The following is a 115,343-nucleotide window of genomic DNA, read 5'->3' as shown; positions in this document are numbered from 1 at the left end:
GTAACAGTAGCTATGCTTTTGCCATCGGCAGGTTTAATGATAATAATATCATCCACCACCTGAAAGGTGAGCTGCTGGTTTTGGAGCACGTTTTTCATTACCGTTTCAATGCTGGCATCCTGCAGCTCAACATTTATCTTTTTATCAAGGTTAACCTGATCAAGCCGGTAAAAAACCGTGTACTTGCTGTTTTTTTCAATCTGCTTAAACATTTGTTTTACAGATATATTGTTTACGTTAAAGTTGTAAACGTTTTGCGAGTAAACGGCAGCGTGTAAGTGCATTATTCCGGTGAAGAGTAAAACAGTAACAAGCTTCATAATTTTAATCGTTTTTTGCCATGCATGCACAGCCATTACAGATTTTCTGTCAAAATTTATCATAAATTTGTGTGTTTAATCAGTTAATACGATGCTTCCCCAAGCGTAGGGTATTAGCTATTGATCTTATAACCCGTAGTGTTAGCGCACACGGGTTTTTTATTTTGATAGAGAGCGTCAGTTTTTTATCATAAGGTATCTTGTTTTTAAGGTTAGCAGATCAGTTATTATCGTTTGTGATGTTTATGGTGTTGCCTTTTATGGTATAATCTATAGCGGTATTGCCTTTTATTATAGCCAGCACCTTATCAATACCCCCCACATTTTTGAAGCTGCCCGAGTAGCGGATGTTTTGCAAGTCAGCATCGTCCATAATTATTTTTACGTTGTAGCGGCGTTCCAGCACTTTGGCAATTTCACCAAGGGTGTTGCCGTCAAATACCAGTACATCGTTTTTCCAGCCATCATACCTGTCCATTTTGCCTGAGTCTACCTGTAAAACCTGGATCTCGTTCAGGTTCTCCAGATCCTTATTGTCATTGGGCTTGTAAGCGTACTTTTCGGCAGGTGGATGGTAATAGATGCGCAGCACCTGGCGCGGTTTCACAAAAATGCGGTTCATTTCGTGAGCGTTGTTATCTACATTGCCCTCAACCGCAACCTCACCTTTAATTACGGTTGTTTCAAAAAACTGATCGTTTGGATAAGCCTTCAGGTTAAATTTTGTACCGATATCCCGCACCGTATAGTTTTTGGTATTCACAATAAACGGAACAGTCTTTTTACCGGGAGCAATCTCAAAAAAAGCCTCCCCTTCCAGGTAAACCGAACGGTTGGTTTTGCCAAAGTTGGTATTATATTTAAGCTTGCTGCCCGCATTGAGCCAAACCAACGTACCATCACTTAAAATGATTTTTTTTATGCCCCCCTTATTGGCCGCTACCTGCCGAATGCTTTGCGCATTTTGGGCGTAATGCTGTATCAATATAAATGACAGCACACCAAACAGGGCTATAACCGCTGCAACTTTGGTCCATTTATATAATTGCCTGTATTTTGTTTCCTGTGGGTTTATTACCGGCCCAAATTTTTCGAACGCCTTATCCTCATCAATAACTTTGGGATTAAGGTATAGCATATTTTGCCATGTTTCGTACAGTTGGGCAAAGTACTGTTCGTTCTCCGGGTGCGCACGTATCCAATCCTTAACCTGCACTACCTCTTCATCGTTGGCTTCGCGGGTTATATATTTTACCAGTAACAGTTTTATTTGCTCGTTATCCATCCTTAATATTAATGCAAGGACAACTAAAGGGTAGCCACACCCTCAAACGTTTAGAAAATAATTTCAATAAAATAAAGTCGGCTTCCCGAACAACCCCCGATCAGTTGATTACTTACGTTATATTGCTTTTAAGATTACAGGGAATCAATTGTGCAGATCAACTTATACCCTTGACCGCGTATATTCAGGATACTTACTGATGGATCGTTTTTTAAATACTTCCGCAGTTTAGTAATAAAAACATCCAGACTGCGGCCACTAAAATAATCGGTGTTATCCCAAAAGGTCATTAACAGGGTACTACGGCTCAACATCTGGTTACGGTTAACAATTAGCATTTGCAATATTTCGCACTCGCGGGTAGTGAGTTCATGCTGATTACCGGCATAACTTAAAATTCCTTTAGGATATTGAAAAGTATAATCGCCCAGGCGGCTATTTTTTGATCCGGTGTTCATGTTGATAGCCAGGCGGTTGCTATTCATCAGCGCTTTCATGCGGATGATCAGTTCTTCTAAACTGAAGGGCTTTTTCAAATAATCGTTCCCGCCGCTTTCAAAACCCTCCACCACATCCTGCGGCAGTGAGCGCGAGGTAAGAAAGATAATAGGCGTGGCTATATCGCTATTCCTGATCTGTTTGGCAATAGCAAATCCATTGCCATCGGGCAGCATCACATCCAGGATAAGAATGTCATACGATTGCCGGGTATATAGAACCATGGCTTCGATGGCCGAAGGTGTATGCGTAATTACAAACCCGCGCGATTGCAGGCTTTCGCGGATTATCTCCGCAAGTACCGGCTCATCCTCTACCAGTAAAACGTGTTGCTGTATCATAACGGCCAGGCTAAATAAAGAGTGCTGCCTTTTCCAAATTCACTTTCCATTTTACACCAGCCCTTATGTTTTTCAATGATACTTTTCACATAGCTTAACCCCAGTCCATGCCCCTTGGTATGGTGATGGCTGGATGGGACCCGGTAAAATTTCTCGAAAATATGCGGCAAATTTCCGGCGCTGATGCCAGTGCCGCTATCCTTAACGGCAATAACCAAATGCCCCTGCCGCAGGGTGCATTCCACTTGTATATCAATTTGCTTGTCTGAATATTTAATAGCGTTATCAATCACATTGATGAGGGTATGCTGAAAGTAGAGTTGATCCGCGTAAACTTGTGTAACACCTGATAGATTAACGTAGGTGTACTTTACTGGCCGTGCGCTGGTTAAGGTACATTCCTTGAGGATTGCGCTGATTGTATTATCTACATTTAAATGCTCAGGCTTAATATCAAACTGCTGGTTTTCATAAAGCGAGATATTCAATACCTTATCAACCAGGGCCGAAAGGCGATTCAGCTCGTTTTTAGAGTGATGGAGATAACGGCGCGTTTTCTCCGGGTCGTCCAGTACATCAAAACTGGTTAAGGCCTCAATAGCGGCCGATACTGTAGCTATTGGCGTTTTAAACTCATGCGTGATATTACTGATAAAATCGTTTTTAATGGCAGATACCTTCTTTTCGCGGTATACCGTACGCAACAAATAAAAAAGACTGGAAGCTACTACGGCGATCAAAAAAATTGAACCAATAAGTGTTAAACCCATTTGTGCCATTATATAAGAAAAAGGATCTGTAAAAAGTACTCTTACATATTGTTCACTACTGTTTTGCTTATAGGTTGGATACGCTTTCGTTATGATTGGATAAAGCCTGGTTAGCTTGGGATTAAAATGACTCCGATTAAAGGTGCTGTCTGATTCACGTAAATAAAATTTAAACGGAACATTAATTTGCCGCTCGGCCAAATAGTGTATCAATACAGGTCTTAAACGGGTAGTATCAAAGTTGTATTTTTCAATATTGTCTACGGCGTACTTTCCGAGATTTTGGGTGTGGTAGTAAACAATATGATTTTCAAGATCCTCGCTTCTCATCGCATAGGCAAAGCTTTCGGCTATTTTTCTTCTAAATATCGTATCTTTTGGCAACAGTGCTTTATTAAGTTTTTTAGTAGAAAATGACGAGGATTGGTATTTATCATGCAGATTATGTGCGTTGGCAACGGTGTATATGTAGCGTTTTTTTTTATCATCATATTCACTGGTGATTTTAAACTCTGTTGTATCCATTAGCTTGTTTGCAATAAGTTGCTGTATGGTATCGCAACGCAAACTAAATTCTTTTTTGAGGGCATCTTCAAACGCCATGTTAACTTCCTTTTCAAAAGTGAATCGGTTAATCTTGTAATAGTTTTTTATCCAATAAAACTGTAACAGTAAAACGGTTACAACAGCGGTTATACATATTGCCAGAATATACCGGGTGTTTTTTTGCATGATCAAATGTAATCGTTACCTTTTAATCGCCAGGTCGTGTTAACATAATATAACCTAAATTAACCTATCCTATAACATGTTTTTGTTTTTTGGATGAGCAGTTTTGCATCACAAAACAATTCACAATATGAAAAAATTTCTGATAGCCGCTATTCTGCTTACCGCAATTAAAGCAGGCGCTCAAAACTATATACTTAAAGCAGGCGACAAATTTCCGAATATTGTTATCGGCCCTATTATCAATGCACCTATTACAGAACTGAACTTAAACAAGTATCAATCTAACAAACTATTTGTAATTAATCTTTGGGGAACCTGGTGCAGCCCCTGTATTCCGGAAATGGATTCCCTCGCTAAGCTGCAATCAAAGTTCGGCCAGCATATCCAGGTGATCGGGTTATCCAATGAACCTATTGGTAGAATAAAGAAATATCTTGCCAAAAAACCGTCTAAAATTTGGCTTGCTACTGATACTGCTTCGCTCTTATACCAAATGCTTAACCTGGCCTATGTTGGCCAGTGCGTTGTGGTTAACGCCAAACATGAAATTGTCGCAATTTTAAAAACAGATTCGGTAAATACCAAAATCATTAACAGGCTTATTAAAGGCGAAAAGGTAAAATCAAATGGCCAGGTACAGAATAGGCTTAACAGTACTGATAAAGACCCGTTTGGTGTAGATAGTTTATTGGCCAGTAATTTCACCATCCGCTCGTATATGACAGATCATCGAGCCATGGGAAAAAAGCCCAACAGTGGTGTGTTTGGTGGCAGACGGATAACTTATTTTAATGTTGGGGTACTTAACATGTATCAAGACGCATATAAAATCGTTTCATCAAAACAAATTGTATACGAAGGTTCGACTAAGAAATATGATAATTATGAGGACAAAAACTTATTATATTGTTTTGACCTTTTGGTTAAACCGGAGCAGAAAGATAGTCTTTATATCATTATGCAGCAAAGGCTGCAGCAATCAATGCCGGTAAAAGCCCGGATAGAGCTGCGCAATACCGATGTATATGTATTGAAGCTAAAAGAGGAAGGCAAGGTCATCCTTCCATCCTCCAAACTAACTGCACTCACCTACGGCTTTAGCGGGCAGGGCTTTGATGGCAAAGGTGCTACCCTGGCCGATTTTAGCGATCTATACCTCAGTAATGAATTTAACTTGCCGGTTATAGATGAAACCGGCCTTGCCGGGCGCTACGATATTAAAACCAATGTAGAGATGCGGACTAAGGAAGGCCTCCTGAAATCCATTGATGATATTGGCTTCAGGCTTGAAAAAACACGCCGTAAAATCAGGATCATGGTACTGTACACCAATCAGGGAAATTTGTAGCAAATCATTAACTTATTTGCATAACATCATGAGCTATAAAACGGCCGGCTCATTGCTGAACCGGCCGTTGTTAAAATTATAAGAGGTATATAATTACTATGCTTCAAGCAATTCGTCAAGGTTACCAAGCCCCATAGTAAAGCCTGCTTCAAAGCCCATGGCAACAATTTTTTCAAGATCGGCTTCACTATCAAAGCTCAGGTCCACTTCAAGTTTCGTCCCTGTTTCTGCAGGTTCAAAAACGTTTAACCAATACATTTTAGGGAAATCGCTGATAAGGTTACCGTCTTCATCACAAAAGCTGGCTACGGCCGAAAAACTTTTTCCGGCATCAATCTTCGTAAAATCTACCCGGCACCATGAACGCTCGCCGTTGGGACCAGCCATGCAATAAAGCCAGAAGCCGCCTTCTGTAAAATCCATGGATTTTGTTTCGGCTTTCCACGGCCTTGGCGCCCACCATTTATCTAATAGCTCGCTCTCTGTCCAGGCTTTCCATACTTTTGCTACCGGGGCGGCAAAATGACGGGTGATGTGAAGTTTTTTATTAGCCAGGTCTTTGCTAATGATTGTTTCGTTTTTCATAATTGTTTGTTAAAGGTTATTTAATAAATCGTCTAACTGGTTAAACTTGTCTTCCCACAGTTTGCGGAAGCCTTCAAGCCAATGGTCTATTTCTTTCATTTTTTGGAGATTTACATGGTAATGGATCTCCCTGCCAATATGCTCCTGGTTAAGCACCTCGCACTCGGTAAGGATTTGTATATGTTTAGATACAGCCTGCCGGGTGCTGTCAAAATGTTGGGCAAGGGCGTTGGGCGTCATGGCCTGTAAAGCCAGCAAACTCAGGATAGCCCTGCGGGTAGGATCGGCAATGGCCTGAAAAATATCTCTTCTCATAATTTGCAACCGTTTGATTGCAAATATAAACGCAACCATTCAATGCGCAAATTTATTTAAAAATTTATTTTGGCATGCTACCCAACTACAGAATAATAAAGGTTACTTTAACATTATTTCCATATTAAATTTGAAGCTTAAAGTTTTTTATCTAACTTGTTAAAAGTTTTTAAAAAGTAACGCATTTTAATTCATCGCATGAATAAATGATTACCCAAGCCAACGAAATTTTAATTACCAAACTTACACAGGGCGATACCGTGGCATTTGAAGTTTTATTTAAACTTTATTATACCAGGCTTACGCTTTTTGCCAATCGTTTTGTGAATGACCTTTCGGTTGCAGAGGAGATTGTTGCAGATGTGTTTACAGATTTATGGGAGCGGGGGCATGAAACCACGTTTTCCACCTCGGTACGGTCGTACCTTTTTAAGATGGTACAAAACCGCAGTCTTAATTACCTTAAACACCAAAAAATAGAGAACCTTTACGTTAGCTATCTCGAAAAGAATAATTTATTTGACGAAGTACGCAGTACCGTAGAAAGCGGCTACGAAGAAAAGGAACTGGTACAGCAAATTAAGGCGGCCATAGATACCCTGCCCGAAAAATGCCGGGAGATATTTGTACTTAGCCGCTTTAGCGACCTCAAGTACCGGGAGATTGCCGCCCAACTTAATATATCGCCAAAAACGGTGGAGCGGCAGGTAAGCATAGCACTTGAAAAACTACGCCGAACCTTGAAACACGTTACTTACTTGTTTTTCTTTTAGATAGTAGTAGCTATCCTATAATTGTCCGCGCGAGGAGGAACGACGAAGCAATCTCTAATAGACATTGTCATTCTGAGGAACGAAGAATCTAATATATGATATGTAAGTCTGCGAATAGATCCTTCGTTCCTCAGGATGACAATAGGTATAAATTTGTAAAGTAGTTTAATTTGTAAAATATCCTACAATCTCAGTAACCGTAAGTTTTTCCTGTACGCCGGTAAGCATGTTTTTAAAAGTTAATAAGCCGCTTTGCATTTCGTCGCTGCCTATAACTACCGTGTAGGGAATGTTTTTATTGTTGGCGTAATCGAGCTGTTTTTTGATCTTGGCGCCGGCGGGGTACAGCTCCGTATTTATGTTTTGGCGGCGAAGCTGCTGCAATAACGGCAAGCCGTAGGTTTCACCTTCTTTATCGAAATTGCAAATAAGCACCTGGGTACTTTGGGTGGTAGCTGGGGGGAAAAGTTTAAGGTCTTCCAGCACATCATAGATTCTGTCGGCACCAAAGGAAATACCTACACCTGTTAGGCCACTCAAACCAAACATGCCGGTTAAATCGTCATAACGACCGCCGCCGCCAATACTGCCCATAACAGCTTCGTTTGATTTTACTTCGAAGATGGCGCCGGTGTAATAGTTAAGTCCGCGGGCCAGGGTAATATCCAGTTCCAGCGTGGCGGTTTGCAGGGGACAGTTTTTGATGTAGCCAAATACTTCTTCTATTTCGTCGCAGCCTTTTAACCCAATTTCCGATCCGGCTAAGGCTTCGCGCAGGCTTTGCAGCTTTTGGGTATTGGTACCCTGCAGCAAAATAACCGGCTTAATTTTCTCTATATCTTCTGCTGTAAAGCCGCGTTCAAGCAATTCTTTGGTAACGCCATCCAGCCCGATCTTATCTAATTTATCAATGGCTACAGTCAGATCAATGATATTATCAGCTTTATCTATAATCTGCGCAATTCCTGATAGAATTTTTCTATTATTTATTTTTATGCTAAAATCCTTTAAGCCAAGCTTACCTAAAGCCTCGTCATATATCAATATAAACTCAGCTTCGTTCAGTAATGAAGCCGAGCCGACCACATCGGCATCGCACTGGTAAAACTCACGGTAACGACCGCGCTGCGGCCTGTCGGCACGCCAAACCGGCTGCACCTGGAAACGCTTGAACGGAAAGGTTATTTCATTTTGGTGTTGTACTACGTAACGGGCAAAGGGAACGGTGAGGTCGTAACGGAGGGCTTTCTCGGAAATCTCGGAAGTTAATAGATTTGAGTTTTTATCCGCCATCTTTTCGGGACTTACCTTAGCCAAATAATCGCCGCTATTCAGCACCTTAAATATCAGTTTATCGCCTTCATCACCATACTTACCGGTTAAGGTAGAGAGGTTTTCCATCGTAGGTGTTTCTATCTGCTGATAGCCGTATTTGCGGAAAACGCTTTTAATGGTATCAAAAATATAGTTACGCTTCACCATTTCTGTTGGTGAAAAATCACGGGTTCCTTTAGGTACGGATGGTTTGATGGATGCCATGCCGCAAATGTACAAAAAAGCAAATTATGTGTTATAGCTACTTGAGGAAGCCGCATAACAGTCATAACTAAGAAGCCTTTTTAAAATGAACGTTATTCATTGCCGTTGACTTTAGTCAACGGTACTGGAAAACATTATTGCGGGCTTCAGCCCAATTATCAAGGTGGCATTTGGGCTAAAGCCACGGTTTACGACCATTATCCGTTGACTGAAGTCAGCGGCAATGAAATTCTTTATTAACTTAAATAAATCAAATTTCAAATAGCCTCTAACAAAAACACCTGCCGGATATTTCCAGCAGGCGTTTAATTTCTATTTAGATAGGTCGGGCCTATTTCGGTCCGTAGGTTACTACCGGTATGATCATTTCCTCTAACGAGATGCCCCCATGCTGGAAGGTTTCGTTATAAAAATTAACAAAGTGGTTATAGTTATTAGGGTACACAAAGTAGCTATCCTCCTTGGCAAACACAAAGCTGGAGCTCAGGTGCAACTTGGGCAGCATAGCATCGTGCGGGTTACGGATGTGGAATACTTCTTTGGCGTTATAGTTAAGGTTTTTACCTTGTTTATAACGCAGGTTGGTGTTGGTATTCCTATCGCCAACAATTTTGCTTGGGTTTTTAACGCGGATGGTACCATGATCTGTTGTGATCACTACCCTTACCTGCTTCGAAGCCAGGTATTTCAACAGGTCAAATAACGGCGAGTGCTCAAACCACGACAAGGTTAACGAACGGTAAGCCGCATCATCGCTGGCCAGCTCGCGAATCATCTGCATATCTGTACGGGCATGGCTAAGCATATCAACAAAGTTGTAAACCACCACGTTAAGCTCATTGCCCATAAGGTTGTTTACAGATTCATTAAGTGCCCGGCCCTCGTCAATATTCAGAATTTTGTGGTACGAGTATTTACAATCCCTGCGTAGTACACGTTTTAAATGATCGGCAACAAATTCCGATTCGTACAGGTTTTTACCACCTTCATCCTCATCGTTTTGCCACATATTTGGAAAACGTTTTTCCATATCCAAAGGCATTAAGCCACTGAAAATAGAGTTACGTGCGTATTGCGTTGCTGTTGGCAAAATACTGTAGTAAGTATCTTCCTCTTCCAGTCTGAAATATTCTGATATAATGGGGTTGATGATCTTAAACTGATCAAACCGCAGGTTATCTATCAGTATAAAAAACAGCGGACCTTTACCATCCAGTTTAGGGAATACCTTCTTTTTAAACAATTGCGGCGAACTGGTAGGCGCATCCTCCGGGTATTTTATCCAGTTTAAGTAGTTACGCTCAATAAACTTGCAAAACTGAACATTGGCTTCGGCTTTTTGCAGTGTAAGGATCTCGTGCATCCCGGCGTCTTCCAGTTTTTCAAGCTCAAGTTCCCAGTAAATGAGTTTTTTATAAACATCTACCCACTCCTGATGGCTTAGGTTATCGTTCAGCGTCATGCCCAGCGTACGGAAATCCATTTGGTAGGCCATGGTTGTTTTTTCGGTAACCAGGCGTTTGTTTTCGGTAAGTTTTTTAATGGTAAGCAGTATTTGCTTGGGGTGTACCGGCTTTATCAGGTAATCATCAATTTTTGAACCGATAGCATCTTCCATCAGGTACTCTTCCTCGTTTTTGGTGATCAGTACAATGGGCACATCATTGTTGATGTTTTTGATCTGCTGCAGGGTTTCCAGTCCGGTTAAGCCCGGCATATTTTCGTCAAGGAAAACCAGGTCGAAATAGCCGGCTTTGAAAGCGTCAACAGCATCATTGCCATTGGTAACCGTAGTTACTTTATAGCCTTTTTCGCTTAAGAAAAGTATATGAGGTCTTAACAGGTCAATTTCGTCATCGGCCCATAAAATGGTTGTTTCTTGCATAGTGGTATCTGATTAAAAATAGTGTGAATGGTTCAGAGCCTGAATTTTGAGGAATTAAGCAAATTTATAGAATTATTAGCGGGTGTACAGTACAGCGATAACAGATTCAGGTAATACTTAATTCTATAAATTCTGGTTCAGACATTCCCTCCTTAAACCCCAAAGAGCGCCTTTTGTTGTTAAATAGTAAAGGTATTAACAAAATTTAACAAACATCGGGCGCTTATTTTACCTTTGTTTTACATTTTTGCACAATTATAATCCGCATTGAACAAAAAGAAAATAATTAACGATCCGGTTTACGGTTTTATCAGCATCCCAACCGAGCTGATATTTGACCTCATAGAGCATCCTTACTTTCAACGGCTAAGGTATATCAAACAATTAGGGATGACGCACCTCGTTTATCCCGGCGCGCTGCACACCCGCTTTCATCATGCCCTGGGCGCAATGTACCTCATGGATATGGCTATTGAAACCCTGCGCAACAAAGGCCATAACATTAGCGACGAAGAGGAAGAAGCCGTTACCATAGCCATATTATTGCATGACATAGGCCACGGCCCGTTCTCGCATGCGTTGGAGCGTACCATAATTGAAGGCATAGACCATGAAGATATTTCATCTATGCTGATGAATAAGCTAAACGAGCAATTTGATGGTAAGTTAACCATGGCCATCAGTATTTTTAATGATACTTTTCCGCGCAGGTTCCTGCATCAGCTGGTATCCAGTCAGCTGGATATGGACAGGCTGGATTACCTTAACCGCGACAGTTTTTTTACAGGCGTATCTGAGGGGGTAATAAGTTCAGACAGGATCATAAAAATGCTGAACATAAAGGATGATCATATTGTGGTAGAAGCCAAGGGCATTTATTCGATAGAGAAATTCCTGATAGCCCGCAGGCTAATGTACTGGCAGGTATACCTGCATAAAACCGTAATTGCCGGTGAGGAACTGCTGGTTAAGATCTTTAAACGCTGCCGCGAGCTTACCCTTAAGGGCGAAGATTTAATTGCCACACCTGCCCTAAAACATTTCATTAAAGGCCACATAAGCAGGGACACCTTTATGAACGAAGATCATCACCTGGAAACATTTGCCAGTTTGGATGATACAGATATTATGGCGGCGGTAAAAGTGTGGGCCGGGCATAACGATTTTATCCTCTCCACCTTATCAAAAAACCTGGTGCAGCGTAACCTTTACCATGTAGATATTTCAAACAAGCGCCCCGATAAGGCTTTTGTAGATACACTTATTAAAAAAGCCATGACAAAGTATAATGTAAGCGAGCATGATGCATCGTACTTTGTTTTTACCACATCTATACGTAACAATGCCTATACCGCCGGTGATGGCAACATAGGCATATTAATGAAGGATGGCCATGTTAATGACATTACAACCGCGAGTGATAACTCTAATTTAGAGGCATTAGCAAAAACGGTAAAAAAATACATACTTTGCTATAGTAAAGAGTTGCTGTGAAGGCTGTGGAGCGAAGATCGGAGTGCGAAGTGCGCAGTTGGGGTTAAGAAATGAATAAAAACTTGATCGATCAACGCACCTCGCACCTCAATCTCCGCTCCTTAAAACACTTACCAATTAATAATTTGTTGCTTTAATATTAACATTTAAATTTGTCGATGCAATTTACTGCCCAGGATATAAGTTTACTGCTTAACGGAACTGTTGAAGGCGATGGCGCTGTAACAGTTCATCAGCTGGCTAAAATAGAGGAAGGAACCGAAGGCAGTTTGTCGTTTTTGGCTAACCCCAAGTATGAGCAGTATTTATATACTACCAATGCTTCGGTGGTTATTGTTAATAACGATCTGCAGCTTACCGCACCAGTTAAGGCCACACTCATCCGCGTAGAGAACGCTTACAGTGCTTTTTCGGTGTTACTGGAGCAATACAATACCTTTAAACTCAATAAAAAAGGCATCGAGCAGCCCTGCTTTATACACCCATCTGCGCAAATAGGTACCGATTTATATATCGGCGCATTTGCATACATAGGCCAGGATGCTAAAATTGGCAACAACTGTAAAATTTATCCTAATGTTAACATTTCCGACAATGTAACTATAGGAGATAATGTTACCTTGTTTTCGGGAGTTACCATTTATTTTGATTGTGTGATAGGCAATAACGTAATAATACATTCGGGCGCGGTGATAGGCAGCGACGGCTTTGGCTTTGCGCCAAACCCCGATGGCTCCTACACCAAAGTAGCGCAGATAGGTAACGTTATTTTAGAAGATGATGTGGAGGTTGGTTCAAATACCACTATCGATAGGGCCACTATGGGATCAACCATTATTCGCAAAGGCGTAAAGCTTGATAATCTTATACAGATAGCCCATAATGTAGAAATTGGCGCTAATACCGTTATAGCAGCACAAACCGGCATATCCGGCAGTACAAAGGTTGGCGAAAACGTAATTATGGGCGGCCAGGTTGGTTTGGTAGGGCATATTACTATTGCAAACCGATCACAATTCCAGGCACAATCCGGCGTAAGCCGTTCCGTTACCGAGGAAGGTAAAAAATGGGCCGGCACACCCGCGGTACCCTATAACGCCAATATGCGTTCAAACGTGGTGATAAGCCGTTTGCCCGAGCTGGAAAAAAGAATAAACGAATTAGAAAAAATTATACAAGAATTAAAAAAGGGAAGTCAATAGTCACCAGTCATTAGTCATTTGGTTTTACAGGTGGCAACTATGAACTATTCACCAATGATCAATGACTAATGCCCAATGACCAATAATATGAATGTAAAACAAAGAACTATTAAAGCGCCGGTATCAGTTTCGGGCACGGGTTTACACACAGGTCAGCGTGTAACCATGACTTTTAACCCTGCTGCAGAAAACCACGGCTATAAGTTTCGCCGTGTTGATATGCCGGGTTCGCCTATAATTGACGCCGATGTTGATAACGTAACCGATACATCGCGTGGAACAACTATTTCGCAAAACGGTGCAACTGTTAATACGGTTGAACACGTGCTGGCCGCTTTGGTTGGTATGGAAATAGATAACGTACTGATAGATATGGACGGCCCCGAAACGCCAATTATGGATGGCAGCTCTATCCAGTTTGTTGACGTTATTATGGAAACCGGCCTGCTGGAGCAGGATGCCGACCGCGAATATTACCACATTCCGTACAATATACATTACTCCGAGCCCGACCGTAAGGTAGAAATGGTTGCAATGCCGCTTGACGATTACCGCTTTACCTGCATGGTTGATTATAACTCGCAGGTGCTGGGCAGTCAGCATGCCAGTATCTCCACCATAAGCGAGTTTAAAAAGGAAATTGCATCGTGCCGTACTTTTTGCTTTTTGCATGAACTGGAAATGCTGGTTAAGCATGACCTTATAAAAGGCGGCGACCTTAACAATGCCATTGTTGTGGTTGATAAAGAGGTTGACGAAGAAGAGCTTGCCCACCTTGCCAAACTATTTAACCGTAAAGATATCAATGTTGCCCCGCAAGGCATCCTTAACAATATTGAACTGCGCCATCAGAACGAGCCTGCAAGGCACAAACTACTGGATATGATTGGCGATCTGGCCCTGGTAGGCGTACCGCTTAAAGGCCATATTATGGCAGCGCGCCCGGGCCATGCGGCCAATGTTGCCTTCGCAAAAAAAATAAAAGCATTAATTAAAAAAGAAAAAAGCCGTAAACAGGTTAAAGTTTACGACCCTAATGCCAAACCGGTATTTGATACCGTTGAAATTATGGGTATGCTGCCACACAGGCAACCTTTTTTAATGATAGATAAGATTTTGGAACTTACCAAAAGCCATGTAGTGGGCATGAAAAATGTAACCATTAACGAGGAGTTTTTTAAGGGCCATTTCCCGGGTGCACCAATATTTCCCGGTGTACTTCAAATTGAAGGTATGGTACAAACCGGCGGTATCCTGGTATTAAATACCGTACCCGATCCGGAAAATTACCTTACCTTGTTTTTAAAGATAGAAAACGCCCGCTTTAAAAGTAAAGTTGTTCCTGGCGATACCATTATTTATGTTTGCGACCTGCTGGCCCCAATAAGGCGGGGCATTGCCACCATGAAGGGTGTAGGTATGGTTGGCGACAGGGTAGTTGTTGAGGCTGAATTAATGGCACAAATTGTAAAAGTAAAAGGAACAGAAGCATGATCCAGCCTTTAGCATATATACATCCACAGGCAAAAATTGCCGACAATGTGGTTATTGAACCGTTTGTAACCATCCACAAGGATGTTGAAATTGGCGAGGGCACCTGGATCGGCTCCAACTCGGTAATAATGGACGGTGCCCGCATAGGCAAAAACTGTCGTATTTTCCCGGGAGCTGTTGTATCGGCACCACCACAGGATTTAAAGTACAAAGGCGAGCAAAGCACCGTATCTATAGGTGATAATACCACCATCCGCGAATGCGTAACTCTTAATCGCGGTACCGCACTTGATAAAAACACCACCACCATAGGCAGCAATTGCCTGCTAATGGCCTACGTACACGTAGCACACGATTGTGTTATTGGCGATAACGTGATTATTGCCAATGCGGTACAGCTTGCAGGGCACATTAACGTTTATGACTATGCCTTTATAGGCGGGTCATCTGCCGTACATCAATTTGTGGAGATAGGTGCGCATAGCATGATCTCTGGCGGATCGTTGGTTCGTAAGGATGTGCCGCCGTTTACAAAGGCTGGTCGCGAACCATTATCTTACGTGGGTATCAACTCCGTAGGCTTACGCCGCAGAGGGTTTTCCGCAGCTACCATTAACGAAATTCAGGAGATCTACCGTATCCTGTTCCTGAAAAAATATAACGTAAGCAAGGCCCTTGATATCATCGAGGCCGAGTTTACTCCCAGCGTTGAACGCGACGAGATCATCAACTTTCTGCAAAACTCCCAAAGGGGTATCATGAAGGGATTTGGGAATACTTAATGGGTTCATGGGTGGTAGTTCATGGTTCATAGGCAAAACAAGCCTGTTTAAACAGCGATGAACCAATGCCAACCCATGATCTATGAACCATCAACTATGAACTGCTCATGAACATCACCCTCAAAAACATCGGCCGCCGCTTTAACCGCGACTGGATTTTCAGGGGGGTGAACCATACGTTCACTACCGGCCAATCCTATGCTATACTTGGGCCGAATGGTTCGGGTAAATCAACACTGCTACAGGTATTAAACGGGAGTTTGGCACCATCTGAGGGAACCATTGATTTTACTTTTGATGATAAACCTGTAGAAATTGACAAGGTATTTACCCACTTAAGCCTTGCCGCACCCTACCTTGAAGTAATTGAAGAATTTACGCTCAGTGAGATGATTGATTTTCACTTTAAATTTAAAAACTACAAGCCGGGCGTTGATAAAAAGGAAGTTATAAACCTGCTTAATCTACCCAAAAGCGAAAACAAGCTCATCAAATATTTTTCGTCGGGCATGAAACAGCGGCTTAAACTGATCCTGGCTTTTTGTGCCGATACCCCTATGCTCATGCTCGATGAACCAACCTCAAACCTTGATATACAGGGGGTAGATTGGTATTTAAACCTCGTACAACAATTTGCTGCCGGTCGGCTTACCATAGTATGCTCCAACCAGGAGCAGGAATACAGCTTTTGCAACCACCGGTTAAATATTGTGGATTACAAATAGTTAAGATTGGTTGCTTAGGCTTGACCTATCCTGGCGTAACCGAGTCTGTCTAAATCCATTTTTGATTGCATTAGGTGGGTTTTACCATTAGCCAGTATATAAACATTGTCGCTGATATCTAAAATATGGTTATACATATGGTCGGTAACTATGATGCCCTTATTAATCTTTTCTTCCTGTAAAAACAGTTTCATTTTTTCAATTTGTAATGGATTTAAATGGGTAAATGGCTCATCCATCATTACAAACAAAGCGGCAGATTTGGCAATAACATAAATTTCAAGTACACGCCTTTGTCCGCCCGAAAGTTCACCCACGCGTGATTTAAACCTCATGCCAAATTCCGGAAATTTACTTTCAAAATGTGCGTACTCCAGGCCAAAATCATCAAATACGGTACGCAGTTTTAAGGATGCCGGTATAAAATTAAACTGGGGCAAATACATTAACAGGTGAGGTTTTTTAAAGGCATCGGTAATCTTTACATCATCAAAGCTTATAAAACTATTGGTGGCTTTAATATTACCCAAAATCACATTCATTAAACTTGTTTTACCCTCCCCGTTCCGGCCTAACAGGCCAATGATTTCATTGGTGGTACATTTAATAAACACGTCAGAAAGTATCCTCCGCAAATCAAATTCTAATTCGACGCTATCAATACGCAGTACGTGGGTCATAGTGAATGATAAACGGTGATAAACAAAACCATAAATAGCATAAAGTTTGCAATAGTGGTAAATACAGCAAGCGTTAATTTAGAAACTCCAAGGTTTTGATAGTAATAAAGTTCCTTCTTTTTATACTGTAGTGCTGCATACAGTATAAATGTCATTGATATTACTTTATACCAAACTAATATGCTCAATATTTCATGTGCTTTGGTGCCATAAAAACCAAGCAATCCAAGGCAACTTAACGTCACTAAAAAATCAGGCAAAAAAAATCCCAAATGAAATCTGCCTATCAGTTTTAATGTTCGCATAAATGTGAAACGTAAGATAAGCTGATGGATTGTTATCGCCATTTAATTTATTGTTACAAAGTGTTTTAGTCCGAGATAACCTGGCCCGGGTTGGCTTACTCTCATGAACTAAAGTAAATCTAATCAACCCGATAGAGGTTATACAATCACTTGTTTCTTTCCCCATAAGTAGCTAAGTTTGCGCCTCAATATTATTGTATGGCCAAAGCATCAGATGTAAAAAATGGAAATGTGCTTCGCTTTAATGGCGAGTTAGTGCAGGTAGAGGAGTTTTTGCACCGTACCCCCGGTAATTTGCGTGCATTTTACCAGGCCCGTATGCGTAACGTAAAATCGGGCAAACTGGTTGAATACCGTTTCCGTACCGACGAAGAAGTTGACATAGCCCGTGTTGAAACCAGCGATTATCAATATTTATACGAAGATGGCGATGCCCTTGTGGTAATGGATAACACCACTTACGATCAACATAATGTACCAAAAGCATTATTTGGCAGTGCTGTAAAGTTCTTGAAAGAAGGTATGAACGTAATTGTAGCCTTTGAAAGCGAAGAACCTATTATGGGTACTATCCCGGGCAGTGCCGAACTTGAAATTACCTATACCGAACCTGCCGTTAAAGGCGATACATCAACCGGTGCCCTAAAAAATGCAACCGTTGAAACAGGCGCCGAGATCCGTGTACCATTGTTCATTAACATTGGTGATAAGGTGAAGGTTGATACCGCTACAGGTTCTTATGTAGAACGGGTGAAGGCATAGGGCATAGCTCCCTAACGCCCCGAAGGGGGAGTGGGATTAGCATGTTAATTTTCTCAATATAAAGCAGGGGCTGTATCATAAGTAAAATAGAGGCTCTGAGAATCGAGTACACAAAGGTGTTCTTCTCCACCTATAAATAATAGATTTGAGACAAATGGCAGTCAAACTATTATATGTTACTCAATATATTCGATTTTTAAAAATCGAATATCCGACATCTCAAATCTAATTTTTACCTTAGGGCCTCGATATCAGTTGTGGCAGTCGGCGCATAACTAAAAATTTCAAAAATACATTTTAGCTACAATAATTAAAACTAAGCCCATAATACTCACAAACTATAATAAAACATGAAACTACATAAACTTGAAGCGGTAAGAGGATTAGCTTCCATCTATGTTATACTCCACCACTTAATTTTAAATAAGGCTTTCATGTATCATAAATTAAGAGTATTTGGTGTTGGGCTTACTTCCATTTTTGGATTTGGACAAGAGGCCGTGATAGTTTTCTTTATATTATCTGGCTTTGTTATAAAATATTCTCATGACAATACAAAGGATAAATCCTTCAAATCTTATTTTTTAAAAAGGTTCACCAGAATTTATATCCCGTTAATTTTTGCTTTTATTTTTTCCTACATCGTAGCATCACTAAGCATTCATGGATTTGCAAAAATAGACTTTAAAAACCTATTGGGTAATCTTTTAATGCTACAAGATTTACCCGAATCAAAACCAAATGTTATTTGTTCGCCATTTTTGAATAATGATCCATTATGGTCACTTTCGTATGAATGGTGGTTTTATATGATTTATTTTGTTTTAGACAAATATGTACCTGTCATTTACCAAAACAAATTTGTTATAATATTAACTACTTTGGCGGCAGTCTCTTACTGTATATATCCATGTTTTCCCAATAGGATATTTTTATATTTCTCCATATGGTGGGCGGGAGCTTGCTTAGTCAAATTTTATTTATCAAAGGATTACAGAACTGTGATTTATCCGTTTTTGTTGCTAATAGCTAATACAATCATTATGAAATTTAATATGATTTATGTGCAGGATTATAAACACATACCTATATCTTCAGGCAAACATCCGGAATTAGAATTTCGACATTTCATCTCATCTGTATTTATAAGCGGAGGAAGCGTTATCTGGAGAAAACTCAAATGGGTATTTTTCAATATAATAATTAAGCCATTTCAAATATTTGCCCCGATATCTTATTTTATGTATATCTCACATAATTACATTGTGGTAGACCCCATATATTTAAATTTTATCACAAATGGAATTGTTAAAATGATAACCTCGTTTGCTATTCTTTTTATTTTATCCTATTTAGTTGAATTAATAATTTATCCTAAAATAAAAAACTGGGTTTTCTATATTTTTAAATAGTGGGTTTATCAGCCAAATTCAGGTAAGTGATACTGTAGAAAAAGTAATTATAAAACAACAGTGTTTTTTCGATCATTGCTACTAAAGCGATGACTCCTATTGATATCACACCTGCTTCTATAGCATTAAAACTCCAATTCCAACAAAACCGGGCAATGATCTGAATGCCTGGCCTCGGGTAATATGGCAGCTCTTTTTATGTTAGCTTCCAGCTCGGTGCTGGCCATGGCATAATCAATACGCCAGCCTAAGTTTTTACCCCTTGCGCCAGCCCTAAAGCTCCACCAGGTATAGTTATGCGGCTCTTTGTTTACGTGCCTGAAAGTGTCAATAAAACCGCTCTCTATAAATTTCTCCATCCACTCACGTTCCTCAGGTAAAAAGCCGGATGAATTGGCGTTTGATTTAGGATTATGAATATCAATAGGGCGATGGCAAATATTGTAATCGCCGCATATTACCAGTTTGGGATAGGTAGCTTTTAGCAGGGTGAGATACTTACCAAACTCATCTAAAAAGCGGTATTTAAACACCTGCCGTTCATCGCCGCTTGAACCCGACGGGAAGTAGGCGCTCATTACCGATACGTCGTCAAAATCAACCCGGATACAACGGCCTTCACGGTCAAAATCTGGAATGCCGCAACCGTATTCAATATGTTTTGGTGTTTGTTTACAAAAAATGGCGGTACCACTATACCCTTTCTTTTCGGCCGGGAACCAGTAGTGTTTATACCCAAGCTGATCTACCAAACCCAGGTCGGTAAGTACATCGGGGGTTGCTTTTATTTCTTGCAGACAAACTACATCGGCATCGGTAGCCTGTAACCAGGCCAGCCAATCTTTACTAATTGCCGACCGGATACCGTTTACGTTATATGTTATAATTTTCATTTTTAACTTTTCAGGATCATTTATCTACAGCTTCAGCAGCTTATCCATTTGCTTGCATTCGCCTTTACTCAATACATCAACAGTAACGGCTACATCAGTCACCGGGCGGTCGCATTCATCTGTTTTTACGGCGGCAATACGGTCTACCATATCAATACCCGAAACCACCTCGCCATAAACTGTATAATTGTGATCAAGATGAGGGCTACCACCTACGCTTTTATAAAACTCGCGTTGCCAGGCCGGTATTTTATGCCCTTTAAGCCGGGTGGTTTCCAGCGTATCCATTTTGCCATCGGTAAAACGCTTGCCTTCTACTATATAAAATTGGCAGCCGCTTGATGCCTTGGTTGGGTTATCATCGCGCGCAGCAGCAAGTACGCCGCGTTTGTGGAACAGGCTATCCCTAAACTCGGCAGGCACCGTGTAACCTACGTCGCCATTGCCAAGTTCAAGGCCGGCCATTGCATTTTTTGAATCGGGATCGCCACCCTGTATCATAAAATTCTGAATCACACGGTGAAAAAGCGTGCCGTTGTAAAAACCCTTTTTTGCCAGCTTTATAAAATTATCGCGGTGCAGCGGGGTTTGGTTGTACAAGCGAATGATCACACTGCCATAAACCGTACTGATACGCACATACTGGTTTTTTGGCGGCCGTGCAAAGGCTGCACCAACACAAAGAAATAACAAAATAAGGGTAAATACTTTTTTCATCTTTGGATCAGGATTTATAGAGTTAAAGGATTTTCAGAATGATCTGCTTTTAAAGTATGTGGGAAATTTACAAATTTTTAGAGCGATTTAAAATCAATCAACCGCTCCCGCATCCAGCTCCTCAAAATAGCTTATGATGAGCGATTTCATGAGCATTTCCTGTTCAAGCAATGTATAATTAGGAATTACCTTTATGCGTTTCCAGTGCGGCCAGCCATCCTGGTCTTGCCCTTCCAGTTCATAAAAGCCCATCATGCTCATCAGTTTACAATTGGCAATGTGCATGAGTTCTTCCTTTTGGCGTTTACTGAACTTTTTGGGCCCTTGGCCAAGTTCCTGTACACCAATCAAAAACAGCATTACTTTTATATCGGGCTTTTCGTTGTCAAAATCATCGGCAATGCGTTGCTGCAATGCGTTCCACTTTAAATTAATTTCAGCAGGTTTCATGGCGGTAAAGATAATGGTTCATTGGCTCAATGGTTCATTAGTTATTGAAAATAGCCATCATCGCTGATTTTTTATAACCAGGTATATTTTAAGAGAAAACGAAACTGTATAAATTGCCAGGTGAAGACCACATTAATACAGAGATAAATAATATTTACAGTTTATTTAAAAATACGTGTGTAATAGACAGTGAATAATCATAATTGTTATACCTTTATGACATAATATTACCCAATCCTGTTATCACAATTAAATGAAAAAAACCTTACTCCTGGCATTCGTTTCGTTTGCCGTATTAACCGGTTGTTCAAAAGACCCGGCCGCCTCTTTTTCCACCCCAAAAACAAACTATTACATAAACGAGGTTGTTTCCATCAGTAATGGTACAACTGGTTCAAACAGCTACAAATGGGATTTTGGCGACGGGCAAACTTCAACCGAACAAAACCCCAGACATGTGTACAACAAAAAAGGTATTTACCAGGTAAAGTTAACCGCCGGCAGTTCAACATCTGTACATGCTTTACGTGTATACCCTGGTACGGCAAGCTATGAGGTAGATAACGCTACTGATGCCGATTTACCGATGGTATCATTTGCTGCAGATGCCAACGGCAATATTTTTGATTTTATTGACCATAACATAATTTTAGCCGGCGGTAAATCAGATACCGTTTTTACGCTTGATCCAGTCATTTATGTTGGTGGAAATATAGGTACAAAAAAATTTATAATTGTGCCTCCATTCACTTTAAATACACTTGATCATAACAAGCTTGTTTTGGCGCCAGGAAGTCAAATTTATATATTAAATAGTATTGGCAAGCAGGTTGTGCAAAGCCAGTTAACAAATAAGCAAGCATTCAATAGCGTTAAATAATAGCGATAACGCAAAAACAGAAAGTTGGCGGTAAACACCCAACTTTCTGTTTTTAGAATCGTTGCCAATTTGGCAAATGAACGATATTGTTACAATGTTGCATTAAAAATGCAATTTTATTAACTACTTTTGCGTTAACCATCCATAAAGATGCGCTTGGTGTGAAAAAAAACAGGTTAAATATTCTGTATTCGTGGCTATTGCTTGTTTGCTTTATTGCAGGGCAAAGCATGGTTTATACACACCAGCATTTACTTGTAAAAGGCATCACCAAAACGGCCCATGTTAATTACGGCCACCAGCACCAAACAATTACCGAAAAATGTTATATGTGCGATGCTATGCATCACCATAACGCTGTTATAGATACCCCTTTATATGTAGTTCCACAAACTGCAATAGGCTATGTTTTTAAAGCCTGTCATTACAATTTTGTAAGCATATCCCTCGTGCTTGCTGCCGGCCGGGCTCCCCCTGCAATTTCATAATATCTCCTTTTTATTTCTCAAAACAACACCGCCTTTTTACAGCGGTATTTATTTTATCCCCTTAAAATTTTAATTATGAAATTAAAGCTGATTAGTTGCTTGCTAACGCTTGTTATAAGTTTTTCTTTTGCTTCAAATGCCCACGCTATAGTTATAAAAAACACGGTTGAAGATGTAGCCGGCAGCCTTACCGGTACAGTTACCGACAAGGCCGATGGCAAACCCATTATAGGTGCTACCATAAGCATCCCCGATTTGCATACCGGCGCTATTACCAATGCCGATGGTAAATATGTTTTTAACCATGTACCTAAAGGCGTTTACCTAATCCAGATAAGCTATATAGGTTACTCTACTTTTAACCAAAAGGTTGATCTTTCAAAAACATCAGTATTTGATGTGGTACTTAAAGCATCAGCGCTGGAAGCAGGTGAGGTTATAGTTACCGGCGTAAGCAAGGCTACCGAAATAAAACGCAGCCCCGTGCCAATGGTTGCCGTGGGCAAAGCCTATCTTGACCAACGCGCGGCATCGGGTAACATTATCGACCAGATTGCAAGCCTGCCGGGCGTAAGCGCGGTAACCACAGGGCCCAATGTTTCCAAACCGTTTATCCACGGGTTGGGTTATAATCGTGTAATTACCCTTCAGGATGGTATCCGCCAGGAAGGCCAGCAATGGGGCGATGAACACGGTATTGAGGTTGATCAAAACTCAATTGACCGTATTGAAGTGATAAAAGGTCCCGCCAGCTTAACTTACGGCTCGGATGCTATTGGTGGTGTGGTTAACCTTATATCACCTGCGCCAGTTCCGGATGGAAAGATCTTAGGATCGGTACAGGGAATTTACGGCACCAACCAGGGCTTGCTAAACGGATCGTTCAGGCTACAGGGCAACAATAACGGCTTTGTATGGGGAACGGTAGTATCGGCAAAGGAAGCCAAAGATTACCAAAACCAGGTTGATGGCCGCGTATTTGCCACCAGCTACAAAGAAAAAGATGCCCGTTTAATGGTTGGCCTTAATAAATCATGGGGTTACTCTTACCTGCACGCGTCGGTTTTTGATGATGAGCAGTCCATACCCGACGGCAGCCGCGATTCAATCAGCCGCAAATTTACCCGCCAAATAACCGAGGACGGCGCCACAACTATAGTTCCCGAGTCGGAATTAAACTCGTACAAGATCCCGGTATTACACCAGCACGTACAGCTTTACCGTATTTACAATAACAGTAACTTTATTTTAGGCAGCGGAAACCTTATCGTGAACCTGGGCTATCAATTTAGCCACAGACGCGAATATACCCACCCTGAGGCAGGTGATATTGCCGGGTTAAACCTGCACCTTACTACCTATACTTACGATGTTAAATATAACTTTAACCTGGGTAATGATTACGAAACCACTTTTGGCGTTAACGGTCAATACCAGAATAATACCATTGGCGATGCTACTGACTTCCCTATCCCCGCTTATCATCAATTTGATATAGGGCCGTTTTTTGTAGTGAAGAAAAGCTACGGCAAGCTCGATCTGTCTGCAGGCGGACGGTTTGATATCCGGTCGTTTAAAAACAGCGCCGCTTATGTAGATACCTTGGGAGCCAACGGTTTCCCGCAATTGTATACCGGCAGTAACCCAACCGGCACCCCGAATGTAATATCACAGTTTGATGCGTTCAGCAAAACCTTCTCAGGTTTCTCTGGCAGTTTTGGCGCTACCTACAATGTATCTGACGCGTTTTTATTTAAAGGTAATATTGCCCGTGGTTTCAGGGCGCCAAGTATTGCCGAAATTTCGGCCAATGGCCCAGACCCGGGTTCACAGATCTACCACATAGGCGACCGCAGTTTTAAACCCGAGTTTAGCTTGCAGGAAGATCTGGGCGCATTTTTAACCCTGCCTAATATATCGGCCAGTGTTGAAATTTTTAATAACGACATCAGCAACTACATTTACCAGCAGCAGGTTTTAGATGCCAGCGGCAACCCGGTAATTACCCAGGGATATACCACTTTTACCTATGTGCAAAGCAAAGCCCGCATTTACGGCGGCGAACTGAATGTAGATCTTCACCCCGTATCATGGCTGCATTTTGAAAACGCCATGAGCCTTACCTACGGCGAAAACAAAGGCAATGGCGGCCCTGTTGCCGATAGCCTTAAATACCTGCCGTTTATCCCACCGCTGCATACCCACTCTGAATTGCGCGGAACTTTTAATGGTGGCTTCGGCAATGTAAAAAACCTGTACGCGTTTGTAGGCTTTGATCATTACAGCGCACAAAACCGCTTTTTTGCAGCATACGGTACAGAAACCGCTACACCGGGTTACAACCTTTTAAGCGCTGGCTTTGGCGGCAATATTGTAAACAAAGCAGGGCAGCCGGTATTGAAGTTGTTTATCGAAGGCACCAACCTTGCCAATGTAAACTATCAATCCAACATGAGCAGACTTAAGTATTTTGATAACCCGGAAACCGCTCCGGGCGTACAGCGCGGTATATTCAACATGGGCCGCAACATCAGCTTTAAAGTTGTAGTGCCGTTTGGCTTTAATGGTGGTAAAAAATCCTAACTATAACTAATTTATTTATTGAAAGTCCCCGCCTTGCAGTGGGGACTTTTTTGTTACGTTACTAAAGGCAAACCATTCAAATAGTCTATATGACTGTTAAGAGAAGATTGGTTGAGAATATTTGATTATTTTTGAACTAATAAAGTTTTGTCATGCTGAACGCAGTGAAGCATCTATTCGGCGCAGTACATATCGCCGTCAGATCCTTCATTCCTCAGGATGACAAACCTCAAATCTTTATCAAAGTGCTTATAACCGTTCAATCATTACAAGATCTTCCATCCACCGCCGAAGCTATTATTACAGGCTCGGCCAACAACCGTATATTTTTATTTTATGGCGATATGGGGGCAGGTAAAACCACGTTAATAAAAGAGTTGTGCAGCTTTTTAGGCACAAATGATGTGGTTACAAGTCCTACGTTTTCTATTGTCAACGAGTACCAGGTTGGCAAGGAAAGTATCTATCATTTTGATTTTTATCGCCTCAAAAACCAAACAGAAGCTTTGGATATGGGTTATGAAGAATATTTTTATGCCGGAGCTTACTGCTTTATTGAGTGGCCCGAGCGCATTCCCGATCTGCTGCCTGCACACTATAGCAACGTGCGGATAACGGTTGCCGGTGATGGCTCAAGGCTCGTCCAAATTGAAAATATTTAGTAAAATCATAAAGCGTTTTTTCTTATCTTCATCAGCCAGAAAAATAACATACAATGAGTTCAGGGATATACAGCGGGTTTTCAGACATTGCCAAGCAGGCCATGATGCAGCCACAAGAGTCGATGCTGGAGGTAAAAAGCAAAAAAGACAAGCTATACATCGGCATTCCCAAGGAGATCTCCTTCCAGGAAAACCGTATCCCACTAACGCCTTTATCCGTAGCTTTATTGGTTAATAACGGTCACCATGTAATGCTGGAAAGCAATGCGGGGCAGGCCGCCAATTTTAGCGATAAGGACTACAGCGAACAGGGCGCACATATTGTTTACGATACAAAATCTGTTTACGAAGCCGATATTATTATAAAGATAGCGCCACCCATGTTGCAGGAAATTGAGCTCATGAAATCTGGCCAGATCCTCATTTCGGCGCTGCAGCTGGCTACGTTAAAGGCCGATTGCCTGCTTGCCCTCATGAAAAAGAACGTTACCGCGCTATGCTTTGAGCACCTGCGAGATGAGGGTAATTCGTTAAGTGTAGTACGGGCCATGAGCGAAATTGTAGGAGCAACCTCCATACTTATCGCCGCCGAATATTTAAGTAATGTTTTTGAAGGCAAGGGCCTCATGCTGGGTGGCATTACCGGTGTACCCCCTACCGAAATTGTAATATTGGGCGCAGGTACGGTTGGCGAATATGCAGCGCGCACCGCCATATCATTAGGTGCCGAAGTAAAGGTTTTCGACCCGTCGATATATAAACTACGCCGTTTGCAAAACAATATTGGCAGCCGGGTATTTACCTCTGTTGTGCAGCCAATTGTATTGGAAAAAGCCATAACCACTTGCGATGTAGCCATTGGCGCCATAAGGGCCGAAGACGGCAGAAGCCCCTGCATTATATCAGAAGCTACCGTGAGCCGTATGAAACGAGATTCGGTGGTGATAGATGTGAGCATTGACCAGGGCGGTTGTTTTGAAACTTCGGAAGTTACTAATCACACCCATCCTGTATTCCGCAAGTATGATGTAATACATTATTGTGTGCCTAATATAGCCTCGCGCGTGGCACGTACGGCAACTTATGCGTTAACCAACATTTTTGCACCAATTTTATTGGATATTGGCGAGCAGGGCGGCATTAAAAACGTGATCTGGCAAAAATCGGGTGTGCGTAACGCCGTATATATTTACCAGGGGCAGCTTACCAATAAACACATTGGCGAGAGGTTCGGCATCCCTTGTAAAGATCTCGACCTGCTTATTGTATCAAATCGTTAAATAAAAATCCTATGCGCCGCTTAACGCTTTTACTTGTTCTTATTATTGCAGGTATAGGTGCACAGGCGCAGCATTATAAGTATATCGATAGTACAAAGATCAGCGGTGTTAAAGCTTATACACGGGAGGTAAAAAACAACCCCGATAAACAATTAATAGAGATCAAACAATTGATCCCAGATATTGTACTGGACATTCGCTATGCGACAATCAATAACTTCATGCACCGCCGCATGTACCTGCAGCCCAAGGCTTATGCCCGTCTGCCTGTAGTCAAAGCCCTGCAACAAGTACAGGCCGACTTACACACCCGCGGACTGGCCCTTAAAATTTACGATGCCTACCGTCCGTATGCCGTTACCGTAAAGTTTTATGAGATGACACCCGACACCAATTTTGTGGCCAATCCGCGGCTGGGATCAAAACATAACCGCGGCTGCGCTATCGACTTAAGCCTCATCGATATTAAAACCGGTAAAGAGCTGGATATGCCAACGGGATTTGATAGTTTCAGCAAAAAAGCCAGCGCCAATTATGCCGGCATCAGCAAACTGCAAATGGCCAACCGCGAACTGCTTAAAACTATTATGAGCGCGCATGGCTTTACCGTGTTACCTACCGAGTGGTGGCATTATGACTTTAACGGCTGGCATAATTATGAATTGCTGGATATCCCGTTTTCGGCATTGTAAATAATTTTTTTAAGCGGTTTTTACTTCACCAGGTTTTTAAAGGCACTAAAATTGCTTAGTCATAAGCCGGTTATCAATAATTAAAAAAATAACGCATGAAAGTTTTCAGCAAAGAATACGCAAAACAGCTTTGGAAGGTATTAATTGCCAGTTTCAGTGGCTTTTCTTCCGATAATGGCTTAAAGCTGAGCGCGTCTTTGGCCTATTATACCGTGTTTTCCATAGCTCCGCTGCTCATCATAGTAATATCTGTAGCTGGCCTTGTTTTTGGACAGGATGCCGCTTCAAACAGGCTATATCCGCAAATTGAACATTATGTGGGGGCAGGTGCCGCCCATCAAATTCAGGATATTTTAACGCACCTGGCGCTCTCGGGTAAATCGGGCATTGCGGTGGTAATTGGTATCATCACGCTGCTGTTGGGTGCCAGTAGTATTTTTATTGAGATACAGGATTCATTGAACATGATCTGGCGGGTAAAGGCCAAACCAAAACGTGGCTGGGTGCAGTTATTAAAAAACAGGTTTGTATCATTCTCATTGATAATAAGCCTTGGTTTTTTATTGCTGGCGACACTTGCTATTAATCTTGTTATGGACGCGTTAAGCAGCCGGCTCCAGGATTTTATACCCGCAGTAACCGGGCTATTATTAAAGGGGATAAACATTGCCATTACGCTGGTAGTAATTACCGTTTTGTTTGGCATCATCTTTAAATTTTTGCCCGATGTTAAAATTAAATGGCGCGATGTGCGTTCGGGTGCATTCTTTACCGCCCTGCTTTTTATGCTGGGTCAATACATTATTAGCCTGTATATTCAATACACAGCGCAAGGATCGGCCTATGGGGCGGCAGGTTCCATCATCGTTATCCTCGTCTGGATCTATTATACATCGGCCATATTGTACATCGGTGCCGAATTTACGCAGGTTTATGCCGAAGCATCGGGCAGCCATATTGAACCGGCCGATTACGCAGTATCCGTTCAGCAAACCGAAGTGGAGCGGCAGGTGAAAAGCCTCCCCCCGCAGAACCCCGAGCTCCAGGGGAACCTAAAAAAAAGTGAGCCGGCTGCGAAGGGATAAAGGACGGATGGAGCAAGGAATAAGGATTTGAATTTGAGTCCTTGTTCCTTACTCCTTCAGATCATATTCCCAACAGGTCTTTTCTCCTTGTTCTTTTCATCCTTGTTCCCAACAAATCCCTCTTCATACTAAACTCACGGATTCTTCGTATATTCGTATATTAATTTTAATATAAAATGGAAATTAAAGATTCAGAATACGTTTATAAAAACGTAATACAAGTAAATGAGCAGGATGCATCACGTAAATTTATAGCTAATGTATTTTTATGGATGTTTGTTGCTTTAGGTTTATCAGCCTTTTGCGCTTTTGTCTTTTCACAAAACCAGGCATTATATGAAATGCTTAGGGATCCGGCCACAGGCCGTAACACCGGCTTAGGTACAATAGTAATGTTTGCGCCGCTGGCTTTTGTTTTAATTATTTCTTTTGGTTTTAACCGATTGTCATATGGTGTTGCGGCATTGCTGTTTATCGCTTTTTCAGCAGTTATGGGTGTTAGTTTAAGCTATATACTCCAGATTTATACAAGCGGCTCTGTTATTGGCGTATTTGCTACTACCTCTGTGGTTTTTGGTATAATGGCAATAGCCGGTTACACAACCAGTACTGATTTAACCAACTTTGGTTCAATTATGATAATGGGCCTTATCGGTATTATCATCGCATCTGTAATTAATATGTTTATGCATAGCTCGACTTTAGAGTATGTGATCAGCTATGTTGGTATAGCTGTATTTGTGGGCTTAACTGCTTATGATGTACAAAAACTGAAACGTATTGGTGCCGGTTTAGAATATGGTGATGCATCTGCAGGTAAATTGGCGCTTTTAGGCGGATTAACGCTGTACCTCGATTTCATCAACCTTTTCCTGATGATCCTGCGTTTATTCGGCAGAAGAAGATAATAGTCATTTAAGATCTTATTATGAAAAGCTGCCTGCAAAGGCGGCTTTTTTTGTGCCTCACCCCAACCCCTCTCCCTTGGAGAGGGGTAATAGCCCATGAAAAGACAGATGAGTAACCCCTACGGGGCATAATCCACTTGATGTTTTTTTTACAAACAGGTAGTCCCTACGGGACATAAAAGAATTTGCAATATTGATAGGAGACAGCAGGTTTTTATGTACCGTAGGGACTACCTGTTTGTAGCCTAATAGAAAAATAATGAATTTGTCCCCATCGGGGACTACCCACGTTCTTTTATTCCACAATGTCTTTTCACGCCTATTATGCTCCAAGGGAAAAGGGGGGTTCAAAAATCTTGAATATCCTCTCCAAAGGAGAGGATATGGGTGAGGCTTTAATTTTACGCGGCATACACATTCAGGGATAGATAAACTATTGCATTTTATCGCTTTATTATGCACCTTTGCAGTGCTTATGGAGAAAGACGGAGGGATTAGACCCTGCGATGTCTTAGCAACCTGTGCTTCACAAGGTGCTACATTCTACTCAGCCAGCCAAAAGGCCCTGGGAAAGATAAGCGAAAGTCATGATAACACCCGACTTTTCGATGTAAGCTATATTTAGATTTGAGATATTAGATGTGAGATTTGAGATAGCTCCGCTTTTTCCATCTGTCGCAATTAATACCTTTTTATTTAGATATGAGAATTGATTTGCTGTGATAATTCATTTTGATCTCACATCTCACATCTCATATCTCACATCTCAAAAATGGACATTAGACAAGAATTAGAAAAACGCATCCTGGTTATTGACGGGGCTATGGGTACCATGATACAGCGGTACCAGCTAACCGAACGGGATTTTCGCGGGGAAAGGTTTAAAGATCACACGAGTGATTTGCAGGGAAATAATGACCTTTTGAATATCACCCGCCCCGATATTATCAAAGCCATCCATGCCGAATACCTGGAGGCTGGCGCAGATATTATTGAAACAAATACCTTTAGCACACAAATTATTTCCCTTGCCGATTATAAGCTGGAAGAGCTGGCCTATGAGCTGAGCTATGAAGGCGCCCGCCTGGCCCGCGAAGTAGCACAAGAATATACTTTAAAAAATCCCGGCAAACCGCGTTTTGTGGCGGGTGCTGTTGGTCCTACCAATCGTACCGCTTCGCTCTCGCCAGATGTTAATGACCCTGGTTATCGCGCCGTATCATTTGATGACCTTGCCGAGGCTTATTACACCCAGGTAAGGGGTTTGGTAGATGGCGGCAGCGATATGCTGCTGGTGGAAACCATATTTGATACGCTGAATGCCAAAGCGGCCTTGTTTGCCATAAACCGTTACGCCGAAGAATCGGGCAAGCATTTGCCTATCATGATTTCAGGTACTATTACCGATGCCTCTGGTCGTACGCTTTCCGGGCAAACTGTTGAGGCTTTCTGGAACTCTATTAACCATGCCAACCTGCTATCGGTAGGATTGAATTGTGCATTGGGCGCCAAAGAAATGAGGCCTCACCTTGCCGAACTATCCGAAAAAGCGAATGTATATATCTCTGCCTATCCAAACGCGGGCCTGCCTAATGAGTTTGGACAGTATGACGAAACCGCGCATGAAACCGCGCACCAGATAGATGATTTTATAAAAGCCGGACTGGTAAATATCGTTGGTGGTTGCTGTGGCACCACGCCCGAGCACATCAAATGTATTGCCGAAAAAGCAGCCAAATACCCGCCAAGGCGACTACCCGAAATTGCGCCATACATGCGCCTGAGCGGTTTAGAAGCGGTAACTATTACCCCCGAAAGCATTTTTGTGAACGTGGGCGAGCGTACCAACATCACCGGATCGCCAAAATTCTCTAAGCTGATACTGGCCGAGGATTACGAGGCTGCCCTTGCCGTTGCCCTGCAACAGGTTGAAGGCGGCGCGCAGGTTATCGACATTAACATGGATGAGGGTATGATTGATTCGGAAGCGGTGATGGTAAAATTCCTGAACCTTGTAGCTTCTGAACCCGATATTGCCAAGCTGCCCATCATGATCGATTCCTCCAAATGGACGGTTATTGAGGCCGGGTTAAAATGTATCCAGGGAAAAGGCATCGTGAATTCCATTTCCCTTAAAGAGGGCGAAGAAAAGTTTAAAGAACAGGCCCGGAAAATACTGAGCTACGGCGCAGCAACGGTTGTAATGGCCTTTGACGAAACCGGACAGGCCGACTCATTGGAACGTCGTAAAGAGATCTGCGGCCGCTCTTACAATATATTGGTAAATGAGGTTGGTTTCCCGCCCCAGGATATCATTTTCGACCCGAACATATTAACCGTTGCAACCGGACTTGAAGAACATAATAACTACGCGGTAGACTTTATTGAAGCTACCCGTTGGATAAAACAAAATCTCCCCTACGCCAAAGTAAGCGGCGGGGTAAGTAACATATCATTCTCCTTTAGGGGTAACAATGTAGTACGCGAGGCTATGCACTCGGCATTTTTATACCACGCTATTGGCGCCGGAATGGATATGGGTATTGTTAACGCCGGGATGCTGGAGGTTTACCAGGAAATTGATAAAACACTGCTGGAACTGGTAGAAGACGTGCTGCTTAACCGCCGCGACGATGCCACCGAGCGCCTGGTTGAATATGCCGATACCATTAAAAGCAAAGGTAAAGAGATAGTGCGTGATGAAGAGTGGCGCAAAGGCACCGTTCAGGCACGATTGTCGCACGCGCTGGTAAAGGGTATTATTGAATACCTGGACGATGATGTGGAAGAAGCCCGCCAAACTTACGCCAAGCCACTGGAAGTAATTGAAGGCCCGCTAATGGATGGTATGAACATCGTAGGCGATTTATTTGGAGCCGGTAAAATGTTTTTGCCGCAGGTGGTAAAATCGGCCCGGGTAATGAAAAAGGCGGTGGCTTACCTGCTGCCCTTCATCGAACTGGAAAAACAACGCGTTATTGATGCGGGTGAAGATAGTAGCGGCAGTCGCGCCAATGCTGGTAAAATACTAATGGCCACCGTAAAGGGCGATGTACACGATATTGGTAAAAACATTGTAGGTGTGGTGCTGGCCTGTAACAACTTCGAGGTTATTGACCTTGGGGTGATGGTGCCCGCACAAAGGATCATCGAAGAAGCTAAAAAGCAAAACGTAGATATTATTGGTCTTAGCGGTTTAATTACCCCATCGCTTGATGAAATGGTGCATTTTGCTAAGGAAATGGAACGCGAAGGTTTTACTATTCCGCTTATCATTGGTGGGGCTACCACTTCGCGCATTCATGCGGCGGTTAAAGTTGCGCCAAATTATTCCGGCGCTGCCATACACGTATTGGATGCATCGCGCAGCGTAACGGTTTGCAGCAGCTTAATGAACAGGGATAACCGCGATAGCTATATCCAGGGCATCAAAGATGAGTACGCTAAAGCCCGCGAAGCGCATTTGAATAAAAAATCAGACAAGCGCTTTGTCACCATTGATGACGCTCGCAAAGGCAGGTTCCAGATCAGTCTGGATGGGGATGTTGTGCCTAAGCCTGCATTTACCGGCACAAAGGTATTTGAATCGTACCCGCTGGAAGAGTTGTTGCCTTATATTGATTGGACACCATTTTTCCATACCTGGGAACTGCGCGGCAGCTATCCAAAAATATTTGCCGATAAGTTTGTGGGCGACGAAGCCAAAAAACTTTTTGACGATGCGCAGGAACTATTAAAGAAGATAGTAAAAGAAAAATTGCTTCACGCAAACGGCGTAATAGGCTTTTGGCCTGCCAACAGCGTGGGCGATGATATTGAATTATATGCCGATGAAAGTCGCACACAAGTTTTAACCCGCATCCATACGCTGCGCCAACAGGCTGAAAAGGTTAAAGGCGATCCGTATTATGCCTTGTCGGATTTTATAGCGCCGAAAGAAAGCGGAGTGCCCGATTACTTTGGCGGCTTTGCCGTAACCACCGGTATTGGCTGCGACGAACTGGTGGCCGAATTTGAACGCGATCATGACGACTATAACAGCATCATGGCCAAAGCCCTTGCCGATCGGCTGGCCGAAGCCTTTGCAGAAAAAATGCACGAACTGGTGCGTAAAGAACATTGGGGCTACAGCAAAGGAGAACAGCTAAGTACCGACGATTTAATCAAGGAAGAATACCAGGGAATCCGCCCGGCACCGGGTTATCCCGCCTGTCCGGATCATACTGAAAAAACAACACTTTTCGATCTGTTAAAAGCTGAAGACAACGCCAAGATGCACCTTACCGAAAGCCTGGCCATGACACCGGCGGCCGCTGTAAGTGGTTTCTATTTCGCTCATCCGCAAGCCCGGTACTTTGGATTGGGCAAGATCAGTAAAGACCAGGTGGAGGATTACGCGGTAAGAAAGAATATGCCCTTGGAAGATGTAGAAAGATGGCTTGGGCCGAATATTAATTATTGATCTGAGGTGTGTTATGAGAGGTGTGAGGTGTGTGAAAAAACAAAAACAGAATGACTTATAAAGATCTTGATGTTTGGAAAGAAGCAAGAGTTTTAGTAAAACTTGTTTACGAGAATTTAGCCAACTTCCCAAAAGATGAAATTTTCGCGTTGCAATCGCAGATAAAAAGAGCAGCTGTTTCTATTCCTTCAAATATTGCTGAAGGGTCAGGGCGAAATCATCGTAAAGATTCTTTGCAATTTTTTTATATAGCTCGCGGCTCTGCCTACGAACTGGAAACACAACTGTTTCTTTCTTTAGATCTTGGTTTCATAAATGAAGAAACGCTAAACTTGTTACTGAATCAAATTGAAATTGTGAGAAAAACTTTGTCCGGATTAATTAATTACTATAAATCGAAACTTGAGAGTAACTAACTCAGACCTCACAAACCACGAACCAGTCCACAGAACATGAAGATTACCGAACACATCGCCAACGCCAACGGCAAAACACTATTCTCCTTTGAATTGATCCCCCCACTAAAAGGGCAGAGCATTCAGGGTATTTATGATGCTATCGACCCTTTGATGGAGTTTAAGCCGCCGTTTATTGATGTTACATCGCTGCGCGAGGATTTTATTTATAAAGAGCACGATAACGGCCTGCTGGAAAAACTGAGCTATCGTAAACGCCCGGGCACCATTGCTATTTGCGCGGCTATCATGAATAAATACAAGGTAGATACTGTACCACACTTGCTATGCGGTGGTTTTACTAAAGACGAAACTGAGAACGGGCTGGTCGATCTGCAATTTTTGGGTATTGAGAATGTGCTGGTACTTCGCGGCGATGCTCGCCGGGGTGATGCCTCCTTTGTGCCTACGCCAAACGGCCACAACTATGCTACCGATCTGTTAAAGCAGGTTGTAAACATGAACAACGGTATTTACCTGCACGAGCATAACGACGAAAGTCTTAAGACAGATTTCTGCATTGGTATTGCCGGCTATCCAGAAAAACATTTCGAAGCGCCAAACCTGAAAACAGATTTTAAATACCTGAGACAAAAGGTAGATATGGGTGCAAATTTCATTGTTACCCAAATGTTTTTTGACAACCAAAAATATTTCGACTTTGTAAATAACTGCCGGGCAAATGGTATTACCGTACCTATAATTCCGGGCTTAAAACCGGTTACCACTTCAAAGCAACTCATCAACCTGGCCAAAACTTTTCATATAGATATGCCCGAAGATCTTTGCGATGCAGTTAACAGCTGCAAAACCGAAAAAGATGTGAAAGACATAGGTGTAGAGTGGATGATAAACCAATGCCGCGAACTGATAAAATTTGGCGTGCCAGTGCTTCACTTTTATACCATGAGCAACGCCGGTCCTACTAAACGGATAGCCGAGGCTATTTTTTAGAAACACATCTAAATGCGCCAGAAATTTTGGCTAAAGCCATTTCAGGCGCGCTTAATTAACCGTTAGCTGAAGCCGAACGGCAATGAATAAAAGGGATAGAGTAAATAAAATCCAAATTCATTGCCGTCCCCATTTATGGGACGGATAACGTAAGATTGGGCAATGGCTTTAGCCGAATTTTCATAGCTGTTTCCCGGCTTAGCAGATTTGTATATCTTTTTAATTTCTTATATATTCATATCACCAATTTATGGATGTATTTAGTCATATAAAATCTGTTATCGGTATTATCCTGAGTTTGAGCATTGCCCATTTGCTAAAGGGGGCAGCTAAGCAAATTCAACATCCCGATCGTAACAAGCCTTATTGGGTGCATTCGCTATGGTCGTTTTATTTGTTTTTATTACTGCTGCATTTCTGGTGGTGGGAATTTAACCTGCACGATATTAAGCACTGGCTTTTTGCTGAGTATTTCTTTATCATCATTTACATTGTTATTTACTACAGCGTTTGCGCCCTGTTATACCCAGAGGATCTTAAAGACTATAAGGATTACGAGGATTATTTTTACTCCCGCCGCAAATGGATCTTCGGAATACTGGGTGTAAGCTACCTGATGGATCTGGTTGATACCTGGATAAAAGGAGCGGCCTATCTTCACCATTACTCCATTGAATACCCTATCCGCAACATTAGTCATTTTTTATTGTGCCTGGTAGCCATGCGGGTGAGCAATCGTACATTTCACGCTGTACTGGTAATCGTTTTCATTTTATATGAGTGCTCATACATATTACGACTGTTTTAACCGCCGCAACGCCTGTTTACAGCTAAAAACCGTGCATTTTCCCGAACGTACAAATACAGTTTATGATACGTAGAAATACGCAATATGAGTAGGTGTTTTATTTCGGCATTCGATATATTGCACTGATAATAAAATACTTATATACTAACCTGCCATACACGGTATTTGTAGGGGAATTTGCCGCCATGTTGAAATAATAACTTAATTATCTTAGTTTTATCCCAAGTAAAAACCCTAAACTATTTTATTAAATCATGGAAAAACAAGAAAACAGATCAGTTATCACCGGCGAAGAGGGTGGCCCTATTGATTTTGAACAAGCAGCAAGCTGGACAGCCAACCACAGGCACCGTCATCCCAATGAAACCGTATCTCAATTTTTTGGAGAAAAGATCCTCAACACCATTTTAAACCAGGACGGATGCAAGGGCATTCGCATTTATTATGCCAATAGCCAGCGCTTAACCGGATGGCAGCAGTTTTTTGTAAACGTAGGCAACTTTTTTATTAAGGTGGTAGCCAATGCCGAAGGCGAAAAGAAATTTGTTATAACAGGAGTTACCTCCGATGGTGAAGACCAATTACCAGGCGATGCGCACAAGGATGTTGCAGGCGGATCGGAAAGTATAAAAACATTTAAGTTATCGGCAACGGCGCCCGTTACCAACGTACTTGGCGATCAATCCTATCCTTGCCCCGGCTCTGGAGGATGCCCTAAAGGCGGGTTAGCAGGTAACTAATAACCTGTAAAGGTTTTATAAATTATAATTGTAAGGTATATGTCTGAAGATATTACAGTTACATTGGCCTTTGTATCTACGATGTCGGGATTTATACCAGTGCTTGCTGCACTTTATAATTATAAGCATCTTGATAAAGTATTAAAAATAGCGGCCCTGTTTTTTCTTATCTCCTGCACTTTTGATCCCATTATGTGGATAATGGTGAACCTGGGCGAAAAGAACAACATGCCTATGATGCATGTTAACGTAGCTACGTCACTTGTTTTTTATACGCTCATTTATTATTGCCTGTTTAACAACGCCGTACTTAAAAAGGTTACGCTGGCAATTGCAGCAATTACGCTGACAATAATGCTTGCTTTTAATCATGATATACATCAGTACCCTACAGTTTCAAATACAGCCTTAAGTATCTCTTTAATCGTACTTTCGCTTATATATTTTTACCAGCTGTTAAATCCGTTAAAGTTTGTGGATATCGAAAAACAGGGCTTGTTCTGGATAAACGCAGGCGTGCTTTTTTATTCATCTGTTAACATATTCCTGTTTATGATCCTTACCCAAATACCGGTTGATGTTCAGAAAAACTATTTAGTAATTAACAGTATAACCAACATAATTGCCAATATATTATTTTCAGTAGGATTACTTTGCAAACCACAGAAAACAGCCTGATACCTGTACTTATTATAGGTACGCTTGTAGTTGTTGTACTTATTACCTGTTTGTTCTTCTTTGTGATAATTTACCAGCGTAAAATGATCAAGAACCAAACAGAGCTGCGCGCCTTACATGACGAGCGGCAAAGCGAGCTCATGAGCGCTGTTTTTGAAACCCAGGAAAGCGAACGCAAGCGCCTGGCCGAAGATTTACATGATAGTGTGGGTCAGGTACTCTCTGCCATAAAGCTTAACCTGCACCGGCTGGATAAGAATTGCATCAGCGAAACTACCCAGCCCCTGCTTATGGATACGCGTAAGCTTACCGACGAATGTATTCAGGAGATCCGCAATATTATTCATAATGTATTGCCGCCTGTACTTACCGATTACGGGCTGCTGGTTGCGCTGGAGGCCCTGAGTAATAAGGTAGAGCAAACAACGCACATCAAAGTAAAGTTCAGCAAAAAAATAGCCGATCAGCGGTTTCCGCATGATATTGAGCTTGCGCTTTATCGTATTGCGCAGGAACTATTTGGCAATGCCATTAAACACTCGGATGCTACAGTTATATATTTTACTATTACCCACGATGCCGGGATGCTGGTAATGGAGTTTAAGGATAACGGGGTTGGCTTTAATCTGGGTGAAGTAAAACAAGGCTTCGGAATAAAGAACCTGGAGAGCCGTGTACAATTAATAAATGGCGATATAAATATCTATAGTAAACCGCTAAGTGGCACACTTACCACTATTAAATTAAAAATAGCATAGTTTGTATCTTTAAACTATATTTATTGACATTTTGTTGACAATGAGCATAATTAAGTTAGGCATAGTAGATGATCATAAAATTTTCAGGAACGGTTTAAAAGCCACCCTTGAAGATTGTGAAGGCTTTGATCTTATACTTGAAGCATCAAACGGGAAGGAGCTTGTAGGCTTATTAGCTACCCGTACCCCAGATGTTTTACTGATGGATATTAAGATGCCCGAAATGGATGGCATACAAACCGCAACCTACGTACATCAGCATTTTAAAAATATAAAAATTCTGGCCCTATCCATGTTTAATGAGGATAAGTACATTGTTGATATGATGAAGGCCGGAGCATCTGGCTACCTCCTTAAAAATGCCGAACCCGAGGAGATCATCGAAGCGGTATCAACGGTACATAACAAAGGTTTTTATTTTAATGAACACCTCTCTATCACCCTAATAAAACAGCTGGTTGGTAATGACCATTCTGAAAGCATTGCCCATAACAAAGCCGATCTTAACGAACGCGAAATTGAGGTGCTCAAACTGGTTTGCCAAGAATGCTCAAACCAGGAAATTGCCGATAAAATTTTCCTGAGCGTGCGCACCGTGGAAGGTTACCGCGCCCGCCTGTTTGAGAAAACCGGATCGAAAAACCTTGTTGGCCTGGTTATATATGCCATTAAACGCGGGATTATCAACGTTACTTAACACAATCGTCCGTAGTTTAGTTTTTATTCCTCTTTATTACTCTCTCAAGAGGGGAATAGCACTAACCTCTGCTTTTGATCTGCCTTTTAATACTTACACCATCAGAGACGAGTGAAAGGGATTTTTTGTTTTATTTCTTGATTCTAACCCCTTGAGTATTAATTACGATCTCGTATCATTGCCATTATAAATGCTCAGGTAACTTTCATAGCGGGATAGTTCGATCTCGCCTTCCTCCAAAGCTTCCAATACTGCGCAGCCGGGTTCGTTAATGTGGCGGCAGTTGTTAAAGCGGCATTGGTTCATGCGTGAGCGCATTTCGGGGAAAAAGTGGCTTAGTTCAGCTTTCTCTATGTCGATAACACCCAGTTCGCGGATACCGGGGGTATCAATAATAAAACCGCCCTGCGGCAGCTCGAACATTTCGGCAAAGGTTGTGGTGTGCATCCCCTTGTCGCTCCATTCAGATACCATGTGCGTACGCAGATCTAAATCGGGCAGCAAGGCGTTGATAAGGCTTGATTTACCCACACCCGAATGGCCCGAGAACAATGTTATCTTATCTTTCAATAATTCCTGTACAAAATCAATATTGGTGCCTTCCAGGGCCGATACCTCATAGCAGGGATAGCCTATTTTTTCATAAACGGCTTTCAGATCGGCCAGTATCTCCAGTCCTTCATCACTAAACAGGTCAACCTTGTTAAAGATCAAGCGGGCGGGAATATCATAGGCTTCGGCAGTAACTAAAAAGCGGTCGATAAAACCTAAAGAGGTGCGCGGCGACGCCAGGGTAACCACCAGCATAGCCTGATCAAGGTTGGCAGCGATGATCTGCGCCTGCTTACTCAGGTTAATAGCTTTGCGGATAATGTAGTTTTTACGCTGTTGTAAATTGGTTATCACGCCGCTTTCCTGCTCGGGCTCCATATCAAAATCAACCACATCGCCAACAGCCAATGGGTTGGTGGTGGTGATACCCTTTATCCGGAACTTACCTTTTATGCGGCAATCTATCCGTTGCCCATCGGGGGTTTGTACCTGGTACCAGCTTCCTGTTGATTTTGTGATTAATCCCTGCATATTATCAGCCCCAAAAGTAATAATTAATTTGCCATCGCTTTATTTAACGGTCTAATACAAGTGCGTACTATGCGTTTTTAATAAAAAGTAAAATAAACCTTGCTAATTAAAAAATATTCTACTTACTTTACAGACATAATATATATGACAATTAACAACACCATTATTACATCAATTATTACCACCGGCATAAACCCCGGAGGAAGATAATCGTATGGTGTAAAACATAGCAAGAAACCAAATGAAAGCCTTCCTCCGCAAAGAGGAAGGCTTTTTTTATTAAATATTGATACTAAACCAAAAATGAAAGTTCTAAAATTCGGTGGCACATCTGTTGGGTCGGTGGCAAGCATCCAAACACTTTTAAATATCTTAAAAGACGAAGTTAATAATGAGGATAAACCGGTAGTTGTATTATCAGCAATGGGTGGGGTAACCAACCTGCTTGCTTCAATGGCCGAAGATGCTGCCAACGGCAAAGAGTTTACCGCACAACTTGCCGAGCTGGAAAGGCGCCATTTTGAAGTGGTGAAAGCCCTGCTTGATGTGCAAAATCAAAACCCGGCCTTTACCCGTTTAAAAATTCACTTTAACCAGTTAGAGGAATTGCTGCAGGGCATACTAACCTTACGCGAGCTTACCCCCAAAACCCGCGACCAGGTACTTAGCTACGGCGAGCGCTGCTCCACCATTATGGTGAGTAAAATTGCCGCCCAGCATTTTAAGGAAGTACTTTTTGTTGATGCATCAGATGTAATTAAAACCGATAGCTCCTTTGGCAACGCCAAGGTTGATACCGCGCTTACCGAATTGCTCATCCAAAACCTTTACCGGGAAAACAAAGGCAAAATGCTGTTTGTAACCGGCTTTATTGCAGGTAACGAGGCAGGGCAAACCACCACTCTGGGCAGGGGTGGCAGCGACTACACCGCAGCTATCTTCGGCGCAGCCCTTAATGCCAAAGAAATACAGATCTGGACGGATGTTAACGGCATGATGACCGCCGACCCACGTATGGTGAAAAAAGCATTCTCCTTAAACGAACTTACTTATACTGAAGCTATGGAGTTATCCTACTTCGGCGCCAAGGTGATCTATCCGCCAACTATGATCCCGGCGTTTTTGAAGAAGATCCCCATCGTTATAAAAAACACTTTCGAACCAGAGTTTGAAGGTACCGTTATTCGCCATGATTGTAAGGCTTCAACCTTGCCAATCAAGGGTATCTCGTCCATCAACAATATCAGCATCCTTAATTTGGAGGGCAGCGGTATGGTGGGTAAATCGGGCTTTAGCGGGCGTTTATTCTCGTTACTGGCAAGGGAACAGATTAATATCATCCTTATCACCCAATCCTCATCTGAACATAGCATCACCTTTGCAGTGCAGCCGCAGGATACCGAAAGGGCCAGGCTTGTAATTGAGCAGGAGTTTGAATTAGAGTTGTTAGCCAAAAAGCTGGAGCATTTAGTTATCGAGAAAAACCTGGCCATATTAGCCGTAGTCGGCGAAAATATGAAGCAAACACCAGGCATGTCTGGCAAGTTGTTTCATGCGCTGGGCCGTAACGGGGTAAATGTGCGGGCGATTGCGCAAGGCTCGTCTGAGTATAATATCTCGGTTATTATCTCCGCCAGCGATCTGTCAAAAGCATTGAACGCCGTACATGATGCCTTTTTTGTGCAGCTTACCAAAACCCTGCACGCTTTCTGTTTAGGAACAGGTAACATAGGTAAAACGCTGTTTAACCAGCTAAGCGCACATACCGAATACCTGAAAGAACATAACGGCATCCAGGTGAAAATTGCAGGCATCAGCAATACCCGCAAAATGACTTTCAACAGCGACGGTATTTCGTTAGATACCTGGCAGGATGATCTGCAGGCTTCGCCTTATGAAGCCAACCTGCAGGAGTTTATTAACCGGATGAAAGAAATGAATCTGCCTAATTGCGTGTTCATTGATAATACCGCCAGCCCGGTGCCAGTAGGTTTTTACGAGGAAGTTTTTAAGGCTAATATCTCGGTGATCACCTGTAATAAAATTGGTAACTCGGCCAGTTACCAGCAGTATCGTACATTTAAGGATACCGCCCGCCGTCATGGGGTCGATTTCTTTTACGAAACCAATGTGGGGGCCGGGTTGCCTATCATCAACACCCTTAAAAACCTGATGAACAGCGGCGACAGGGTGCAGCGTATCGAAGCTATACTTTCGGGAACTATATCGTTCATCTTTAATAATTTTAAGGACGATGCCAATTTCCATGATGTGGTAAAAGAAGCCCAGGAAAAGGGCTATACCGAACCCGATCCGCGCGATGATCTGAGCGGTAAGGATTTTATGCGCAAAATGCTCATCCTTGCCCGCGATGCCGGTTATGCTATGGAAGAGGCCGAAGTTGAAATACAAAGCGTATTGCCGCAAGCCAGTCTTGAAGCCAGTACCGTTGAAGATTTTTACGCCACCCTTAAAACAGAGGACGCACACTTTGCCAAACTAAAGGACCAGGCTGCAAGCCAGGGAAAAGTGTTGCGCTACATTGGCAAGCTGGAAAATGGGAAGGTATCCATCACCCTACAAATGGTTGATGAAAACCATCCTTTCTATATGCTATCCGGCAGTGATAACATCATTTCCTTTACTACCGACAGGTACAAAGAACGCCCGCTGGTAGTAAAAGGCCCCGGCGCAGGTGCCGAAGTAACCGCCGCCGGCGTATTTGCTGATCTGATAAATTTAGGGGCGAATTAAGAGATTTTTAAATCCCTCTCAAGAGGGGGGGCGGGAGGCAAGAGCGTTAGTAGGGGTGTGTTTCTACGATTAGAATACCAAGCAAAACACACCCCTCCACCCCTCTCAAGAGGGGAATCGCACCGCCCTCGCTTGTTTACTTAAGCGACAATGATATAAAAAAATGGAAGATAATAAGATACAAGAATTAAACACCTCCCCGCAGTTAGCACCCCCTTCAGCGGGAGGGGAGAGCATTCACGTTTTTGCCCCGGCAACTGTTGCCAACGTGGTTTGCGGTTTTGATGTACTGGGTTTCGCGGTTAATGAGCCCGGCGATGAGGTTATTATGCGCATGACCAATAAACCGGGTATCACCATCAGCAAAATCACCGGCGATGATGGCAGGTTGCCAATGGATCCGGCTAAAAATACGGTGAGCGTGAGCGTACTGCATTACCTGCAAAGCATCGGTCGTACTGATGTTGGTTTGGATATCGAATTGCACAAAAAAATGCCTATCGGCAGCGGATTGGGTTCCAGTTCGGCCAGTACGGTAGCGGGCTTATTCGCCATAAAAACATTGTTGGGTGATACTGCCGATCCGGCTAAATTGCTGCCCTTTGCTATGAAAGGCGAAGAAATGGCTTGCGGTCATGGTCACGCAGATAATGTAGCCCCGGCTCTTTTTGGTGGGTTTGTACTCATCCGCAGTTATGAACCTTTAGATGTGGTAAGGCTGCCGCATCCCGCCGGTTTATGGTGCGCTATCGTATTCCCCGATGTGGATGTGCCAACAAGGGAGGCCCGCCAGATTATCCGCAAAAATATCCAGATGAAGGATGCTGTAACCCAATGGGGTAATATAGCGGGTTTGGTAAGCGGATTGTTCATGAACGATATTGACCTCATTGGACGCAGTATGAAAGATGTACTGGTTGAACCTGTACGCTCCATGCTCATCCCCGATTTTTATAAAATGCGTGAAATGGCGCTGGAATTGGGTGCGGTGAGTTTTGGTATCTCCGGCTCTGGTCCGTCGGTTTTTGCCTTTACAAGGGACGAGGAAACAGCCAAACGCATCACCCAAAAACTACAGCAGCATTTAACCAATTTAAAAATAGGCTCCAACACTTACGTATCCACTATAAACGATGCCGGACCTAAGGTGATAGGATAAGTTTTAAGTCAAAAGTCAAAAGTGAAAATTCAAAAGGCTCAGCATGACAGCCCACTTTGTCATCCTGAGGAACGAAGGATCTAATCGCCGAATCGATTCTTTACTACGTTCAGCAAGACAAAATGGAAGTGAAAAATTAAATAAATCCGAAATCGAACATCCGAAATCCGAAATCAAAAAATGAAACTCTACAGTACCAATAACACCTTATCAGAAGTATCTTTTAAAGATGCGGTTTTTAACAGCATGCCGCAGGATAAAGGTTTGTATATGCCTATCAGCATCCCGCGTTTAAGTGATGATTTTATCAATAACCTGGATAAATATACCCTGCCCGAAATTGCATTTGAAGTTGCCAAAAATTTGCTTGGCGATGCCATGCCTGCCGATGATCTGAAAGCACTTATTGATGATGCTATCAACTTTGAAGCCCCAGTTGTAAAGCTTGACGATAACGTACACGTACTGGAACTTTTCCACGGGCCATCGTTGGCATTCAAGGATTTTGGCGCACGCTTTATGAGCCGTGTAATGAGCTATTTTCTGGAAGACGGCGAAAAACAGCTTGACGTATTGGTTGCCACCAGTGGCGATACCGGCGGTGCCGTTGCGCTGGGCTTTTTGGGTGTACCTAATACAAGGGTAACCATTTTATACCCTAAAGGAAAAGTAAGCGGTGTACAGGAGCAACAACTAACTACCAATGGTCAAAACATCCGCGCGCTGGAAGTAGACGGTACTTTTGATGATTGCCAGGCACTGGTTAAGCAAGCCTTTACCGATGCCGAACTGAATGAGCAATTTCGTTTAACATCTGCAAATTCCATCAATATAGCGCGTTTGGTACCGCAAACATTTTACTATTTTAATGCTTACGCTCAACTGTTGAGCCAAGGTGTTAAAAAAGTTATCTTCTCGGTACCGAGCGGTAACTTCGGCAATATAGGCGCGGGCTTACTGGCCTGGAAAATGGGCTTACCTGTTGAAAAATTTATTGCGGCAACCAATGCCAATGATACCGTGCCCGAGTTTTTAAAAACCGGCGTTTATCAGCCCAAACCATCGGTGGCTACCTTATCAAACGCTATGGACGTAGGCAACCCGAGCAATTGGGTACGTATTGCCGATTTATTTAAGGCAGATATGGAGCAGTTGAAAAACCTGGTGATCGGTTTTAAATATGATGATGAAGAAACCGTTAAAGCCATCAATTGGGTTTTTGATACTTATGGCTATGTGGTTTGTCCGCATACCGCTATTGCATGGCAGGCCCTAACAGATTATCAGCATGATCATGGCAGTGCCGATACTGCCGGTGTGTTCCTTTCAACTGCCCATCCATGTAAATTTCCGGATGTTTTCAGTGACGAGATAACTGCTAAAATTAATGTGCCCGAATCAGTTAAAGAACTGGCATCAAAAACAAAACTGGCCATTGCTATAAGTAAGGATTTTGATGATTTTAAGGGTTATTTGTTGAACGCGAAGTAAATAATGAAAAAGGGAGTCCTCTTATTTTTTTTATCGATATCGTTATTGGTCAATCAAGGTTGTCACGAAGTAGTATTCAAGCAATCTTTTGATAAACAAAAATGGAATAATAAAGAAGATTGGGATTACCCGGAACGTAACGGCATTGTTGACGATCTCGTTAAAAATTATAAGATAGAGGGGCTAAAATATAAGCAACTAATAGAACTGTTAGACGAACCGCAAGGTCATGATTCCTTGAGTGTTTATTATCAAATAGTGATGGATTTTGGGAATGATATTGATCCTGTTTACACAAAGAATTTAGAAGTTACATTCAATAAAGATTCAATAGTAAGCAATGTGTATATTAAAGAATGGAAAAAGGATTAATCAATTTCAGGAATTTAAAGGATATTTGATCTGTGAAAATCAAATCAATGCTTAACAAAAACGCAATCATTATATTTTGCCTGCTTATTGGCTCATTTGCCGCCTGTAAACGAACTGCAAAATTCGACAGGGATAAGTGGGATGAGGGGGATGGTCTTACATTTGCCTACCGCCCAAGCATGGTGGACGACTTGCTGCAAAACTATAAGCTTAAAGGCCTTAAATATCAGCAAGTAATTCATTTGCTGCACCGCCCGCAGTTGAGCAGCACAACCGAAATGACTTACGATATTGATTATTATTTTAAGCCCGGCAAGCCAAGATATGTGAAACGGCTGATCATTTCATTAAAAGATTCGGTAGTAACCGGCGCTAAAATTTACGAGCACACCTATAAAAAATGATCACCACTATAATCTTCGACCTCGGTGCGGTTTTAATTGACTGGAATCCGCATTACATGTACCGCACTATATTTAACAACGAGCAGGAAATGATAGATTTCCTGGCCAACGTTTGCACATCCGACTGGAACGAGGAACAGGATGCTGGTCGTTCATTACAGGATGGTACTGAACTGTTGGTTACCCAATTCCCCCAACATGAAGCCAACATCCGCGCCTTTTACAGCCGTTGGGAAGAAATGCTGGGTGAGCCTTTTCATGATACCGTGGAAATCTTGAAGCAGTTGAAGGCAAGTGGTAAGTATAAGATCTACGCGCTTACCAACTGGTCGGCCGAAACTTTTCCGGTGGCACAGGCGCGCTATGATTTCCTTGGCTGGTTTGACGGCATAGTAGTTTCGGGTGTAGAAAAAATGCGGAAACCCGCCCCGGAGTTTTACCAGATCATGCTTGATCGTTACCACATAAATTCAGCTGAAGCGCTGTTTATCGACGATAATTACCGCAATGTTTTAGCCGCCGAAAAAGCCGGGATCAAAACCATTCACTTTACCTCGGCAGATGCTTTGGCCAATGAATTAACAGCGCTAAACGTACTTTAGTTGCCCTACTTATAAGGAAACCTTAAACTGGAATATATCAGAATAAGAGGTATTGCCCTTGGCATCGCGGGTAACCACGCGCCAGTAGTAGATCGTTCCTTTTTTAACCGGGAAACCCTTTACAAATGGATCTGTTACAGCGCTTGCAAATAATAAAGGCGAGGCAGAGGTCCCTAAGTAAAAATCATAATTCACGATATCGTTATCAACATCATTTGCCTTCCATGATGCACTGTAAACCAATCCGGGATCTGCTGCTACGGTTACCCCGTTAAGCGGCGAAACTGCTTCTGCCGGGAATGGCGCATAAGTAGTTACACCCGGGCCCGAATTGTAAAATTTCCAGGTATCACTTTGTACCGTAGTTGTGTTTTTTGATGATTGTGAAACCACATACCACGAATAAGGAACAGTACGGTCAAGCGTAACCTCCAACTGGTTTTTGGTAGCTGTTTCCGTATCACTTACACCTGTTAGCAGGTTTTTTATGATGATAGAATAGCTATCGGCATTGTCGGCGCTGCTCCATTTAAAAACCACTTTGTTTTTAGTGGCCGATATAACAGTCCCCTGGTTGCAAACCTCATCCTTAGCCGGGAAAAGTAACGATGCTTTGGCTGGCGCAGGTGCCGGCGGCGTGGTGTCTGTTTTACTGCCTTTTCCGCAACCGGCGGCAATAATACTTATAGCTATAATAGTTAATAACTTTCTCATTTTTTGATGATCTTGAAAACCGATTCCCTGTTATCCATCGACATGTTGAGCGAATATGTGCCGCTTCTTAATCCCGACAGGTTGAGCTGTATAACCCCGGATTGATTGCCGAATTTTTGCTGCGATAATAACCGGCCATCGGCAATATTATAAACCCTGATAATGCAGCTGGCAACAACGTCGTCGCCCAGGTTAACATTTAAAATATCCTGAAAAGGGTTAGGATAAGGCACCATGCTGTCGCTCACGTTGATGATTTTTTCAATAATGCCCTGGCAAAGTTTATCCGTAGCAACAATTAGTTTATTGCTGCCCTTCATCAGCGGTAAGGACATCGAGCTTTCTGTGGTGTGATAAACCATTCCGTTAAATTCAACCGCGTAATTGTCGCTGCCGTTAAGTTCCAGGTCTAAGCTATTGGTGGTTTTATTTACAGATGAGTATACCGCCAAGTCTTTGGGTTCTGTGATCACGAGGTCAAAACATTGCTGGAAGTTGGGCTGCCCGGTAACCGTAATACACACATTATAGGTTCCCGGCGATAAGTCATTTATAGCCGTATTATTGCTAAACGTGAATGATTTTGTGTAATTCGGCCCCTTAACCAAAGCAACGTAGTTTTCAGATTGTACAGCGGCTATATTGATGATGCCATTGTTTTCGCCTTTGCAGGTAGCGCTGGTTGCGGATACTTTGAAATTGGTAGCCGGAAGATCGAAAATAACGGTTACGGTGGTAGGGTCGGATGTTACGGTAACACCTGTATTGGTGACCTTTACCACGTAGCTGCCCGCGGCTGTAGCATTATAAGTGGCCTGGGTAGCGCCTGTTATGTTTTTGCCATCCTTAACCCATTGATAAGCATTACCTGTACCCGTCGTGGCGTTTAAGGTTATACTGGCCCCGGTTTCAATGGCGATATTGCCTGCGGGTTTAATTGAAGGTTTCGGCACAAATGTAAAGCCATCTAACGATCCTATGCCAGCCGGCGCTGTTACCTGTACCGCTCCGCTTGTCCCACTGCCAACAACGGCTGTTATCAGGTTTTCGGATTGCACAACGAACCCCGATGCATCTACATTTTGAAAAGCTACTTTACTTACGTTTAAAAAGTTTTTACCTGTTATGGTAATGGTTGTACCTGTTGTGGCAGCAACTGGTTTAAATGAAGTAACAACAGGTGCCGGAATAAACGTAAAGCCTTTAAGCGTGGCTGTACCCGTAGGTGTTGTTACCGTAACATTGCCTGTTGAACCAATGAGGCCCACTATAGCCGTAATAGCAGTAGGTGAATTGATGGTAAATGAAAGCGCCGGTGTTCCGCCAAAGCTCACTGCCGAGGCCCCGGTGAACCCTGTACCTGTAATATAAACCGATTGGCGGGCGTATGCCTGCGTTGGTTGAAATGCCCCAATGGTTGGTGCCGGGGTTGTTAAAAAAGTAAACGTTGCCGTTGATGTAGCCGTGCCGCCCGGTGTAGTTACCGCTATTTTACCGGTTTTGCCGCCATCATCAACCATGGCGCTTATTTCTGTTGCCGAGTTAATGGTAAAGCTTTTTGCTGGTACGCCACCAAGGGTAACAGCGGTAGCTCCTGTAAAGCCAGTACCTGTAAGGGTAACCTTTGTGCCGGATGCCCCTTGTGCCGGCGTAAATGAGCTGATCGCAGGCACATCGAAATAGGTGAACGCTGCCGCCGATGCAGCTGTGCCACCCGATGTGGTAACTGATATTTTGCCGGTTGCACCTGCGCCGGTAGTAGCGGTAATACTGGTAGCCGAATTTACAGTAAATGACGCCGCCGCAATAGTGCCGAATTTAACTGCGGTTGCCCCGGTAAAATTATTGCCCGTGATGGTAACCTTAACATTTTTACCGCCCGAAGTCGGAGTGAATGAACTTATCGAAGGTGCTCCCGCATAAACAAATCCCTTTAAAGTGGTTATATTGGATGGCGTAACCACCTTGATATCGCCTGATGCACCGTTGCCCACAACAGCAGTAATGCTGGTAGGGGATACCACTTTAAATGACTGTGCAGGTACGCCGCCAAAGGTTACCGCGGTAGCGCCGGTAAAACCGGTGCCGGTTAAGGTTACCGTGCTTCCGGCGCCTGCCTGTAAAGGCGCGGCGGATTGCACATTGGCCAGTGCGTATGTTTTTACGAAAACACCATAACTGTCATAAGCCAGGTATAGTTTATGATCAAGTATGGTCATGGAGGTATTGAGCGCATCTGCAGATGAGATCTGATAACCGCCTATATCCTGCCAATCGGTACCGGCGGCATTGTAGGTAACCACGCTTGCACCGTTGTTATCCCTAACGGTAGATATGTATGGGGTTTCGCCGTCAAACGTGAGCGAAATAAAACCAACACCGCTATCTGATGATGAAGGCGTGATCATTGATTCCCATCCTGTACCATCGGCCTTAAGCCTGTACAAATATAATTTTAGACTGGCACCGGCACAGGCAACATAAGGGATATCGCCGCTAAAAGCCAGCGATAAAAAACTCGACGAAGCAAAGCCTGGTGTGCCAACAACTTCCCAGGTACCGGCAGTGTTAAGTCGCATAACCGTTGTCTTGCCGCTATTCCCGGCATCGCCGAAGGCAATGTAGGGTACTGTTCCCTTAAAAACAATTGATACATAGCCGGTACTGGCTACGGTGAACGGATTGCCTACTGTTTCCCAGGCTGTGCCGCCTGCGTTGAGGCGCTTAACGTTCACCACCTGGTCGTTATAAATAATATATGGTGTTGTTCCGCTAACGGCGATGGCTGACTGGCCAGTAACATTGCCGGAAGAAAAGCCCGCCGGGCCAACCGTTTCCCAGGTAGTGCCCGCTTTATTTAGCTGCATAACCGTAGCCTTGGCCGAATTTGCACCTGCTAAACAGGCAACATATGGCGTAGTGCCTTGAAAGGCCAGGGGAACTGTGTTGATGGAACCTATAGGAAATGCGAAGCCTGAATTGCCAACGCTTTCCCAAACTAATTTTGTTGCATTATATTTTATGACCGAAATTTCGTTGTTGTTACCATTATCACGATAGGCCACATAAGGCGTGCTGCCATTTAAAACTATATTAGTACCGAAAGCCAGCCCAGCCGAAGCGCCCGAGGTGCTTAAAGCCTCCCAATCGGTACCGGCGGTGTTTAACTTCATAACCCGGGGCTTGCGCTCATAACCCTGATCTGAAAACCCAACGTACGGAACAGCCCCGTTAAAGGCCAGTGTTACAAAAGATGCCGCACCCGATGAAAAATCGGCTCGGCCAACATTAACCCAGTCTGTACCACCTGCATTAAGCTTTACCACGTTTAGCCTCGATACATTGGGGTAATCTGCATAAGCAATATAGGGTATACCGCCGTTAAAAGCAAGAGAGAGTTCTGTGGCGATGCCTGGCGTAAATCCGGCCGTACCCACGGTTTCCCAGGCGGTTCCTGCTGCGTTAAGTTTTTTTACGGTAGCTTTTTGCCTGCCTTCTTCATAGGCCACGTAAGGCGTTGAGCCATTGAAAACCAATTTAATATAGGAAGCAGCCTGTGACGAAAAGGCGGTTTGCCCAACGGCTTCCCAATCGGTACCGGCTGCATTAAGCTTCATTACTTTGGCCTGCAGATTTGAACCTTCGCCGTAGGCAACATAAGGGGTGGTGCCATTAAATGCAAGGGAGGTATAATAAACTTTATCTGCTCCAAAACCAACTTTCCCAACTACCTCCCAGCCTGTACCAGCAGTGTTTAACCTCATTACGGTGGTTTTATAACCATTTACCGCATCCTGGTAGGCAACGTAAGGAGTGGTGCCACTAAATGCCATCGACACATAAGCTGCCTGCCCGGCCGAAAACCCTTCGGTACCTATGAGCTCCCAGTCGCTGCCATCGGTTTTAAGTCGTTTTACGGTTACGCGCCCTATGTTTATATTGTCGGACGTGTAGACTATATAAAGTCTTGAATTGTTTACTACCAATGAGATGTTGGCACCTACATTGGTTACATTTATATGCCGGCCAACAATTTCCCAGCCTGAACCGCTTGCTGCCGGTCGTTTTATTTCAATAGCGCCCTGACTCCCGCCGCCATAATAAGCCACGTAAGGGATAGCGTTAAAAAAGGTCATACTGGTAGATGCCGCTATATTATCTGATACCTGTTCCTTATCGCTTGGGCCAAGTGGCTGCCAGGTTTGGGCTAAAGTTTGATAGGATTGCAAAAAGAACAGGAGAATGGCACTGATTGCAAGGATGTTTTTTTTCAATTTTATATTTTGATAAGGCTATGGTTATTATCATAAATTGTATGAATCAATTGTTGCAACAGGGCGTACAAATTGACAGGTGCTGATATTAACTTTTTAGCTGAATGTGAGCTTTTTAAGTTGGCGCAAATATAACAAAGCATTTTTGATTAGAAATATCCTATAAACCGTAAAAGCTATAAATCAATATTATTTATTTGTTAATAAATTACTGTTAAACAAAAAGCACCTCCATTGCCTGGCGTTGCCTGGTTTATTTGTATTTTCGAACCGTTAGTCTTTATAATTTATTAATAATGAAAACAGCTACCCGCCTTTATAATATCCGCATAAAAAATATCATACTATTAGCATTTGTGTGTTTAACAGCGCTTGCATCATGTAACCGGGGGCCATCTGCCGGTATGGTGCAGCAGGCCCGTATAGACGATTCCCTTATCCGTGTTTATCTCGCCAATAATCCCATGATTAAGGCGGTTAAAGATCCGTCCGGAATTTATTACCAGATAAAAAAGCAGGGTACCGGGGCTTATCCAACGGTAAATTCAACTGTTACGGTTAACTACGTGGGCAAGCTTATTGAAGGTCCGCAGTTTGATGCTGCCAACGGTTACAGTTCGCCACTGTCAAGACTTGTTAAGGGCTGGCAAATAGGAATCCCACATTTAAAAGAAGGCGGTAATATTTTGCTAATTGTACCATCGGCATTGGGCTACGGGGCAGCAGGCGGCGGTCCTATTCCCGAGAATGCAATATTGGTATTTGATATTGATCTCGTGAGCGCTAAATAATACTGAGAGATGTTATTCACTATTGAAAATAGTTGAAAAAAGCAGGGGGTAAGTGAGATTCCCCTCTCAAAAGAGTAATAGCCCATTATATGACAGATGGGTAACCCTTACAGGGCATAATCGACTTGATGCTTTTCTCTACAAACAGATAGTCCCTCCGGGACATAGAAGTATTTCAATATTGATAGAAGACAGTAGTTTTTTATGTCCTGTAGGGACTACCTGTTTGTAGCCTAATAGAAAAAAAGGTGTATTTGTCCCCAGCGGGGACTACCCATGTTCTTTAATATTCGGAATGTCTATTGATAGGCTATTACGCCTCAAGAGGGGAGCTGCTAATAATGGATAGTCATTAAATATCTTATTATTTGTTAGTTATAAATTGCAAGGTTTTGTTAGTATCTTAACTGTTATAAAACCTTGTGATGAAAATTAGCCCCATTTTATTTTTTTCGATGCTTTCGTTCACGGCGATTGCGCAGAATAATCCCCTACGAAGCCAGGTAAATACTAAAGCCGATGCGCTCAAAGATAAAATTATAACATGGCGACGGGATTTTCATGAACATCCGGAATTGGGCAACCATGAGGTACGCACCTCGGGCATTATTGCCAAACATCTGCAATCATTAGGTATTGAAGTGAAAACAGGGATTGCTACAACTGGTGTGGTTGGCATATTGAAAGGCGGTAAACCTGGCCCCGTAGTAGCCCTGCGTGCAGATATGGATGGCCTGCCGGTTATTGAGCGTACCAACGTACCCTTTGCATCTAAAGTAAAAACAACATATAACGGCCAGGAAGTTGGGGTAATGCACGCCTGCGGTCATGATTCGCACATGGCGATATTGATGGGCGTTGCCGAGATCCTGTCGGGCATGAAAAAGGATTTGCACGGTACTGTTAAATTTATATTTCAGCCGGCCGAAGAAGGTGTAGAACCCGGACAAAAAGGTGGCGCCGAAGAAATGGTTAAGGAAGGTGTGCTGGAAAATCCAAAGGTTGATGTGGTTTTTGGGCTGCATATTAACTCGCAGACAGAGGTTGGCAAGCTTACCTATCGCCCCGGTGGCACCATGGCGGGTGTTAACGATATGCAGATCATCGTAAAAGGGCGTTCGGCGCATGGGGCTTACCCGTGGTCGAGCATTGACCCGATAGTTGTTTCGGCGGAAATTATCAATAACCTGCAAACCATTGTAAGCCGCAACATAAACGTAACCGAAAACCCGGCAGTGGTAACCATTGGTTCCATTAAAGGGGGCAACCGATCAAACATTATTCCCGAAAGCGTTGAAATGCTGGGTACGCTGCGCTCGTTCACAGCCGCAGATGAGAAGCTACTGGTTGACAGGGTAACGCAAATAGCTACCAAAACCGCCGAGGCACAGGGCGCTACGGCCACGGTAAAAATTCCTTACAGCACCCATTATCCGGTTACTTTTAATGATGTGGCGCTTACCCAAAAAATGCTGCCAAGCCTGCAGCAAACAGCAGGGGCGGCCAATGTGCTGCTGCGTCCACCCGTAACCGGTGCCGAGGATTTTAGCTTTTATCAGGAAAAAGTACCGGGATTATTTTTCTTTTTAGGTGGTATGCCCAAAGGCGAAGATCCGGAGAAAGCGCCATCGCACCATACCCCTGATTTTTATATTGACGAAAGCGGATTTACCCTCGGTGTAAAAGCCCTGTGCAACTTAACGCTTGATTATATGGCTGCGAAAAAGTAAAAAGATGAAGCGGTTTTTAGGGTTGCTTTTATTTGCAGGACTGGCTTGCAACCAACCGGTGAAACAAGCTATTGATACTAAAGAAAAAATAGAACAGATTGACTGGAATAAGGCTAAGATCAACGGCCTGCTGCCAATGATAACTCATGTGCAACAGGTAACAAACAGATTGTGCAAGCCAGATAGTATAGTAAAGCCCGATCATGCTATTAACGATTCCTTTTATCGAAATAAAATGACGTATTGTTATGTTAAAGGATTAACCTATGAAAAATACCATGATACTTTAGTGTTTAAACGGATGGATTTTAGGAAGGATACAATAGATAATTTGATTTTGAACAAGGTGAAATTTGATTATACGTCTTCAATGAGTTATTTCGGCAGGTTTTTTCCTTCTTCATATAACAACGAGTTAAGGGGAACAGATATGGATAAATACCTGATTTTTGGTTTGGATGATCCTGAAAATGGCAACAAGAGTGGCTGGATGTTTTGTTTTAATGAAGATGGAAGCAAAATACTTTGGATAGATCATTACGTTGCCGACCGGGTCGAATAAAAATTAAGAAAGAAATACAACTATAAACGTTGTATTCGTTATTTTTACTATGGTTTTAGTCATTAAAAAAGGCGGCTAAATAGGGTTAACTGAGGTTATGAGTAAAAAGATATTAGCAATGTTGTGCCTTTGTGCGCTTATAACAGCGTTTACCGCGCAGCAAACATTTGCCGTAGAGATAAGGGGAAACGACACCATAAAAACCATTAAGCCCGAGGTTTTAAAAGTGATAAACCAAGTACTAAAAGCTTCCTACACCTTTGATATTAATAAAGTTGCTGATATGTATGCCCCTAACGCAGTAATTACTGATGAGCAGGACCCCTATTCCTGGAACGGGCAACTGGCCGGCGTACAGTGGGTGAATTCTGTAGAAAAAGCAGTAAAGGGCTATAAGATCCGCGATTTTAAGGTGAACGTAAGGAAGATAAAGGTCTTTCAGCAAACCGAAGAAGTAGCCTACGTGGTAGTACCAGTTGAGTATACAGGTACCGTTAACGGCGACCCCTTTGAAGAGGAGGGCGCGTTTACATTTGTATTTCGTTTTGTTAGCGGCAAATGGCTTATAAAAAGCCAGGCCTGGGTGCCCAGAAACGGCCTGTAAATTATATTTAATACTTTTCCAATTATGCAACCTGAACTGATCACTTTTAAAAAATTCGATGATATTGCCCTTGCCAATGCTTTAACTGAGCTATTGGATGAGCATCATATTTTATACGAAGTTGAGGAAAGCGCGCAGGCATTTAACCCAACATTTGCCTATAACAATACCAGGGAGTACGCTGTAAAAATTGAGGGTGAAGATTTTACAAGAGTAACCGAACTATTGAATAACAGCGAAACCGAGGACATTAATAACGTTGGTAAGGATTACTACCTTTTTGATTTTACCGACCAGGAATTAGTAGAGATTTTGGCCAAGGCCGATGAGTGGGGTTCGTTTGATTATCAGCTGGCCCGCAAAATTCTTAAAGAACGCGGCGTTGAAATTAATGAACAGATAGTAGCCGATTTAAAAACCAGAAGAATTGAAGAGCTAACCAATCCTGCGCCGCCGCAAAATTCCTGGATAATTGTTGGTTATATATTTGCGCTGGCAGGCGGGGTATTGGGCGCTTTTATAGGCTGGTATCTGTCAACGAGCAAAAAAACGTTGCCCAATGGTACCCGCGTTTATGATTATAATGATAACGACAGAAAGCAAGGGAAAAGGATATTTTACATATCTATATTGGTTTTCGCGCTCAGCATTGTTTATAAGTTTTACAGTGTAGAGAATTACTAACCTAAATTTTATTAACCCCGATTGGCTAATCTCCTTTTCATTTGCAGCAAAAATCAATGGCGCAGTCCCACGGCCGAATTGTTATTTAAAGATCATCCCGAACATTCGGCATTTTCTGCCGGTACAAGTGATAAGGCCCGCATCCGCGTAAATCAAAAAATGATTGATAGGGCAGATGTGGTGTTTGTTATGGAGCGTAAACACAAAGAGTTATTGAAACAACGCTTTGATGTTATGCACAAGCAGCTGATTGTATTGGACATTGAGGACAACTATCAATTCAACGATTCGGAATTGATAACAATACTTAAAATTGCTTTGGAGGAGTGGCTGTAATGCGAGAGCAGTTATCAGCCGTTTAATTAAGTGCGAAGCAATACGATTTACAAATCATATTGCTTCGCACAAAGGATATTATTGATGGTTAAAGCTCAACAGATTCGCCTACGGCGGGTAATTTTAAATTTAAGCCTGCTTTGATGAACTTTTCTGTAACCTCATCCTTGTCAATTTCAATAACCGGGAACGAATCATAGTGCATACCAATGATGTTTTTACAGTTGATGAAAGCAGCAGCTTTAATAGCATCATCGGCACCCATGGTATAGTTATCGCCAATTGGCAAATATGCCCAATCCAGGTTTTCGTCTTCCAGTAATTTCATATCATAGGTAAGGGCGGTGTCGCCGGCAAAGTATAATTTTTTGCCTCCAATTGACAGTACAAATCCTGCAGGGTTGCCACCCGGCGAACCATCGGGCATGGTGCTGGAGTGGATGGCCACTACCATTTTAACCCGGCCGAAATCGAAATTAAAACCGCCGCCAATGTTCATGCCGTGTACATTATCTACACCTTTGCTGTTAAGCCAGTTGGCAATTTCGGCAATGCAGATAACTTTAGCGCCGCTCTTTTTTTGAATTTCAAGCAGGTCTGCAACATGGTCGCCATGACCGTGCGATACCAGGATATAATCGGGCTTTAAGCTATTGATATCAATATGCTTGGCCAGTGGGTTATGCGTTATAAAAGGATCGAAAAGCAGCTTTATACCGCTTGTTTCTATCTCAAAGGTTGATTGTCCGTAGAACGTAGTTTTCATGGTAGTGTTTTTTATTCTGTGGTGTGGAATCTGTGGTCTGGAGTCTGAGTTCTGTGGTGTGGAATCTGTGGTGTGAGTTCTGTAATTTACTCACTGATCTCAGAACTCACACCACACACCTCCGACCTCAGAAATTATTTTCCGAACAGGCTGCCTAAGCCCGGCATGCCGCCAAACATATCCTTTGTCATGGCAGCCATTTCGCTTTGGCTAATGTTATCGGCTTGTTCCATTGCTTTGTTAATGGCTACAAACAGCAATTCTTCAATCTCTTCCTTGTCGGCATCGGCGTAAAAAACACTGTCTATATGTACCGACTGGATAACTTTATTGGCGTTGGCATTTACCACAATTTTACCACCTTCGGCCGAGCCTGTTACGGTAATTGCATCTAGGCGTTTTTTTGATTCGCCAGCCTTTTGCTGGGCTTCCATTATTTTATCAAACATGAGTTTTGATTTTAAATGTGCAAATATGCGGATGTGCAGATTTCAGATGTGCAAATATGCAGATGAATAATTATTTTGATGAATTAAAGCCTAAATTTTACAATTGTCGTACCAATTGATTTCATCTGCACATCTGTAATTTGCACATCTGAAATTAATTCGTTTCATCTGCACATCTGAAATCTAAAAACCTTAATCATCACTGGTATCGCCGTTACCGTTGTAGGCGCTTTTGCGTACTACCGGCATACCGGCAGCCTTAAACAGATCGTCGAGTTTTAACAAGCTGCCGTTGGCTAAGTTAGATAACAACACAATAGTGATATCGTTTTTCATATCGCGCAAATAAATGTGCCTGAAACCATGCCACCAACCGGTGTGGTAAATAACTTCCTGCCCCGGCGCGGTAAACGTACGCCAGCCATAACCATAACTAAAGTGGCCATGCAGCATGGGATTGCGCGGTACATAGGCCGAGTCAAGCGTGGCTTGCTTTAATAACCTGCCGGCACGTAAAGCCCTGTCAAACAAAAACAGATCGGCAACGGTGCTGTAAATGCCTTTGTCGCCAACAGGGCCATCCAAAAAGTTCTGGGCTACCGAGTATTTCCACTGGCCGCGATCGTGCCCAACAACGTCAACAGGTATTTTATCATAAACCGCCTTGGAGTACACATTGGTATGCGACATGCTGGCCGGTTTAAACACATTCTCTTTCATGAACTGCGCGTATGACATTCCGCTCACTTTTTCAATAATGGAGCCCAGTACCATAAAGTTTGAATTGTTGTACAGGAACCTTTTATTGGGTACATTAAATGGCCGCGGTTTATACTGAGCTATCATTTTCATAGCATCGGCATTGGTGAGGCCTTTCTTTTGATTAAGGTGCTGACTGCGGTATATATCATCAACAAAATATACATAGTTCATCATGCCCGACCGATGGGTAAGTAACAGCCTGATGGTTACGCCATCGTACGGAAAATCCGGAAAGAATTTTTTTACATCATCATCAAGTGTGAGCTTGCCACGTTCCATCAGCATTAAAATAGCGGTGGAGGTCATGGTTTTTGTTACGGAGGCTAATTCAAACTGCGAGCCTAATTTAAGGCTGTCGCGATGCAGGTAATCAGCCCAGCCTATAGCGTTTTCATAAATGATCTTGCCTTTTTTTGCAACCAGCACATTGCCGTTAAAGCCACGGGTGCGGTGCAGTTCCTTCATTACCTCATCTATTTTTTTATCGGCATTTTTGGGGTTGTAGGCCAGCAAGGCGGTGGTATCAAGCGGTTTGCTGTTAATTGGCGACGAAGCGGCCTGGTCTTTATCTTTATTTTTTGACGAACATGCAGTTAAAACCAACAGGGCGGCAGCAAAGGAAAGAACACTCTTGTACAATAATCTCATATGTAAAAATCTCACTCTAAAACGAAAGCGAAAATTAGAAATTATAACGCAGGTATGAATTAAAGTTTTTATTTTTTTCTTTTAGTTAATAGTCTTTGTATGTTTAAGTATGAATATTGTTACAAGGCTACGGCTTATCCTCCCGTTTTTGTTACTGGCATTGGGTGTTAATGCCCAGGATGTTGATGTTAAAGCGCTTATTAAAGAGGGCATACAATTAAATAACGACAAGAATTACGCAGGTGCCATTGAAAAATATAAACAAGCTTTAACAACCGAGCCGGAAAACGCGCAGGCAAATTACCAGCTGGCCTACAGTTTAAACGCGGCTGGCAGGGGTACAGAAGGCATTCCCTATTTAAATAAGGTTGCCAAAGCCAACAGTAATTTTACCGGACCAGCCTATGAGCTTTTAGGCAGTATTTATGATAGCAGCCACCAACCGCAGCAGGCTATTGATGCCTACAAAGAAGGAATTAAAATTAAGCCCGATTACCAGCCCTTATATTTTAACCTGGGGATAGCCTACTTCCGCGCCAAACAATATGCCGATGCCGAACTGGCCGCCATTGAGGCCATAAAACTTGATCCTAAACATGCCAACAGCCAGCGGTTGTATGGGCTGGTAACATTTCATCAAAATAAACGGGCCGCTGCCCTGCTGGGCCTTTGCAATTTTTTATTGCTGGAGCCGGATGGTGCTAAGGCCGCCGAAGCATATACCAATATACAAAGTATTTTAAAAGGAGGGGAGCTAAAACCCGACGGCGGAAAAGTTACACCTTTAGATGCCGGTAACGCCGCGCTCAACAAGGCTTTGTCGGCGACTATGGTGGCGCAAAAGACGGCTGCATTGGAGGCTCAGCTTAACGCGGTATTTACGGCCGTTGGTCAGCTTGCCGAAAAGCAGACCGGGAATGATTTCTTCAGGAATTACTATGCGGCGTTTTTTTACGCGCTTGCAAAATCGGGCAATATGCCTGCGTTTGCAAGGTTAATAGGTTTAAGTGCCGATAAAACAGCCAATATACAATGGCTGCAGCAAAATGATGATAAACGAAAGGCGCTTGATGCCTGGGTACAAACGGCTGAAAGAAAATTTTAAGATTTTTTATTTTGGTTAAAAGGTAACTACATTTAGATATGAAAACCTATCACAAATATCTGCTGCTTATTTTATTTTCTGCCTTTTCTGTAGTTGCCTTTGGGCAAGGTAATAACGATGCGCAAGCCTTAATAAAAGAGGGTGTTGCGCTGCACGATGCCGGGAAATATGATGATGCCATTGCCAAATACAACGCGGCGATAAAGATCGACCCTGAAAACCCAAGCGCTCATTATGAATTGGCTTTTACCTTATTTACAGCCGGAAAGGGAAAGGAAGCCATCCCTATTCTTGAAAAACTGATCCAGATAAATCCTAAGTCGGGCGGAGCGTATGATTTGCTGGGCAGTATTTATGATGACGATAAACAACCCGATAAAGCTATAGATTATTATAAAAAAGGTGTAAAGGCCGATCCTGAATATCAGCGGTTATATTTTAACCTGGGTATTTTATACCTGCGCCAGGGCAAAAATGCCGAGGCCGAAGCCAATGCCATTGATGCCATAAAACTCGATCCTAAACATGCCAGCAGTCAGCGGGTATATGCGCTGGCTACTTATAATCAGCAAAAACTTGGTGCGTCGTTATTAGCGTGGTGCAGCTTTCTGATCCTCGAACCGCAAACCCAACGATCTGTAGAAGCCTATAAGTTTGTACAAAATATACTCAATCACGGTATCAAAAAAACGGGCGAAAAAAGTGTAACGCTAACACTCTCTCAAAAAGATGTTGATGGTCCTAATCTGCTTTTACCTACTGCAATTTTAGCAGCCACTACCGATAAGACAGGCCTGAGCAAAACAGATTCATTAACATTACAGTTAAAGAGTGTTTTTGGCATATCTGATAATTTTGGTGCCAAGAGCGCAGATGCTTTCTATAAAAGTTTTTATTCCGACTATTTTAAAAAGCTTGCGGCTACAGATAATATGGAAGCTTTTGTACGCCTTATAAGTTTAACGGCCAATAAAGAAGAAAACCTGCAATGGTTTAAAGACAATGGAGCCAAATTGTCGGCCCTTGATGCCTGGGTAACCACTACCAAAAGAGAACCTTAATTTTTTATCCGTTCGTAATATTCCTCTGGGCCATCTGCTGCCAGGGGTACGGGGCCGTAAAAGGTTAGCTTTTTTTGATCTATCTTAAAAAATACTTTTTCTGAGTCGGCGCCGCCATCGTAAATAATGCGGTTATTAGCCTGGTCTTTTGTAATGGTATAGGTACCGCTTTTTTGCAGTGTACCTTTATTGTAACGTTTGTAAGTAGATGCTGTAAAGGTTATCAGGTTTCCGTTGCCGGGCTTTATGGCAGTAGTATCAGTAGCAGGTGTGCAATAACACGCCGTACCGCGATACTCCCAGGTGCCCGTTAAACTAATGTTGCTGGCGGCATCTTTTTTACAGCCAAAAGCAAATACAAGCAGGCTGATAAGTAAAAACTTTTTCATGGTTTATAAAGGTTTATAATAGCATTACGCTGCGGTTTATTAAAACGCTACAGTACGGTTTTGCAATATGCCGATAAAGTACTATTATGAATCATGCCTGTTTAAAATAAACAAGCCCCTGTACCGTATTAATTGGTACAGGGGCTGTAAAATATATTATGTTTCAACGCTCTATCAATACAATAATTGATCGTAAGGATAACGCTCTGTATGTATCGCCTTCACCTCCTGGTAAAGCAAATCCCTGAACTCATCTACGTTTTCTTTTTTAGTAGCCGAGATGAATATGGCCGGACTGTTGTTCTTGGCCATCCAGCTGTGTTTAAAATCATCTAAGGTAAGCGGCTCGGCCTGTTGTTCAAGCTGGTGCTGCTCGGGCTTAAAGGCATCTATCTTATTAAAAACGGTTATCATGCGTTTATCAATAGCGCCAATATCTTTCAGGGTTTCATTAACGGTGCGTATCTGGTCTTCAAAGTTGGGGTGGGAGATATCAACCACGTGTATCAAAATATCAGCCTCGCGTACCTCGTCCAATGTGGATTTAAAGCACTCAACCAACTGGTGAGGCAGCTTGCGGATAAACCCAACCGTATCTGAAAGCAAGAAAGGTACATTTTCTATCACCACTTTACGCACGGTAGTATCAAGCGTGGCAAATAACTTGTTTTCGGCAAACACTTCCGATTTGGAGATCATGTTCATAATGGTTGATTTACCAACGTTGGTATATCCCACCAATGCCGAACGCACCATCTGGTGACGGTTTTTGCGCTGGGTTTCGTTTTGCTTGTCTATTTGTTTCAGCTTATCCTTTAACAGGGATATTTTATCAAGGATCAAACGCCTGTCGGTTTCAATTTGCGATTCACCAGGGCCGCGCATACCAATACCACCCTTTTGGCGCTCAAGGTGAGTCCATAGGCGGGTAAGGCGGGGTAACAAGTACTGCAGCTGTGCCAGTTCAACCTGGGTTTTGGCCTGCGCAGTTTGTGCGCGGTTGGCAAAAATATCAAGTATCAGGTTGTTCCTGTCGAGGATCTTTACCTGTAGTTCATTTTCAATATTACGCAGCTGCGAGGGTGTTAGTTCGTCATCAAACACCACCATATCAATCTCTTCTTCTATTACAAAAGCCTTAATATCCTCTAACCGACCCGAGCCTACAAACGTAGCCCTATCCGGACGCTGCAGCTTTTGGGTAAAACTCCGCACGGTTTCGCCACCGGCGGTAGCCACTAAAAATTCAAGCTCCTCTAAATATTCCTTTTGCTGCTCATCGGTAACATGCGGTGTCATTACGCCTACCAATACAGCTTTTTCCTGCTTCACAGCAGTATCATAAAATTTTTGCTTCATTAACTATAGTATAACAATCAAAGTGCCAGTTTGTAAATGGCACATAATAACAGGCTTTTACAATTTATAAGTGCCAAAATAACAGTAAGCAAGGTATAAATTAAAATTCTCATTTTATTTGTTACAGCGTATGGAAATATGCAGCTCTGTGCATCTTGATAATAAAAACATACCCGGCAGGCTTTACAATTAGTTTGCCAAATTGTTTTAATTATTTATTATTAAACCATTCACATATTATTATATTCGTCCTGATTAAATCCTTATCACAATGAACAAATTTTTTGCCCTGATAATATGGGGCTCTATGGCGTTAACTGCAAACGCCCAAACACCTGCTATCCCTGTTGCCATGGCATTTGGCAAGGTTGACAATGCCGATCTTGAAATGAAATCATGCGATTTTGAAAAAGATGCCAACGCCGAAGTACTTTTTGATAAAGCCAGTGTGTACTTCGATCAGCAGTACAATATCGTTACAGAAAGACATAAACGCATTAAAATATTTAACGATCATGGTAAAGATGAAGCCAACATCCGCATTGAATATTATAGCTATGATCATGGCGAATATATAACCGGTCTGCAGGCGCAAACCATTAACTTAACCAATGGTGCTGTTGAAATTATTAAGGTAGATAAAAAACAAATTTTTACCGAAGTGGTTGACAAAACCCGATCGGCCCTCGTATTCTCGTTCCCGAATGTAAAGCCGGGATGTATCATTGAATATAAATACCGCCTTACGGTCAACAACGTTTGGGATTTTCCGGACTGGTATTTCCAGGGCGATCTGCCAACCCGTTACAGCGAATTGAGTACAAACACGCCCGATATATTAACCTATAAAGAGCTGGCAAATGTGCATTCGCCGTATGTAACCAATAAAACATCATCATCCAATACACTTACAAGAGCCCTGGCCAATATCCCGTCATTGAAGGACGAGCCTTATATGGATTCGAGAAACGATAATTCTGAGCGCATATTATTTCAGTTATTAAGCATCAGGATCCCGGGATATTTCTCTCCGAATTTTCAGGATTCATGGGGAAAAGTTGGGGTGAATATGATGGACAGCGAAGATTTTGGCGGCCAGCTTAACCGCAAACTTGCTGGCGAAGAGGTTATCATTACCAAAGCCAAAGCCATGAAAACCGACGATGAGAAAATTGCCTACATTTTTGGTGAAGTAAAAAATACCATGAAGTGGAACGACCTGTATAAAATTAGCAGTTATGACGGGATGCCAAAAGCATGGGAAAAGAAGACGGGTAACTCGGCGGAGATAAATATGGTGTTATACCACTTGCTTACCAAAGCAGGGGTAAAAGCACATCCAATGATGGTAAGCACGCGCAAAAATGGCCGTATAAACCCTGTTTATCCATCGATAAATCAGTTTAATAGCATGGTGGTTTATATCCCGGTTGATAGCGCTAAAAATTACGTGCTTGATGCTACCGATAAATACAATTGCTACACACAAACCCCAAGTAAATATTTAAACTCGTTTGGTTTAAGCATGGATAAGACAACCGATAGCTATAAGCTTGAGTTTTTACAGGAATTAAAACCGGTAAGGCAGGTGGTATTAATAAGCGCCGAAATAAAGCCCGAAGGTAAAATGAGCGGTACGGCAGATATCAGCAGCTTTAGCTACAACCGGACCTATTTGGTAAGTAAGTATAAAATCGACGGTGAAAAAAAATATATCGATTACATGCGTGATGATAACAACAGCATGAAAATATCATCAATTAAGTTTGAAGGTATGGATGTAGATACCTTACCATTAAGGCAAAAATTCGATTTTAACCTCGACCTTACCGGGGGCGACGATAACTACATTTACTTTAACTCCAACCTGTTTACCGATCTTAAAAAGAACCCATTTTTGAGTGAAGACCGCAGTACCGATATTGATTTTGGCTACCGCGATAATTATTCAATCACGGGTATTTTTAAAATACCTGCCGGTTATAAAGTTGAGGCTTTGCCCAAAAGCATAAATATGGCTATCCCCGATAAAAGCATAACCTTTAAACGTTTTGTTGCCGCCGATGAAGGGCAGATAATGGTTAGGTTAAATGTAGACCATAAACAATCCATGTACTTCAAGGAAAATTACCCCGAGTTCCGCGAGTTTTGTAAAAAGATGTACGAGATGCTTAACGAACAGATAGTATTAAAAAAATCCTGATAAATAATGTCAACCCAATATTTTAAAAGGCCGCTGTTTACACTGGCGGCCTTATGCCTGTTTTTTACCCAGGGCTTTAGCCAGGATAAAAACATCCCCAAGGACCTGTACATAGCATCAACTATACCCGATTCGTTAAAGGAAGAGGCAAACTCAGTGGTGCGGTACAATATGGAAGATTACGAGATTAAAGGGCCCGGGAAAGCCTTGTTCAAAACCATGCCATCATCACTATTTTAAATGAAAAAGGTAATGATGCCGCGCGGATGATCCTTCACTATAACAAAAAGTTTAACTCGGTGGGCTCATTCGAAATGCGCGTTTACAGTGCTGATGGTACCCTTACAAAAAAATACCACAAAAGCGATATGTATGACCGTGCTGCGGTCGACAATGAATCGATAGTTACCGATGACAGGATATTAGCCATTGAGCATACCGTTGTTACCTACCCAACTACAGTTGAATTTATAGTTGAGGAGGATCTTAAAAGCTTAATTGACCTTGGTTCGTGGGATATCCAGGAGTCAGAGCAAGCTGTTCAAAATACTTACTATCATATTTCAATTGCCAGTGATGCTGGTTTCAGGTATGTTAATAAAAATACATCGGCAAAACCACAAAAAACAACTGTTGATAAAACAGACAGTTATTTATGGAAGGTGACAAATTTAAAAGCATTTAAGCTGGAAGATGGCGCCGAATCATGGCGGGTATTGCCCAGGATTTATTTCGCTGCCAATAACTTTGAATTTTATGGCATCCCGGGGAACATCAGCACGTGGCAAAATTATGGAAAATGGCAGCAAGGTTTAAATGCCGATGTATGTAACCTGAGCCCTAAGCGTGTTGAGGAACTACAAAAAATGACCGCCGATATAAAAACAGATAAAGAAAAGGCCAAATATTTATACAATTACCTGCAGCAAAATATGCGTTACGTAAGCATACAATTGGGAATAGGTGGTTTAAAACCTTTCCCGGCTGCTTTTGTGGACGAAAAAAAATATGGCGATTGTAAGGCACTGGCAAACTATATGTGTGCTATGCTGAAAGCCGTAAACATCCCTGCCTATTATGCAAAGGTAAGGGCTGGTTCAAATGAAGAGCCTTATGATGCTGCTTTTCCTAATGACCTGTCGAACCATATCATTGTTTGTATCCCTTTTAAGGGCGATACCACCTGGCTTGAATGTACCAGCAGCACTCAGCAATTTGGAAAATTAGGCAAGTTCACCGAAAACAGGAACGCGCTATTAATTACCGAAGACGGGGGCAAATTGGTTAACACCCCCAAAAGTACCGATGTAGATAACCAGCTTAACACCGTTGTAACTATTAAATTGGATGCCGACGGCGGCGCCAAAGCGCAGCTGAAAATTTTAAGCACTGGTGATTACAGGGACGACTATATTGGTATGGCCGCGTTAAAAAACGATGAGCAAAAACAATACCTCATGCAAATGCTGGGTATTAAGCAGCCATCGGTATTTAACTTTACGCCTACTACTGATAAAGATGGCGTAAAGGAGGTTGATATTGACCTGGAGTATGATAAGTTTTGTGATATCGCCACGGGTGATAAACAATTTTATAAACCAAAAGTGTTTGACCTGTGGCAGGTAACCGTGCCTGTACTGGAAAAAAGAAAGAGCGATTACTATTTTGGTACACCTATGCTAAAAACATGTATTACCACAATTGATCTGCCTGCAGGTTTCGAGGTAGAAACTTTGCCTACCAGCCAGTCGCTTAAATTCACGTATGGTACTTATGATGTTAAGTATGCTTATGATGCTGGCAAAAACCAGGTAGTAAGCACTGCTAAGTTTAACCTTACCAACCAGGTTATCCCGGCGGCCAAATACACCGAAATGCAGGTTTATATGGATGCTGTTGCTAAAGCGCAAAATAAAAAACTGGTGATCCGCCGCAAAGCGTAAATTTGTGCCTGATGATATTCAGGCTTGATGAACGTTTACTATTTCCCGAGCCCGATCTGGCAGAGCCAGACGGGCTTTTGGCTGTAGGTGGCGATCTGTCCACCAATCGCCTGCTGTTGGCCTATCAAAACGGCATTTTTCCGTGGTACAGTGATGATTCGCCCATATTGTGGTATTCGCCGCATGAAAGGTTTGTGCTGTATCCGCAGGAGCTGAAAATTTCCAAGTCAATGCGGCAAGTATTACGGTCGGGCAGGTTCAGGGTTACCGTTGATACCTGCTTTGCCGATGTTATAAAGGCCTGCTCCACAGCTCCGCGCGAAGGGCAGGACGGCACCTGGATAACCGATGATATGCAGGAGGCGTATATTAAGTTACATAATGAAGGTTGCGCCCATTCCATCGAGGTATGGGAAAACGACCAACTGGTGGGCGGCCTATACGGCATACAGGCAGGTGCCGTATTTTGCGGCGAAAGCATGTTTAGCCGCTTAAGTAATGCTTCAAAAACTGCGCTTATTTATTTGTGCCAAACTAATAAGTTTGAATTGATAGATTGCCAGGTACATACCGATCACCTGAAATCCATGGGCGCACGGATGATAAGCCGGGAGCAATATGTCGCCATTTTGCAAAATGGTTTGCGTTAATGTTCACTCAGTTGAGTATTAAAATGAGCTTTCGGCTTTACACCTTCTGCTTTTAGCCCCGATATAATTAACTTTACCCTGTGCAGCAAGCAAACACCAAAGAACGTATAATTTTAGGCATCGACCCTGGTACAGCCGTTATGGGTTATGGCCTCGTGAAGGAAACTGGTCCCAAGATTGAACTAATTGCCCTGGGCGTAGTAAAGATGGAAAAGCTTGACGACCACATGCTGAAACTGCAACGCATTTTTGAAAAAACGGTAGCCCTTATTGATAACTATCACCCGGATTGCCTGGCCATCGAGGCTCCCTTTTATGGTAAAAACATCCAGGTAATGTTAAAGCTTGGCAGGGCGCAGGGTGTGGCAATGGCTGCAGCGCTATCGCGCAACGTAGCTATCACCGAATATGCGCCGCGTAAAATAAAGCAATCCATAACCGGCAACGGTAATGCCACCAAAGAGCAGGTTGCCGCCATGCTGCAAACCCTGCTTAAGTTTACAGAAACTCCCGATTTTCTGGATGCCACCGACGGACTGGCAGTCGCCGTTTGTCATTCATTCCAGCGTATTACTACCGGCACCAAATCTGGCGGCAGCAAAAAATCATATTCGGGCTGGGATACCTTTGTTAAGGATAACGCGAAGCGGATAGTGTGATTTTTGGATGTGCAGCAAATAGTAGCTATGAAATATTGTTACCGTCGAAATCAAACATATACTTCCTGTACCCAAAATCGGTAGCGTAGATATAGTTATCTGTAATCTTAAATTCCTCTGTAAAAATATCGGCACCTCCCTGATGCCATAAAATATCTCCGTTATGGCTTAAACGACTTATTTCTACTTCACCATGAATGATGTAGTCTGATTGATATTTAAAGATCTGAAAGCAAGTGACATCATCGGCTTTTGTTTTCCAAAGTAACGACAGATCGGGAGTTTGTAAGCAGAATATGGTGTCTGAACAGCAAATGACAAGCCTGTCTTTTTCTGTAATAAACGAATTTTCATGTACAGTTGTAGCACCGCCCATTGCGCCAATGAGAATCCTTTTTAAAAGGTTATCAGAAAGGAACGTACTTATTTGGTAAACAGATGGATGTCTGTATTCGGATTCAACAAAATAAAGAGCGTTATAAACATTCGCGTTACCTGTTGATTTCGGGTTGTATGGGGGAGGGGCACAATCGATCTCTACACTATAGGTACCAATGTCAAACCGGTGGATTTTCATCTAAAACGCCGCCTTTATCTTATCCTTAGTAGCGCTTAGTTCCTCAGGCGTTGGGCTTAGTTTTGGGCGCGAAAAGTTGAGGTCATCTACCCGGTTCATTGGTATAAGGTGGATATGGGCGTGTGGTACCTCAAGGCCAATTACGGCTACGCCAACCTTTTTACAAGGGATGGCTTTCTTTATAGCCGTAGCCACAATTTTGGCGAAGATCTGCAGGCCCAGGTACGTTTCATCGTCCAGATCAAAAATATAATCAACTTCCTTTTTGGGTATCACCAGCACATGCCCTTCGGCCAGCGGACTAATATCTAAAAAAGCCAAAAATTCATTACTCTCGGCTACTACATGCGCTGGTATTTCGCCGGCTATTATTTTTGAAAAGATGCTCATGTATATAAATTTTCAAATCTTCAAATCAAAAAACTACCTGCTAATTTCCAGGATCTCAAATTCAATTTTACCTGCTGGTACGGTGATCTCGGTTTTTTCGCCCACTTTTTTACCCAAAAGGCCTTTTGCAATTGGCGATGCTACAGATATTTTACCCGTTTTCATATCGGCTTCACTTTCTGCTACTAATTGGTAGCTCATGGTAGCGCCGTTTTTTAAATTCTTTATTTTTACAATAGACAGCGCCAAAACTTTCGACATATCAAGTTTTGATTCATCAAGTAATCGCGCATTTGCCAGCGTTTCCGACATCTGGGATATTTTGGCTTCGTGCAAACCCTGCGCTTCTTTTGCCGCGTCGTACTCGGCGTTTTCAGAAAGATCCCCCTTATCGCGGGCTTCGGCAATAGCTTTTGATATATCCGAGCGCCCGGTTGTTTTTAACCGCTGTAATTCCTCTTTTAGTTTTTCTAAACCCTCTTTGGTAAAGTATGATACCTCTGCCATAACACTTAAATTAATTATTGTTTATTTTATTGGTTATCCAAAAAAAACCGCCCTCCCTTTTGTTAAGAAGGACGCTATGACTATAAAAACAAACAAGACTATATGGGCCATGCCTACATAGTCTTGCTTTTGTATTGAACGAAGATAAGCGATTTAAGTTTTAATATCCAAATTTATTTGATGTGCAGGTGTGCAGATTTCAGATGTGCAGATGATTGAAAGTTTGTGTGAATTATAGTTGGCAAAGTGTTATTAGTTCAATAAGATAGGATTGTTTCTTGGTAAAATGATAGCGAGGATTTAATCGTGAATGAAATTTATGGAGAGGTGATCGCTTGCTATTAAAGATTTGATTGTTCAATGATTTGATTGATCAATAGAATCAATGGGGGATTGGCTGGGAATGTTTTAATATCAATAATGGCAATGCCTCCGGCCCGGGCTATGCGCTCATACGCCTGCAGGCCTTACGCACGGGCCGGTACCCGCTTCTATCCCTATTGCAAAATCGCGCTTGTTGGTTGTTGTATCAATCAAAAACCTTTAACCTTTCGCCTTTAACCTTTTGCCTTTCACCTCACTTCCACCAGCTTCTCCGCCATTACCTCGCTCAGCTTGCGGTACGAATCAAACGTCCAGCCGGCTACGTGGGGGCTCAGGATCACTTTGCCGCTTTGGCGCAGTTCATCAAACCATTGCTGATCGGCCAGGGCAGGGAATTTTTCAACCTCCAGCACATCTAAACCGGCACCTAAAATTTTACCTGCCTTAATGGCGTTGAGCACGGCCTGCGTTTTAACGGCCTTACCACGGGCGGTATTTATTAAAAATATAGGCTTTTTAAAGTGGAACAGGTACTCATCATCAACCAGGCCATTGGTTTCGGGTGTAAGGGGGATGTGCAGGCTCAGTACGTCGCTGTGCTTTACAATATCTTCCATGCTTACCTCGCGGGCATAGCGGTCGCTAAAGCCGGTTTTATACTTGTCGTACGCTATCACATCAACCTGAAAGCCCGATAGCTTGCGAGCAAAGCTGTGGCCCATGTGCCCGTAACCAATAATGCCTACTGTTTTGCCTTTAAGTTCGTAACCACGGTTAGCTTCGCGCAGCCAGCTGCCATTGCGTATTTCGGCATCACCTTTATTTAGGTTGTTCATCAGCGATAGCAGCAAGCCAATGGCATGCTCGCCAACCGCATCTGAATTACCTTCGGGCGCATTAATAAGCGTTACGTTTTTCTGGGCGGCGTAGGCCTCGTCAATATTATCCATGCCTGCGCCGGCGCGGGCCACAAACTGCAGGTTTGTTGCAGCATCCAGCACTTGTTTATCTACCTTAAATTTCGAACGGATAACCAATCCCTGGTAATTGTTGATGATTTGCATGGCCTCATCTGGTTTAATGAGCGGGCGGTAATCGCAATGATAGCCTTTGGCTTCGGCCTGTTCCATAAATATGGAGTGGATATCATCAACGATAAGAATATTATTTTTCAATTGTATTTACCTCGATTTTATTTAAACCACAAATTTACTAAATGTGGCTGATAGTTAAATCCTTTGGCGGTAAACTACGTATTTATTACAGAATACCGACCAAAGCAACCCTGCTGCCAAACCAGCCGTAATATAAATTGGCACGGGAATAGCAATATACTGGTACGCGGCGTTTAATAGCTGCATAATTTAATGCAAAACGTGATGAGAATATTAAAATTACAACGCATAGGCACCGGCCTTAAACATTACACCGAAAAGCTGTCGCACGATGGTTTTAAAAGCATTTTTGACCATATAGACCAGATAAGTGTGAAAAGAAGCGTTGATAAGCTGGGATTAGACAAGTTTATTAACCAATGTGCTTACATAGCAGCAGGCTCGGGAGCCATTTCAGGCACGGGCGGTATGCTTACCATGATAGTAGGTATGCCGGTTGATGTGGTGAATTTGCTTAGTCAGCAATTTAGGGTAACTATGGCCATTATGTACTATAACCGGGGCACTTACCAAATGGGTTTTGAAGAGTTTATGAAACTTGTTGCTACCTCATTTAAGGTAGAGGCAGGTGTAGCCGTTACTAAAACAATGATGGAAGGAATCGCCGAAAAAATTATCATGAACCTTGGCGCACGTACGGCCGAAAGACTGGTGCCCGTTGTGGGTGCTGTTATAGGCGGTACAGCCAATTACCTTTTCATTAAACGCATGGCCGAATCTGTTAAAAAGATGCAGGTAGTGCCGCTGGTGATACAGGTAACCTAATAAAATAATACCCCGGCAATTTGAACTGATTATGTGTAACTTATACCAGCTTAATACCTGCCAGGCAAAAAGCCAGTTAAACCAAATTTTTCATGCCATATATAGCAGCAGTATCAAAAATAGACCTCCCCGATAAAACTTACCAACAGGATGTAAAAGAGCAGGCCCGGCGCATGTTTGCAACGGACTTTCCGCAGGTTGACCGCCTGATACACGCCTTTGATAATACCGAAATTATTACCCGCAATTTTGTAAAGCCCTTAAGCTACTACGCCGAAAATACTACGTTTGAACAACGTAACGACGAGTATATAAAATGGGCGCTGCATTATTCGGTACAGGCGGTAACTGAGGTAATAGTTAAGGCAGGAATAAATAAGGCTGATATTACCGATATCCTGTTTGTATCAACAACCGGCCTGGCCACACCAAGTCTGGATGCGCAGATCATTAACCAAATGCAGCTCGATCCGCATATTAACCGGATGCCGGTTTGGGGACTTGGTTGCGCGGGAGGCGTTTCGGGTATGGCCAAGGCAAACACGCTGGCCAAAGCCAATCCCGATGCAGTAGTATTATTGGTTGCCGTGGAGCTATGTTCGCTTACGTTGATAAAAAGTGATTACAGCAAAAGTAATTTTATAGGCTCGAGCCTGTTTTCTGACGGTGTGGCGGCCGTTATTGTTAAGGGTGATAATCATACCCAGCAGGGTAAGAAAGTAAAAATACAGGCTGCCAGCAGTAAGTTATATTACGATTCGTTGGAGGTAATGGGATGGCAGTTTCAGGATAATGGTTTCAAAGTTGTTTTTTCTAAAGATATCCCCACCTTTATTCATCAGAATATCAGCGCCGATATTGAAGCTTTTTTGGCAAAACATAATCTGCAGCTAAGCGATATCAAAAACTTTATATTTCACCCCGGCGGCAAAAAAGTGTTAGAAGCCTATGCTGATGCGTTGAATGTAGAAGGTGATTTTTTGCACAACACCCGCAAGGTAATGAATGATAATGGCAATATGTCCAGCGTAACGGTGCTATACGTATTGGAAAAATTTATCGACTCGGGGTTTCAGGATGGTTATGGGTTAATGCTGGCTATGGGGCCGGGTTTTTCCAGCGAAATGGTGCTGTTAAAAATGCAAAACTAAATATGGTATTTATAATTTTTATCAGCTTCCTGATCCTGCAGCGCCTGTTTGAACTTTTTATCTCTTCCCGAAACGAAAAATGGCTGCTGGCCAATGGCGCGGTTGAGTATGGTAAGGAGCATTATCCCTACATGGTTTCCATGCACACCCTGTTCATTATTTCGCTCATAGCAGAATATTTATGGCGACCAGCAACTGCCGCCAATTATTACCTTTTAGGGCTGTTTGTAGTGCTGATAACCGTTAAGGTTTTTGTGATAGCTACCCTTGGTCATTACTGGAATACAAAAATATACAAAGTGCCCGGCACGCGCCCGGTTAGCAGCGGCATTTACAAATACGTGAAACATCCCAATTATATCATCGTTATCTGCGAGATTGCAGTTATCCCGTTAACTTTTCATCTTTATTTTACGGCAATAGCATTTACCGTTTTAAACGCCATGATGCTTACCGTAAGGATTGGGAAGGAGAATGAAGTTTTGAAGATGTAATTTAACATTCCCGCGAGCTTGCAACTCGTGGGGCGCATGGTTTCAGCTTTCAGCTGACGGTAAGCCGGAGGCTTACACCATATAACCCACGAGTTACGCTTCGCTAACCTCGCGGGAGTTTCTTTTTTAAATTTTGTCATCCTGAGCGTAGCGAAGGATCTATTATGTGATTTGCATTGGTCACTTGCATGGCCACGAACAGATCCTTCGCTACGCTCAGGATGACAAGGTAAGATAAAATTACCCCCTGTTAGCCATCACTTCCTTTGTCAGTTTCACAAAATCATCCACACTTAAACGTTCGGCCCTAAGATCAAGCGTAGGGTTATCGGTCATTTTTTCTTTGTTGATGAGCGATGATATGGCGTTACGCAGGGTTTTGCGGCGCTGGTTAAAACCGGCTTTCACTATCTGCCAAAATAATTTTTCATCGCAATCTAAATTAGCGGCCTCGTTACGGGTAAGGCGGATCACGGCCGATAGCACCTTTGGCGGTGGGTTAAACACGCCTGCTTTTACGGTAAACAGATATTCTACCTTATAATAAGCCTGCAGGAATACGCTCAGGATGCCGTACTCTTTGCTGCCGGGTTTGGATGCGCAGCGTTCGGCTACTTCTTTCTGAAACATGCCAACTACCTCAATAACCTGCTGGCGGTTATCAAGTACCTTAAAAAGAATTTGTGATGATATGTTGTAAGGAAAGTTGCCTATAATGGCAAAGGGCTTGTCGGTAACCACGTTAAAATCCATCGCCAGGAAGTCGGCATTAATTAACCGGCTGCCTAATTGCGGATATTTTTTTTGCAGGTAATGGTATGATTCTTCATCAATATCAATCAACGACACTTCGTATTCGGGCTTCTGCAACAGAAAGTCGGACAGGATACCCATGCCGGGGCCAACTTCCAGTACATGATTGTACCTGCCGGCCGGTTTCAGGCTGTCGACTATCTTGGCTGCTATATTTTTATCAGTAAGAAAGTGTTGCCCTAAATGTTTTTTTGCTCTTACCAACGTCATTATTAATCAAATATTTGAGCAAATTAAATCATATTTGTGCTTTAATCAGGAACAAATCTTTTATTTGCAGGTGAATTTAAGGGAAAAGGCGAAAGGTTAAAGGTAAAAGGTTAGGCCAAAACCATAACTTTTAGTTCAAATGAGTAATAAATCAACCACTTGTTAATCAGTGAAATCATCTAAATCGGTGCAATCACAAAATACAGGTGTAATCATATAAACAATAACATGAGCGATAAAATTAAAGTAGGTATCAGCATAGGTGACGTGAATGGTATAGGGTTAGAGATCATCATTAAAACCCTGGCCGACAGTAAAATTTATGATTATTGCACGCCTATTGTTTATGGCCATACCAAGGTTGCATCGTTTCATCGCAGGGCTACCAACGTAAGCGAGCTTAATTTTACGGTCATCAACGATCCGTCGCAGGTGCAATACAGAAAACCCAACATGATCAACTGCTGGGAAGAGGACGTGAAAATTGAGCCCGGGGTAGTGTCCGAAGCAGGAGGCAAATACGCTTTTGTCTCTTTAGAAAGAGCTACTTATGATTTAAAGGAAGGCTATATAGATGCTCTTGTTACGGCGCCTATTAACAAAGATAATATCCAAAGCGACCAGTTTAATTTCCCCGGCCATACAGAATACCTGCAGCAACGCGATGGCGCTGCCGAATCATTAATGTTTTTGGTGAGCGACACCCTGCGTGTTGGCGTGGTTACCGGTCATATCCCGGTTTCAAAGATCTCGGAAAGTATTACTGTTGATAAAATTGTTACCAAGCTAAAGTTGATGAACAGTAGCTTGCAAAACGATTTCTGGATCCGTAAGCCAAAAATTGCCGTGCTGGGTCTTAACCCCCATGCCAGCGATAATGGCCTCATAGGTAGCGAAGAAAAATATACTATTATCCCTGCTATTGAAGAGGCGCGTAATAACGATGTGCTGGCATTTGGTCCGTACTCGGCCGATGGTTTTTTTGCCAACGGAACCTATTTGCAGTTTGATGCCGTGCTGGCGATGTACCACGACCAGGGGCTTATCCCCTTCAAACAAATAGCTTTTGAAACGGGTGTGAATTTTACCGCAGGTTTGAGCTTTGTACGCACCTCACCAGATCATGGTACGGCGTATGATATAGCCGGTAAAAATATGGCTTCGGAGATCTCTTTCCGCGAGGCTTTGTTTACTGCAATTCATATTGTAAAGCACCGCAAGGAAACGCTGGAATTAAACGAAAATCCGCTGGTATTTACCAAGCTAAGTCGCGATAGGGATTAAAATCCGTCAGCTAATTATAATGTTTCAACTTTATTGCCGTTTAGTTAAAACATTTGCTTTGTTAATACATTTACTCCCTTAATGAATAAACTCCCGGACCGTATACGTTCAATAGACGCATTTCGTGCTGTGACTATGCTGCTCATGATATTTGTGAACGACCTTGATGGCATTCCAAATACACCACAATGGCTTAAACATGTTGCCGAAAATGCCGATGGATTGGGCTTAGCTGATACCATTTTTCCCGCTTTTTTATTTATAGTGGGCTTATCAATACCCTTTGCCTTTCAAAACAGGCTTAAGCGGGGTAACTACAAACTATTGTCGCGCATAGCAACACGCTCATTTGCGTTAATATTTATAGGTTTTTACCATGCCAATATGGAAACCTATAATGAGCTTACCACCGCGCTGCCAAAACCCGTGTGGGAAAGCCTGGTAACGTTCAGCTTTTTCTTTATATTTTTAGATTATGGTAAAGATACCAGCCACCTAAAGCGATACCTGCTGCAAGGTTTCGGTGTGGCGCTGCTCATTACCATGAGCATACTATACAAAACTACTGATCCTGGGCATACCTGGCTGCATTTTACGTGGTGGGGCATACTGGGGTTAATAGGCTGGTCGTACCTGGTGTGTGCGCTTATTTACTACTATTCGGGCGGTTCATTGTGGATACAGCTGGCGGCGTGGATGTTCTTTATGTTCTTCAATATCGATTTTCATTTCGGTTTCCTGAATTTTTTAAGCGGTTTGCAGCAATATGTATGGATTGCCGGCAACGGCGCCATGCAGGCGTTTACTATGGCCGGGGTATTTGTATCAGTGTTGTACATGCGCCTTAAGGCCAACAACGATCTTAAAATGCTTTGGGCAGCCCTTATACTCATGGCCATCATATTGTTTAACATGGGCTTTATAGTGCGTTACTTTAGCGGCGGCATTTCAAAAGTTAGGGATACGCCATCATGGGTGCTCATATGTACTGGTATAAGCCTCATTGTTTATGCCATATTTATTTTCATAGTTGATTTTAAACATAAATATAAGTGGTTTAAAATAGTTGAACCGGCGGGCACCAACACGTTCACCTGCTACATAGTGCCTTTTTTGTTTTACCCAATGTATGAAATGAGCAATATAGGGTACCCCGAATACCTGAGCCAGGGAACCGGCGGCCTCATTAAGTGTATTGTTTTTGCCTTTGTTATGGTATGGCTAACCGGCCTGCTGGATAAGATAAATATTAGGCTGAAGATATAGTTTCTTGAGGATAAAGGGAAAAGGCGAAAGGTTTTTTGTGTATATTGAACTCGATGGGTTAGAAATCAGGGTGACAGCCTTTTATAAATGTCATGAGTAGCACTGCACATTTCCGGATCAAACACTATGGAAGCTAAACCTTATTTAAAAGAAATATTGCTCAAACGCGATTTGATCTCATCTTTTGACCAATACCCCTTTCATATCCCTGCTATAAAAAATTTGTCGTCGCTACAATTCCACCCGGATGTAACTTTTATTATTGGGGAGAACGGGAGCGGAAAGTCAACATTGATAGAGGCAATTGCACTAAATATGGGGTTTGGTATTGAGGGCGGAACTAAAAATGTGCAGGTTCAAACACATAACAATGCATCGCCGTTATCTGGTTATTTAACGGGGGTAAAAAGCTTTAAAAAACCTGTAGACTATTACTTCTTACGTGCCGAAAGCTATTATAATGTGGCCACTTACATGGAAGAAATTAGCGACGAAGAGAAATTTGAGAAATATTATGGCGTTAAATCCTTACATCAATGCTCTCATGGCGAATCATTTATGGTTACCTTAACAAAAAAGCTCAAAGGAAACGGGCTTTATATTTTTGACGAGCCCGAGGCGGCATTATCTCCTTCAAGACAATTAGCCGCTTTATCTGCCATTAATAACCTTGTTAATGCAAACTCTCAATTCATAATTGCTACTCATTCGCCTATTTTGCTGGCTTATCCTAACGCCACTATTTATCAGCTTGATGAAACGGGGATCAAAAAAGTTAAATACGAAGAAACAGAACACTTTATGGTCACTAAATATTTCTTGAACAACTATAAGGAAATGACCGGGATCCTTTTCGATAATTAAGCAAAGCTTTATCTCGATATTTCACCAATAAAAGTACTATGTATCTGATCGCTAAAAATAAAATAGCCGAATATATTGAACTGCATCCCGAAGCTCAAACTGCGTTTTTAAACTGGTTAAGGGAATTTCCTGCAAGAGAAAATGAATCGATGGCCCGGCAACTTGAACATACACCCCATGAAATGTTTTGGACGGGGGGAGCAGGTTTGGCTACTGGAGGATACCAGGTAGAATACCAGGGCAATTATGCGCTTAAAACTACGTGTATTTTATGGGCAGGTTCAATAGATGAAAAACTTGCGCGTGAACAGGCAAAGCGTGACGAGTACAAAATTTTGCATCCTGACTCATGGGAAGTTGAAGTGAGTTTTGAGATGTCAATTGAGGTCCCTGTTCCAGGGCATCCCGATAATATAGTTGAGCCAGAAGAAATTTATCCCGCTGGAAAACTAGTAGAAACGGCTGAAACATCCTACATAGAAAGCGATCTTGATTTTAAAACCAAAGCCGAATACGAAAACGCGCTAAACAGGGCCGTTGAAATCTTTAATGTACTACCTGGTGTGCCAGAATTTGATGAACTTGCATTACTGATCCCTTTAATAGTGCATTACGAACAAAGCAAACTTATCCTTCCAGAAATAGATATGCTGAATGTTGTTAAGTATATGATGAAAGAGCTGGAAATAATACCACAATATTTAACGCCGTTTATTGCCACTGAAGAAGAGATAAGGCTTTTCCTGGCGGGGCAGCAACCGCTTGGTGATAAGGCGCTTCGTAAATTGTACAAAATGCTTAGCATCCGATAAGGGATATTTAACTCAACACCCGGCGCTTATTTATTACCCGGTAACACGAGCCGTTTGTGAGCCTGCACTTCCCCACCTTTTGCCTTTCACCTTTACCCTTTCGCCTTTTTTCAAAAACACTTTCCACTTATGGTATTTTTCCATACATTTGCGGGCTAATTGTTGCTCATTGAAATCGCTTAGAACATACTCGATCCCTTTTACGGGTCTTAAACTGGGGAAACACCAGTTTGATTTTGTTGTTGACGATGCTTTTTTTAGCGAGTTTGAATATTCGCTGGTTAAAAAGGCTAACTTGCAATGCCAGGTTGAACTGGATAAACAGGAGACGATGATCATCCTGAATTTTGACATCAAAGGCACTGTTGAAGCTAATTGCGACAGGTGTTTGGCGCTATATCAGCAACCGCTGCATATTACCGAACAGCAGATTGCAAAGTTCAGCGAGGAGCCAATTGATGAGGATGACGAAATCATCACCCTTAGCAAAAATGATCACGAGATCAATCTTGCGGGGTTAATATATGAATACATAAACGTTGCCATGCCATTTATAGCAGTGTGCGACAATGAGGGTAACAACTCAACTTGTGATAAAGAAATGCTCGATAAGCTTAATGCGCTTTCGGGAAATGAAGAACAAACTGAGGATACAGACCCACGGTGGGATGTACTCAAAAAAATAAATAAATAATAAAAAAGCAGGATCATGCCACATCCAAAACGTAAAATATCCAAATCAAGAAGAGATAAGCGTAGAACTCACTACAAAGCTGTAGCTCCAACTTTAACAACTTGCCAAACTACTGGTGTTGTACATTTGCCACACAGAGCTTATACTGTTGATGGTAACGTATACTATAACGGTAAAGTACTGATAGAGAAAGCAGCTGTAGCATAAGTTTAATTTTCTTAGAATGAAGATTGGCTTAGATATTATGGGCGGTGATTTTGCTCCCAAAGCAACAGTTTTAGGAGCAATCGAAGCTTATAAGGCTTTGTCTGCCGGCCAAAAACTGGTGCTTATTGGCGATAAAGAAATTGCTGTAACTATTCTTCAGGAAAATAATGTAAGCCCCGATAACTTCGAGTTTGTACACACAACAGAAGTAATTGGCATGGGCGAGCATCCTACAAAAGCTATTGTTCAAAAACCCAACTCGAGCATCTCGGTTGGGTTTCAGTTGCTTAAAGAGGGTGCAATACAGGCATTTTCATCGGCAGGCAATACCGGCGCAATGCTGGTAGGTGCTATGTTTAGTGTAAAAACTATACCGGGTGTTGTACGCCCGGCCATGACTACTATTGTACCCAAACTTAAAGGAGGTTTGGGTATTTTGTTAGATGTAGGTGCCAATGCCGATTGCAAACCCGAAGTACTGGTGCAATTTGGCGTATTGGGCAGCTTATTTGCGCAATCGGTATATGATATTGATAACCCGCGGGTAGCGCTCATGAACATTGGCGAGGAGGAAGAGAAAGGTAATATTCTTTGTCAGGCCACCTATCCTTTAATGAAAGAAACCACCCTGTTTAATTTTGTTGGTAATGTTGAAGGCCGCGACCTGTTTAGTGAAGGGGCCGATGTTTTTGTATGCGATGGTTTTACAGGTAATGTAATATTAAAGCTTGCAGAAACGTTTTATGTTATAACCCGCAAAAAACAGTTTAAAGATGAGTTTTTTGACAGATTCAATTATGAACAATACGGCGGCAGTCCCATACTTGGTGTAAATGCCCCTGTTGTTGTTGGTCACGGCATATCAAGCCCCGAGGCTATTAAAAACATGGTGCTGCTATCAAAAAATATGGTAGAGAGCAAGTTGGTTGATAAAATTAAACAAGCTTTTCAGTAAAAAAACTAAAAGATGAGTAAAATTCATGCCGCTATTACTGCTGTACACGGCTACGTTCCCGATTATGTATTAACCAACCAGGAACTGGAAACATTGGTTGATACAAATGACGAGTGGATAACCAGCCGTACCGGTATTAAAGAGCGCCGCATATTAAAAGGCGAAGGCTTGGGCACATCAGATTTGGCAGTACCTGCCGTGCAGGCCCTGTTAAAAAAACGCGGAATAGGCGCTGATGAAATTGACCTTATTATTTTTTGTACCACCACTCCCGATATGGTTTTCCCGGCAACGGCAAATATTTTGGCTAACAAAATAGGCGCAAAAAATGCCTGGGGATATGATCTTTCTGCCGCTTGCTCGGGCTTTATATTTGGTCTTGCAACGGGTTCGCAGTTTATTGAAAGTGGTAAACATAAAAAAGTATTAGTAGTTGGCGGCGATAAAATGTCGTCGATAACTAACTACCAGGATCGCGCTACCTGCATCATTTTTGGTGATGGCTGCGGTGCCGTATTGCTTGAACCAAATGACGAAGGCAACGGTATTATCGATTCGATATTAAAAAGTGACGGCTCGGGCGTAAGTTACCTGCACCAAAAAGCAGGCGGATCTGTAAGGCCGGCCACACATGAAACAGTTGATGCCCGTGAGCATTTTGCTTACCAGGAAGGGCAGGCTGTATTTAAATTTGCAGTAACCAACATGGCCGATGTGGCCCATGAGGTTATGGAACGCAACAACCTTACAGGCGAAGATGTACAATGGCTGGTACCCCACCAGGCCAACAAACGTATTATTGATGCAACTGCAAGGCGCACCGGCTTAAGCGATGATAAGGTTATCATAAACATTGAACGTTACGGCAACACTACAAACGGTACTATACCATTGTGCCTTTGGGAGTGGGAAAGTAAATTCAAAAAAGGAGATACCCTTATATTAGCAGCATTTGGCGGTGGCTTTACCTGGGGTTCCATTTATTTAAGATGGGCGTATTAAATGTGCAGATTTCAGATATGCAGATTTTAAATGGCCAACATGCCGGTATGAATATGCAGATGAGAAAAATAAAACATCTCTATCATAATAAACGTTAATTTTATCATATAAAAAATAAGAGGTTAATTTGCACATCTGAAATTTGCACATCTGCACTTCAGAATGCACATTTGCATAACTTAGATAATTAAACTTTGTCCCAAACCAATTAATCCCCAATATGGATATTAAACAAATTCAGGACCTTATTCGCTTTGTGTCGAAATCTGGCGTAAACGAAGTGTCAATTGAGCAAAAAGATTTTAAGATCACTATAAAAACCAACGAGACACAGCCACAGCTTATACACGCAAGCATCCCGGCACAAACTGCGCCTGTATTGGCTGCCGCACCTGCTGCTGCTCCCGTTGCCCCAACCGAGCCTGCTGCACCGGCTGCTCCTGATCTGTCAAAATACCTTACGGTAAGATCGCCGATGATTGGTACTTTTTACCGCTCTGCAAGTCCTGAAAAACCATTATTTGTAAATGTTGGCGACGAAATTAAAGCCGGCAGTGTGGTTTGTATCATCGAAGCTATGAAGCTTTTCAACGAAATTGAATCAGAAATATCTGGCCGTATTGTTAAAGTACTGGTTGATAATTCATCGCCGGTTGAGTACGACCAGCCTTTATTTTTAGTAGAACCTATTTAGTAGATGTGCAGATTTTAGATTACAGATGTGCAGATGAAGAATCTTATTGATTTAATCATTATATCATCTGCATTTTTTATCATCTGAAATCTGCACATCTGTAATCTGCACATTCAAAAACGATGTTTAAAAAAATATTAATAGCTAACCGGGGTGAAATAGCCCTGCGCATTATCCGTACCTGTAAAGAGATGGGTATTAAAACAATAGCTGTATATTCAACTGCCGACCGCGATAGCCTTCATGTACGTTTTGCCGATGAAGCTGTTTGTATAGGCCCCCCTCCAAGTCGCGATTCATACTTAAATATCCCGAACATTATTTCGGCTGCCGAGCTTACCAATGCCGATGCTATCCATCCGGGTTATGGTTTCTTGTCAGAAAATGCCAAGTTCTCTGCCATCTGTGCCGATTATGGAATCAAATTTATTGGTGCCACTGCCGATCAGATCAACAAAATGGGCGATAAGGCTTCGGCAAAGGAAACCATGAAAAAAGCCGGTGTACCAATTGTGCCAGGATCTGAAGGTTTGCTTGCTGATGTGAAATCGGGCATCGCGATAGCTAATAAAATAGGCTACCCTGTTATACTTAAAGCTACCGCCGGTGGTGGTGGCCGTGGTATGCGCATTGTTTGGAAAGATGAAGAGTTTGAGAACGCATGGGATTCTGCACGTGCCGAATCTGGCGCCGCCTTTGGTAATGATGGTTTGTATCTTGAAAAATATGTTCAGGATCCGCGCCACATCGAAATTCAGGTAGTTGGTGATCAGTATGGTAAGGTTTGTCACCTATCTGAGCGCGATTGTTCTATACAGCGCCGTCACCAGAAACTGGTTGAAGAATCTCCATCGCCGTTCATGACCGATAAGCTGCGTAAAAAAATGGGCGAGGCCGCCATTAAAGGTGCCAAAGCCGTTAAATACGAGGGTGCCGGTACAGTAGAGTTTTTGGTTGATAAAGACCGCAACTTTTACTTCATGGAAATGAACACCCGCATCCAGGTTGAGCACCCGGTAACCGAAGAGGTAATTAATTTCGACCTTATTAAAGAACAAATAAAGGTTGCCGCCGGTATCCCTATATCGGGCAAAAACTACGAGCCAACAATGCACGCCATTGAGTGCCGTATAAATGCCGAAGATCCTTACAATAACTTCCGTCCGTCACCGGGTAAGATCACCAACTTCCACTCGCCGGGTGGGCATGGTGTGCGTATAGATACCCATGTGTACACAGGTTATGTTATTCCGCCAAACTACGATTCAATGATTGCCAAGGTAATTTGCGTGGCACAAACCCGCGATGAGGCCCTAAGCACAATGGAGCGTGCCCTGAGCGAATTTGTGATTGAAGGTGTTAAAACAACTATACCTTTCCATTTAAAATTACTGCAGGATCCAAACTTCCGCGCGGGTAACTTTACCACCAAGTTTATGGAAACCTTTGAATTTTAAAAATAAATTCAAACTATCTTCATATAATAAAACGTACTTAGCACAATAGCGTTTACACAGCGGTATTTAACATACAATGAGCGACAATAAATTAATTCAAGCCATAAAGGATAAAGGCAAAACGATGGAAGCCGAAATGTCGTTCTTCGATCACCTCGAAGCTTTAAGATGGCATTTGATAAGGGCTTCGATAGCTGTTGTAGTACTTACCTGCTTCGCGTTTTATTATTATGACTGGATCTTCGATACAGTTATTATGGGCCCAAGCAAGCCCACCTTTTGGACTTACCGGATGCTTTGCAATATTGGTGATTACTTTCACCGCCCCGGTTTTTGTATCGATAAGATAAATATCCACCTGCTTAATACCGAAATGGCGGGGCAGTTTACGCTGCAGGTCAACTCTTCGTTATTAATCGGCGTAACTTTAGGTTTCCCGTATTTATTGTTTGAGATCTGGCGCTTTATACGCCCGGCCCTGCATGAAAAGGAACGCAAGGCCGCATCGGGCTTTGTTTTTTATGCTACCTTTCTTTTTATTTTGGGGGTGATGTTTGGTTATTACGTAATTACACCAGAATCTATCAACTTTCTTTCGGGCTACACCGTTAGTCCGCTTATCGAGAATAAGTTTGATATTGATTCTTACTTATCCTCGGTATCTACCCTCACACTGGCAACCGGTATTGTATTTGAGTTGCCTATTTTGGTTTACATATTATCAAGCCTGGGTATCCTTACGGCCAAATTCATGCGCGATACCAGGCGTTACGCCATAGTTATTATCCTGATTATTGCCGCGGTTGTAACCCCAACGCCAGATATGATGACCATGACCGTAGTAAGCATCCCGCTGTTTGTTTTGTACGAAGTAGGTATAATGGTATCGGCAGTAGTTGAAAAAAGAAGGCTTAAAAGAGGCGAAGCCGTAGAATAGATGTACAGGTTTCAGATATGCTAATGTGCAGATGAAACAACAAGATATAATTACAATAAAAGCTGCCTTTGTGCAGCTTTTATTGTTTAGTGCTTTTTAGCTTAAATGACACGCTTTTTACTGTAACTGGTACTTAAAAATAGGCGAATTGTATATTTTTGGAGGCCATGAACATTATCACCCGAACGCCCCGCTTACTTATCCGTGAATTTACGCCCGAAGACGAATCCCTGTCCTTGTTGATGGATGCCGACGACAGGCTCACCCAATACGTAAAGAAGCGGAGCCCAAAGGAAAGCAAACAGGTATTTAAGGATACATTAAAAGAATATAAAGCTGGTTTTGGCCTGGGCAGATGGGGCGTGTTTAATGTTGCCGATAATGACTTTATTGGTGTTTGTATGCTAAAGCCCAGCGAAGCTGACGCAAACAGTATTGAGCTTGGCTATCGCCTTCATTTTAAATACTGGGGGCAGGGCATAGCTACCGAACTTTCAAAAGCACTGGTTCATTACGGGCTGGTTGAAATTGGTCTTACCGAGATTTGTGCCGTTACCCACCCCAACAACACAGCATCACAAAAAGTACTGCTAAAAGCCGGTTTTAAGCGTGCCGGCAGCACCTTTTGGTATGGCGAGGAGTTGCCGATGTTTAAAGCGATAAGGGTAGTGTAAAAGCTACCCGTTTAGCTTTTTGATAATAACCTTGCACCCGCTTTCAATCAGTGTAAACACGGGTTCAAACTGGGTATCGTCATAATATGGGTCGGGCACTATTTTATCACCTAAAAGGAGTTTTACTTTTTTGGCATCCTCATCATTACGGGTCAGGTTTAATATATCGCTCAGGTTATTTTTATCCATCACAAAAATATGGTCGAAATAATCAAAGTCACTCGTCCTGAACAGTCTGCAGATTTGCTGGCTGATATCCACCCCGTGATTGTGTGCAGCGCGTGTAGAGCGCCTGTCCGGTCCTTCGCCAACATGCCAATTGCCTGTACCTGCCGAATCTATTTCCCAGTTTAAACCGGCTTGCGTAGCCATGTGCTGCATAATCCCCTCCGCCAGCGGCGAACGGCATATATTGCCCAGGCAAACCATTAGTATTTTCATTTTTGTAGCTTAAAGCCAAAAGCTCAAGGCCAAAAGCTTTTTGCTTTAAGCCTTAAGCTTTTGGCTTATTATCCGAATATCTCATTCAGCAAACCTGCCAGGCGAACGCCGGCTTTAAGCATTTGCTGGTTTAAGGTGGCTATGTGGTCAAAGTTGTATTTGTAGCCCAGGTTGTCGCCGGGTTTAATATCGGTATAAAGCTTTTCGGCCAGTTGATTGCTTTCAAAAAGCCATTTGCTTATTGGGTCTTTTTGCAGGGTTGCACGCTCGGCGGCGGTAGTATGGTTTATCATGGTAGCATACTCGGTATAGCTCAATTGCTGGTAATCTATCAGCTGGCTATCCCAAACCGAGTGCAGGTTACTTTCCTTACCAAACCATTGTACCTTAAAGTCGTTACCGCCTTTGTCATCGGCATGGGCAGTGTGCATGGGCTGGTGAACATCCTCCACAATATGGATCAGCATGCGCAGGTAAAGCAGCTTGTTTGTTTTGGTAATGCCGGGTTTTTTAAGTTCGGCAATTAAAAAGTTCATTTTGGTGTAGGCATCTACGGCGGTGTCCTGCTTTAAAAATGCCATCATATCCGGGTAGGTATACGGCTTTTCGAAATCAACAAAATGCCAGTTATACAGATATTTGTAAGTAGGGTCTGATTTTATAAAGTCGGCCCAGTTGCTGGTTATGGCGATGGATTCATTGCCCAGGATGGCTTCAATAGCCTTACGCGCTTTTGGACTTAAATAACTATCGGCAATTTGTCCGCAAATACGGTGACCGTTAGTGCCCCAGGCCATGCTTTGCAGCGGGATGTAACATACGGCTACAAACAGGATGATCTTTTTGAAAAAGGTAGTTTTCATAATTGAATTTATTGTTCGTTAATATTTAATGGTGGCGTTGCGGCCTATAATGGCTTCGGAACGCAGCTTGTTCTTTTTATTAAATGGGCGTTGATAGGTATAACGTTTGATGTGCTCAGGAATTGAATAACCGAATCGGCAGGATGTTTTACTTTAAAAAACTCTTCATAATCACCCGAGCGGAAACAGCCCTTCTCATCCTTGTAACTACCATCTGCATTACAAAACTGACCTTTAAGGTGCAGTGTATCCTGCTTTTGCGAATAAGTGCCCCTGATGTATTCGGCCCAATGCCCGCTGTTCATGCAGGTATCGGCACCATAATTTACCTTGCTGTATGAGCTTATCTTCACAAAAAACGAGTCGCAGCTGAATTTTAAAGTATAAAGCGAATAGGCCACCAGCCGCTTTTGCGCCGGCACCGAATCCTGCTGCCATTCGCCCTGAATATATTTCTCGCCGGGCTTCTGCAAATTGGGGTTCATAGTGCAGGAACTGATGAAGAGAAGGTAAAAGGCGAAAGGTAAAAGATAAAAGGCGCTTTTAAGGTTAAAGCTTAAAGGTAAAAGGCGAAAGATCTTTTGCATATGTAGAGCGCTATTCAGTAAATAAAAAGCCCCTCTCCATTGGAGAGGGGTTGGGGTGAGGCTTCTTATTTTAATGAGCCTATCATATTTTCGGGACGAACCCACTCATCGAACTGTTCGTTGGTTAGCAAGCCTAAACCAATTGCCGCCTCGCGGAGCGAGCTGCCCTCTTTTAATGCTGTTTTGGCAATTTTTGCAGCATTCTCATACCCAATGTGCGGGTTAAGGGCTGTAACCAGCATCAGTGAATTTTCAAGGTGTTTTTTAATGCCTTCGTAATTCGGCTCGATACCAACTGCGCAATGATCATTAAACGATACGCAGGCGTCGCCAATTAAACGGGCCGACTGTAAAAAGTTAGCAGCCATAACCGGTTTAAATACGTTCAGTTCATAATGACCGTTTGAACCACCTATAGAAATGGTTACATCATTACCCATAACCTGCGCGGCTACCATGGTAACGGCTTCGTTTTGGGTTGGATTAACCTTGCCCGGCATAATTGATGATCCCGGCTCGTTATCCGGAATATGGATCTCCCCGATCCCCGAACGCGGACCAGATGCCAGCATCCTGATGTCGTTAGCTATTTTCATTAATGAAACGGCAATTTGCTTAAGCGCGCCGTGGCTTTCAACAATGGCATCATGTGCCGCCAATGCTTCAAATTTATTTTCGGCGGTGATGAATGGCAAGCCTGTGAATTGGGCAATGTATTCAGCCACTTTTACATCATATCCTTTGGGGGTGTTGATGCCTGTACCTACGGCTGTACCGCCCAAAGCAAGTTCAGAAAGGTGATCTAACGTATTCCTTAATGCTTTTAAGCCGTGGTTCAGCTGCGATACATAGCCCGAAAATTCCTGGCCCAAAGTAAGCGGCGTAGCATCCATCAAATGGGTACGACCAATCTTTACTACCGATTTAAAGGCTTCAACCTTTGCCTGCAAAGTATCGCGCAGTTTTTCAATACCAGGGATGGTTACATCCATCAGTATTTTATAGGCTGCAATGTGCATGGCGGTAGGGTAGGTATCGTTTGATGATTGCGATTTATTTACATCATCATTCGGGTGGATGAAGGTTTTGCCTTCGCCAAGTTTATTGCCCTGTAATACGTGCGAACGGTTGGCCACTACCTCGTTCACGTTCATGTTTGATTGCGTGCCCGAGCCTGTTTGCCAGATCACCAGCGGAAATTCTGATGCCAGCGCACCGGTTAATATCTCATCACAAACCTGTGCTATCAGATCACGTTTTTCAGCGGTTAGTACGCCAAGATCAGTATTAGTATAGGCGGCGGCTTTTTTCAGATAAGCAAACGCATCTATGATCTCCTTAGGCATAGAAGCCTCGGGACCAATTTTAAAATTATTGCGTGAACGTTCTGTTTGTGCTCCCCAGTATTTATCGGCAGGTACTTGTACCTCGCCCATAGTATCATGTTCGGTTCTGAAACTCATGGTATTAAATTTTGCAGGGGCAAAGTTATGGTTTTATATGTACTAAGGGAACCGGTAACGGTAATCTTTTTAGTACATTTTGGAGGAGATGGCGAGCCTGTATTGGGCGATTGATAAAAGACCTTATAGATTATTTACTCGTTCCATCATAATTGGTATCATCAAGTGTCCAATCAATCATCACTTCCTTTATCCAGGCAGTTAAATTCAAATAACACACCTCTACCTCATCATTATTATAAATAATATCATGCTGCCAAAAAACAACAGGGCATGTTCCATCACTAAGTTTTGATAGATCAAAGCAATAGTGATTGCCAAACCCATCTGGCGAAAAGGGAAAAAATTCAAGGGGCATTTTATTGTACACTTCAAAGTGCTCAAATTTATACATCTCATCAAGAGATGAGCCGAGTAGTAATTCATTATCTAATCCGCAAATACCTGTTCCCATTAATGAAATGCCGTTGTGCTTTTTCATTATATATTTAAAATCAAACGGAAATTCAAAGCCAAGCAGTTTCTCAAATAATTCCAGTCGGTTATCGGTTATTCTAGGTCCGAATGAAATTATGTCGTCGGCAAACAATAATAGCTCATCTAAAACCGTATCACATTTTTTGGCAATAATGTTTGTCGTTAATTCCATTTCTCACTTGTGATCTTTTAAATGTCTCTGCTATTTTACGACTTTATTCTCTGTTTTTTTTAAATCAAACCGTCAATATCATAAAAAAGCGGCGAATAACCGGGCACTGTAAGTAAACTAACACAAACTTAAAACGTACCTTTTTTCTTGCATTTCCATTGCAAACAAAGGGGGATTGAATAACGTTCTTTATAGCACATATCAGCCTTTACAACAATGGATAAGCAAGCTCTTAAAGAAACCGCACAAAAACTAATGGCAGGCGATAAAGGTCTGTTGGCTATGGACGAAAGCGTTGCCACCTGCAACAAACGCTTTGCCGAAGCCGGCATTCCGCAAACTATAGAATACCGCCGCAAATACCGCGAATTGATTGTAACCACTCCCAAACTGGGCGAGTGTATTAGCGGGGCTATTTTGTTTGATGAAACCACAAAGCAGTCGGCGGCGGATGGCACTTCGTTTATCGATCTGCTGGTTAAAGGCGGCATCATCCCGGGTATTAAGTTGGATGAAGGTGCCAAAGATCAGCCTGCTTTCCCCGGTGAAAAAATAACCGAAGGACTTGACGGCCTGCGAGAGCGTTTAAAAGATTACGCCGCAGCCGGTTTAAAGTTTGCCAAATGGCGCGCCGTAATTACCATTGCTGCCGATATCCCAACGGATGCCAACATATATGCCAACGCGCATGCGCTTGCCCGTTACGCCGCACTTTGCCAGGAAGCGGGGGTAGTACCCATTGTTGAACCCGAAGTGCTGATGGATGGCGACCATACCATCGAGCGTTGTTTTGAAGTTACCCAGCGTGTGCTGCATATAGTTTTTGAGGTGCTTATAGCCCAGCGTGTTTACCTGGAGGGCATGATATTAAAACCCAATATGGTACTCTCCGGTCTGAATGCAGTGGTGCAAGCTGATGTGGATACGGTGGCTGATGAAACCGTGAAATGCCTATTGCGTTGCGTGCCTGCAGCAGTGCCGGGTGTGGCCTTTCTTTCGGGCGGACAATCGGCGCAGGATGCCAGCGCACATTTAAGCGCCATGCACAGTAAATACAAAAATAAACTGCCCTGGGCGCTTACATTTTCTTTTGCCCGTGCGGTACAGCAGCCGGCTATGGAATACTGGGCTGGGAAGGATGAGAACGTGGCCGTAGCCCAGCAACTTCTTTATAAACGCGCCAGCATCAACAATGCAGCCCGTCGTGGTGAATATTCGCCGGAGTTGGAGAAGGAGTAAGGACTTTTTGGACAAAGGAGCAAGGACTTTTGGAGCAAGGATTAGAATCCACTCTTTTTCTTTTACTCGGGTTTTAGGATGGCATATATATGCTCATCTAAAATTATCCCGTTTTTTATAATGGCGTTCTTTAAAACGGCTTCTTTGGTGAACCCTGCTTTTTCCAGTACCCGCATAGATTTTGGGTTGTTGCCCAACACGCCCGCCTGTATCCGTACAATGGGGAAATTTGCAAACCCATACGCAACAATAAGTTTTATGGCTTGCGGCATGATGCCTTTACCCCAAAGGTGTTCGCTTAACCAATAGCCAAGTAAAGGGGCCTTACTGTAAACATCTTCCCTCAAATCCAAACCTATTACGCCAATAACTTCGTCGTTAATGGTTATGGCGAAATTGGTAACCGGATCCTGGTTCATTTTAAGGCCGATGAAATGGTGCGCTTCGGCCAATGTATAGGGCGATGGAAACCTGTCGAACAGGAAATCAGAAATATTGGTATTGTCGGCATTTTTCTTTAACGATTCGGAATCGTCTGATTTCCAGGTGCGTAGAGTAAATCCGTTTCCGTTTAGTTCCATTTTTTGTAACAATAAAGCTGTTAAAATTAGCAATGATTAGTTAAACTGCTAAATTGCATGGCGTAACTTACAAAACGGCTTAAAATATCCGCATGAAAAAACTATTTACTGCACTATTGCTTACTTGCAGCACCGCCTCGTTTGCCCAAAAACTGGACACACTCACCATCGAAAAAATTATGCGCGATCCAAAATGGATCGGTGTATCACCCTCAAATATCCGCTGGAGTAACGACAGTAAAAATATCTACTTTAACTGGAACCCGGATGTAAGCGCTGCTAACGATCTGTTTACCATTACCCCGACAGATACTAAACCACAAAAGGTAAGCCTTGCAACCCAGCGAGATTTGCCGTCGCCTTATGGCGGCAGCCTCAATAAAAAGCTAACCCAAAAGGTGTTTGAAAAAAATGGCGATATTTTTATTGAAGATCTTAAAACGGGCAAAATTAACCGCCTAACTCATACCGAGCAGCGCGAAGGCAGCCCGGCTTTCAGCGGTGATGAAAGCGAAATAATATACAGCCAGGGCAACAACCTTTTTGCCATGAAGCTTAACGGAAGCGGCTTGCAGCAGCTCACTAACTTTGTAAAATCGGCCGGCGACAGAAAACGCCCTTCCGACGGCAACCAGCAGGATGTTTGGCTTAAAAAGCAGCAGCTTGAACTTTTTGACATTATAAAGGAAGAGAACAAACAAGCGAAACTTGATTCCGCGCAATACGCCGGTTTACAGGTTAAGGGATTAAAAGAATTAGTTTTTGGCGATAAAAGGGTAGCCCGGGTTAAGCTAAGTCCGGATAGCAGGTTTGTAACCTATCTGCTTATTAAAACTGCCGACGATGTAAAAGAGGCCATTGTGCCAAATTACGTTACCGAATCGGGCTATACAGAGGATATTCCAAACCGGTCTAAAGTGGGCCGCGCCTCATCAACTTCAGAAATGTTTGTTTATGACAGGCAGCGCGATACGGTTTATAAGGTTAATACTAAAGACATCCTTGGGATAAAAGACCTGCCCGATTACGTGAAGGATTACCCTAAAGAACTGGCCGAACTTAAGAAAGCCAACGCCGACAGGCAGGTAACTATCGACCCTCCGGTATGGAGCGAAGACGGCAAAAACGCCGTGGTGGTTATCAACTCCCAGGATAATAAAGACCGCTGGATCATGCGCCTTGATGCAGCAAGCGGCAGGCTATCACTGCTTGACCGCCAGCGTGATGAAGCATGGATAGGCGGGCCGGGTATAGATAACGGCGGGGGGAATATTGGCTTTATTGATAATGCCAATATTTATTACCAGAGCGAAGCAAGCGGCTACTCGCACATTTACGTTGTTGATGTAAATACCGGTACCAAAAAACAGCTAACCAGCGGCAAATGGGAAGTGCAAACCCTAAAGCTCTCCAACGATAAAAAAACATTTTACTTTACCGCCAATATCGATCATCCGGGGATAACGCATTTCTACCGCATCCCGGTTAGCGGCGGCAGTCCGGTTAAAATTACAGGCATGAAGGGCGGCAACGAAGTATCACTTTCGCCCGATGAAAAATGGCTGGCTATCCGTTACTCTTACTCCAACAAGCCATGGGAACTGTACGTACAGGCCAACAAGCCGGGTGCAAAAGCGGTTAAAGTTACCACTTCGGTATCTGCCGAATACAATTCATACCCTTGGCGCGATCCGGAGATCATCACCTTTAAAAACCGTTACGGTGCCGATGTATACGCGCGCCTGTATCTTCCTAAAAAAGTAGACCCGGCTAAGCCTGCGGTTGTTTTTGTACATGGTGCCGGTTACCTGCAAAACGTTACCTATTCATGGAGCTATTACTTCCGCGAGTATATGTTTAACAATATGCTGGCCGATAACGGCTATACTGTGCTTGACGTTGACTACACCGCCAGCGCGGGCTACGGCCGGGACTGGCGTACGGGCATTTACCGTCACATGGGCGGCAAAGATTTGACCGACCAGGTGGATGGTGTGAAATATCTTGTTGATAAATATGGTGTAAATCCTAAGCACGTAGGTTTGTACGGCGGCTCATACGGCGGCTTTATTACGCTGATGGCCATGTTTACCGAGCCCGATGTTTTTGCGGCGGGTGGCGCCATCCGTTCCGTTACCGATTGGGCGCATTACAACCACGAGTACACGGCCAATATTTTAAATGAGCCCTTTACCGATGAAAATGCCTATCGTAAAAGTTCGCCGATATATTTTGCCAACGGACTTAAAGGTAACCTGCTGATGCTGCACGGGATGATAGATCAAAACGTGAACTATCAGGATATCATTCGCCTGAGCCAAAAGCTTATTGAGCTGCACAAGGACAACTGGGAGCTGGCATCATACCCGGTAGAAGACCACGCCTTTGAACAACCCAGCAGCTGGGCCGATGAGTATAAACGGATATTTAAACTATTTGAAACAACGCTGAGGAAGCAGTAAAATAAGAACGGCCGGGATATCCCGGCCGTTTCTTGTTTGGTGTTAAATTAAATTTAGCGACTCGCCTTACTGTTGTGGTTCTGATGGGTTTTTTTGCTGTTCAATAAAATTGGCAATCAATTTATTTTCTTTTACCATAAAAAAGCTGATGATGCCTTTTAAGAACGCAAACAATACCCACGGCGATGATGGGTTCTGTTTAAATCCATTGTACGCGTCGCCGTGTTGATAGTAGGCGAAAAGATAATTGAAAAGCAACGGTATGGCATCAACAAATAATACGCCACCCAATATAATTATAGCTATTCTTAAAACGTTTGTTTGATCTATATTTAGTTTGGCGGTTTCTTCATCAAGCCCGTTTTCCAATTTTAATTTTAGGATAACCCAATCTGTTCTAAAAAGAAAATAATAAAGCAATATGATATTAATAACTATTTCGGAAACAAGTACCACTGCGGTGCTTATCAATTGCGTTTTGTCTTGCCCCAAATAAATAATTACGGTTAAAATCTGGGGTAACAAAAATGTAAAATGCCAAATGAGATAAATACCGGTTATTTTTATAATAATGGTCCATAGGTTTTTCGAGGTCATAAGATTTGGTTTTAAGGGGCGTCTAAGTGTTTAAATCTGTTAATTTCTGTTTAATTTTGAATATCACCAAATGAAACCCAAGTTAAATTATGAATAAACTATTTGCGTTGCTTATGCTGCTATGTACGGGCTGTACCATGTACATGCCGCCTGCCAATAAGGTTAGTCTGATGCCCACACCCGATAAACGTTCCATCAAACTATCAGGTATGGATTACCTGGTGCTGCAGGATATCGGTCGGGATTCATCGGGCGCGGCTTGGCAAAGCCTCATGCCGGTTTATAAAATGCCTGCCGATACTGATCTGAAAAACTATCAGCCGGTGCAGCCCGGCACCTATGCTATTAAGGACAGCGCGGTTGTGTTTACGCCCGATACGCCTTTTGCCGCGGGGCAAACCTATTTTTTGCGGTACTATAAATTTGATGCCGCCAGTAAGCCAACCGATTTTATAACCGGCCACAACAAGCTGGGAAGTTTACACTATACCGATTTGATTTTTAAGCAATAAACCGCTCCGGGGCACTTGAAAATCAAAAAATAATATGTATATTTGCAGTCATTAATAAAAGAGGGGGCATTTGTCCCCTCTTTTATTTTATCAATTAAAAATTATTCATCCTGCAAAGGCGGGGAAATATCAGGATAATGAATATTGAAAAAAGAGTAAGACAACTGGTAGAAGAAAAGATAGCCGATAAGCCAAACCTGTTTATAGTGGATATTAAAATGCACTCGAACGGTAAGCTGATTGTGCTTATTGATGGCGATAACGGACTTGGTATTGATGATTGTGTGCAGGTAAGCAGGCATGTCGGCTTCCATCTGGAAGAGGAAAATGTAATTGAAACCGCGTATAACCTTGAAGTATCATCACCGGGGATTGATTTTCCGCTGACGGCGCCAAGGCAATATGCCAAAAACGTAGGGCGCTCACTGGCTATTAAAATGGCCGATGGCACCAAAAGAGAAGGTGTTTTATCGGGATTAACCGAGGATGCCATTATAATTGAAGAAAAAATAAAAGAAAAAGGGAAAAAGGCCGAAACTGTTGAAAGCGTTATCCCTATTGATAAAATAACAGAAACAAAAGTTTTAATATCATTCAAGTAGGAAAATGAGCAATATTAATTTAATTGATTCTTTTCAGGAATTTAAAGATTTCAAGAACATCGATCGTCCAACGATGATGAGCGTGCTGGAAGATGTTTTCAGGAGCATGATCAGGAAAAAATACGGCACAGACGAAAATTGCGACGTAATTGTAAATACCGATAACGGTGACTTAGAAATTTGGCGCACCCGTAAGGTTATGGAAGATGGTTTTAGTGAGGATGATGACCTGGAAGTTGAACTGGCCGAAGCCAAGTTGTTTGATGCCGACCTTGAAGTTGGCGACGAGCAAATTGAGCAGATAACGCTGGAAAGTTTTGGTCGCCGTGCTATTTTAGCGGCACGCCAAACACTGGTTTCAAAAATTCTGGAACTGGAGAAAGACGAGATCTTCAAAAAGTATAAAGATCGCGTGGGCGAAATTGTAACCGGCGAAGTTTACCAGGTTTGGAAAAAAGAAACTTTGGTGTTGGATGATGAAGGCAATGAGCTTTTATTACCAAAAACAGAGCAGATACCGGCAGATTACTTTAAAAAGGGCGATAGCGTAAAAGCGGTTGTTCATAAGGTAGATATGCTGAACAGCAACCCTAAAATTATTATTTCGCGTACAGCGCCAGAGTTTTTACAACGTTTGTTTGAACTTGAAGTACCAGAAATTTTCGACGGATTGATCACTATTAAAAAAATAGTTCGTGAGCCGGGCGAAAGAGCAAAGGTAGCCGTTGAATCATATGATGACCGTATTGACCCGGTTGGTGCCTGCGTAGGTATGAAAGGTTCACGTATCCACGGTATCGTTCGTGAATTGAAGAATGAAAATATCGACGTAATTAACTTTACAAACAATATTCAGCTATATATACAGCGTGCATTATCGCCTGCAAAAATCACTTCTATTAAGTTAGATGATGATAAAAAGACGGCTGCAGTGTATTTAAAGCCCGATCAGGTATCGTTGGCAATTGGCCGCGGCGGTCATAACATTAAACTGGCAGGTAAATTGACAGGATATGAAATAGATGTTTACCGCGAGGCTGATGAGCATGATGAGGATGTGGATATCGAAGAATTTACTGACGAGATCGACAGCTGGATCATCGATGAATTTAAACGTATTGGTTTAGATACAGCGAAATCGGTATTGGCTTTAACAGTAGGAGAATTGGTAAAACGTACAGATTTGGAAGAAGAAACTGTAAAAGAAGTGCTATCAATATTGAATGCTGAGTTTGAATAAGCATAATAACCAAAATTAAAATCGTATTTTTGCGATAATTAGCAGAGAAAACATAATAAATGTCAGAAGACAAATCAATAAAATTAATTAAGGCGGTAAAAGAACTCAACATTGGTATGGGTACCATTGTCGATTTTTTGGCTACAAAAGGCTATAAGGTTGATAAGCAACCTATGGCGAAGCTGGATGGCGACATGTACAATGCACTGTTGAAGGAATTTGCTGTTGACAAAAGTATTAAAGAGGAAGCCAAGCAGATAAGTATTGGAAAGATCAGGAAGGAAGAGACTGCACCGTTTCCTGAGAAGCCTGTAGAAAATCGCCGTTCACGCGATTTTGAAAACGAAGAGATCCTGATCAAGAATACCGGTCATTATGCTTCGCCACAGGCCGAAAAACCAAAACCGGTTGAGCCTGCTGCTCCCGAAAAAACCGAAGAGCGCAATGACGTTTTGCCGGGTGTTAAGGTAATTGGTAAAATTGACCTTAATAACCTGAATGCAAAACCACAGCCAGCGGCCGAAAAGCCTGCTGTTGTTGAAGCGCCAAAAGCCGAAGAGGTTAAAGCACCTGTTGTTGTGGCTCCCGAGCCAAAACCAGAGCCCGTGGCCGAAGCACCGAAACCTGTTGTTGTTGAAACACCAAAGGTTGAGGAGCCAAAAGCACCTGTTGTTGCCGAAGCGCCAAAGGTTGAAGAACCAAAGGCACCGGTTGTAACACCAGCACCGGTACCAACACCCGCGCCTGCTCCTGTTGCTGCGGCACCTGTAACACCACCACCCGCTGCGCCTGTTGAAGAAGCACCGGAGGATGATGTGATACGTGCCAATGCCGAGCGCCTTACCGGCCCCAAAATTATTGGAAAAATACAGTTACCTGTAAATGCGCCTAAGCGTAACCCTGTAGCATCATCATCAAGCGCCAACAGCGCGGCAGATCATAAACGCAAAAGGAAACGTAAAGATAGCCAGGGTAATCCACAGCAAGGTGGTGGCGGTGGTAATCATCCGCACAATCCGCAGCAGGGCCAAAGTACACCTCCTTCGGGCGGTGGTACCATTAACCCTAACCGTCCCGATTTCAGGAACCGTACCAACGGTGCACCAGGAAACGGCGGCCCTCAGCAAGGCGGCGGTAACCGTCCGGACTTTAGAGGTAACCGTAACAATGCACCACAAAGCAGCGGTCCTAAAGAGGAACCATCAGAAAAAGATATCCAGGATCAGATCAAGGCTACACTTGCACGTTTAAGCGGAGCAGGTAAGTCTGGTAAGTTTGCACAGCGTGCTAAATTCCGTCGTCAAAAACGTGATGACGTTGCCGCAACTGCCGAAGAGCTGGCAATGGAGCAGGATGCACAATCAAAAGTGTTAAAAGTTACAGAGTTTGTTACGGCAAACGAGTTAGCATTGATGATGGATGTATCGGTAACACAAATTATCTCAACTTGTATGAGTTTGGGTATGTTTGTGTCTATCAACCAGCGTTTGGATGCCGAAACCCTAAGCATTGTTGCTGATGAGTTTGGCTACCAGGTTGAGTTTGTAAAACCACAGGATGAAGAAGCCAACCTTGACCAACCGGATGATCCGGCTGATCTGGTAGCCCGTGCGCCAATTGTAACCATAATGGGTCACGTGGATCATGGTAAAACTTCATTGCTGGATTTTATCCGCAAAACCAACGTAATAGGCGGCGAAGCCGGGGGTATTACCCAGCACATTGGTGCCTATGAAGTAACGTTGCCAGATAATAAAGGAAAAATAACATTCCTGGATACACCGGGTCACGAGGCGTTTACCGCCATGCGTGCAAGGGGTGCACAGGTAACAGATATTGTAATTATAGTAATTGCTGCCGACGATAGCGTGATGCCGCAAACCCGCGAGGCCATAAACCACGCGCAGGCTGCCGGTGCACCAATCATCTTCGCCTTTAACAAAATAGACAGACCGGGTGCCAATGCGGATAAGATCCGTGAGCAACTATCTGCCATGAATATTTTGGTTGAAGAGTGGGGCGGTAAATACCAGTCGCAGGAAATATCGGCCAAAACCGGTTTAAATGTCGAACTGTTATTAGAAAAAGTATTGCTTGAAGCCGAATTGCTTGAACTTAAAGCTAACCCTAACAAACGTGCCGTAGGTACCGTAATTGAGGCAGCTTTAGATAAAGGCCGCGGTATTGTTACCACTATATTGGTACAGGCGGGCAGGTTAAAAGTGGGTGATCCTATTTTGGCAGGTTGTTACAGCGGTCGTGTTAAGGCATTGACCAATGAGCGCGGCCAAAGGGTTGAATCTGCAGGGCCATCAACGCCGGTACAGGTATTGGGTATGCAGGGCGCACCAACAGCGGGCGATAAATTCAACGCGCTGGAAAGCGAACCGGAAGCACGTGAAATTGCAAACAAACGTTTACAGTTACAACGTGAGCAAGGCTTGCGTACCCAGAAACACATCACTCTTGATGAAATTGGCCGCCGTTTGGCAGTTGGTAACTTTAAGGAACTTAACATTATTGTTAAAGGTGACGTGGATGGATCAATCGAAGCATTGTCAGATTCATTGCTTAAACTATCTACCGAGCAGATACAGGTTAACATTATATCAAAAGCAGTTGGTCAGATCTCCGAATCAGACGTATTGCTGGCATCTGCATCAGATGCAATCATCATCGGTTTCCAGGTTCGTCCGTCAGGCAGTGCCCGTAAATTAGCCGAGGCTGAGCAGATCGATATCAGGTTATACTCTATCATCTACGACGCTATCAACGAGATAAAAGCGGCGATGGAAGGTATGCTTGCACCAACGTTTGAAGAGAAGATTGTTGCGAATGTTGAAATCCGCGAAACCTTCAAAATCAGTAAGGTTGGTACCATTGCAGGTTGTATGGTGCTGGATGGTAAAATTAACCGTAACAGCAAGATCCGCATAGTTCGTGATGGTGTGGTTATTTACACTGGCGAGCTTGCTTCACTGAAACGCTTTAAAGACGATGTTAAGGAAGTATTAACCGGCTACGAGTGCGGTTTAAACATCCAAAACTTTAATAACATTGAAGTTGGCGACATTGTTGAAGCTTACGAAAATGTTGAAGTAAAACGTAAATTGTAATAACACTTACATAAAATATCAAGGGCCGATCCATAAGATCGGCCCTTTTTTTGTTTGCCGTTATTTTTAGGTAAACCGGATAGCTTAGCTTAAATTCCATTACTCCTTCAACAAACCCTCTACCAAAGCTTTCCATTGCGGGCCCGATAAGCCTACACTTGCGGTTAAGGCAATAATGGTATTGCGTATGGTATCAAAAATATTAGTATCCTTAGTGTTTGGCACTTCATTGCGGCCGTGTACCGCGGCGCTTACGTGATTCAGATAGCGTTCAACAATAAAGGTATTGGTGGCGCTATGGTCATAAAAATTGGCTATGGCGGTATCCGGCTTCCGGGGGTTTACCACGGGCCGCACGGTAATGGTAATAAACTCACTTTCGGCATTGGCATCCTCATGTTCTTCTATAGATTCAATCATAACCCAATCAAGCCCGCTGCCTGCAATAGAACCAGGCGCCGGCAGGTCGATATAAAAATAATCATCCTTTTGGGCCATGCGGTACAGCTCATTGCCCTGCGCATCGGTAAGTGAAAATTTTGATGACCCTGGTCCGCTGATTTGGTGCCAGTTGGATATGTCTTTTAAGCGCTCTTTCGCCAGCAGGAAAAGGTTGTGCGCTTTTTGTCGTGTTTCCGCATCGGCAAAGTGAATGAAATCGGTTTGTTCCCCTTTTTGCTGTTCAGGAATATTTTCAAAGGCGTTGGTCATGGCTATGGATTTATTATTTAACAAGTGCTGTAGCAAACAGTTTTAAACCTGCGTAATAATGTATTGATAACCAACGATATTATAAGAAGCTATTGTGCCCTGATTAATACGATAGTGTATTTATTACAATATTTGATTTTTAGGATAAAGTAACGTAAATTCAATTTTTATAACCGAACCTAAATGATGAATAAACTACTTCCCGGTATTTGTTTTATCGTCAGTTTTTTTTGTTGCAGTTATTGTTTGGGGCAGGCAGCCTCCGGCGATAGCACTGCGCAAGCTATGGCGTCTTCACCGGCCGTAGGTTTTTTTAATGCTGCAATTGGTCAGCAGTCGCGTTTATACAATGGCCCCGAATATAACCTCTATGATCCTACTATAAAAGGGAACGCCTATTTTCAGGATATTTATGAATTCAGGCCCGGCGAAGTTGTGTATGATGGCATAGTGTACAACAACGTACCCATGATGTATGATATGAATAAGGATATAGTGGCTGTTTTGCTATATAATAACTTCTCGCGGTTTGCCCTGCTTAACGAGCGTTTACAAAGTTTCGATTTGCTTAACCACCACTTTGTGTATATAACTACAGACTCACTTAATACAAGTTCGCCTATCAGAACAGGATTTTATGACGAGGTGTACAAAGGAAACGTGCAGGCGCTTGTAAAGTGGACAAAGAATATCCAAACCTCGTCAACAGCAACAACTATAGAGGTCTTTTTTACGCAGAATAAATACTATTACCTGAAAAAGGGCAATACCTATTATAGCATAGGCGGGCAAAGCGGACTGCTGAACGTTTTAAAGGATAAGAAAAAAGAACTGCAGCAATACATAAAAGCCAACAAGATAAAGTATAAAGACAATCCGGATAAAGCAATGGCATTAATAGCCGCCCGGTACGACCAATTATAACACCCAAAGCCCTCAAAAAAGGCCTTTAAGCTAAACAATAATTCTGTATGCCGGTAGCCATTTGGCCAATACCACGTACGGAAATAATACATGCCGATGAGAAAAATCTACTTTCTGAGTTTTTGCCTGTTGCTGTTACTAAAGTTTGGCTATGCCCAGCAAACTAAGGTAAAATCAGTTAGTGTAAATTTTCAACAGGTGCGTATTGAACAGTTTGTAACCGATCTGGAAGCTAAAACCGGGTATCATTTTTACTATGACCCCATGCAGTTTGATAGCCTGAAAGTTACGCTGCAAGCCAATAATTTGCCGTTGGATGCCGTACTGGGTATGGCCTTTAAAAATACCGGTTTCAAATACGCCATAACCGGGGGGCAAGTGTTTTTTACAAAAGGCCGCGCCATACAAACCGGACTTGCAGCCGGATATTTTGGCAGCAAAACCGATAACCTGCCGGCAAATACCATACCCCAGCCCATAGCCGATTACGATACCAAAGAGGTAAAAGTACCCGAAGCCACAACCGAAAATAAGCTGTACGAAATAGGCAATAAAACCAATGTGATAGGCCAGGGCAAAGCTACCATATCCGGCTATGTACGTGATAGCAAATCGGGCGAATCAGTAATTGGGGCCAGTATTTATGTTACCAATACCAAAAGCGGCGTAGTTACAGATCAGTTTGGCTATTTCACCATTACCCTGCCAAAGGGCAGGCAGATTTTAAGCGTTCGTGGTTTGGGAATGCGTGATACCCGCCGGCAAATAGTACTTTACTCCGATGGTAAAATGATCATTGAAATGCATGACCAGGTTACCAGTCTTAAGGAGGTAAAAATATCGGCAGAAAAAGTAGCCAATGTAAGGAACGTACAATTAGGCGTAAATCGCTTAGATATAAAAAGCATAAAACAGGTGCCCACCGTATTTGGCGAAGCCGATATACTACGTGTAGTATTAACACTGCCGGGCGTACAATCTGTAGGCGAAGCCACAACCGGTTTTAATGTACGCGGCGGTTCGGCCGACCAAAACCTTATTCTGATGAATGATGCTACCATTTATAATCCATCACATTTCTTTGGGTTCTTCTCGGCATTTAACCCGGATATTGTAAAAGACGTGGAACTGTACAAAAGCAGCATCCCCGAAAAGTTTGGCGGACGTTTATCTTCAGTTTTAGATGTTACTAATCGCGAGGGCAATAAAAAGAAATTTACCGGCTCGGCAGGTATCGGGCTTATCACCAGCAGGCTTAATGTAGAAGGGCCAATTATTTCAGATAAAACATCGTTTTCTCTCGGTGGCCGTACCACTTATTCTGATTGGCTGCTTAAACTTCTGCCCGAAGAGTATAAACACAGTCAGGCCTCATTCTACGATGTTAACCTCGATATAAGCCACCAGATAGACGATAAGAACAACATCTATATAACAACCTACCTCAGCAAAGATAAGTTTAAGCTGAACAGCGATACCGCGTACAGTTACAGCAACCGCAACGCTAATATCAAATGGAAACACAACTTTAATGATAAACTGTTTAGCGTGCTTACCGCCGGGGTAGATCATTATCAATATGATATTGCCAGTTTTGATAATCCTGTAAATGCCTATAAGCTCAATTTTGATATCAACCAAACAAACTTTAAGGCCGATTTTACTTATTACCTCAACCGCAAAAACACCATTAACTTTGGCTTAAACAGTATTTACTATAAACTGCATCCGGGTAATTATGAGCCCAATTCCCCGCAATCATTAGTGCAGCCAGACATTGTACCTGCGCAGCAAGCGCTGGAAAGTGGCATTTACCTGGGCGATAAATATGATTTTACCGACGATCTTTCGGTTAGTGCCGGTGTTAGGTATTCGCTGTATAATTACCTGGGGCCGCAAAATGTTTACAACTATGCACCCAATCTGCCCAAAACGCCATCAAACTTTATTGACAGTACCAACTATGGTAACAACAAATTAATAAAAACATATTCGGGGCCCGAAATAAGGTTGTCGGCAAGGTATAACCTGGGTGATAACCTGTCGCTAAAGGGGGGCTATAATACTTTAAGGCAATACATTCACCTGCTCTCCAATACCACAGCCATAGCCCCAACGGATGTTTGGCAACTGAGCGATCCTAACATTAAACCCCAATACGGCGACCAGGTATCATTAGGAATTTATCATAACCTGCAATCAAACACCATTGAAACCTCTGTTGAGGTTTACTATAAACGGCTTAGAGATTATTTGGATTACCGCAGCGGTGCCAACCTGGTGCTAAATCATCACATCGAAAACGATGTTTTAGGCACCGAGGGCAAAGCTTACGGCGTTGAGTTTTTGATTAAAAAAACAACCGGTAAAGCCAACGGCTGGATAAGCTATACCTACTCGCGCACATTTTTAAGACAAACCGACCCCAACGCGGGCGAACTGATAAACGGCGGCGCTTATTACCCTGCTAACTTTGATAAGCCGCATGACTTTAACTTTATAGGTAATTACAGGTTTTCGCACCGGTTCAGCGTATCGTTAAACGTTACTTATAGCACCGGCAGACCAATAACGTTGCCTGTAGCCAAATACTATTATGCAGGTTCGGAGCGGGTTTATTATTCGGATAGGAACCAGTACCGCATCCCAGATTACTTCCGGTCAGATTTTTCTATGAATATAGAGGGTAACCACAAAGTGCACCAGTTAACACATAACTCGTTCACTATTGGGGTGTATAACCTTACCGGCAGGCAAAATGCTTATTCCACCTATTTTACAACGGGCGCAGGCGTAATAAGTGGGTTTAAGCTCTCCATTTTTGCCAAACCAATACCATTTATTAATTATAACATCAGGTTTTAAAATGAGGAGGGAGGATAAATACATGAAGCGCGAAGGCATACTTGAAAAACAAGGTAAAATGATAATGAAAAATAAATATATATGGTGTGTTATATTGCTAACGGCTACGTACGCGGCTTGTAAAAAACCATATAATCCACCGGTTATCAGCAGTAATAATAATTACCTGGTGGTAGAAGGCGTGATAAATACCGGTAATGATTCAACCATTTTTAAACTAACCCGCACTGTTAATATAGCCGATGCTATAAGTACGGCAGGTGTAGATAATTGTGAAGTTACTGTTGAAAGCGAGGCGGGCAATTCATTTGCCCTGCTGCAGATTGGCAGCGGGAAGTACGCCATAGGCCCCATGAACCTCGATCCCACCAAAAAATATCGGCTGCATATAAAAACGCCCGATGGGAAGGAATACGCATCAGACTATACGGCAAACAAACCAACTCTGCCTATTGATAGCATTGGTTTTATACCCGAGGGAAATAACCTGCGTTTATACGTTAATACGCACGATGTCACTAACAACAGCCGTTATTACCGCTGGGATTTTGCCGAAACCTGGCGTTTTCACACCAAGTTCCAGTCGAATTATATAGTCGATCAGGATTCGAACAAGTTGAGGCAACGAACCAGCGATGAGCAAACATTTTATTGCTTTACAGGTGACGTATCAAGCAATATACTTATTGGTTCATCGGCAAAACTTGGTCAGGATGTGATATATCAGGCACCACTGATCACCATTCCGGCCGAATCGGAAAAAATAGAGTTGCGGTATTCCATTTTAGTAAGACAGTACACGCTAACCAAAGAGGCCTATGCTTTTTGGGAAAACATTAAAAAAAACACAGAGCAATTAGGAAGTATTTTTGACGCGCAGCCATCGCAGCTGATGGGTAATATTCACTGTATAAGTAACCCTGCCGAGCCGGTGATAGGGTACATAAGCGTAACCAACGTACAATCAAAAAGAATATTTATTGATAATAGCCAACTACCCCAAACATGGACTCCGGTATACCCTTTTCAATGCTCGGCAGATACAGCCCTTTTTAAAAATAAGTTAGGTGTGAACGATGTAGAAGTTAACATTATTAAAGGCGGTGCCATTGCCCTTACACAAATAGCGTCAATGCGTGATATTCTTGGTTATACATTTACAAGTATTGATTGCGCTGATTGCCGTATCCGGGGCCGGGTTCAGCCGCCATCCTTCTGGAAAGAAAAATAAAAACAATAAAACAAACCTTGTTTTGGGTATGAGAAAAATAAATGATGTTGCCAAACTTATAGCTTTACCAATTTTGGTACTGCTGGCTTTGCAGGCAAATTGCTTTGCACAGGCAACAGCACAGCTAACCCAAAGCTTTAACCAATACCAGCAGGCAACCGTACAGGAAAAAGTATTTGTACATACCGATAAAAGCACCTACCTGCCCGGCGAAATTTTATGGTTAAAGGTTTATTGTGTTAATGCTGATACCCACAAGCTATTTAATTTAAGCAAGGTAGTTTATGTTGATGTGCTGGATGATGATCACAACACATTGCTACAAGCCAAAATAGCCATGAAAAACGGCTTAGGCAGCGGCTCGTTATACATACCGGTATCTGTAAGTAACGGCAACTATCAGCTGAGAGCCTACACCAATTGGATGAAGAATTTTGGTGCCGATTACTATTTCGAAAAGCAGCTAACCATAATAAACCCGTTGAAATCGCCGGATGTGCTGGTTAAGGAAGCAGCCGCCTATGATGTGCAGTTTTTTCCCGAGGGCGGTAGTTTGGTAGCAGGCATCAGCAGCAAAGTGGCTTTTAAGGTTACTGCTCCCAATGGCAAAGGATTAACTGCATATAGCGGAGCGGTTATAGATCAGCATAATGATACGGTAGCGCGCTTTCGGCCTTTAAGGTATGGGATAGGCAGCTTTGTGTTTACGCCTGTTGCAGGCAATACTTATAAAGCTATTATTAAAACGGGCAGTGGCAGTCCGGTTATTAGCAGCTTGCCCACAGTTAGCAGCAGCGGTTTTGTAATGCAGTTAAAAGATAATGGCGGCCAGCTCAGTATCACCGTAAATAGTAACAACGCAAACGCCGGCGAGGTTTATTTATTAGCACATACAGAGCAAACGGTTACGGCAGCATTAAGCGCTGTTATTAGCGGCGGCCCGGCAAGCTTCACTATGGACAAAAATAAATTGGGCGAGGGTGTATCGCACATCACGATTTTTAACAACGCCCGGCAGCCGGTTTGCGAACGTTTGTATTTTAAACGGCCAAAGCAGCAGCTTTTAATTGAAGGGAGTGCAGATCAGCCCCAATACAGTACCCGTAAAAAAGTGAGCGTTAATGTTGCCGCAACGAACCCTGCGGGTAAGCTAACGCCCGCAAACCTCTCCATGTCGGTTTACCGGGTTGATTCTTTGCAGCAAACAGATACCGGGGATATTTATAGCTACTTATGGCTGCGGTCGGATTTGCGGGGCGCTATAGAAGATGCTGCCTACTACTTTAAAAACACCGGTTCCGAAGCCGATGAAGCGCTGGATAATCTCATGCTATCGCAAGGGTGGCGCAGGTTTCTGTGGAGCAACGTGCTCAGTAATGGAAAACCCGCGTTTAACTTTTTACCCGAGTATAATGATCATCTAATTACCGCAAAAATAGTTAATACCACCACCGGCAGCGCCGCAAAGGATATCGTGGCCTATTTGAGTGTTCCCGGCAAAAGGGTGCAGCTGTATACCGCCAAAAGCGATTCATTGGGCCGTTTGATATTTAACACCAAAGAACTGTTTGGTCCGGGCGAAATTGTGGCTCAAACCAATACCGAACGCGATACAGGTTACCGTATTGATGTTTTAAATTCGTTTTCGGAACAATACTCAAAATACACCGAACCCAAACTAATACTTACCCCCGGTATGCAAAAAGGTCTGGAAGAACGCAGCCTGGGCACGCAGGTACAAAATATGTATGCCGGTAATAAAATAAAGCGTTTTTATGATGGCGGGGTTGATAGCGCCGGTTTTTACGGCAAGCCCTATAAAACCTATTTGTTAGATAACTATACCCGCTTTACTACCATGGAAGAGGTGCTGCGCGAATACATTAGGGAGGTAAACGTAACACGATCGCAAAAAAGGTTTCACATAAAGGTATTGAATGAGAGGGGATTTTTAGAAGGCGACCCGCTGGTGCTGCTTGATGATGTGCCCGTATTTAACATAGATAAGGTTTTGGCCATAGATCCGCTAAAGGTTAAAAAACTGGAAGTGATTAGGGACCGGTATTTTTACGGCGCATCAGTATCGGAAGGAATCCTGAGCTTCACCACCTACAAAGGCGATCTCGGCGGTGTTGAAATGGATCCGCATGCAGTAATACTTGATTACGAAGGGATGCAACTGCAGAGGGAGTTTTATTCGCCCCTATATGATACCGATGCTGCAGAAAAAAGCCGGGTGCCGGATTTCAGAAATCTGTTGTTTTGGGCGCCTAACATCAATACAGGCGATACAAACAAGAGCCAATTGTCGTTCTATACCTCCGACCAAACCGGCAAATACATAGGTTTAGTACAAGGAATAGACGCCGATGGCCATGCCGGTAGCCAATATTTTACCTTTGAGGTGAAATAAAAAAAATATTTTTTAAAACAGTAAAAAACGACGTTTTGCGCTTTTGTTAATCAATCTGCTTTGATTTAGAGAGGGTTATGAAGCCTGAAAAAGCATAAAAAATGCCTTAAAAAACAATTTAAACACACAAAAAGCATATTTAAACAAGAATTTTAAAAAAGAACTTGTGTAAACCAAAATGGTGCGTATATTTGCAAACCCAAACGGAGTGGTAGTTCAGCTGGTTAGAATACATGCCTGTCACGCATGGGGTCGCGGGTTCGAATCCCGTCCATTCCGCTGAGCGGGGGTTCTTCATAGAGCCCCCGCTTTTTTGTATAATCTAACAAATGCAACTCTCTCATTTTATGTGAGTTATGGGATAGTAACTCTACCATTGTCGGGGTTCGATACATACCCCCTTGGTAGTAGAGATTTTGCTCGAACCCCAGCCTTACAAGCTCTTGTTTTTCTAAAGCGCTGGTTTTAATAAAGATAAATTCAAGGTCTGACAGCTTTTCCAGGTTGTTTTTAACGATCCTGTATGTTTTGTCCTGGTTACCGCTTAGGCGCTCTATTGAGCCTTTTAATGCGATCCTATTGTTGTTGATGGTAGAGAACCATCTTTCATAGGTATCGTGTGTTATTTGGTTGGAAATCCACTTTTCTTCGATTGAGAAGAGCTTTGCTTCCTCAGCCTCAAGTTCCTTTTTCTTCTCGGCAACAAGACGTTTATCTTCCACCATTTTGTTTTCAAAGATTTGATCGGAATTGCCTTTGATCAACCTGAGGGCCTTGTCCGGTAAACTCATGAGCGCGAATACCTGCTGTAGCTGGTCATGCGCCCGAATGGCACTTAAATTCAGATGCCTGGTTTTATCGCATTTGTAATAATAATAATATTTGCCAAGCTTGCCCCTGGACGGTGCGCCTGTCAGAATTTTGCCGCACTCACATTTTAATACCCCTCTTAGTGGCATTTCTTCGCTTACAACCACCTTTTCTTTCTCAGGCTTCTTTAGCTTTCGCTGCGCCTGTTCCCAAGTAGCAATGTCTACTATTGGTTCGTGCATGGCTGGAAATATACCGCCAGGGTAGTTTTTGAATGGTTCCACATATTGCATACCGGCATAGAGCGGATAGCTTAAAATACGCTGGATTGCTACATTACCTGATCGTCTAAAACCCTTTTCTCTTGCTTGCTCGGCAATAATGTAAAGCGGGATATCTCGAAGATAAGAGTCGAATATAAACCGAACTATGGCGGCTTCAGCTTCATTAATTACAAGCTTTCTGTCCTTACGCTCTCCCTCTTTGTAATAACCAAAAGGAGGATTTTTATAGATATACCTACCTTCTTTCGCTTTTGCGGTATAAATGCCGCCGCGCACTTTAATACTTCGGTTGATGTTATCTTCTTCTGCCAGCAGCAATTGTAGTCCTGCCCGGAAGAAGCTACCCGGAGTGTCGTAATCGAAAGTAATACCTTCAGTAACACTTACTATTTGTATGCTGTAAGTCTGCTGTAGCTTCTTAACGTACCCCATTGCCTCGCTAGCGTTCCTGCTGAAGCGATCCAATTGGTCGACAATAAGGTAGTCTACTTTTTTATGGTGCTTGGCAATAAAGTCCTGAAGCTTCTTAAAATCGGGGCGGTCAAATGTTTTTGCGCTGTAGCCCCTGTCGATAAATGTATCTACTAGGTCGACTTCATTATTCCTGATCCACTGCCCTGTATATAATTCCTGTCTCTCAATTGACCCGTTACTCTGTTTCCTGTCACTAAAGCGTAGGTATCTAATTGCCTTTTTCATAACTCTCTCTTATTGAAATATTAACGATTATCTCTGCTATCAAATTTAGCAATTTTAACTCTTGGACTGAAAAATCTCCCTCACTATTATTTGTTTTATTTTGTTGTATATCAGTTGATTCAATTTTATTTTCCATTGTAATCCACCTTTCTGATAATCTTGGGAAATTTTACTTGAGGACTTTCGTTTATGTTTATATTATAGATTTCTATCATAGTTTTTTTCATAGTACTTACTTAAAAGAAAAGGCCAACACGTAGTTGAATTGGCCTTTGATGTATTATAGACTTGAATTTTTTGAATAGCTTTTCTCTATTCCTTTGTTATATCCCTATTGCTGGTTCATCAATAGATTGTGTTTATTCGTTGAACTATTTTAATACTTTATTTATATGCTATTTTTAATTTTATTGAAACCCTATGATGCGTATTTCAGTGAAATTGACCCCTCTGGTTGGCCCCGTTTCATTTGATAACTCGGATTTTTCTTTATCTATCATTGGTTGAAGCTGTTTAAAATTGTAACCGAAAAGACCCGACGGGTCAGATCGGTTTTTATAAATATTAATCGTTGAATTGCTACGGTCCCAAAAAGGACGGGCGGAAGATATAACCCGCAGATAATGAGGAACTTTGCACAGGTTTTCGTAAATTTGGGATACAATCTTCCCACTGTTTATTATGAAAACGTTCGTGATTTTTTGTTTTATCTGTGTTGTGAGTACCGGCGCTCTGCTGGCAGGCATCGACATGAAAAATTCCGGCTTCGGTATTCCCATTGCTGCGACAGTGTGGTTGGTCTTTGTTTTATACGTTGCTGCCAGGCGTAAAAGGAACAGGATAAAAAAAGAGCGTGAGCAGCTATTTAATGAGTGGTTTGGTCAACAATACCGCAGACGTTCATTCTGATTTTTTCTTTTACCGTACCAGTACCTTTTCATATCGCCTTGAGCTGTTCTCCTATCGGGTAGTTTGCCGTCAACATCTCTGTTTTGATTTTTGGGTTTCCTGCTTTTGCATTTACCGAGACCTTTGAATTGATCGACCATTTGTGCCAGGCATTATCCTTGGTATATTTTTCCAGTAATGGTGATGGATAGGAAGACAGCAGGAATTTGCCTTTGATCTTGCTGAGCAGGTACAACAGGCTTTCGTAGTCCTGTTCACTATAGCCATCATAATGCCCGCAATCGGAATTGTAGTAAGGTGGGTCGCAGTAAAAGAAGCTGGTAGGCGTATCCCGGCTGGTGATCACGTAGAGTGCGTCGGCGCATTCCAATTGACAGTTCTGTAACCTGACGGCCAGCTGTTCGGTGAAGCCATCCTTTTTGCTGTTTATCTTTTTGGTGGTCGTGTTGGTGCTGATATCAAAGCCCCAGGAATTGTCCAGCTGGCCGCTAAAGCCCTGTGTGCTGAGTATCCATACCGCCCAGGCCCGCTTGATCTCGGAGAACATGTCCGGGTTGTTGTAAACTACCGAAGCCTTGCGGTGCAGATCCCGGCTGTGCAGGCTGATGCGTATTTCTTTTTCCAGGCTGACAAAATCCTCTTTGACGATCCGGTAGAAATTGATCAGCTCCCGGTTGGTGTCGTTGATGACCTCCACTTTCGAGGCTTTCTTTGCAAAGAATACTGCTGCGCCCCCAATAAAAGGTTCGCAGTACAAGGTATGCTTCGGTATCAGCGAAACGATACTGGCGGCAAGCTTCTGCTTGCCGCCGTAATAGCTGATCGGCGTTTTTAATCGTACTTTTCTCATAATATTGTTATAGGTTTATGCTGTCCGATAAGGTCTATCGACCCAATCGCCTTGCAGGTGACGCACTTTGTTCGGGTTGTTTTGCCTGGTCATTGAGCACCACGGCACGTTTGCCCAAAAGCTGGTTAAGGATAGCCCGTTCATAGTTGTTGAAAGCGCCGCGCTCCGCCTGCTCCTGCACTGCCGTTTCCAGCAGTTCAAGATCATTTGGTGCTATTGCCTTTGCGATCTGGCCGCGCAGGATGGCGGCTGGCTTGCTGAGCTTTTCGTTCTGCATGCAGGTATATTCGTATTTGACCTTTGCCCTCTCATTGGGAAGCCGGTAGGCCAGCTTGTAGTTGACATCGAACAGCTCGGCGATTTCGATCAGATCCTTGATCGGCGGCACCCACCTGGATTCAAAATGCACCGAGTCGTCATCGACGAGGATGGCTTCAAATGGCGGCGAGTCATAACCCATATCCATGAAGTATTCCAAAGCGTCGGGCTGGTTGTCACCGATGAAGGTGACCGTGTTAGAGCAATAGTCAGCCATTGCCGCCCCCTTTCCATTGCAGGAGGCAACCGGGTAAGTTGCAGTTCATAAGTTGGGGTTAGAAGGTTAAGAAATGATTTAAAACAGTCGCAGCTGGTGAGTAGGTGCCGGTGGCTGGTAGCCTTGTTCACGCGCCAGTCCCTCGGCAATATTAATCACTAGTTCCTGGATGGATTTAAACATACAATAATGCAGTGCCTCGGTGTGGAAGAAGTGCGACCGGTAGCCGGTTTCGCTTATAATAGCAGATTCCGCCCGGTATTCAATGTGGCTTACCAGCGGATCGGCCTGATCATCGATGCGTTTTTCGGGGTAGTAAAAGGCATATTTTACGCTTACCGGATGCCCGTACACCTCAATATTGAGCTCTGTATTCTGCTTAAATTGTTCAGGTATCATAAGGGTAAATGAATTGTTTGAAACTTTCCAGCCCGCTTGGAGGCTTGTGCGTACGGAAGCCCAGGCGCAGGCCGCATTCCTGCTGAAAGCGGTGGAATGAAAAACTATGCTCGGGGATTTCAAAAGACCCGCCGTGCCAGCGCCAGCGAACCTGTCCACCAGCTAGGGAAAATCGCACGTCCTTGCTTTTGTGCCACATGGCGGTCTTGCAGTCGGTTATAGCACCAAGCAGATCCCCTCCGAAAACAAGGTGCAGTTTCGAGTGGGGGTAGGTCGCAGCCAGCCAGCTGAGCTGCTGTGCTTCCGGCAAAAGACCCAATGCCGCAAAAGCATTGGAAGCAGCCTGTTCCAGCAAGGCAGGCCGCAGGCCGCAAAAACTGATGGCCTCGGCAGCGGAATGGAAAAGGAAGAGGTGCCGTACCATTCCAGGCACGGCACTTCCAGAAATCCACAGCCCCGGCCCGGATGGTATGGCATTGCGGCCATTACTCCAATATTCACGGGCAACCGCCCGGCCGTTATGCAGGTAGTCGAAGACCAGGCACCCATTTTCATTCTTAAAATAAGGCGTGAAATAATCCGGCACCGGCCCAGGTAGCTCGTGCGGCATTACCTGGATGATCCCCTGCTATAACCGCGCTTGTGGTTTTCGTCGGCAAGCTGCTGGGCCTGGAGCTCACCCGTGCTTCGCTGGTGACGCTGCATATCTTCCAAAGCCTCCTTGTAGCCCTTGGTATAGGCTTCTTTTTGCGGGGTATTCGCACCGATCAGATTGCGGATGCCGGTGATCAGCAGGTAAGAGATACCGCCATCCAAAAGCACAGAAAGTACAAGCGCTTTGCGGTCGGACAGGATTCCCTTGGAGACGCTTGCGCGGTGCTGGAACCTGGTACCGTCGGAAAGGGTGACCAGGTCACCGTTCCTGAAATCCTCCTTTTGCTTATCGGTTAGCTTTTCCCCATTGACCTTTTCCGGCGCTTTGACCTGCTCGGGCCGATAGGATACAAATTCCTTGGTTTCGGGATCGTACTCGATCACATAGGTCGCCGATTTGCCAGGCGGGTTACCATAGACCTTCCGAATACTGGCCAGCCCCTTTTCCGAAAGCACAGCGGCCTCATGCTCATTCAATTGTGGATGCGGCTGTGCATCCTTGTAAATGGGATGCGCTTTTACCACCACGATCCCGTCGGGCGATCTGTCAAGGGACAGTTTGGCATCAAGCCTTTCAATGACAAAGCCATCGGCCTGCAAGTTGCTAAGCCCGATCAGTTCCGTTCGCCTGCCCGAGAGCAGGGCCTGCACGGCATCGGGTTCCAGCAGGATCTTACCATCCCTAAATAATCCCAGCTTTTGCAGGTCAGCGACCGGCAGTTCTTCTTCTACAAAAATTGTTTCCATAATGTGGCTTAATAAAGGTTATCGTCTGATGCCGTAGGTGGCTGAATAATTCTGTTCGGGTTCTTCCCCGACTATTTGTTCCTGATGGGCCTGCGGAGCGGTACCGTTTTTCGCGGCAAGCAGGGAACTGTACAGCCCGTCCTTTCGGGACAGGGTAAACTGGTTGCCGGTACCTGTATCTTCGATGCGGAGCCTGCCCTGCTTGATGTGGCTGAGGACTTTGTACACCGAATCGTTGTAGGCGATCTCATCGCCGATGGACAGGTGCTTAGCATCGGCAACGGTCTTACCTTGAGCCTCCACTTGGACTGCGGCTTCAGTTTTAAGGTCACGCTTGCGCTCGATATCCATCAGATAAGAAAATATCTTCTCCGCATCGGCGGCGGCCGAGTGGATCTCAAATGGGGTATCGGTCAGGATCTGCACCCAGTTGTCGACATAGGCGGCATGCTGGCCCGGATCGTGGCCGATCTTGAATTCCTGGCCGATCAGCATTGAGGCAATTTCTGCGCGGAGTTCCTCCCTGGCATAATCAGGAGTTCCAAAATGGTTCATGACACTCCTGTCGAGCCTGGTGGGGTGGCCGGTGGCATGCCCCTTATGCCGATATCGGCATAAAGGTCATAATGCCGCGTGAATGATTATGCCGCACCGGATAGACTGGCTGGTTATTTAGGCCACTTTCCGGTGCGGTCATACGGCATAACTTATAAGTTT

At 43.0% G+C, this 115,343-nt stretch carries 111 protein-coding genes, 1 tRNA gene, 2 pseudogenes and 1 riboswitch (1 of these 115 running past the window's edge); of the genes and pseudogenes, 71 read left to right on the top strand and 43 right to left on the bottom strand.

The genetic code is table 11. The annotated features are described in order from the left end of the window. The 4 genes from BLS59_RS11020 to BLS59_RS11005 form a co-directional block, all read right to left on the bottom strand. Positions 1–320, bottom strand: partial view of a TonB-dependent receptor gene (locus BLS59_RS11020; RefSeq protein WP_205411245.1) — the beginning only. The gene continues 3,160 nt to the left of window position 1, outside the view; 320 of the gene's 3,480 nt are visible here — the first part of the coding sequence; its start codon is at positions 318–320; its stop codon lies off the left edge, out of view. A gap of 220 nt (positions 321–540) precedes the next feature. After that, positions 541–1,605, bottom strand: a complete 1,065-nt coding sequence (locus BLS59_RS11015; protein WP_091149084.1) for a FecR family protein — start codon at positions 1,603–1,605, stop codon at positions 541–543. Positions 1,606–1,739: 134 nt separating this feature from the next. Next, entirely contained in the window at positions 1,740–2,444 is a 705-nt protein-coding gene (locus tag BLS59_RS11010; RefSeq protein WP_091149082.1) for a response regulator transcription factor, read from the bottom strand. Beyond that, a complete protein-coding gene (locus tag BLS59_RS11005; RefSeq protein ID WP_091149079.1) occupies positions 2,441–3,946 on the bottom strand; it encodes a sensor histidine kinase in 1,506 nt (501 codons plus the stop codon). The genes BLS59_RS11010 and BLS59_RS11005 overlap by 4 nt, the downstream gene beginning before the upstream one ends. 127 nt (positions 3,947–4,073) lie before the next feature. Here BLS59_RS11005 and BLS59_RS11000 point away from each other — a divergent pair, with 127 nt between their 5' ends. Then, complete coding sequence (locus BLS59_RS11000; RefSeq protein WP_091149077.1) at positions 4,074–5,294, top strand: redoxin family protein; 1,221 nt, start codon at positions 4,074–4,076, stop codon at positions 5,292–5,294. A 96-nt stretch (positions 5,295–5,390) separates the two neighbouring features. On the opposite strand, the gene BLS59_RS10995 is transcribed toward BLS59_RS11000, so the two are convergent. Next, positions 5,391–5,879, bottom strand: a complete 489-nt coding sequence (locus BLS59_RS10995) for an SRPBCC family protein (RefSeq protein WP_091149075.1) — start codon at positions 5,877–5,879, stop codon at positions 5,391–5,393. A 9-nt stretch (positions 5,880–5,888) separates the two neighbouring features. Then, positions 5,889–6,194 (bottom strand): ArsR/SmtB family transcription factor, encoded by a 306-nt coding sequence (locus BLS59_RS10990; protein WP_091149577.1) that lies wholly within the window; start codon positions 6,192–6,194, stop codon positions 5,889–5,891. A 206-nt stretch (positions 6,195–6,400) separates the two neighbouring features. Here BLS59_RS10990 and BLS59_RS10985 point away from each other — a divergent pair, with 206 nt between their 5' ends. Then, on the top strand, positions 6,401–6,967 hold the full coding sequence (locus BLS59_RS10985; protein WP_091149073.1) for an RNA polymerase sigma-70 factor: 567 nt from the start codon (positions 6,401–6,403) through the stop codon (positions 6,965–6,967). Positions 6,968–7,132: 165 nt separating this feature from the next. Here the strand turns inward: BLS59_RS10985 and hisS are convergent, their stop codons facing one another. After that, positions 7,133–8,506, bottom strand: coding sequence for a histidine--tRNA ligase (hisS, locus tag BLS59_RS10980; protein WP_091149070.1), 1,374 nt, complete (start codon positions 8,504–8,506; stop codon positions 7,133–7,135). Positions 8,507–8,837: 331 nt separating this feature from the next. Beyond that, positions 8,838–10,391 (bottom strand): T9SS response regulator signal transducer PorX, encoded by a 1,554-nt coding sequence (gene porX / locus BLS59_RS10975; RefSeq protein WP_091149067.1) that lies wholly within the window; start codon positions 10,389–10,391, stop codon positions 8,838–8,840. Between the two features lie 267 nt (positions 10,392–10,658). On the opposite strand from porX, the gene BLS59_RS10970 reads away from it, so the two are divergent. The 5 genes from BLS59_RS10970 to BLS59_RS10950 all read left to right on the top strand — a co-directional run bounded on the left by BLS59_RS10970 (position 10,659) and on the right by BLS59_RS10950 (position 16,088). Continuing rightward, positions 10,659–11,885 (top strand): HD domain-containing protein, encoded by a 1,227-nt coding sequence (locus BLS59_RS10970; RefSeq protein ID WP_091149065.1) that lies wholly within the window; start codon positions 10,659–10,661, stop codon positions 11,883–11,885. A gap of 158 nt (positions 11,886–12,043) precedes the next feature. Next, complete coding sequence (gene lpxD / locus BLS59_RS10965; protein ID WP_091149064.1) at positions 12,044–13,087, top strand: UDP-3-O-(3-hydroxymyristoyl)glucosamine N-acyltransferase; 1,044 nt, start codon at positions 12,044–12,046, stop codon at positions 13,085–13,087. An 87-nt stretch (positions 13,088–13,174) separates the two neighbouring features. Next, a complete protein-coding gene (locus BLS59_RS10960) occupies positions 13,175–14,581 on the top strand; it encodes a bifunctional UDP-3-O-[3-hydroxymyristoyl] N-acetylglucosamine deacetylase/3-hydroxyacyl-ACP dehydratase (protein WP_091149576.1) in 1,407 nt (468 codons plus the stop codon). Next, positions 14,578–15,363: an acyl-ACP--UDP-N-acetylglucosamine O-acyltransferase gene (lpxA, locus tag BLS59_RS10955; protein WP_091149062.1), complete on the top strand. Its 786-nt coding sequence runs from the start codon at positions 14,578–14,580 to the stop codon at positions 15,361–15,363. Before BLS59_RS10960 ends, lpxA begins: the two co-directional genes overlap by 4 nt. A gap of 107 nt (positions 15,364–15,470) precedes the next feature. Beyond that, positions 15,471–16,088 (top strand): ABC transporter ATP-binding protein, encoded by a 618-nt coding sequence (locus BLS59_RS10950; RefSeq protein WP_091149060.1) that lies wholly within the window; start codon positions 15,471–15,473, stop codon positions 16,086–16,088. 14 nt (positions 16,089–16,102) lie between these two features. On the opposite strand, the gene BLS59_RS10945 is transcribed toward BLS59_RS10950, so the two are convergent. Together BLS59_RS10945 and BLS59_RS10940 are read right to left on the bottom strand one after the other, a co-directional pair. Further along, positions 16,103–16,768, bottom strand: coding sequence for an ATP-binding cassette domain-containing protein (locus BLS59_RS10945; protein WP_091149058.1), 666 nt, complete (start codon positions 16,766–16,768; stop codon positions 16,103–16,105). Next, the gene (locus BLS59_RS10940; protein WP_091149055.1) at positions 16,765–17,115 is read right to left on the bottom strand and encodes a hypothetical protein; all 351 of its coding nucleotides are present in this window, start codon (positions 17,113–17,115) and stop codon (positions 16,765–16,767) included. Before BLS59_RS10940 ends, BLS59_RS10945 begins: the two co-directional genes overlap by 4 nt. A gap of 156 nt (positions 17,116–17,271) precedes the next feature. On the opposite strand from BLS59_RS10940, the gene efp reads away from it, so the two are divergent. Together efp and BLS59_RS10930 are read left to right on the top strand one after the other, a co-directional pair. After that, positions 17,272–17,835: an elongation factor P gene (gene efp / locus BLS59_RS10935; protein ID WP_091149052.1), complete on the top strand. Its 564-nt coding sequence runs from the start codon at positions 17,272–17,274 to the stop codon at positions 17,833–17,835. Positions 17,836–18,185: 350 nt separating this feature from the next. Next, positions 18,186–19,247, top strand: a complete 1,062-nt coding sequence (locus tag BLS59_RS10930) for an acyltransferase family protein (RefSeq protein ID WP_091149051.1) — start codon at positions 18,186–18,188, stop codon at positions 19,245–19,247. Positions 19,248–19,372: 125 nt separating this feature from the next. On the opposite strand, the gene BLS59_RS10925 is transcribed toward BLS59_RS10930, so the two are convergent. The 3 genes from BLS59_RS10925 to BLS59_RS10915 form a co-directional block, all read right to left on the bottom strand. Further along, a complete protein-coding gene (locus BLS59_RS10925; protein WP_091149048.1) occupies positions 19,373–20,140 on the bottom strand; it encodes an exodeoxyribonuclease III in 768 nt (255 codons plus the stop codon). Positions 20,141–20,164: 24 nt separating this feature from the next. Further along, on the bottom strand, positions 20,165–20,857 hold the full coding sequence (locus tag BLS59_RS10920) for a peptidylprolyl isomerase (RefSeq protein WP_091149046.1): 693 nt from the start codon (positions 20,855–20,857) through the stop codon (positions 20,165–20,167). A 93-nt stretch (positions 20,858–20,950) separates the two neighbouring features. Then, a complete protein-coding gene (locus BLS59_RS10915; RefSeq protein WP_091149043.1) occupies positions 20,951–21,307 on the bottom strand; it encodes a hypothetical protein in 357 nt (118 codons plus the stop codon). A gap of 253 nt (positions 21,308–21,560) precedes the next feature. Here BLS59_RS10915 and BLS59_RS32610 point away from each other — a divergent pair, with 253 nt between their 5' ends. The 16 genes from BLS59_RS32610 to BLS59_RS10835 all read left to right on the top strand — a co-directional run bounded on the left by BLS59_RS32610 (position 21,561) and on the right by BLS59_RS10835 (position 39,437). Next, on the top strand, positions 21,561–22,187 hold the full coding sequence (locus tag BLS59_RS32610) for a PKD domain-containing protein (RefSeq protein ID WP_091149041.1): 627 nt from the start codon (positions 21,561–21,563) through the stop codon (positions 22,185–22,187). A gap of 161 nt (positions 22,188–22,348) precedes the next feature. Further along, on the top strand, positions 22,349–22,675 hold the full coding sequence (locus BLS59_RS10905) for a hypothetical protein (RefSeq protein ID WP_143014103.1): 327 nt from the start codon (positions 22,349–22,351) through the stop codon (positions 22,673–22,675). Between the two features lie 75 nt (positions 22,676–22,750). Beyond that, positions 22,751–25,258, top strand: coding sequence for a TonB-dependent receptor (locus tag BLS59_RS10900; protein ID WP_091149036.1), 2,508 nt, complete (start codon positions 22,751–22,753; stop codon positions 25,256–25,258). A 152-nt stretch (positions 25,259–25,410) separates the two neighbouring features. Beyond that, on the top strand, positions 25,411–25,920 hold the full coding sequence (tsaE, locus tag BLS59_RS10895) for a tRNA (adenosine(37)-N6)-threonylcarbamoyltransferase complex ATPase subunit type 1 TsaE (RefSeq protein WP_317039759.1): 510 nt from the start codon (positions 25,411–25,413) through the stop codon (positions 25,918–25,920). A gap of 53 nt (positions 25,921–25,973) precedes the next feature. Beyond that, positions 25,974–27,200: an alanine dehydrogenase gene (locus BLS59_RS10890; protein ID WP_091149033.1), complete on the top strand. Its 1,227-nt coding sequence runs from the start codon at positions 25,974–25,976 to the stop codon at positions 27,198–27,200. Between the two features lie 11 nt (positions 27,201–27,211). Continuing rightward, positions 27,212–27,892 (top strand): M15 family metallopeptidase, encoded by a 681-nt coding sequence (locus BLS59_RS10885; protein WP_091149031.1) that lies wholly within the window; start codon positions 27,212–27,214, stop codon positions 27,890–27,892. Between the two features lie 95 nt (positions 27,893–27,987). After that, a complete protein-coding gene (locus tag BLS59_RS10880) occupies positions 27,988–28,977 on the top strand; it encodes a YihY/virulence factor BrkB family protein (RefSeq protein WP_091149029.1) in 990 nt (329 codons plus the stop codon). Between the two features lie 176 nt (positions 28,978–29,153). Further along, positions 29,154–29,885, top strand: coding sequence for a Bax inhibitor-1/YccA family protein (locus BLS59_RS10875; protein ID WP_091149027.1), 732 nt, complete (start codon positions 29,154–29,156; stop codon positions 29,883–29,885). Between the two features lie 470 nt (positions 29,886–30,355). Beyond that, positions 30,356–30,466: riboswitch (SAM riboswitch) on the top strand. 191 nt (positions 30,467–30,657) lie between these two features. Further along, positions 30,658–34,347 carry a methionine synthase gene (gene metH, locus BLS59_RS10870; protein WP_091149024.1) on the top strand — a complete coding sequence of 1,230 codons (3,690 nt, stop codon included), beginning with the start codon at positions 30,658–30,660 and terminating at the stop codon, positions 34,345–34,347. 50 nt (positions 34,348–34,397) lie between these two features. Continuing rightward, positions 34,398–34,763 (top strand): four helix bundle protein, encoded by a 366-nt coding sequence (locus BLS59_RS10865; protein ID WP_091149022.1) that lies wholly within the window; start codon positions 34,398–34,400, stop codon positions 34,761–34,763. Positions 34,764–34,799: 36 nt separating this feature from the next. Beyond that, the gene (metF, locus tag BLS59_RS10860; protein ID WP_091149019.1) at positions 34,800–35,756 is read left to right on the top strand and encodes a methylenetetrahydrofolate reductase [NAD(P)H]; all 957 of its coding nucleotides are present in this window, start codon (positions 34,800–34,802) and stop codon (positions 35,754–35,756) included. A 250-nt stretch (positions 35,757–36,006) separates the two neighbouring features. Beyond that, positions 36,007–36,564, top strand: coding sequence for a hypothetical protein (locus BLS59_RS10855; RefSeq protein ID WP_091149016.1), 558 nt, complete (start codon positions 36,007–36,009; stop codon positions 36,562–36,564). Between the two features lie 254 nt (positions 36,565–36,818). Next, positions 36,819–37,304, top strand: a complete 486-nt coding sequence (locus BLS59_RS10850; protein WP_091149014.1) for a hypothetical protein — start codon at positions 36,819–36,821, stop codon at positions 37,302–37,304. A 39-nt stretch (positions 37,305–37,343) separates the two neighbouring features. Next, a complete protein-coding gene (locus BLS59_RS10845) occupies positions 37,344–37,982 on the top strand; it encodes a hypothetical protein (protein ID WP_091149010.1) in 639 nt (212 codons plus the stop codon). Next, positions 37,958–38,740 carry a sensor histidine kinase gene (locus BLS59_RS10840; protein ID WP_091149007.1) on the top strand — a complete coding sequence of 261 codons (783 nt, stop codon included), beginning with the start codon at positions 37,958–37,960 and terminating at the stop codon, positions 38,738–38,740. Before BLS59_RS10845 ends, BLS59_RS10840 begins: the two co-directional genes overlap by 25 nt. 40 nt (positions 38,741–38,780) lie before the next feature. Next, positions 38,781–39,437 (top strand): response regulator transcription factor, encoded by a 657-nt coding sequence (locus tag BLS59_RS10835; RefSeq protein WP_091149005.1) that lies wholly within the window; start codon positions 38,781–38,783, stop codon positions 39,435–39,437. A 162-nt stretch (positions 39,438–39,599) separates the two neighbouring features. Here the strand turns inward: BLS59_RS10835 and rsgA are convergent, their stop codons facing one another. Then, on the bottom strand, positions 39,600–40,520 hold the full coding sequence (gene rsgA, locus BLS59_RS10830) for a ribosome small subunit-dependent GTPase A (protein WP_091149003.1): 921 nt from the start codon (positions 40,518–40,520) through the stop codon (positions 39,600–39,602). A gap of 303 nt (positions 40,521–40,823) precedes the next feature. Here rsgA and thrA point away from each other — a divergent pair, with 303 nt between their 5' ends. From thrA to BLS59_RS10800, 6 genes are all read left to right on the top strand, one after another. Further along, entirely contained in the window at positions 40,824–43,274 is a 2,451-nt protein-coding gene (thrA, locus tag BLS59_RS10825) for a bifunctional aspartate kinase/homoserine dehydrogenase I (protein ID WP_091149000.1), read from the top strand. A gap of 163 nt (positions 43,275–43,437) precedes the next feature. After that, the gene (locus tag BLS59_RS10820) at positions 43,438–44,433 is read left to right on the top strand and encodes a homoserine kinase (protein ID WP_091148998.1); all 996 of its coding nucleotides are present in this window, start codon (positions 43,438–43,440) and stop codon (positions 44,431–44,433) included. A 180-nt stretch (positions 44,434–44,613) separates the two neighbouring features. Continuing rightward, entirely contained in the window at positions 44,614–45,924 is a 1,311-nt protein-coding gene (gene thrC, locus BLS59_RS10815) for a threonine synthase (protein WP_091148995.1), read from the top strand. Between the two features lie 3 nt (positions 45,925–45,927). Next, positions 45,928–46,296 carry a hypothetical protein gene (locus BLS59_RS10810; protein WP_091148993.1) on the top strand — a complete coding sequence of 123 codons (369 nt, stop codon included), beginning with the start codon at positions 45,928–45,930 and terminating at the stop codon, positions 46,294–46,296. Positions 46,297–46,328: 32 nt separating this feature from the next. Beyond that, positions 46,329–46,700 carry a hypothetical protein gene (locus BLS59_RS10805; RefSeq protein ID WP_143014102.1) on the top strand — a complete coding sequence of 124 codons (372 nt, stop codon included), beginning with the start codon at positions 46,329–46,331 and terminating at the stop codon, positions 46,698–46,700. Further along, complete coding sequence (locus BLS59_RS10800; RefSeq protein WP_091148987.1) at positions 46,697–47,302, top strand: HAD family hydrolase; 606 nt, start codon at positions 46,697–46,699, stop codon at positions 47,300–47,302. Before BLS59_RS10805 ends, BLS59_RS10800 begins: the two co-directional genes overlap by 4 nt. Before the next feature lie 9 nt (positions 47,303–47,311). On the opposite strand, the gene BLS59_RS10795 is transcribed toward BLS59_RS10800, so the two are convergent. After that, the gene (locus tag BLS59_RS10795; protein WP_091148985.1) at positions 47,312–48,016 is read right to left on the bottom strand and encodes a hypothetical protein; all 705 of its coding nucleotides are present in this window, start codon (positions 48,014–48,016) and stop codon (positions 47,312–47,314) included. Beyond that, positions 48,013–52,290 (bottom strand): T9SS type A sorting domain-containing protein, encoded by a 4,278-nt coding sequence (locus tag BLS59_RS10790; RefSeq protein ID WP_091148982.1) that lies wholly within the window; start codon positions 52,288–52,290, stop codon positions 48,013–48,015. Before BLS59_RS10790 ends, BLS59_RS10795 begins: the two co-directional genes overlap by 4 nt. A gap of 296 nt (positions 52,291–52,586) precedes the next feature. Here BLS59_RS10790 and BLS59_RS10785 point away from each other — a divergent pair, with 296 nt between their 5' ends. The 6 genes from BLS59_RS10785 to BLS59_RS10760 all read left to right on the top strand — a co-directional run bounded on the left by BLS59_RS10785 (position 52,587) and on the right by BLS59_RS10760 (position 56,997). After that, positions 52,587–53,081, top strand: a complete 495-nt coding sequence (locus BLS59_RS10785; protein ID WP_091148979.1) for an FKBP-type peptidyl-prolyl cis-trans isomerase — start codon at positions 52,587–52,589, stop codon at positions 53,079–53,081. Positions 53,082–53,506: 425 nt separating this feature from the next. Further along, a complete protein-coding gene (locus tag BLS59_RS10780; protein WP_091148977.1) occupies positions 53,507–54,811 on the top strand; it encodes an amidohydrolase in 1,305 nt (434 codons plus the stop codon). 4 nt (positions 54,812–54,815) lie between these two features. Further along, the gene (locus tag BLS59_RS10775; protein ID WP_143014101.1) at positions 54,816–55,373 is read left to right on the top strand and encodes a hypothetical protein; all 558 of its coding nucleotides are present in this window, start codon (positions 54,816–54,818) and stop codon (positions 55,371–55,373) included. 97 nt (positions 55,374–55,470) lie between these two features. Continuing rightward, entirely contained in the window at positions 55,471–55,977 is a 507-nt protein-coding gene (locus tag BLS59_RS10770; RefSeq protein WP_091148970.1) for a nuclear transport factor 2 family protein, read from the top strand. A 24-nt stretch (positions 55,978–56,001) separates the two neighbouring features. Continuing rightward, complete coding sequence (locus BLS59_RS10765; protein WP_091148968.1) at positions 56,002–56,661, top strand: hypothetical protein; 660 nt, start codon at positions 56,002–56,004, stop codon at positions 56,659–56,661. A gap of 21 nt (positions 56,662–56,682) precedes the next feature. Beyond that, complete coding sequence (locus BLS59_RS10760) at positions 56,683–56,997, top strand: low molecular weight protein tyrosine phosphatase family protein (RefSeq protein WP_091148965.1); 315 nt, start codon at positions 56,683–56,685, stop codon at positions 56,995–56,997. Between the two features lie 88 nt (positions 56,998–57,085). Here the strand turns inward: BLS59_RS10760 and BLS59_RS10755 are convergent, their stop codons facing one another. From BLS59_RS10755 to BLS59_RS10745, 3 genes are all read right to left on the bottom strand, one after another. Continuing rightward, entirely contained in the window at positions 57,086–57,763 is a 678-nt protein-coding gene (locus BLS59_RS10755; protein ID WP_091148963.1) for a metal-dependent hydrolase, read from the bottom strand. A gap of 134 nt (positions 57,764–57,897) precedes the next feature. Further along, positions 57,898–58,212: a YbaB/EbfC family nucleoid-associated protein gene (locus tag BLS59_RS10750; protein WP_091148960.1), complete on the bottom strand. Its 315-nt coding sequence runs from the start codon at positions 58,210–58,212 to the stop codon at positions 57,898–57,900. Between the two features lie 192 nt (positions 58,213–58,404). After that, positions 58,405–59,622, bottom strand: a complete 1,218-nt coding sequence (locus BLS59_RS10745; RefSeq protein WP_091148958.1) for a serine hydrolase domain-containing protein — start codon at positions 59,620–59,622, stop codon at positions 58,405–58,407. 109 nt (positions 59,623–59,731) lie between these two features. Here BLS59_RS10745 and BLS59_RS10740 point away from each other — a divergent pair, with 109 nt between their 5' ends. Both BLS59_RS10740 and BLS59_RS10735 read left to right on the top strand, forming a co-directional pair. Then, positions 59,732–60,727 carry a tetratricopeptide repeat protein gene (locus BLS59_RS10740; RefSeq protein ID WP_091148956.1) on the top strand — a complete coding sequence of 332 codons (996 nt, stop codon included), beginning with the start codon at positions 59,732–59,734 and terminating at the stop codon, positions 60,725–60,727. A 38-nt stretch (positions 60,728–60,765) separates the two neighbouring features. After that, positions 60,766–61,788: a tetratricopeptide repeat protein gene (locus BLS59_RS10735; protein ID WP_091148955.1), complete on the top strand. Its 1,023-nt coding sequence runs from the start codon at positions 60,766–60,768 to the stop codon at positions 61,786–61,788. Here the strand turns inward: BLS59_RS10735 and BLS59_RS10730 are convergent. Both BLS59_RS10730 and hflX read right to left on the bottom strand, forming a co-directional pair. Then, positions 61,785–62,177, bottom strand: a complete 393-nt coding sequence (locus BLS59_RS10730; protein ID WP_091148953.1) for a hypothetical protein — start codon at positions 62,175–62,177, stop codon at positions 61,785–61,787. The two genes, BLS59_RS10735 and BLS59_RS10730, sit on opposite strands and share 4 nt — an antisense overlap. Before the next feature lie 174 nt (positions 62,178–62,351). Then, the gene (gene hflX, locus BLS59_RS10725; RefSeq protein WP_091148950.1) at positions 62,352–63,536 is read right to left on the bottom strand and encodes a GTPase HflX; all 1,185 of its coding nucleotides are present in this window, start codon (positions 63,534–63,536) and stop codon (positions 62,352–62,354) included. Between the two features lie 271 nt (positions 63,537–63,807). On the opposite strand from hflX, the gene BLS59_RS10720 reads away from it, so the two are divergent. The 5 genes from BLS59_RS10720 (at position 63,808) to ruvC (ending at position 68,991) form a co-directional block, all read left to right on the top strand. After that, entirely contained in the window at positions 63,808–65,739 is a 1,932-nt protein-coding gene (locus tag BLS59_RS10720) for a DUF3857 domain-containing protein (RefSeq protein WP_091148948.1), read from the top strand. 6 nt (positions 65,740–65,745) lie between these two features. After that, positions 65,746–65,979 carry a hypothetical protein gene (locus BLS59_RS10715; RefSeq protein WP_091148946.1) on the top strand — a complete coding sequence of 78 codons (234 nt, stop codon included), beginning with the start codon at positions 65,746–65,748 and terminating at the stop codon, positions 65,977–65,979. Positions 65,980–66,005: 26 nt separating this feature from the next. Then, positions 66,006–67,682 (top strand): DUF3857 domain-containing protein, encoded by a 1,677-nt coding sequence (locus BLS59_RS10710; protein ID WP_091148944.1) that lies wholly within the window; start codon positions 66,006–66,008, stop codon positions 67,680–67,682. A gap of 11 nt (positions 67,683–67,693) precedes the next feature. Beyond that, on the top strand, positions 67,694–68,332 hold the full coding sequence (aat, locus tag BLS59_RS10705; protein WP_091148942.1) for a leucyl/phenylalanyl-tRNA--protein transferase: 639 nt from the start codon (positions 67,694–67,696) through the stop codon (positions 68,330–68,332). An 80-nt stretch (positions 68,333–68,412) separates the two neighbouring features. Next, a complete protein-coding gene (ruvC, locus tag BLS59_RS10700) occupies positions 68,413–68,991 on the top strand; it encodes a crossover junction endodeoxyribonuclease RuvC (protein WP_091148940.1) in 579 nt (192 codons plus the stop codon). 25 nt (positions 68,992–69,016) lie between these two features. Here the strand turns inward: ruvC and BLS59_RS10695 are convergent, their stop codons facing one another. The 5 genes from BLS59_RS10695 to BLS59_RS32475 all read right to left on the bottom strand — a co-directional run bounded on the left by BLS59_RS10695 (position 69,017) and on the right by BLS59_RS32475 (position 72,150). Beyond that, positions 69,017–69,568, bottom strand: a complete 552-nt coding sequence (locus BLS59_RS10695) for a hypothetical protein (protein ID WP_091148938.1) — start codon at positions 69,566–69,568, stop codon at positions 69,017–69,019. Beyond that, complete coding sequence (locus BLS59_RS10690; protein ID WP_091148936.1) at positions 69,569–69,958, bottom strand: HIT family protein; 390 nt, start codon at positions 69,956–69,958, stop codon at positions 69,569–69,571. Between the two features lie 33 nt (positions 69,959–69,991). Next, positions 69,992–70,465: a transcription elongation factor GreA gene (gene greA, locus BLS59_RS10685; RefSeq protein WP_091148933.1), complete on the bottom strand. Its 474-nt coding sequence runs from the start codon at positions 70,463–70,465 to the stop codon at positions 69,992–69,994. 572 nt (positions 70,466–71,037) lie between these two features. After that, positions 71,038–71,964: an NAD(P)-dependent oxidoreductase gene (locus BLS59_RS10680; RefSeq protein WP_091148930.1), complete on the bottom strand. Its 927-nt coding sequence runs from the start codon at positions 71,962–71,964 to the stop codon at positions 71,038–71,040. A 54-nt stretch (positions 71,965–72,018) separates the two neighbouring features. Beyond that, positions 72,019–72,150 (bottom strand): hypothetical protein, encoded by a 132-nt coding sequence (locus tag BLS59_RS32475; RefSeq protein WP_262492945.1) that lies wholly within the window; start codon positions 72,148–72,150, stop codon positions 72,019–72,021. An 18-nt stretch (positions 72,151–72,168) separates the two neighbouring features. On the opposite strand from BLS59_RS32475, the gene BLS59_RS10675 reads away from it, so the two are divergent. The 3 genes from BLS59_RS10675 (at position 72,169) to BLS59_RS10665 (ending at position 74,374) form a co-directional block, all read left to right on the top strand. Further along, the gene (locus BLS59_RS10675) at positions 72,169–72,729 is read left to right on the top strand and encodes a hypothetical protein (RefSeq protein ID WP_091149574.1); all 561 of its coding nucleotides are present in this window, start codon (positions 72,169–72,171) and stop codon (positions 72,727–72,729) included. A gap of 92 nt (positions 72,730–72,821) precedes the next feature. Then, entirely contained in the window at positions 72,822–73,880 is a 1,059-nt protein-coding gene (locus BLS59_RS10670; RefSeq protein WP_091148928.1) for a type III polyketide synthase, read from the top strand. Between the two features lie 2 nt (positions 73,881–73,882). Further along, a complete protein-coding gene (locus BLS59_RS10665) occupies positions 73,883–74,374 on the top strand; it encodes an isoprenylcysteine carboxyl methyltransferase family protein (protein WP_091148926.1) in 492 nt (163 codons plus the stop codon). A gap of 240 nt (positions 74,375–74,614) precedes the next feature. On the opposite strand, the gene rsmA is transcribed toward BLS59_RS10665, so the two are convergent. Further along, entirely contained in the window at positions 74,615–75,397 is a 783-nt protein-coding gene (gene rsmA / locus BLS59_RS10660; protein WP_091148924.1) for a 16S rRNA (adenine(1518)-N(6)/adenine(1519)-N(6))-dimethyltransferase RsmA, read from the bottom strand. 228 nt (positions 75,398–75,625) lie between these two features. Here rsmA and pdxA point away from each other — a divergent pair, with 228 nt between their 5' ends. From pdxA to BLS59_RS10600, 12 genes are all read left to right on the top strand, one after another. Continuing rightward, on the top strand, positions 75,626–76,681 hold the full coding sequence (gene pdxA, locus BLS59_RS10655) for a 4-hydroxythreonine-4-phosphate dehydrogenase PdxA (protein WP_091148921.1): 1,056 nt from the start codon (positions 75,626–75,628) through the stop codon (positions 76,679–76,681). Between the two features lie 81 nt (positions 76,682–76,762). Beyond that, entirely contained in the window at positions 76,763–77,947 is a 1,185-nt protein-coding gene (locus BLS59_RS10650; RefSeq protein ID WP_091148919.1) for a DUF5009 domain-containing protein, read from the top strand. A gap of 126 nt (positions 77,948–78,073) precedes the next feature. Beyond that, the gene (locus tag BLS59_RS10645; protein ID WP_091148916.1) at positions 78,074–78,811 is read left to right on the top strand and encodes an AAA family ATPase; all 738 of its coding nucleotides are present in this window, start codon (positions 78,074–78,076) and stop codon (positions 78,809–78,811) included. Positions 78,812–78,849: 38 nt separating this feature from the next. Then, complete coding sequence (locus BLS59_RS10640; RefSeq protein ID WP_091148913.1) at positions 78,850–79,623, top strand: hypothetical protein; 774 nt, start codon at positions 78,850–78,852, stop codon at positions 79,621–79,623. A gap of 169 nt (positions 79,624–79,792) precedes the next feature. Next, positions 79,793–80,317: a YceD family protein gene (locus BLS59_RS10635; protein ID WP_091148910.1), complete on the top strand. Its 525-nt coding sequence runs from the start codon at positions 79,793–79,795 to the stop codon at positions 80,315–80,317. Positions 80,318–80,332: 15 nt separating this feature from the next. Next, positions 80,333–80,524, top strand: a complete 192-nt coding sequence (gene rpmF / locus BLS59_RS10630) for a 50S ribosomal protein L32 (protein ID WP_091148908.1) — start codon at positions 80,333–80,335, stop codon at positions 80,522–80,524. 16 nt (positions 80,525–80,540) lie between these two features. Further along, on the top strand, positions 80,541–81,479 hold the full coding sequence (gene plsX, locus BLS59_RS10625) for a phosphate acyltransferase PlsX (protein WP_091148905.1): 939 nt from the start codon (positions 80,541–80,543) through the stop codon (positions 81,477–81,479). Between the two features lie 12 nt (positions 81,480–81,491). Continuing rightward, a complete protein-coding gene (locus tag BLS59_RS10620) occupies positions 81,492–82,481 on the top strand; it encodes a beta-ketoacyl-ACP synthase III (RefSeq protein ID WP_091148902.1) in 990 nt (329 codons plus the stop codon). A 220-nt stretch (positions 82,482–82,701) separates the two neighbouring features. Next, positions 82,702–83,175 (top strand): acetyl-CoA carboxylase biotin carboxyl carrier protein, encoded by a 474-nt coding sequence (gene accB / locus BLS59_RS10615; RefSeq protein ID WP_091148900.1) that lies wholly within the window; start codon positions 82,702–82,704, stop codon positions 83,173–83,175. Positions 83,176–83,297: 122 nt separating this feature from the next. Next, entirely contained in the window at positions 83,298–84,632 is a 1,335-nt protein-coding gene (accC, locus tag BLS59_RS10610) for an acetyl-CoA carboxylase biotin carboxylase subunit (protein ID WP_091148898.1), read from the top strand. 76 nt (positions 84,633–84,708) lie between these two features. Beyond that, the gene (tatC, locus tag BLS59_RS10605; RefSeq protein WP_091148895.1) at positions 84,709–85,569 is read left to right on the top strand and encodes a twin-arginine translocase subunit TatC; all 861 of its coding nucleotides are present in this window, start codon (positions 84,709–84,711) and stop codon (positions 85,567–85,569) included. 167 nt (positions 85,570–85,736) lie between these two features. Continuing rightward, positions 85,737–86,243 carry a GNAT family N-acetyltransferase gene (locus BLS59_RS10600; protein WP_091148893.1) on the top strand — a complete coding sequence of 169 codons (507 nt, stop codon included), beginning with the start codon at positions 85,737–85,739 and terminating at the stop codon, positions 86,241–86,243. 3 nt (positions 86,244–86,246) lie between these two features. Here the strand turns inward: BLS59_RS10600 and BLS59_RS10595 are convergent, their stop codons facing one another. From BLS59_RS10595 to BLS59_RS10575, 5 genes are all read right to left on the bottom strand, one after another. After that, positions 86,247–86,684: a low molecular weight protein-tyrosine-phosphatase gene (locus BLS59_RS10595; RefSeq protein WP_091148890.1), complete on the bottom strand. Its 438-nt coding sequence runs from the start codon at positions 86,682–86,684 to the stop codon at positions 86,247–86,249. Between the two features lie 68 nt (positions 86,685–86,752). Further along, positions 86,753–87,547, bottom strand: coding sequence for a S1/P1 nuclease (locus BLS59_RS10590; protein WP_091148888.1), 795 nt, complete (start codon positions 87,545–87,547; stop codon positions 86,753–86,755). A gap of 44 nt (positions 87,548–87,591) precedes the next feature. After that, complete coding sequence (locus tag BLS59_RS10585; protein ID WP_143014100.1) at positions 87,592–88,032, bottom strand: fumarate hydratase; 441 nt, start codon at positions 88,030–88,032, stop codon at positions 87,592–87,594. 167 nt (positions 88,033–88,199) lie between these two features. Further along, a complete protein-coding gene (gene fumC / locus BLS59_RS10580; RefSeq protein WP_091148881.1) occupies positions 88,200–89,597 on the bottom strand; it encodes a class II fumarate hydratase in 1,398 nt (465 codons plus the stop codon). A 130-nt stretch (positions 89,598–89,727) separates the two neighbouring features. Continuing rightward, complete coding sequence (locus tag BLS59_RS10575) at positions 89,728–90,246, bottom strand: SMI1/KNR4 family protein (protein WP_091148879.1); 519 nt, start codon at positions 90,244–90,246, stop codon at positions 89,728–89,730. A gap of 216 nt (positions 90,247–90,462) precedes the next feature. On the opposite strand from BLS59_RS10575, the gene BLS59_RS10570 reads away from it, so the two are divergent. After that, on the top strand, positions 90,463–91,485 hold the full coding sequence (locus BLS59_RS10570) for a class I fructose-bisphosphate aldolase (RefSeq protein WP_091148876.1): 1,023 nt from the start codon (positions 90,463–90,465) through the stop codon (positions 91,483–91,485). A 62-nt stretch (positions 91,486–91,547) separates the two neighbouring features. Here the strand turns inward: BLS59_RS10570 and BLS59_RS10565 are convergent, their stop codons facing one another. Then, positions 91,548–92,066, bottom strand: a complete 519-nt coding sequence (locus tag BLS59_RS10565) for a GNAT family N-acetyltransferase (protein ID WP_091148874.1) — start codon at positions 92,064–92,066, stop codon at positions 91,548–91,550. A gap of 92 nt (positions 92,067–92,158) precedes the next feature. Between BLS59_RS10565 and BLS59_RS10560 the strand changes: the two genes are divergently transcribed. Beyond that, positions 92,159–94,528 carry a prolyl oligopeptidase family serine peptidase gene (locus BLS59_RS10560; protein ID WP_091148869.1) on the top strand — a complete coding sequence of 790 codons (2,370 nt, stop codon included), beginning with the start codon at positions 92,159–92,161 and terminating at the stop codon, positions 94,526–94,528. 66 nt (positions 94,529–94,594) lie between these two features. Here the strand turns inward: BLS59_RS10560 and BLS59_RS10555 are convergent, their stop codons facing one another. Beyond that, entirely contained in the window at positions 94,595–95,125 is a 531-nt protein-coding gene (locus BLS59_RS10555) for a hypothetical protein (protein ID WP_091148867.1), read from the bottom strand. 89 nt (positions 95,126–95,214) lie between these two features. Here BLS59_RS10555 and BLS59_RS10550 point away from each other — a divergent pair, with 89 nt between their 5' ends. The 4 genes from BLS59_RS10550 to infB all read left to right on the top strand — a co-directional run bounded on the left by BLS59_RS10550 (position 95,215) and on the right by infB (position 100,595). Further along, positions 95,215–95,637, top strand: coding sequence for a hypothetical protein (locus BLS59_RS10550; protein WP_091148864.1), 423 nt, complete (start codon positions 95,215–95,217; stop codon positions 95,635–95,637). 137 nt (positions 95,638–95,774) lie between these two features. Then, a complete protein-coding gene (gene rimP, locus BLS59_RS10545; RefSeq protein ID WP_091148861.1) occupies positions 95,775–96,239 on the top strand; it encodes a ribosome assembly cofactor RimP in 465 nt (154 codons plus the stop codon). 4 nt (positions 96,240–96,243) lie between these two features. Then, positions 96,244–97,479, top strand: a complete 1,236-nt coding sequence (gene nusA / locus BLS59_RS10540) for a transcription termination factor NusA (protein ID WP_091148859.1) — start codon at positions 96,244–96,246, stop codon at positions 97,477–97,479. Between the two features lie 59 nt (positions 97,480–97,538). Next, entirely contained in the window at positions 97,539–100,595 is a 3,057-nt protein-coding gene (infB, locus tag BLS59_RS10535; protein WP_091148856.1) for a translation initiation factor IF-2, read from the top strand. A gap of 99 nt (positions 100,596–100,694) precedes the next feature. Here infB and BLS59_RS10530 read toward each other — a convergent pair whose 3' ends face one another. Continuing rightward, entirely contained in the window at positions 100,695–101,306 is a 612-nt protein-coding gene (locus BLS59_RS10530) for a hypothetical protein (protein WP_091148853.1), read from the bottom strand. A 183-nt stretch (positions 101,307–101,489) separates the two neighbouring features. Here BLS59_RS10530 and BLS59_RS10525 point away from each other — a divergent pair, with 183 nt between their 5' ends. From BLS59_RS10525 to BLS59_RS10505, 5 genes are all read left to right on the top strand, one after another. Next, entirely contained in the window at positions 101,490–102,230 is a 741-nt protein-coding gene (locus BLS59_RS10525; RefSeq protein ID WP_143014099.1) for a hypothetical protein, read from the top strand. 96 nt (positions 102,231–102,326) lie between these two features. Further along, positions 102,327–105,095, top strand: coding sequence for a TonB-dependent receptor (locus BLS59_RS10520; protein ID WP_091148848.1), 2,769 nt, complete (start codon positions 102,327–102,329; stop codon positions 105,093–105,095). Position 105,096: 1 nt separating this feature from the next. Further along, positions 105,097–106,326, top strand: a complete 1,230-nt coding sequence (locus BLS59_RS10515; protein ID WP_091148845.1) for a DUF4249 domain-containing protein — start codon at positions 105,097–105,099, stop codon at positions 106,324–106,326. 28 nt (positions 106,327–106,354) lie between these two features. Next, the gene (locus BLS59_RS10510; RefSeq protein ID WP_143014098.1) at positions 106,355–108,739 is read left to right on the top strand and encodes a hypothetical protein; all 2,385 of its coding nucleotides are present in this window, start codon (positions 106,355–106,357) and stop codon (positions 108,737–108,739) included. Positions 108,740–108,944: 205 nt separating this feature from the next. Next, a tRNA-Asp gene (locus BLS59_RS10505) sits at positions 108,945–109,018 on the top strand. A gap of 725 nt (positions 109,019–109,743) precedes the next feature. Here the strand turns inward: BLS59_RS10505 and BLS59_RS32690 are convergent. Continuing rightward, positions 109,744–110,532, bottom strand: a pseudogene (locus BLS59_RS32690) (recombinase family protein); the annotation flags it as partial. After that, positions 110,516–110,668 (bottom strand): hypothetical protein, encoded by a 153-nt coding sequence (locus tag BLS59_RS31580; protein ID WP_162842609.1) that lies wholly within the window; start codon positions 110,666–110,668, stop codon positions 110,516–110,518. The pseudogene BLS59_RS32690 and the gene BLS59_RS31580, both read right to left, overlap by 17 nt. A gap of 545 nt (positions 110,669–111,213) precedes the next feature. Between BLS59_RS31580 and BLS59_RS31205 the strand changes: the two genes are divergently transcribed. Further along, positions 111,214–111,441, top strand: a complete 228-nt coding sequence (locus BLS59_RS31205; RefSeq protein ID WP_143014097.1) for a hypothetical protein — start codon at positions 111,214–111,216, stop codon at positions 111,439–111,441. A 28-nt stretch (positions 111,442–111,469) separates the two neighbouring features. Here the strand turns inward: BLS59_RS31205 and BLS59_RS10490 are convergent, their stop codons facing one another. The 6 genes and pseudogenes from BLS59_RS10490 to BLS59_RS31575 form a co-directional block, all read right to left on the bottom strand. After that, entirely contained in the window at positions 111,470–112,291 is an 822-nt protein-coding gene (locus BLS59_RS10490) for a DNA adenine methylase (protein WP_091148840.1), read from the bottom strand. A 34-nt stretch (positions 112,292–112,325) separates the two neighbouring features. Beyond that, on the bottom strand, positions 112,326–112,826 hold the full coding sequence (locus tag BLS59_RS10485) for a hypothetical protein (protein ID WP_143014096.1): 501 nt from the start codon (positions 112,824–112,826) through the stop codon (positions 112,326–112,328). 78 nt (positions 112,827–112,904) lie between these two features. Next, a complete protein-coding gene (locus BLS59_RS10480) occupies positions 112,905–113,225 on the bottom strand; it encodes a hypothetical protein (protein WP_091148834.1) in 321 nt (106 codons plus the stop codon). Next, positions 113,215–113,835: a hypothetical protein gene (locus BLS59_RS10475; protein ID WP_091148832.1), complete on the bottom strand. Its 621-nt coding sequence runs from the start codon at positions 113,833–113,835 to the stop codon at positions 113,215–113,217. The genes BLS59_RS10480 and BLS59_RS10475 overlap by 11 nt, the downstream gene beginning before the upstream one ends. Next, positions 113,835–114,626 (bottom strand): DUF4099 domain-containing protein, encoded by a 792-nt coding sequence (locus tag BLS59_RS10470; protein ID WP_091148830.1) that lies wholly within the window; start codon positions 114,624–114,626, stop codon positions 113,835–113,837. The genes BLS59_RS10475 and BLS59_RS10470 overlap by 1 nt, the downstream gene beginning before the upstream one ends. An 18-nt stretch (positions 114,627–114,644) precedes the next feature. Then, positions 114,645–115,211, bottom strand: a pseudogene (locus BLS59_RS31575) (zincin-like metallopeptidase domain-containing protein); the annotation flags it as partial. Between the last annotated feature and the right edge of the window lie 132 nt (positions 115,212–115,343).

Source organism: Mucilaginibacter pineti, from assembly GCF_900101875.1.
Classification (GTDB): domain Bacteria; phylum Bacteroidota; class Bacteroidia; order Sphingobacteriales; family Sphingobacteriaceae; genus Mucilaginibacter; species Mucilaginibacter pineti.
This window is presented reverse-complemented; position numbering and strand designations above follow the sequence as displayed.

Bases quoted from the DNA above. Each gene is read 5' to 3' on its own strand.
- BLS59_RS10470 (WP_091148830.1), bottom strand. From the start codon at position 114,626: ATGGAAACAATTTTTGTAGAAGAAGAACTGCCGGTCGCTGACCTGCAA.
- BLS59_RS10795 (WP_091148985.1), bottom strand. From the start codon at position 48,016: ATGAGAAAGTTATTAACTATTATAGCTATAAGTATTATTGCCGCCGGT.
- greA (WP_091148933.1), bottom strand. From the start codon at position 70,465: ATGGCAGAGGTATCATACTTTACCAAAGAGGGTTTAGAAAAACTAAAA.
- BLS59_RS10665 (WP_091148926.1), top strand. From the start codon at position 73,883: ATGGTATTTATAATTTTTATCAGCTTCCTGATCCTGCAGCGCCTGTTT.
- BLS59_RS10515 (WP_091148845.1), top strand. From the start codon at position 105,097: ATGAGGAGGGAGGATAAATACATGAAGCGCGAAGGCATACTTGAAAAA.
- BLS59_RS10750 (WP_091148960.1), bottom strand. From the start codon at position 58,212: ATGTTTGATAAAATAATGGAAGCCCAGCAAAAGGCTGGCGAATCAAAA.
- thrA (WP_091149000.1), top strand. From the start codon at position 40,824: ATGAAAGTTCTAAAATTCGGTGGCACATCTGTTGGGTCGGTGGCAAGC.
- BLS59_RS10885 (WP_091149031.1), top strand. From the start codon at position 27,212: ATGCGCCGCTTAACGCTTTTACTTGTTCTTATTATTGCAGGTATAGGT.
- fumC (WP_091148881.1), bottom strand. From the start codon at position 89,597: ATGAGTTTCAGAACCGAACATGATACTATGGGCGAGGTACAAGTACCT.
- BLS59_RS32475 (WP_262492945.1), bottom strand. From the start codon at position 72,150: ATGCAGCTATTAAACGCCGCGTACCAGTATATTGCTATTCCCGTGCCA.
- metF (WP_091149019.1), top strand. From the start codon at position 34,800: ATGAAGATTACCGAACACATCGCCAACGCCAACGGCAAAACACTATTC.
- rsgA (WP_091149003.1), bottom strand. From the start codon at position 40,520: ATGCAGGGATTAATCACAAAATCAACAGGAAGCTGGTACCAGGTACAA.
- porX (WP_091149067.1), bottom strand. From the start codon at position 10,391: ATGCAAGAAACAACCATTTTATGGGCCGATGACGAAATTGACCTGTTA.
- BLS59_RS10765 (WP_091148968.1), top strand. From the start codon at position 56,002: ATGCAACCTGAACTGATCACTTTTAAAAAATTCGATGATATTGCCCTT.
- BLS59_RS10715 (WP_091148946.1), top strand. From the start codon at position 65,746: ATGTCAACCCAATATTTTAAAAGGCCGCTGTTTACACTGGCGGCCTTA.
- lpxD (WP_091149064.1), top strand. From the start codon at position 12,044: ATGCAATTTACTGCCCAGGATATAAGTTTACTGCTTAACGGAACTGTT.
- efp (WP_091149052.1), top strand. From the start codon at position 17,272: ATGGCCAAAGCATCAGATGTAAAAAATGGAAATGTGCTTCGCTTTAAT.
- BLS59_RS10930 (WP_091149051.1), top strand. From the start codon at position 18,186: ATGAAACTACATAAACTTGAAGCGGTAAGAGGATTAGCTTCCATCTAT.
- BLS59_RS10690 (WP_091148936.1), bottom strand. From the start codon at position 69,958: ATGAGCATCTTTTCAAAAATAATAGCCGGCGAAATACCAGCGCATGTA.
- BLS59_RS10585 (WP_143014100.1), bottom strand. From the start codon at position 88,032: ATGAACCCCAATTTGCAGAAGCCCGGCGAGAAATATATTCAGGGCGAA.
- nusA (WP_091148859.1), top strand. From the start codon at position 96,244: ATGAGCAATATTAATTTAATTGATTCTTTTCAGGAATTTAAAGATTTC.
- plsX (WP_091148905.1), top strand. From the start codon at position 80,541: ATGAAGATTGGCTTAGATATTATGGGCGGTGATTTTGCTCCCAAAGCA.
- BLS59_RS10575 (WP_091148879.1), bottom strand. From the start codon at position 90,246: ATGGAATTAACGACAAACATTATTGCCAAAAAATGTGATACGGTTTTA.
- BLS59_RS10950 (WP_091149060.1), top strand. From the start codon at position 15,471: ATGAACATCACCCTCAAAAACATCGGCCGCCGCTTTAACCGCGACTGG.
- BLS59_RS10570 (WP_091148876.1), top strand. From the start codon at position 90,463: ATGGATAAGCAAGCTCTTAAAGAAACCGCACAAAAACTAATGGCAGGC.
- BLS59_RS10710 (WP_091148944.1), top strand. From the start codon at position 66,006: ATGATCCTTCACTATAACAAAAAGTTTAACTCGGTGGGCTCATTCGAA.
- BLS59_RS10855 (WP_091149016.1), top strand. From the start codon at position 36,007: ATGGATGTATTTAGTCATATAAAATCTGTTATCGGTATTATCCTGAGT.
- BLS59_RS10770 (WP_091148970.1), top strand. From the start codon at position 55,471: ATGAGTAAAAAGATATTAGCAATGTTGTGCCTTTGTGCGCTTATAACA.
- BLS59_RS10650 (WP_091148919.1), top strand. From the start codon at position 76,763: ATGAATAAACTCCCGGACCGTATACGTTCAATAGACGCATTTCGTGCT.
- BLS59_RS10490 (WP_091148840.1), bottom strand. From the start codon at position 112,291: ATGAGAAAAGTACGATTAAAAACGCCGATCAGCTATTACGGCGGCAAG.
- BLS59_RS10565 (WP_091148874.1), bottom strand. From the start codon at position 92,066: ATGGAACTAAACGGAAACGGATTTACTCTACGCACCTGGAAATCAGAC.
- lpxA (WP_091149062.1), top strand. From the start codon at position 14,578: ATGATCCAGCCTTTAGCATATATACATCCACAGGCAAAAATTGCCGAC.
- BLS59_RS31580 (WP_162842609.1), bottom strand. From the start codon at position 110,668: ATGGAAAATAAAATTGAATCAACTGATATACAACAAAATAAAACAAAT.
- BLS59_RS10785 (WP_091148979.1), top strand. From the start codon at position 52,587: ATGAAAACAGCTACCCGCCTTTATAATATCCGCATAAAAAATATCATA.
- BLS59_RS10820 (WP_091148998.1), top strand. From the start codon at position 43,438: ATGGAAGATAATAAGATACAAGAATTAAACACCTCCCCGCAGTTAGCA.
- BLS59_RS10485 (WP_143014096.1), bottom strand. From the start codon at position 112,826: ATGGCTGACTATTGCTCTAACACGGTCACCTTCATCGGTGACAACCAG.
- BLS59_RS10865 (WP_091149022.1), top strand. From the start codon at position 34,398: ATGACTTATAAAGATCTTGATGTTTGGAAAGAAGCAAGAGTTTTAGTA.
- BLS59_RS10530 (WP_091148853.1), bottom strand. From the start codon at position 101,306: ATGACCAACGCCTTTGAAAATATTCCTGAACAGCAAAAAGGGGAACAA.
- BLS59_RS10920 (WP_091149046.1), bottom strand. From the start codon at position 20,857: ATGAAAAAAGTATTTACCCTTATTTTGTTATTTCTTTGTGTTGGTGCA.
- BLS59_RS10995 (WP_091149075.1), bottom strand. From the start codon at position 5,879: ATGAAAAACGAAACAATCATTAGCAAAGACCTGGCTAATAAAAAACTT.
- BLS59_RS11010 (WP_091149082.1), bottom strand. From the start codon at position 2,444: ATGATACAGCAACACGTTTTACTGGTAGAGGATGAGCCGGTACTTGCG.
- BLS59_RS10990 (WP_091149577.1), bottom strand. From the start codon at position 6,194: ATGAGAAGAGATATTTTTCAGGCCATTGCCGATCCTACCCGCAGGGCT.
- BLS59_RS11005 (WP_091149079.1), bottom strand. From the start codon at position 3,946: ATGCAAAAAAACACCCGGTATATTCTGGCAATATGTATAACCGCTGTT.
- BLS59_RS10800 (WP_091148987.1), top strand. From the start codon at position 46,697: ATGATCACCACTATAATCTTCGACCTCGGTGCGGTTTTAATTGACTGG.
- BLS59_RS32610 (WP_091149041.1), top strand. From the start codon at position 21,561: ATGAAAAAAACCTTACTCCTGGCATTCGTTTCGTTTGCCGTATTAACC.
- BLS59_RS10925 (WP_091149048.1), bottom strand. From the start codon at position 20,140: ATGAAAATTATAACATATAACGTAAACGGTATCCGGTCGGCAATTAGT.
- BLS59_RS10595 (WP_091148890.1), bottom strand. From the start codon at position 86,684: ATGAAAATACTAATGGTTTGCCTGGGCAATATATGCCGTTCGCCGCTG.
- BLS59_RS31205 (WP_143014097.1), top strand. From the start codon at position 111,214: ATGAAAACGTTCGTGATTTTTTGTTTTATCTGTGTTGTGAGTACCGGC.
- BLS59_RS11015 (WP_091149084.1), bottom strand. From the start codon at position 1,605: ATGGATAACGAGCAAATAAAACTGTTACTGGTAAAATATATAACCCGC.
- accB (WP_091148900.1), top strand. From the start codon at position 82,702: ATGGATATTAAACAAATTCAGGACCTTATTCGCTTTGTGTCGAAATCT.
- BLS59_RS10550 (WP_091148864.1), top strand. From the start codon at position 95,215: ATGAATAAACTATTTGCGTTGCTTATGCTGCTATGTACGGGCTGTACC.
- BLS59_RS10985 (WP_091149073.1), top strand. From the start codon at position 6,401: ATGATTACCCAAGCCAACGAAATTTTAATTACCAAACTTACACAGGGC.
- BLS59_RS10520 (WP_091148848.1), top strand. From the start codon at position 102,327: ATGAGAAAAATCTACTTTCTGAGTTTTTGCCTGTTGCTGTTACTAAAG.
- BLS59_RS10480 (WP_091148834.1), bottom strand. From the start codon at position 113,225: ATGATACCTGAACAATTTAAGCAGAATACAGAGCTCAATATTGAGGTG.
- BLS59_RS10590 (WP_091148888.1), bottom strand. From the start codon at position 87,547: ATGAAAACTACCTTTTTCAAAAAGATCATCCTGTTTGTAGCCGTATGT.
- BLS59_RS10510 (WP_143014098.1), top strand. From the start codon at position 106,355: ATGAGAAAAATAAATGATGTTGCCAAACTTATAGCTTTACCAATTTTG.
- BLS59_RS10555 (WP_091148867.1), bottom strand. From the start codon at position 95,125: ATGACCTCGAAAAACCTATGGACCATTATTATAAAAATAACCGGTATT.
- BLS59_RS10755 (WP_091148963.1), bottom strand. From the start codon at position 57,763: ATGAAAACTACGTTCTACGGACAATCAACCTTTGAGATAGAAACAAGC.
- pdxA (WP_091148921.1), top strand. From the start codon at position 75,626: ATGAGCGATAAAATTAAAGTAGGTATCAGCATAGGTGACGTGAATGGT.
- BLS59_RS10645 (WP_091148916.1), top strand. From the start codon at position 78,074: ATGGAAGCTAAACCTTATTTAAAAGAAATATTGCTCAAACGCGATTTG.
- BLS59_RS10845 (WP_091149010.1), top strand. From the start codon at position 37,344: ATGTCTGAAGATATTACAGTTACATTGGCCTTTGTATCTACGATGTCG.
- BLS59_RS10810 (WP_091148993.1), top strand. From the start codon at position 45,928: ATGAAAAAGGGAGTCCTCTTATTTTTTTTATCGATATCGTTATTGGTC.
- BLS59_RS10780 (WP_091148977.1), top strand. From the start codon at position 53,507: ATGAAAATTAGCCCCATTTTATTTTTTTCGATGCTTTCGTTCACGGCG.
- tatC (WP_091148895.1), top strand. From the start codon at position 84,709: ATGAGCGACAATAAATTAATTCAAGCCATAAAGGATAAAGGCAAAACG.
- BLS59_RS10940 (WP_091149055.1), bottom strand. From the start codon at position 17,115: ATGGCGATAACAATCCATCAGCTTATCTTACGTTTCACATTTATGCGA.
- BLS59_RS10900 (WP_091149036.1), top strand. From the start codon at position 22,751: ATGAAATTAAAGCTGATTAGTTGCTTGCTAACGCTTGTTATAAGTTTT.
- BLS59_RS10525 (WP_143014099.1), top strand. From the start codon at position 101,490: ATGATGAATAAACTACTTCCCGGTATTTGTTTTATCGTCAGTTTTTTT.
- rpmF (WP_091148908.1), top strand. From the start codon at position 80,333: ATGCCACATCCAAAACGTAAAATATCCAAATCAAGAAGAGATAAGCGT.
- hflX (WP_091148950.1), bottom strand. From the start codon at position 63,536: ATGAAGCAAAAATTTTATGATACTGCTGTGAAGCAGGAAAAAGCTGTA.
- BLS59_RS10640 (WP_091148913.1), top strand. From the start codon at position 78,850: ATGTATCTGATCGCTAAAAATAAAATAGCCGAATATATTGAACTGCAT.
- BLS59_RS10875 (WP_091149027.1), top strand. From the start codon at position 29,154: ATGGAAATTAAAGATTCAGAATACGTTTATAAAAACGTAATACAAGTA.
- BLS59_RS10915 (WP_091149043.1), bottom strand. From the start codon at position 21,307: ATGAAACCTGCTGAAATTAATTTAAAGTGGAACGCATTGCAGCAACGC.
- tsaE (WP_317039759.1), top strand. From the start codon at position 25,411: ATGCTGAACGCAGTGAAGCATCTATTCGGCGCAGTACATATCGCCGTC.
- infB (WP_091148856.1), top strand. From the start codon at position 97,539: ATGTCAGAAGACAAATCAATAAAATTAATTAAGGCGGTAAAAGAACTC.
- BLS59_RS10835 (WP_091149005.1), top strand. From the start codon at position 38,781: ATGAGCATAATTAAGTTAGGCATAGTAGATGATCATAAAATTTTCAGG.
- BLS59_RS10745 (WP_091148958.1), bottom strand. From the start codon at position 59,622: ATGAGATTATTGTACAAGAGTGTTCTTTCCTTTGCTGCCGCCCTGTTG.
- BLS59_RS10775 (WP_143014101.1), top strand. From the start codon at position 54,816: ATGAAGCGGTTTTTAGGGTTGCTTTTATTTGCAGGACTGGCTTGCAAC.
- BLS59_RS10675 (WP_091149574.1), top strand. From the start codon at position 72,169: ATGAGAATATTAAAATTACAACGCATAGGCACCGGCCTTAAACATTAC.
- BLS59_RS10670 (WP_091148928.1), top strand. From the start codon at position 72,822: ATGCCATATATAGCAGCAGTATCAAAAATAGACCTCCCCGATAAAACT.
- BLS59_RS10730 (WP_091148953.1), bottom strand. From the start codon at position 62,177: ATGAAAAAGTTTTTACTTATCAGCCTGCTTGTATTTGCTTTTGGCTGT.
- BLS59_RS10960 (WP_091149576.1), top strand. From the start codon at position 13,175: ATGAATGTAAAACAAAGAACTATTAAAGCGCCGGTATCAGTTTCGGGC.
- BLS59_RS10850 (WP_091149014.1), top strand. From the start codon at position 36,819: ATGGAAAAACAAGAAAACAGATCAGTTATCACCGGCGAAGAGGGTGGC.
- BLS59_RS10890 (WP_091149033.1), top strand. From the start codon at position 25,974: ATGAGTTCAGGGATATACAGCGGGTTTTCAGACATTGCCAAGCAGGCC.
- rsmA (WP_091148924.1), bottom strand. From the start codon at position 75,397: ATGACGTTGGTAAGAGCAAAAAAACATTTAGGGCAACACTTTCTTACT.
- accC (WP_091148898.1), top strand. From the start codon at position 83,298: ATGTTTAAAAAAATATTAATAGCTAACCGGGGTGAAATAGCCCTGCGC.
- BLS59_RS10600 (WP_091148893.1), top strand. From the start codon at position 85,737: ATGAACATTATCACCCGAACGCCCCGCTTACTTATCCGTGAATTTACG.
- aat (WP_091148942.1), top strand. From the start codon at position 67,694: ATGATATTCAGGCTTGATGAACGTTTACTATTTCCCGAGCCCGATCTG.
- BLS59_RS10735 (WP_091148955.1), top strand. From the start codon at position 60,766: ATGAAAACCTATCACAAATATCTGCTGCTTATTTTATTTTCTGCCTTT.
- hisS (WP_091149070.1), bottom strand. From the start codon at position 8,506: ATGGCATCCATCAAACCATCCGTACCTAAAGGAACCCGTGATTTTTCA.
- thrC (WP_091148995.1), top strand. From the start codon at position 44,614: ATGAAACTCTACAGTACCAATAACACCTTATCAGAAGTATCTTTTAAA.
- BLS59_RS10720 (WP_091148948.1), top strand. From the start codon at position 63,808: ATGAACAAATTTTTTGCCCTGATAATATGGGGCTCTATGGCGTTAACT.
- BLS59_RS10475 (WP_091148832.1), bottom strand. From the start codon at position 113,835: ATGCCGCACGAGCTACCTGGGCCGGTGCCGGATTATTTCACGCCTTAT.
- BLS59_RS10695 (WP_091148938.1), bottom strand. From the start codon at position 69,568: ATGAAAATCCACCGGTTTGACATTGGTACCTATAGTGTAGAGATCGAT.
- BLS59_RS11000 (WP_091149077.1), top strand. From the start codon at position 4,074: ATGAAAAAATTTCTGATAGCCGCTATTCTGCTTACCGCAATTAAAGCA.
- BLS59_RS10740 (WP_091148956.1), top strand. From the start codon at position 59,732: ATGAATATTGTTACAAGGCTACGGCTTATCCTCCCGTTTTTGTTACTG.
- BLS59_RS10620 (WP_091148902.1), top strand. From the start codon at position 81,492: ATGAGTAAAATTCATGCCGCTATTACTGCTGTACACGGCTACGTTCCC.
- metH (WP_091149024.1), top strand. From the start codon at position 30,658: ATGGACATTAGACAAGAATTAGAAAAACGCATCCTGGTTATTGACGGG.
- BLS59_RS10560 (WP_091148869.1), top strand. From the start codon at position 92,159: ATGAAAAAACTATTTACTGCACTATTGCTTACTTGCAGCACCGCCTCG.
- BLS59_RS10945 (WP_091149058.1), bottom strand. From the start codon at position 16,768: ATGACCCACGTACTGCGTATTGATAGCGTCGAATTAGAATTTGATTTG.
- rimP (WP_091148861.1), top strand. From the start codon at position 95,775: ATGAATATTGAAAAAAGAGTAAGACAACTGGTAGAAGAAAAGATAGCC.
- BLS59_RS10880 (WP_091149029.1), top strand. From the start codon at position 27,988: ATGAAAGTTTTCAGCAAAGAATACGCAAAACAGCTTTGGAAGGTATTA.